The organism is Pseudomonas sp. NFACC32-1, from assembly GCF_900101215.1.
GTDB lineage: Bacteria > Pseudomonadota > Gammaproteobacteria > Pseudomonadales > Pseudomonadaceae > Aquipseudomonas.
In genome coordinates this window covers 226868-340558 of the sequence record NZ_FMUL01000004.1, presented here as the reverse complement: position 1 = coordinate 340558, position 113691 = coordinate 226868, and the positions used below count along the sequence as shown (strand labels likewise).

At 62.4% G+C, this 113691-nt stretch carries 109 protein-coding genes and 1 tRNA gene (2 of these 110 only partly in view); 30 read left to right on the top strand and 80 right to left on the bottom strand.

Features of this window, described 5'->3' with window-relative positions:
- Both BLP99_RS09545 and BLP99_RS09540 read right to left on the bottom strand, forming a co-directional pair.
- A protein-coding gene (locus BLP99_RS09545; protein ID WP_072387998.1) for an efflux RND transporter permease subunit crosses the window boundary here: on the bottom strand, positions 1-2830 show its 5' portion. The gene continues 236 nt to the left of window position 1, outside the view; only the first 2830 of its 3066 coding nucleotides appear in the window; its start codon is at positions 2828-2830; its stop codon lies off the left edge, out of view.
- 5 nt (positions 2831-2835) lie between these two features.
- Positions 2836-3936, bottom strand: a complete 1101-nt coding sequence (locus BLP99_RS09540; protein ID WP_072388000.1) for an efflux RND transporter periplasmic adaptor subunit — start codon at positions 3934-3936, stop codon at positions 2836-2838.
- A 93-nt stretch (positions 3937-4029) separates the two neighbouring features.
- On the opposite strand from BLP99_RS09540, the gene BLP99_RS09535 reads away from it, so the two are divergent.
- The gene (locus tag BLP99_RS09535) at positions 4030-4665 is read left to right on the top strand and encodes a TetR/AcrR family transcriptional regulator (protein WP_072388002.1); all 636 of its coding nucleotides are present in this window, start codon (positions 4030-4032) and stop codon (positions 4663-4665) included.
- Positions 4666-4721: 56 nt separating this feature from the next.
- Here the strand turns inward: BLP99_RS09535 and BLP99_RS09530 are convergent, their stop codons facing one another.
- Entirely contained in the window at positions 4722-5504 is a 783-nt protein-coding gene (locus BLP99_RS09530; protein WP_092180231.1) for a class I SAM-dependent methyltransferase, read from the bottom strand.
- 92 nt (positions 5505-5596) lie between these two features.
- Here BLP99_RS09530 and BLP99_RS09525 point away from each other — a divergent pair, with 92 nt between their 5' ends.
- Positions 5597-6217 carry an energy transducer TonB gene (locus tag BLP99_RS09525; protein WP_072388006.1) on the top strand — a complete coding sequence of 207 codons (621 nt, stop codon included), beginning with the start codon at positions 5597-5599 and terminating at the stop codon, positions 6215-6217.
- Positions 6218-6333: 116 nt separating this feature from the next.
- Here BLP99_RS09525 and BLP99_RS09520 read toward each other — a convergent pair whose 3' ends face one another.
- From BLP99_RS09520 to ppc, 7 genes are all read right to left on the bottom strand, one after another.
- Positions 6334-7032, bottom strand: a complete 699-nt coding sequence (locus tag BLP99_RS09520; protein WP_072388008.1) for an extensin-like domain-containing protein — start codon at positions 7030-7032, stop codon at positions 6334-6336.
- Between the two features lie 9 nt (positions 7033-7041).
- Complete coding sequence (locus tag BLP99_RS09515; protein ID WP_072388010.1) at positions 7042-7863, bottom strand: isocitrate lyase/PEP mutase family protein; 822 nt, start codon at positions 7861-7863, stop codon at positions 7042-7044.
- 32 nt (positions 7864-7895) lie between these two features.
- Complete coding sequence (locus BLP99_RS09510; protein WP_072388012.1) at positions 7896-8756, bottom strand: DUF72 domain-containing protein; 861 nt, start codon at positions 8754-8756, stop codon at positions 7896-7898.
- Positions 8756-9064 (bottom strand): hypothetical protein, encoded by a 309-nt coding sequence (locus BLP99_RS09505; protein WP_072388014.1) that lies wholly within the window; start codon positions 9062-9064, stop codon positions 8756-8758. Before BLP99_RS09505 ends, BLP99_RS09510 begins: the two co-directional genes overlap by 1 nt.
- A gap of 341 nt (positions 9065-9405) precedes the next feature.
- On the bottom strand, positions 9406-10083 hold the full coding sequence (gene tsaB, locus BLP99_RS09500; protein ID WP_072388016.1) for a tRNA (adenosine(37)-N6)-threonylcarbamoyltransferase complex dimerization subunit type 1 TsaB: 678 nt from the start codon (positions 10081-10083) through the stop codon (positions 9406-9408).
- A gap of 91 nt (positions 10084-10174) precedes the next feature.
- Positions 10175-10822 carry an adenylate kinase gene (gene adk / locus BLP99_RS09495; RefSeq protein ID WP_072388018.1) on the bottom strand — a complete coding sequence of 216 codons (648 nt, stop codon included), beginning with the start codon at positions 10820-10822 and terminating at the stop codon, positions 10175-10177.
- Between the two features lie 291 nt (positions 10823-11113).
- The gene (ppc, locus tag BLP99_RS09490) at positions 11114-13744 is read right to left on the bottom strand and encodes a phosphoenolpyruvate carboxylase (RefSeq protein ID WP_072430833.1); all 2631 of its coding nucleotides are present in this window, start codon (positions 13742-13744) and stop codon (positions 11114-11116) included.
- A gap of 276 nt (positions 13745-14020) precedes the next feature.
- Between ppc and BLP99_RS09485 the strand changes: the two genes are divergently transcribed.
- The 3 genes from BLP99_RS09485 (at position 14021) to BLP99_RS09475 (ending at position 15961) form a co-directional block, all read left to right on the top strand.
- Positions 14021-14365 (top strand): pilin assembly protein, encoded by a 345-nt coding sequence (locus BLP99_RS09485; RefSeq protein ID WP_072388023.1) that lies wholly within the window; start codon positions 14021-14023, stop codon positions 14363-14365.
- A 339-nt stretch (positions 14366-14704) separates the two neighbouring features.
- Positions 14705-15121 (top strand): DUF4398 domain-containing protein, encoded by a 417-nt coding sequence (locus tag BLP99_RS09480; RefSeq protein ID WP_072388026.1) that lies wholly within the window; start codon positions 14705-14707, stop codon positions 15119-15121.
- Positions 15122-15172: 51 nt separating this feature from the next.
- A complete protein-coding gene (locus BLP99_RS09475; protein WP_072388733.1) occupies positions 15173-15961 on the top strand; it encodes a lipotoxin F family OmpA-related lipoprotein LptF in 789 nt (262 codons plus the stop codon).
- 204 nt (positions 15962-16165) lie between these two features.
- On the opposite strand, the gene BLP99_RS09470 is transcribed toward BLP99_RS09475, so the two are convergent.
- The 15 genes from BLP99_RS09470 to BLP99_RS09400 form a co-directional block, all read right to left on the bottom strand.
- On the bottom strand, positions 16166-16495 hold the full coding sequence (locus tag BLP99_RS09470) for a PA3694 family proteiin (protein ID WP_072388028.1): 330 nt from the start codon (positions 16493-16495) through the stop codon (positions 16166-16168).
- The gene (locus BLP99_RS09465) at positions 16492-17397 is read right to left on the bottom strand and encodes an alpha/beta hydrolase (RefSeq protein ID WP_072388030.1); all 906 of its coding nucleotides are present in this window, start codon (positions 17395-17397) and stop codon (positions 16492-16494) included. Before BLP99_RS09465 ends, BLP99_RS09470 begins: the two co-directional genes overlap by 4 nt.
- A 147-nt stretch (positions 17398-17544) precedes the next feature.
- Entirely contained in the window at positions 17545-18822 is a 1278-nt protein-coding gene (locus tag BLP99_RS09460) for a flavohemoglobin expression-modulating QEGLA motif protein (protein WP_072388032.1), read from the bottom strand.
- A gap of 51 nt (positions 18823-18873) precedes the next feature.
- Positions 18874-19425, bottom strand: a complete 552-nt coding sequence (locus BLP99_RS09455; RefSeq protein ID WP_072388034.1) for a hypothetical protein — start codon at positions 19423-19425, stop codon at positions 18874-18876.
- Positions 19426-19473: 48 nt separating this feature from the next.
- Positions 19474-20190, bottom strand: coding sequence for a TetR/AcrR family transcriptional regulator (locus BLP99_RS09450; protein ID WP_072388036.1), 717 nt, complete (start codon positions 20188-20190; stop codon positions 19474-19476).
- Positions 20191-20292: 102 nt separating this feature from the next.
- Positions 20293-21795, bottom strand: coding sequence for a lysine--tRNA ligase (gene lysS / locus BLP99_RS09445; RefSeq protein WP_072388038.1), 1503 nt, complete (start codon positions 21793-21795; stop codon positions 20293-20295).
- Between the two features lie 108 nt (positions 21796-21903).
- Positions 21904-22999 (bottom strand): peptide chain release factor 2 gene (gene prfB / locus BLP99_RS09440; RefSeq protein WP_103893945.1). Its coding sequence is split into 2 segments (ribosomal slippage): positions 21904-22926 and positions 22928-22999, totalling 1095 coding nucleotides; the frame shifts between segments, so codons are not numbered across the junction.
- A gap of 189 nt (positions 23000-23188) precedes the next feature.
- A complete protein-coding gene (locus BLP99_RS09435; RefSeq protein WP_072388040.1) occupies positions 23189-24190 on the bottom strand; it encodes a diguanylate cyclase domain-containing protein in 1002 nt (333 codons plus the stop codon).
- Between the two features lie 43 nt (positions 24191-24233).
- Positions 24234-25244 (bottom strand): chemotaxis response regulator protein-glutamate methylesterase, encoded by a 1011-nt coding sequence (locus BLP99_RS09430; protein WP_072388042.1) that lies wholly within the window; start codon positions 25242-25244, stop codon positions 24234-24236.
- Positions 25241-27493 (bottom strand): hybrid sensor histidine kinase/response regulator, encoded by a 2253-nt coding sequence (locus BLP99_RS09425; protein WP_072430832.1) that lies wholly within the window; start codon positions 27491-27493, stop codon positions 25241-25243. Before BLP99_RS09425 ends, BLP99_RS09430 begins: the two co-directional genes overlap by 4 nt.
- Positions 27490-28161, bottom strand: a complete 672-nt coding sequence (locus tag BLP99_RS09420) for a chemotaxis protein CheW (protein WP_072388046.1) — start codon at positions 28159-28161, stop codon at positions 27490-27492. Before BLP99_RS09420 ends, BLP99_RS09425 begins: the two co-directional genes overlap by 4 nt.
- Positions 28158-29450 carry a CheR family methyltransferase gene (locus BLP99_RS09415; RefSeq protein WP_076405377.1) on the bottom strand — a complete coding sequence of 431 codons (1293 nt, stop codon included), beginning with the start codon at positions 29448-29450 and terminating at the stop codon, positions 28158-28160. The genes BLP99_RS09420 and BLP99_RS09415 overlap by 4 nt, the downstream gene beginning before the upstream one ends.
- Positions 29447-29983, bottom strand: coding sequence for a chemotaxis protein CheW (locus BLP99_RS09410; RefSeq protein ID WP_072388050.1), 537 nt, complete (start codon positions 29981-29983; stop codon positions 29447-29449). The genes BLP99_RS09415 and BLP99_RS09410 overlap by 4 nt, the downstream gene beginning before the upstream one ends.
- Positions 29983-31605: a methyl-accepting chemotaxis protein gene (locus tag BLP99_RS09405; RefSeq protein WP_072388052.1), complete on the bottom strand. Its 1623-nt coding sequence runs from the start codon at positions 31603-31605 to the stop codon at positions 29983-29985. Before BLP99_RS09405 ends, BLP99_RS09410 begins: the two co-directional genes overlap by 1 nt.
- Positions 31606-31962: 357 nt before the next feature.
- Positions 31963-32676 (bottom strand): tellurite resistance TerB family protein, encoded by a 714-nt coding sequence (locus tag BLP99_RS09400; protein ID WP_072430830.1) that lies wholly within the window; start codon positions 32674-32676, stop codon positions 31963-31965.
- 176 nt (positions 32677-32852) lie between these two features.
- On the opposite strand from BLP99_RS09400, the gene BLP99_RS09395 reads away from it, so the two are divergent.
- The 7 genes from BLP99_RS09395 to BLP99_RS09365 all read left to right on the top strand — a co-directional run bounded on the left by BLP99_RS09395 (position 32853) and on the right by BLP99_RS09365 (position 41184).
- Entirely contained in the window at positions 32853-33767 is a 915-nt protein-coding gene (locus BLP99_RS09395; protein ID WP_072388056.1) for a LysR family transcriptional regulator, read from the top strand.
- Positions 33768-33972: 205 nt separating this feature from the next.
- The gene (locus BLP99_RS09390; protein ID WP_092180229.1) at positions 33973-35430 is read left to right on the top strand and encodes a gamma-aminobutyraldehyde dehydrogenase; all 1458 of its coding nucleotides are present in this window, start codon (positions 33973-33975) and stop codon (positions 35428-35430) included.
- A 90-nt stretch (positions 35431-35520) separates the two neighbouring features.
- Entirely contained in the window at positions 35521-36672 is a 1152-nt protein-coding gene (ydcS, locus tag BLP99_RS09385) for a putative ABC transporter substrate-binding protein YdcS (RefSeq protein WP_072388060.1), read from the top strand.
- Between the two features lie 133 nt (positions 36673-36805).
- Positions 36806-37843, top strand: a complete 1038-nt coding sequence (locus tag BLP99_RS09380; protein ID WP_072388062.1) for an ABC transporter ATP-binding protein — start codon at positions 36806-36808, stop codon at positions 37841-37843.
- Between the two features lies 1 nt (position 37844).
- Positions 37845-38792, top strand: coding sequence for an ABC transporter permease (locus BLP99_RS09375; RefSeq protein WP_092180227.1), 948 nt, complete (start codon positions 37845-37847; stop codon positions 38790-38792).
- Entirely contained in the window at positions 38782-39600 is an 819-nt protein-coding gene (locus tag BLP99_RS09370) for an ABC transporter permease (RefSeq protein ID WP_072388066.1), read from the top strand. The genes BLP99_RS09375 and BLP99_RS09370 overlap by 11 nt, the downstream gene beginning before the upstream one ends.
- 159 nt (positions 39601-39759) lie before the next feature.
- Positions 39760-41184 (top strand): gamma-aminobutyraldehyde dehydrogenase, encoded by a 1425-nt coding sequence (locus BLP99_RS09365; protein ID WP_072388068.1) that lies wholly within the window; start codon positions 39760-39762, stop codon positions 41182-41184.
- Between the two features lie 158 nt (positions 41185-41342).
- Here the strand turns inward: BLP99_RS09365 and BLP99_RS09360 are convergent, their stop codons facing one another.
- Positions 41343-41528: a hypothetical protein gene (locus BLP99_RS09360; protein WP_072388735.1), complete on the bottom strand. Its 186-nt coding sequence runs from the start codon at positions 41526-41528 to the stop codon at positions 41343-41345.
- Positions 41529-41900: 372 nt separating this feature from the next.
- Between BLP99_RS09360 and BLP99_RS09355 the strand changes: the two genes are divergently transcribed.
- Complete coding sequence (locus BLP99_RS09355) at positions 41901-43526, top strand: glucan biosynthesis protein D (protein ID WP_072388070.1); 1626 nt, start codon at positions 41901-41903, stop codon at positions 43524-43526.
- A gap of 132 nt (positions 43527-43658) precedes the next feature.
- Here the strand turns inward: BLP99_RS09355 and BLP99_RS09350 are convergent, their stop codons facing one another.
- From BLP99_RS09350 to BLP99_RS09340, 3 genes are all read right to left on the bottom strand, one after another.
- Positions 43659-44765 (bottom strand): NADH:flavin oxidoreductase/NADH oxidase, encoded by a 1107-nt coding sequence (locus BLP99_RS09350; protein ID WP_072430826.1) that lies wholly within the window; start codon positions 44763-44765, stop codon positions 43659-43661.
- 372 nt (positions 44766-45137) lie between these two features.
- Entirely contained in the window at positions 45138-46847 is a 1710-nt protein-coding gene (gene recJ, locus BLP99_RS09345) for a single-stranded-DNA-specific exonuclease RecJ (RefSeq protein WP_072388074.1), read from the bottom strand.
- 95 nt (positions 46848-46942) lie between these two features.
- Positions 46943-47485: a YaeQ family protein gene (locus BLP99_RS09340; RefSeq protein ID WP_072388076.1), complete on the bottom strand. Its 543-nt coding sequence runs from the start codon at positions 47483-47485 to the stop codon at positions 46943-46945.
- 248 nt (positions 47486-47733) lie between these two features.
- Here BLP99_RS09340 and BLP99_RS09335 point away from each other — a divergent pair, with 248 nt between their 5' ends.
- Entirely contained in the window at positions 47734-48933 is a 1200-nt protein-coding gene (locus BLP99_RS09335; RefSeq protein WP_072459260.1) for a CaiB/BaiF CoA transferase family protein, read from the top strand.
- A gap of 198 nt (positions 48934-49131) precedes the next feature.
- Here BLP99_RS09335 and BLP99_RS09330 read toward each other — a convergent pair whose 3' ends face one another.
- The 11 genes from BLP99_RS09330 to ffh form a co-directional block, all read right to left on the bottom strand.
- Entirely contained in the window at positions 49132-49419 is a 288-nt protein-coding gene (locus BLP99_RS09330; protein WP_072388080.1) for a DUF3509 domain-containing protein, read from the bottom strand.
- 185 nt (positions 49420-49604) lie between these two features.
- A complete protein-coding gene (locus BLP99_RS09325; RefSeq protein ID WP_072388082.1) occupies positions 49605-50963 on the bottom strand; it encodes a transporter substrate-binding domain-containing protein in 1359 nt (452 codons plus the stop codon).
- Positions 50964-51085: 122 nt separating this feature from the next.
- On the bottom strand, positions 51086-52495 hold the full coding sequence (gene thrC, locus BLP99_RS09320) for a threonine synthase (RefSeq protein ID WP_072388084.1): 1410 nt from the start codon (positions 52493-52495) through the stop codon (positions 51086-51088).
- 104 nt (positions 52496-52599) lie between these two features.
- Positions 52600-53904 (bottom strand): homoserine dehydrogenase, encoded by a 1305-nt coding sequence (locus BLP99_RS09315; RefSeq protein WP_072388086.1) that lies wholly within the window; start codon positions 53902-53904, stop codon positions 52600-52602.
- 132 nt (positions 53905-54036) lie between these two features.
- The gene (locus BLP99_RS09310; RefSeq protein WP_072388088.1) at positions 54037-54768 is read right to left on the bottom strand and encodes a DsbC family protein; all 732 of its coding nucleotides are present in this window, start codon (positions 54766-54768) and stop codon (positions 54037-54039) included.
- A gap of 169 nt (positions 54769-54937) precedes the next feature.
- Complete coding sequence (xerD, locus tag BLP99_RS09305; RefSeq protein WP_092180225.1) at positions 54938-55834, bottom strand: site-specific tyrosine recombinase XerD; 897 nt, start codon at positions 55832-55834, stop codon at positions 54938-54940.
- A gap of 131 nt (positions 55835-55965) precedes the next feature.
- The gene (rplS, locus tag BLP99_RS09300) at positions 55966-56316 is read right to left on the bottom strand and encodes a 50S ribosomal protein L19 (protein ID WP_003175895.1); all 351 of its coding nucleotides are present in this window, start codon (positions 56314-56316) and stop codon (positions 55966-55968) included.
- Between the two features lie 9 nt (positions 56317-56325).
- Positions 56326-57135: a tRNA (guanosine(37)-N1)-methyltransferase TrmD gene (gene trmD, locus BLP99_RS09295; protein ID WP_172834632.1), complete on the bottom strand. Its 810-nt coding sequence runs from the start codon at positions 57133-57135 to the stop codon at positions 56326-56328.
- Positions 57117-57653, bottom strand: coding sequence for a ribosome maturation factor RimM (gene rimM, locus BLP99_RS09290; RefSeq protein ID WP_053152601.1), 537 nt, complete (start codon positions 57651-57653; stop codon positions 57117-57119). Before rimM ends, trmD begins: the two co-directional genes overlap by 19 nt.
- Before the next feature lie 5 nt (positions 57654-57658).
- Positions 57659-57910: a 30S ribosomal protein S16 gene (gene rpsP, locus BLP99_RS09285; RefSeq protein ID WP_007927680.1), complete on the bottom strand. Its 252-nt coding sequence runs from the start codon at positions 57908-57910 to the stop codon at positions 57659-57661.
- 228 nt (positions 57911-58138) lie between these two features.
- On the bottom strand, positions 58139-59515 hold the full coding sequence (ffh, locus tag BLP99_RS09280; RefSeq protein ID WP_072388092.1) for a signal recognition particle protein: 1377 nt from the start codon (positions 59513-59515) through the stop codon (positions 58139-58141).
- A gap of 203 nt (positions 59516-59718) precedes the next feature.
- Between ffh and BLP99_RS09275 the strand changes: the two genes are divergently transcribed.
- The 8 genes from BLP99_RS09275 to cmoB all read left to right on the top strand — a co-directional run bounded on the left by BLP99_RS09275 (position 59719) and on the right by cmoB (position 68754).
- Positions 59719-60531 carry a cytochrome C assembly family protein gene (locus BLP99_RS09275; protein ID WP_072388094.1) on the top strand — a complete coding sequence of 271 codons (813 nt, stop codon included), beginning with the start codon at positions 59719-59721 and terminating at the stop codon, positions 60529-60531.
- A 12-nt stretch (positions 60532-60543) separates the two neighbouring features.
- The gene (locus BLP99_RS09270) at positions 60544-61758 is read left to right on the top strand and encodes a CNNM domain-containing protein (RefSeq protein ID WP_072388096.1); all 1215 of its coding nucleotides are present in this window, start codon (positions 60544-60546) and stop codon (positions 61756-61758) included.
- A 76-nt stretch (positions 61759-61834) separates the two neighbouring features.
- Positions 61835-63151 (top strand): MFS transporter, encoded by a 1317-nt coding sequence (locus BLP99_RS09265; protein ID WP_092180223.1) that lies wholly within the window; start codon positions 61835-61837, stop codon positions 63149-63151.
- Between the two features lie 166 nt (positions 63152-63317).
- Positions 63318-65732, top strand: coding sequence for an endopeptidase La (gene lon, locus BLP99_RS09260; protein WP_072388100.1), 2415 nt, complete (start codon positions 63318-63320; stop codon positions 65730-65732).
- Positions 65733-65874: 142 nt separating this feature from the next.
- The gene (locus BLP99_RS09255) at positions 65875-66267 is read left to right on the top strand and encodes a protease inhibitor I42 family protein (protein WP_092180221.1); all 393 of its coding nucleotides are present in this window, start codon (positions 65875-65877) and stop codon (positions 66265-66267) included.
- Positions 66268-66269: 2 nt separating this feature from the next.
- Positions 66270-66905, top strand: a complete 636-nt coding sequence (locus BLP99_RS09250; protein ID WP_072388104.1) for a lysoplasmalogenase — start codon at positions 66270-66272, stop codon at positions 66903-66905.
- A 152-nt stretch (positions 66906-67057) separates the two neighbouring features.
- Complete coding sequence (gene cmoA / locus BLP99_RS09245; RefSeq protein WP_072388106.1) at positions 67058-67801, top strand: carboxy-S-adenosyl-L-methionine synthase CmoA; 744 nt, start codon at positions 67058-67060, stop codon at positions 67799-67801.
- Positions 67798-68754 carry a tRNA 5-methoxyuridine(34)/uridine 5-oxyacetic acid(34) synthase CmoB gene (gene cmoB, locus BLP99_RS09240; RefSeq protein WP_072388108.1) on the top strand — a complete coding sequence of 319 codons (957 nt, stop codon included), beginning with the start codon at positions 67798-67800 and terminating at the stop codon, positions 68752-68754. The genes cmoA and cmoB overlap by 4 nt, the downstream gene beginning before the upstream one ends.
- A gap of 160 nt (positions 68755-68914) precedes the next feature.
- Here the strand turns inward: cmoB and tadA are convergent, their stop codons facing one another.
- The 5 genes from tadA to BLP99_RS09215 form a co-directional block, all read right to left on the bottom strand.
- Complete coding sequence (tadA, locus tag BLP99_RS09235; protein WP_072388110.1) at positions 68915-69412, bottom strand: tRNA adenosine(34) deaminase TadA; 498 nt, start codon at positions 69410-69412, stop codon at positions 68915-68917.
- Entirely contained in the window at positions 69412-70788 is a 1377-nt protein-coding gene (locus BLP99_RS09230) for a multicopper oxidase family protein (RefSeq protein WP_072388112.1), read from the bottom strand. Before BLP99_RS09230 ends, tadA begins: the two co-directional genes overlap by 1 nt.
- Before the next feature lie 111 nt (positions 70789-70899).
- Positions 70900-71763, bottom strand: coding sequence for a class I SAM-dependent methyltransferase (locus tag BLP99_RS09225; protein ID WP_072388114.1), 864 nt, complete (start codon positions 71761-71763; stop codon positions 70900-70902).
- Between the two features lie 26 nt (positions 71764-71789).
- The gene (locus BLP99_RS09220; protein WP_072388117.1) at positions 71790-72179 is read right to left on the bottom strand and encodes an antibiotic biosynthesis monooxygenase family protein; all 390 of its coding nucleotides are present in this window, start codon (positions 72177-72179) and stop codon (positions 71790-71792) included.
- Positions 72180-72270: 91 nt separating this feature from the next.
- The gene (locus BLP99_RS09215) at positions 72271-73164 is read right to left on the bottom strand and encodes an NAD(P)/FAD-dependent oxidoreductase (RefSeq protein WP_072388119.1); all 894 of its coding nucleotides are present in this window, start codon (positions 73162-73164) and stop codon (positions 72271-72273) included.
- A gap of 106 nt (positions 73165-73270) precedes the next feature.
- Between BLP99_RS09215 and BLP99_RS09210 the strand changes: the two genes are divergently transcribed.
- Positions 73271-73900, top strand: coding sequence for a TetR/AcrR family transcriptional regulator (locus tag BLP99_RS09210; RefSeq protein WP_072459263.1), 630 nt, complete (start codon positions 73271-73273; stop codon positions 73898-73900).
- Between the two features lie 208 nt (positions 73901-74108).
- Here the strand turns inward: BLP99_RS09210 and guaA are convergent, their stop codons facing one another.
- The 4 genes from guaA to BLP99_RS09190 form a co-directional block, all read right to left on the bottom strand.
- Positions 74109-75686 (bottom strand): glutamine-hydrolyzing GMP synthase, encoded by a 1578-nt coding sequence (guaA, locus tag BLP99_RS09205; protein WP_072388122.1) that lies wholly within the window; start codon positions 75684-75686, stop codon positions 74109-74111.
- Positions 75687-75764: 78 nt separating this feature from the next.
- Positions 75765-77234 (bottom strand): IMP dehydrogenase, encoded by a 1470-nt coding sequence (gene guaB, locus BLP99_RS09200; protein ID WP_072388124.1) that lies wholly within the window; start codon positions 77232-77234, stop codon positions 75765-75767.
- A gap of 290 nt (positions 77235-77524) precedes the next feature.
- On the bottom strand, positions 77525-78073 hold the full coding sequence (locus BLP99_RS09195; RefSeq protein ID WP_092180219.1) for a sugar ABC transporter ATPase: 549 nt from the start codon (positions 78071-78073) through the stop codon (positions 77525-77527).
- Between the two features lie 67 nt (positions 78074-78140).
- A complete protein-coding gene (locus tag BLP99_RS09190) occupies positions 78141-78908 on the bottom strand; it encodes a sulfite exporter TauE/SafE family protein (protein ID WP_092180217.1) in 768 nt (255 codons plus the stop codon).
- Between the two features lie 247 nt (positions 78909-79155).
- Here BLP99_RS09190 and xseA point away from each other — a divergent pair, with 247 nt between their 5' ends.
- The 3 genes from xseA (at position 79156) to leuA (ending at position 83400) form a co-directional block, all read left to right on the top strand.
- The gene (gene xseA / locus BLP99_RS09185) at positions 79156-80535 is read left to right on the top strand and encodes an exodeoxyribonuclease VII large subunit (protein ID WP_072388130.1); all 1380 of its coding nucleotides are present in this window, start codon (positions 79156-79158) and stop codon (positions 80533-80535) included.
- Positions 80536-80538: 3 nt separating this feature from the next.
- Positions 80539-81360 (top strand): peptidoglycan DD-metalloendopeptidase family protein, encoded by an 822-nt coding sequence (locus BLP99_RS09180; RefSeq protein ID WP_072388132.1) that lies wholly within the window; start codon positions 80539-80541, stop codon positions 81358-81360.
- A 360-nt stretch (positions 81361-81720) separates the two neighbouring features.
- Positions 81721-83400 carry a 2-isopropylmalate synthase gene (gene leuA, locus BLP99_RS09170; protein WP_072388134.1) on the top strand — a complete coding sequence of 560 codons (1680 nt, stop codon included), beginning with the start codon at positions 81721-81723 and terminating at the stop codon, positions 83398-83400.
- A 120-nt stretch (positions 83401-83520) separates the two neighbouring features.
- Here the strand turns inward: leuA and BLP99_RS09165 are convergent, their stop codons facing one another.
- The 22 genes from BLP99_RS09165 to trmJ all read right to left on the bottom strand — a co-directional run bounded on the left by BLP99_RS09165 (position 83521) and on the right by trmJ (position 102879).
- The gene (locus BLP99_RS09165) at positions 83521-83928 is read right to left on the bottom strand and encodes a hypothetical protein (RefSeq protein ID WP_072388136.1); all 408 of its coding nucleotides are present in this window, start codon (positions 83926-83928) and stop codon (positions 83521-83523) included.
- Positions 83929-83995: 67 nt separating this feature from the next.
- Positions 83996-84787 carry an amidohydrolase gene (locus tag BLP99_RS09160; protein WP_072388138.1) on the bottom strand — a complete coding sequence of 264 codons (792 nt, stop codon included), beginning with the start codon at positions 84785-84787 and terminating at the stop codon, positions 83996-83998.
- The gene (locus BLP99_RS09155; RefSeq protein ID WP_072388140.1) at positions 84775-85923 is read right to left on the bottom strand and encodes a pyridoxal phosphate-dependent aminotransferase; all 1149 of its coding nucleotides are present in this window, start codon (positions 85921-85923) and stop codon (positions 84775-84777) included. Before BLP99_RS09155 ends, BLP99_RS09160 begins: the two co-directional genes overlap by 13 nt.
- Positions 85924-86097: 174 nt before the next feature.
- A complete protein-coding gene (der, locus tag BLP99_RS09150; RefSeq protein ID WP_072388143.1) occupies positions 86098-87570 on the bottom strand; it encodes a ribosome biogenesis GTPase Der in 1473 nt (490 codons plus the stop codon).
- Between the two features lie 203 nt (positions 87571-87773).
- Positions 87774-88925: an outer membrane protein assembly factor BamB gene (bamB, locus tag BLP99_RS09145; protein ID WP_072388146.1), complete on the bottom strand. Its 1152-nt coding sequence runs from the start codon at positions 88923-88925 to the stop codon at positions 87774-87776.
- Positions 88918-89559, bottom strand: a complete 642-nt coding sequence (locus BLP99_RS09140; RefSeq protein ID WP_072388148.1) for a YfgM family protein — start codon at positions 89557-89559, stop codon at positions 88918-88920. Before BLP99_RS09140 ends, bamB begins: the two co-directional genes overlap by 8 nt.
- 40 nt (positions 89560-89599) lie before the next feature.
- Positions 89600-90889 (bottom strand): histidine--tRNA ligase, encoded by a 1290-nt coding sequence (gene hisS / locus BLP99_RS09135; RefSeq protein ID WP_072388150.1) that lies wholly within the window; start codon positions 90887-90889, stop codon positions 89600-89602.
- Positions 90890-90912: 23 nt separating this feature from the next.
- Positions 90913-92022, bottom strand: coding sequence for a flavodoxin-dependent (E)-4-hydroxy-3-methylbut-2-enyl-diphosphate synthase (gene ispG / locus BLP99_RS09130; protein WP_072388152.1), 1110 nt, complete (start codon positions 92020-92022; stop codon positions 90913-90915).
- Positions 92023-92025: 3 nt separating this feature from the next.
- Positions 92026-93060 (bottom strand): RodZ domain-containing protein, encoded by a 1035-nt coding sequence (locus BLP99_RS09125; protein WP_092180215.1) that lies wholly within the window; start codon positions 93058-93060, stop codon positions 92026-92028.
- Positions 93060-93818 carry a type IV pilus biogenesis/stability protein PilW gene (pilW, locus tag BLP99_RS09120; RefSeq protein ID WP_072388156.1) on the bottom strand — a complete coding sequence of 253 codons (759 nt, stop codon included), beginning with the start codon at positions 93816-93818 and terminating at the stop codon, positions 93060-93062. The genes BLP99_RS09125 and pilW overlap by 1 nt, the downstream gene beginning before the upstream one ends.
- A 12-nt stretch (positions 93819-93830) precedes the next feature.
- Positions 93831-94979, bottom strand: coding sequence for a dual-specificity RNA methyltransferase RlmN (gene rlmN / locus BLP99_RS09115; RefSeq protein ID WP_072388158.1), 1149 nt, complete (start codon positions 94977-94979; stop codon positions 93831-93833).
- 27 nt (positions 94980-95006) lie between these two features.
- On the bottom strand, positions 95007-95432 hold the full coding sequence (gene ndk, locus BLP99_RS09110; protein ID WP_072388160.1) for a nucleoside-diphosphate kinase: 426 nt from the start codon (positions 95430-95432) through the stop codon (positions 95007-95009).
- A 92-nt stretch (positions 95433-95524) separates the two neighbouring features.
- On the bottom strand, positions 95525-95725 hold the full coding sequence (iscX, locus tag BLP99_RS09105; RefSeq protein ID WP_072388162.1) for a Fe-S cluster assembly protein IscX: 201 nt from the start codon (positions 95723-95725) through the stop codon (positions 95525-95527).
- Positions 95726-95739: 14 nt separating this feature from the next.
- Positions 95740-96081, bottom strand: coding sequence for an ISC system 2Fe-2S type ferredoxin (gene fdx / locus BLP99_RS09100; RefSeq protein WP_008014719.1), 342 nt, complete (start codon positions 96079-96081; stop codon positions 95740-95742).
- A 3-nt stretch (positions 96082-96084) separates the two neighbouring features.
- A complete protein-coding gene (hscA, locus tag BLP99_RS09095; protein WP_092180213.1) occupies positions 96085-97947 on the bottom strand; it encodes a Fe-S protein assembly chaperone HscA in 1863 nt (620 codons plus the stop codon).
- 50 nt (positions 97948-97997) lie between these two features.
- Positions 97998-98519: a co-chaperone HscB gene (gene hscB / locus BLP99_RS09090; RefSeq protein ID WP_072388166.1), complete on the bottom strand. Its 522-nt coding sequence runs from the start codon at positions 98517-98519 to the stop codon at positions 97998-98000.
- An 8-nt stretch (positions 98520-98527) separates the two neighbouring features.
- Complete coding sequence (gene iscA / locus BLP99_RS09085) at positions 98528-98851, bottom strand: iron-sulfur cluster assembly protein IscA (RefSeq protein WP_030139597.1); 324 nt, start codon at positions 98849-98851, stop codon at positions 98528-98530.
- A 22-nt stretch (positions 98852-98873) separates the two neighbouring features.
- Complete coding sequence (gene iscU / locus BLP99_RS09080; RefSeq protein WP_003185157.1) at positions 98874-99260, bottom strand: Fe-S cluster assembly scaffold IscU; 387 nt, start codon at positions 99258-99260, stop codon at positions 98874-98876.
- A 43-nt stretch (positions 99261-99303) separates the two neighbouring features.
- On the bottom strand, positions 99304-100518 hold the full coding sequence (locus BLP99_RS09075; RefSeq protein WP_072388168.1) for an IscS subfamily cysteine desulfurase: 1215 nt from the start codon (positions 100516-100518) through the stop codon (positions 99304-99306).
- Positions 100519-100568: 50 nt separating this feature from the next.
- Complete coding sequence (gene iscR / locus BLP99_RS09070) at positions 100569-101060, bottom strand: Fe-S cluster assembly transcriptional regulator IscR (RefSeq protein WP_024777044.1); 492 nt, start codon at positions 101058-101060, stop codon at positions 100569-100571.
- Between the two features lie 270 nt (positions 101061-101330).
- Entirely contained in the window at positions 101331-102107 is a 777-nt protein-coding gene (cysE, locus tag BLP99_RS09065; RefSeq protein WP_072388170.1) for a serine O-acetyltransferase, read from the bottom strand.
- A gap of 1 nt (position 102108) precedes the next feature.
- On the bottom strand, positions 102109-102879 hold the full coding sequence (gene trmJ / locus BLP99_RS09060) for a tRNA (cytosine(32)/uridine(32)-2'-O)-methyltransferase TrmJ (protein ID WP_072388172.1): 771 nt from the start codon (positions 102877-102879) through the stop codon (positions 102109-102111).
- 144 nt (positions 102880-103023) lie between these two features.
- Between trmJ and suhB the strand changes: the two genes are divergently transcribed.
- Positions 103024-103842 (top strand): type III secretion system regulator SuhB, encoded by an 819-nt coding sequence (gene suhB, locus BLP99_RS09055; protein ID WP_072388174.1) that lies wholly within the window; start codon positions 103024-103026, stop codon positions 103840-103842.
- 355 nt (positions 103843-104197) lie between these two features.
- Here the strand turns inward: suhB and BLP99_RS09050 are convergent, their stop codons facing one another.
- The 6 genes from BLP99_RS09050 to queA form a co-directional block, all read right to left on the bottom strand.
- Positions 104198-104746, bottom strand: a complete 549-nt coding sequence (locus tag BLP99_RS09050) for a glycine zipper 2TM domain-containing protein (protein ID WP_072388176.1) — start codon at positions 104744-104746, stop codon at positions 104198-104200.
- A 116-nt stretch (positions 104747-104862) separates the two neighbouring features.
- Complete coding sequence (gene secF / locus BLP99_RS09045) at positions 104863-105777, bottom strand: protein translocase subunit SecF (protein ID WP_072388178.1); 915 nt, start codon at positions 105775-105777, stop codon at positions 104863-104865.
- A 9-nt stretch (positions 105778-105786) separates the two neighbouring features.
- Positions 105787-107655 (bottom strand): protein translocase subunit SecD, encoded by a 1869-nt coding sequence (secD, locus tag BLP99_RS09040; RefSeq protein WP_072388180.1) that lies wholly within the window; start codon positions 107653-107655, stop codon positions 105787-105789.
- A gap of 63 nt (positions 107656-107718) precedes the next feature.
- The gene (gene yajC / locus BLP99_RS09035) at positions 107719-108054 is read right to left on the bottom strand and encodes a preprotein translocase subunit YajC (protein WP_007956696.1); all 336 of its coding nucleotides are present in this window, start codon (positions 108052-108054) and stop codon (positions 107719-107721) included.
- A 43-nt stretch (positions 108055-108097) separates the two neighbouring features.
- Positions 108098-109213, bottom strand: coding sequence for a tRNA guanosine(34) transglycosylase Tgt (gene tgt / locus BLP99_RS09030; protein ID WP_165887911.1), 1116 nt, complete (start codon positions 109211-109213; stop codon positions 108098-108100).
- Positions 109214-109227: 14 nt separating this feature from the next.
- A complete protein-coding gene (gene queA / locus BLP99_RS09025) occupies positions 109228-110277 on the bottom strand; it encodes a tRNA preQ1(34) S-adenosylmethionine ribosyltransferase-isomerase QueA (RefSeq protein WP_072388184.1) in 1050 nt (349 codons plus the stop codon).
- 108 nt (positions 110278-110385) lie between these two features.
- Between queA and BLP99_RS09020 the strand changes: the two genes are divergently transcribed.
- From BLP99_RS09020 to BLP99_RS26620, 3 genes are all read left to right on the top strand, one after another.
- Positions 110386-110470 (top strand) — tRNA-Leu (locus BLP99_RS09020).
- 287 nt (positions 110471-110757) lie between these two features.
- Positions 110758-111087, top strand: coding sequence for a hypothetical protein (locus BLP99_RS09015; RefSeq protein WP_092180211.1), 330 nt, complete (start codon positions 110758-110760; stop codon positions 111085-111087).
- 28 nt (positions 111088-111115) lie between these two features.
- Positions 111116-112180, top strand: a complete 1065-nt coding sequence (locus tag BLP99_RS26620) for a PD-(D/E)XK nuclease domain-containing protein (protein WP_092180209.1) — start codon at positions 111116-111118, stop codon at positions 112178-112180.
- A 34-nt stretch (positions 112181-112214) separates the two neighbouring features.
- Here BLP99_RS26620 and BLP99_RS09005 read toward each other — a convergent pair whose 3' ends face one another.
- The 3 genes from BLP99_RS09005 to BLP99_RS08995 all read right to left on the bottom strand — a co-directional run.
- Positions 112215-112541 (bottom strand): low molecular weight protein tyrosine phosphatase family protein, encoded by a 327-nt coding sequence (locus tag BLP99_RS09005; protein ID WP_092180207.1) that lies wholly within the window; start codon positions 112539-112541, stop codon positions 112215-112217.
- Positions 112538-112732 (bottom strand): hypothetical protein, encoded by a 195-nt coding sequence (locus BLP99_RS09000; RefSeq protein ID WP_092180205.1) that lies wholly within the window; start codon positions 112730-112732, stop codon positions 112538-112540. The genes BLP99_RS09005 and BLP99_RS09000 overlap by 4 nt, the downstream gene beginning before the upstream one ends.
- Positions 112733-112990: 258 nt before the next feature.
- Positions 112991-113691: the 3' portion of a UvrD-helicase domain-containing protein gene (locus BLP99_RS08995; RefSeq protein ID WP_092180203.1), read on the bottom strand. Its footprint extends 1282 nt past the window's final position; only the last 701 of its 1983 coding nucleotides appear in the window; the start codon falls outside the window, past its right edge; the stop codon is at positions 112991-112993.

The following is a 113691-nucleotide window of genomic DNA, read 5'->3' as shown; positions in this document are numbered from 1 at the left end:
CCTGCTCGATCTGGTCCACCAGGATCACCGAGTTACGCATGATCATTCCCGACAGGGCGATAGTCCCCAGCATGGCGACGAAACCGAACGGCTGGCGGAACACCAGCAAAAACAGCGTCACACCGATCAGCCCCAGGGGAGCGGTCAGGAACACCATGGCCGTGCGCGAGAAGCTGCGCAGCTGCAGCATCAGCAACGTCAGCACCACCACGATGAACAGCGGCACACCGGCATTCACCGACTTCTGGCCGCGAGCCGAATCCTCTACCGTACCGCCGACCTCCAGCAGGTAGCCATCCGGCAACTCGGCCCGAATCGGGTCCAGGGTCGGGAAGATCTGCTGGACCAGGGTCGCCGGTTGCTCCTTGCCGTAAATGTCGGCCCGCACGGTCACGCTCGGCAGGCGGTTGCGGTGCCAGATCACGCCTTCTTCGAAGCCGTACTCCAACGTCGCGATCTGGGACAGCGCAACGCTGGTGCCATTCTCGGTAGGCACCGCGAGGCTGGGCAGCAAGGACAGTTCGGTGCGTTCGTGCACGGTGCCACGCAGCAGGATCTCGATCAGCTCGTTGTCTTCGCGGTACTGGCTGACGCTGGAGCCGATGAGGGAACTCTGGAGGAACTTCGACAGGTCGACGGTGCTCACCCCCAGGGCCCGGGCGCGCTCCTGATCGACATTCAGGTACACGACCTTGCTCGGCTCTTCCCAATCCAGATGCACATTGGCCACGTAGGGGTTTTCACGCACCTTGGTCGCCACTTTCCTCGCCAGGGCCCGGACTTCTTCGATGTGCTCGCCGGTCACCCGGAACTGCACCGGGTAACCCACGGGTGGTCCGTTTTCCAGGCGAGTGACCCGTGAACGCAGGGTGGGAAACTGTTCGTTCAAGGTGCTGATCAGCCAGCTGCGCAACGGCTCGCGATCCTCGATGGTCTTGGCCAGCACCACGAACTGGGCGAAGCTGGGAGCAGGCAGTTGTTGATCCAGCGGCAGATAGAAACGAGGAGACCCGGTACCGACATAGGCCACGTAGTTATCGATGCCCGGATGATCCTTGAGCATCGCTTCCAGGCGCTTGACCTGTTCGGCGGTGTTGCTCAGGGAGGCGCCTTCCTCCAGCTTCAGGTCGACCATCAACTCCAGACGTCCCGACGCCGGGAAGAATTGCTGAGGGACAAAACGGAACAGCACCACCGAGCCGACAAACAGCAGCACCGTCAGTGCGATGACGGTTTTACGCCGACGCACGCACCACTCCACCAGGCGCCGGACGCGCTGGTAGAACGGCGTGCCATAGGGATCGGGCTGACCGTCACGAGTGCCGTGTCTGGCCGCATGGATTTTCGCCAGGTCCGGCAGCAGCTTTTCCCCCAGGTAAGGCACGAACACCACCGCAGCCACCCAGGACGCCACCAACGCCAGGGTCACCACCTGGAAAATCGAACGGGTATATTCGCCGGTGCCCGATTGCGCCGTGGCGATCGGCAGGAACCCCGCCGCCGTGATCAGCGTACCGGTGAGCATCGGGAATGCAGTGCTGGTCCAGGCATAGCTGGCGGCCTTGATCCGGTCGAAGCCCTGCTCCATCTTGATCGCCATCATCTCCACGGCGATGATCGCGTCGTCCACCAGCAGCCCCAGGGCCAGCACCAGCGCGCCAAGGGAAATCTTGTGCAGGCCGATCCCCAGGTAATACATCGCCGCGAAAGTCATCGCCAGCACCAGCGGAATCGCCAGGGCCACCACCATCCCGGTGCGCAGGCCCAGGGAAAAGAAGCTCACCAGCAACACGATCGTCAGCGCTTCCACCAGCACCTGGACGAACTCGCCCACACCGGTCTTCACCGCCGCCGGCTGGTCCGAGACCTTGCGCAGTTGCATGCCGGCCGGGAGATTGTTCTGGATCCGGGCAAACTCGGCCTCCAGGGCCTTGCCCAGGATCAGAATGTCACCGCCGTCCTTCATGGCCACAGCCAGGCCGATGGCGTCTTCGCCCATGAAGCGCATGCGCGGTGCCGGAGGATCGTTGAAACCGCGACGCACATCCGCCACATCGTCGATACGGAACGTACGATCGGCGACCCGGATGGGGAAGCTGCGAATCTCTTCCACGGTCTGGAAATTCCCCGACACCCGTAGCTGCAGGCGCTCGCTACCGGTTTCGAAGAAACCGGCGGTGGACACCGCATTCTGCTCCTCGAGGGCCTGCTGGACCGCCGCCAGGGGCAAGCCAAGGGTGGCCAGCTTTACGTTCGACAGTTCGATCCAGATCTTTTCGTCCTGCAGGCCAATCAGCTCGACCTTGCCCACGTCCTTGACCCGTTGCAGCTGGATCTGCACACGGTCGGCGTAATCCTTGAGCACACCGTAGTCGAACCCGTCGCCGGTCAGCGCGTAGATATTGCCAAAGGTTGTGCCGAACTCATCGTTGAAGAACGGCCCCTGGATACCCGGCGGCAACGTGTGGCGGATATCGGCGACTTTCTTGCGGATCTGGTACCACAGCTCGGGGATCTGTGCCGAATGCAGGGAGTCGCGGGCCATGAAGGTCACCTGGGACTCGCCCGGCCGCGAGAACGAGACGATCTTTTCGTAATCGCCGGTTTCCATCAGCTTCTTTTCGATGCGCTCGGTGACCTGCCGCGACATTTCCTCGGCCGTGGCCCCCGGCCAGTTGGTGCGAATCACCATGGCCTTGAACGTGAACGGTGGATCTTCGCTCTGGCCCAGCTTGGTGTAGGAAAGCGCACCAACGATAGCCAGCAGCAACATCAGGAACAGTACGATCTGGCGATTACGCAGCGCCCACTCGGAAAGATTGAAACCCATCGGGATTACTCCTTGGCCGCCAGGTTGACCGCACGGTTGGAGCGATCCACAGGCCGTACCTGCTGGCCGTCGAGGAGCACATGCACGCCCGCCGCGACGACCCAATCGTCGGGGCTCAAACCTTCCAGCACCGGCACGGTCTTCTCGCCGAAGGCGCCGACGCGCACCGGGACTTTTTTCAGGGTGTGGTTGGCATTGACCACCCAGACATAGGTGGCACCGTTCTCGGCGGTCAGTGCCGAGAGTGGCACCGACAGCGGAACCTTGTCGGCGGCCTGGATAAACACCCGCGCGCTCTGGCCCAGCTCGGCCGGCACGCTGCCGGCCGTGAAGGCCACCCGAGCGGCGAACGTGCGGGACTTGGGATCGGCGGCCGGCGAAAGTTCACGGATACGCCCACTGAAGCGCTGATCGGGCTGGCTCCATAGCTCCACGGAGACCGGCTGGCCGATCTTGAAGCGGCCGAAGCTCTGCTCCGGCAGGCTGATGAGCACCTCACGCTCCCCATCGGTGGCCAGGGTGAAGACCGTCTGACCGGCCGATACCACCTGCCCCACTTCCACCGAACGTCGGGCGACCACGCCATCCTGGGGTGCACGCAATACCGAATAGCTGGCCTGGTTGCTGGCCACGTCGAATTCGGCCTTGATCTGCTTGAGCCGCGCGGCGCCGGAGCGGTAAAGGTTTTCGGCGTTGTCGTATTGGGACCGGCTGACCATCTGCCGATCCAGCAAGGTCTTGTAGCGATCACGTTCGGCCCGCACCAGGTTGAGGTTGGCCTCGGCGGCGGCCACCTGGGCCCGAGTGGCCTCCAGTTGCAGGCGCACGTCCTCGGGGTCGAGCTCGGCCAATGGCTGGTTGGCCTTGACCCTCTGGCCTTCCTCCACCAGCCGGCGGCTTACCTTGCCACCGATACGGAAAGCCAGGTCCGGCTCGAAACGCGCCCGCACCTCGCCAGGATAGCTGTCCGTCGCCTGGGCCGAGGGCTCGGGCTTGACCACCATGGCAGGACGCACGGCAACGGGCACCGGTTCGTCATGGCCACACGCAGACAATAAAAAAGCCAGGCTGACTGGCAGGGCGAGGGACGACGCATAGCGGAACATGACGAGTGACCTTTCGCTAAGGGTGCTTGGAATAATTATACTGGCGAGTATGTTATTAATAGCAAACTCACCAGTCCAGTATTAACGCGAAGAATGTCGAACAATCTTTCATCCCCCAGCGGCCCCGGCCGTCCCAAGGACCTGGCCAAGCGCCAGGCCATTCTCGACGCCGCCAAGCGCCTGTTCCTGAGCATGGGCTACGCCAGTACCAGCATGGAGGCCGTGGCCGCCGAGGCTGGTGTGTCGAAACTGACGGTCTATAGCCATTTCAACGACAAGGAAACGTTGTTTTCCGCCGCGGTGATCGCCAAATGCGAGGAGCAGGTTCCCTTGCTGTTCTTCGAATGGCCGGAAGGCGTGCCGATTGAAAACGTGCTGCTGACCATCGCCCGAGGCTTCCATCAACTGATCAACAGTGACGAGTCGGTGAACCTGCATCGGCTGATCATGACCCTGGGCAGCCAGGATCCCAAGCTTTCGACGGTGTTCTACGAAGCCGGTCCCCAGCGGATGCTCACCGGCATGGAGCGTTTGCTGACCAAGGTCCACCAGAGCGGGGCCTTGAGCATCGACAAGCCCCGCCATGCCGCCGAACATTTCTTTTGCCTGATCAAGGGAGCGGCGAACTTCCGCTTGCTGTATGGCTGCGGCGAGCCGCTGGACCGCGACGCGGCCGAGGATCATGTGCGGGAAGTGGTGGGGTTGTTCATGCGGGCTTACCACCCCTAGTCCTCGGCGTATCGAAGGGCCCGATCGTGGGCTGGCCACGATGAAGGCCCCCGGTCTCAGGGCTTGAGGGCTTTCTTGGGATAGATATCGTAGCGGCTGGACTTGCCCTCCAGGCCATGACTCGGCTTGGGTCCTTCGATGCACGGTGCCTTGCGCGGACGCTTGACCACCACCCGATGGCTCGCCAGGGCCAGTGCTGCGGCCAGCAACGCCGGGGCGTCCAGGTCGTCGCCCACCAGGGGACGGAACAGGCGCATCTCCTTCTTCACCAAGGCGGTTTTCTCGCGATGGGGAAACATCGGGTCCAGGTAGATCACCTGGGGGGGGTCGCCTTCCCAGTTACGCATCACCTCGATGGCGTTGCCCTTGAACAGGCGCATGCGGGCCACGATGGGGGCGACGTCGAAATCCTCCGCGCCTCGGGCCAGGCCGTCCTCCAGCAAGGCGCCGATCAGCGGCTGGCGCTCGACCAGGCTCATGTCGCAGCCCAGGCTGGCCAGGACAAAGGCATCCTTGCCCAACCCGGCGGTGGCATCCAGCACCCGCGGACGCACGCCCTGGGCGATGCCCACCGCCTTGGCGATCATTTGCCCGCTGCCGCCACCGTACAACCGGCGATGCGCTGCGCCCCCCTCGACGAAGTCCACCCGTACCGGCCCCGGCGCGTCCGGCCCCAGTTGCTGCAGTTGCAACCCCTGCGCGCCGATCTGCAAGGCAAACTCGCCATCCTCCACCTGCAAGGGCAGCCCAAGCCGCTGGGCCCAGTGCTCGGCCTGTGGCTGGAAGGCCGGGGCCAGGGCCTCGACGTGGATGCGGCAGGCCGCGGTTCGCTCACTCATGGAAAACATGCTCAAAAAATTAAGGATCGGCAAAAACGGCCGATAACAACGGTGAACGGCATTTTGCCAGAGCTGAGCGTCGACCGAGAAAAATGTCAGACATTCAATCCACATCGATAGGCGTCATCTCCCCTTACGGCGATTACAGCCTGCGTAACACCCAAGCGCTGAGCGGCGTCAGTCACCTGTGGCAGGATTTCTTTGCCCGGGCCCTGGCCGATCAACTGGGTGAAAACGCACCGGCGCCCGGCAGCTACCAGCCGGTCGCCCTCGATGAGGCTGTTGAACCGACCCTCGGCGCCGAACTGCTGGACCACATCGTCAGCCAGCGCACCTGCGACGTGACGCAAACCCAGGTCAAACCGCCAGAACCGCTGTTCCTGCCCATCGCCGAATTCGAACTCGACCTGCTGGACAAACCCTTCCCGCCCTTCCCGCCGGAAGAAATCGTCGCCCAGCAAAAACAGCAGAACTTCGAAAGCAACTGGGTCCGCCCAATCGTCCTCACCGCTGGCCAGCCACTGCCGGAACCTGGCCCTGCGCCACAACCTCGCCCCCTGCACTTGCCGATCGCCGAGTTCGAACTGGACCTGCTGGACAAGCCTTTCCCGCCATTTCCGGAAGAGGAATTGGTGGCGCAGCAGAAGGCACTGGATTTCGACACTCGCTGGGCACGTCCGATCGTGCTGCAGAACCTGCGTATCGCCGCCTGAGGCTATCCTGACTCTGTCTGGGATATGTCTGCGCGAAGGCCAGGCGTGGCGAAATGAGAACAGCAAGCCCCGTCTCAGGTCAGCATGAACGAGTATCAAGGCTTTTCGAACAGAGCCTAGCGACAGATCCACCAGGGCCCCACGTCCAGATGGAAATGATTGCGGTGCGCCGCGTTGTAGTCCGGGCTCAGGACCACACTGAACATATCGCAGGCGCCATCCCGGGCCTGACGTAGAAAACGCGCATCGGCATTGTCCTTGGGCCAGTCCCTGAGGACGCTGATCGCACGCCCGTCGGCCAGGCGAAACCCGGCGATGTCCAGGGCGCTTGCGGTGGCATGCTGGCTGCGCGCGCCGGTCTCACGACCGTACATGTTGCGACAGGCAAAACTGCCCAGGTGATCGACCCGCTTCACTTTCTGCCCATAGGCCGCCATGGCCGCCGGCTGCAACGCATGGCGCTCGAACAGGGCGAATGCCACCGCCAGCGGGCAACTGGCCAAGAAGCTGCTGCTCAGCGCCACCTCGCTGCCCTGGACTCTTACGACATTGGTCAATGGGCAATTGCCCCTGGGATCGCTATCGGCCTGGCGAACGACCCGCAGGATAGAGGTCGCGAGGGCCTGGTCACAGAGTTGCGGATCGTTGCGCAGGGCCATCAGCTTGTAACGGGTCAGCAGGTTCGGCGGGCTGTTGATATCCAGCGGCGCCCAGGGGTTCCATTGCGGCGGCACCGCCAGCCAACCTTGCCGCACACCCAGCACCGCGCCGCCAACGATCAGCAGCAGACACGCGAATACCTTCAATCCCCGCACGGCCCGACCTCAGCCCTTGAACAACTCGTTGGCCTGCCGGAACGGCATTGAACGCCGGGTAAAAGTGAAGGTGCCCTGCTGCCTGATCTCTTCGGCGGCACGCATGAACTCACCGTACGCCGCCAGGGCCAGGGCAGAGCCGACACTGATGCGCTTGACGCCCAGCTCGCTCAACTGCGCGACCGTCAGGTCCAGTGCGCCGGACATCAGGACATTCACCGGTTTGGGCGCCACCGCCTGCACCACCGCCAGCACCTGCCCGGCGCTGCTGAGCCCCGGTGCGTAGAGCACGTCGGCGCCAGCGTCGGCGAAAGCCTTCAGGCGACGAATCGTGTCGTCCAGGTCGGGATTACCATGCAGGAAATTTTCCGCGCGAGCGGTCAGCACGAAGGGATATGGCAGGCTGCGCACCGCGTCTGCCGCGGCCTTCACCCGCGCTACGGCCTCTTCGAAGCAATAGATCGGGCTGCCTTCGCGCCCCGTGGCATCTTCGATGGAGCCCCCGACCGCGCCGGCCTGCGCCGCACGCAACAGATTGCGAGCGCACTCCTCGGGGGCATCGGCGAAACCGTTCTCCAGGTCGACTGCCACCGGCAGGTCAGTGGCCGCCACGATCGCCCGGACATTGGCGAGGGTATCTTCCAGCCCCAGCGCACCATCGGGACGTGCCAGGGAAAAGGCATGACCGGCACTGGTGGTGGCCAACGCTTCGAAACCCAGGCTGGCAAGCATCTTTGCCGAACCGGCGTCCCAGGGGTTGGGAATGACGAAAGCCTCTTCGCGTTCGTGCAGGGCCTTGAACGCCTGGGCTCGACGGGTTTGCGCATCCATGAAGTTCGCTCCTGGGCAGAGGGACGTTCGCCTCAGAGCAAACCCAGTTGCTCGGCGGCGGGCTCTCTGTATAACTCAGGCAGGGCCGGCAAGCCAGGCAATCGATGCATCAATCGCCGGTGAAAGTGTTGCGCGAGTTTTGCCGCCAGCACGTTATCGGCGGTGTGCAGGAAGATGTACGGCGTGCGTCCTTCTTCGATCCAGCCGGCGATTTTTTCTACCCAGGGCGTCAGGAACGGCTCGTTGGCCTCCAGCGCTGGATGACCGATGAAGCGTACCTGCGGGCATTGGGTGAACGCGGCCGGCCGCGGCGGCACCCGGGGCTTTTTCGACTGGGCATGAAGCACGCAGGGGTCGGTCGATGTGCAACTGAACAACGCCCGGGGGTCGAGGCAGATACGCTCCACCTCGCGGTCGAGCAACAGGCGGTTGAGCCGGCGCTCGGCATCGCCCTTGGCGAAGAATTCATCGTGACGCACCTCCACGGCCAAGGGACCTTCGAATGCGTCGATGAACCCTGCCAGCTCCGGCAATCGATCCGGCGTGAAGGCCTTGGATAACTGCAACCAGAACGGCGATACCCGTTCCCCCAAGGGGCGGAGCAATTGCACGAATGTGTCGACGGCGCTCTGGTGCTCACGCAAATCGCCTTGGTGGCTGATATCGCCGGGGAACTTGGCCGTGAAGCGAAAGTGCGAGGGCATGGTTTGCGCCCAACGCTGCACGATGGCCGCAGAGGGGCTGGCGTAGAAGGTCGTATTGCCTTCCACGGCGTTGAACACTTGGGAATAGAGGTCGAGAAAATCGGTGCTTCTGGCGTCCTGGGGATACAGGTAGTCGCGCCAGGCGTTTTCACTCCAGGACGGGCAGCCCAGGTAGTAAGGCAATGCCATCAGATGTAGAGATCGAGGCCCAGCACTTCCATATCCCAATCGACGAAGCCGGCGGTGCTCAGGTAGCTGGCCAGGGCCGTGGCGACGCTACGGGTCATGGCGCGATGGTAAATCATGTCCTGCTGACGGGCGGGAAGATTGCTCAGGCGTTGCGCGCTGGCCTTGGCGGCACGGGCAGCCAGTTGCTCTTCGGACGGGAACTCCAGTTCGCCATCGACTTCGTCGAAGTTCTCCTGATCAGCGATCCTGCCTGTACGAGGCCTGCGCTTGATGGGATAGGACTGGGATGAAACGCCGTCTATACGCATAACTGAATGCTCGGTATCAATGATGGCAATTTAGCGGCACTTTCGCAGCCGCGCAAACGCGCAAGTGATAACTAGAACACAGAAAGCCAAAAAGGTTTAAAAACCGGCAAAAAAAGTGACGACTGGCGATATCGGATGTGACTTTTGCGAGGGCAGATGACTTTGGCGGCGGATGCGCCTGTGCAGACGAATAGATGTGTGGCAAGGGGATTCATCCCCGCTCGAGCGGGCAGCATTCGCCCACCAAGCGCAAAGCGCAACACTATCGGGAGTCGCTTCGCGCCCCGGCGGGAATGAATCCCCTCGCCACAACCACAGCAGCGTTCTGGCCAAGATCGGTTCTAGCGTTCGGACTTGGGCGTGGCGACTTTGTCCCGCAGGTAAACCGGTTGGGCGTCGTCGGCGGGGATGGCTTCGCCGCGCTCCCAGGCGAAACGCGCCAGGGCCAGCAGGTCTTCGGCGTGCGGCAGCATTGTCGGATCCTGGCCGCTGAGGTTCACGGCGATTCGTGCCCCATAGCCCCATCCGGTGCCAGCGCCGAACCATTGCCCATCCGTTCCGGGCGGCAAAGCCGCGGCCTCGGGCGGCATCACCGCTTCCTGGCCCACCAGGCGCATCTCGCCGTCGATTTCGCGATAGCAGCCCCAATACACCTCATCCATGCGGGCGTCGATGGCGGCGGCCACCTGGCGGGCACCTTGCTCACGCAACGCCCGCTGGGCCAGCACCGCCAGGTTCGACACCGGCAACACCGGGCGCTCCAGCGCAAACGCCAGCCCCTGCACCACGCCGATGGCGATGCGCACACCGGTGAATGCCCCCGGTCCACGCCCAAAGGCAATCGCATCCACCGCCTGCAGGGTGGTTCCGGCATCGCTGAGCAACTGCTGGATCATCGGCAGCAGTTTCTGCGCGTGAAGGCGGGGGATCACCTCGTAATGGCTCGTGACCTTGCCGTCGTGCAGCAAGGCAACGGAGCAAGCTTCGGTCGCGGTGTCCAGGGCCAGCAGGGTGCTCATCGATGTATCCGTCAATCAGGGGAAAAAAGTGCGCCAGTATAAACAACTCCGGCCCGCAAGCGGGCCGGAGTTGGAACAGCGGATCGGTTTTTCAGCTCAGCGCCTTGAGCACCTTGTCGGTGATCGCATCCACCGAGCCGACGCCTTCGATATGGCTGTATTTCGGTTTGCCCTGGGCGGCGGACAGCTTCTGGTAGAAGTCCACCAGCGGCTTGGTCTGGGAGTGGTAGACCGAGAGGCGATGACGCACAGTTTCTTCGGTGTCGTCCTTGCGCTGCACCAGTGCTTCACCGGTGATATCGTCCTTGCCCGCGAGTTTAGGCGGGTTGTAGACGGTGTGATACACACGGCCCGAAGGCTCGTGGACGCGACGCCCGGCAATGCGCTGGACGATCTCTTCGTCATCGACGGCGATCTCGACCACGTGATCGAGCTCCACGCCAGCGGTGACCAGGGCTTCGGCCTGCGGGATGGTGCGCGGGAAACCGTCGAACAGGAAACCGTTGGCGCAGTCGGGTTGAGCGATACGATCCTTGACCAGGGCAATGATCAGGTCATCCGACACCAGGCCACCGGCATCCATGATGCCCTTGGCCTTGACGCCCAGCTCGGTTCCGGCCTTGACCGCAGCACGCAGCATGTCGCCGGTGGAGATTTGCGGGATACCGAATTTTTCAGTGATGAACTTTGCCTGAGTACCTTTACCGGCCCCGGGAGCTCCCAGCAGAATGACGCGCATCGATGTGCTCCTCAATTTTTTTATGTAAAACGCTCGGATTCGCCTCGTGGGGCCAATCTCGGAAAAACAGGATCGTGGCCGCCCAAACGGCCAAAGGCTGATCAAGATACACAGCAGGCCCGACCCACACAAGCCGCCGAAAGTCGGAGGAACCCGCGCTCGACGCGACCTTTGGAGGAGGTGGCGAACGTCGCAACCGGGCAACAAACTGTCGCCTGGTCGACCTGCGTTCCCCGGCTCCTCGCATCGCCCGGCGTCACCGGGCGAGCCGTTTCGCAGCGCTGCCTGAGCTTAGCCGGTGTTGCGCAAACCGGCGGCAATCCCTGCCACAGACACCAGCAACGCCTGTTCCACGGGGCTGCCCTGGGCCACCTCCTGCTGCCGCGAGCGCGCCAGCAGTTCGGCCTGCAGCAGGTGCAACGGGTCGAGGTAGGTGTTGCGCAGGCGAATGAATTCCAGCGTCTCTGGGCTATGTGCCAGTAGTTGCGACTGACCGGTCAACCCCAGGACCACGGAACAGGCCTGCGACAATAGGTCGCGTAAATGCGCACCCAAAGGTCGCAGCGCCGGTTCCACCAGACGCTCGTCGTAGGAGCGCGCGATGTCGGCGTCCGCCTTGGCCAGCACCATCTCCAGCATGTCGATGCGGGTGCGGAAGAACGGCCATTGCTCGCGCATCTGTCCCAGCAGTTCGCCCTCGCCGCGCTCCAGGGCCTTGCCCAGGGCGGTTTCCCAGCCAAGCCAGGCCGGGAGCATCAGGCGGGTCTGGGTCCAACCGAAGATCCACGGGATCGCCCGCAGGCTTTCGATACCGCCGGCCCGGCGTTTGGCCGGCCGGCTGCCCAGGGGCAGGCGGCCCAGCTCCTGCTCCGGCGTGGACTGGCGGAAATACTCGACGAACTGCGGGTTTTCCCGCACCACGGCGCGGTAGGCCTTGACCCCGTCGGCCGCCAGTTCGTCCATCAGGTGCCGCCATTCGGGCGTCGGCGGTGGCGGCGGAAGCAGGGTCGCTTCCAGCACTGCGGCCAGGTACAGGTTGAGGTTCTGTTCGGCGATATCCGGCAGGCCGAATTTGAAACGAATCATTTCGCCCTGCTCGGTGGTGCGGAAACGCCCCGCCACCGAACCCGGTGGCTGGGACAGGATCGCCGCATGGGCCGGGCCGCCACCACGGCCCACGGTGCCGCCACGGCCGTGGAACAGCAGCAGTTCGACTTGCTGCTCCCGGCAGATGTCCACCAGCCGTTCCTGGGCGCGGTATTGCGCCCAGGCCGCCGCCGTGGTCCCGGCGTCCTTGGCCGAGTCGGAGTAGCCGATCATCACTTCCTGCGGTCCTTGCAGGCGCGAACGGTAGCCCGGCAGCAGCAACAGTCGCTCGATCACCGGCCCGGCATTGTCCAGGTCGGCCAGGGTCTCGAACAACGGCACCACGCGCATCGGCCGCAGCACGCCGGCCTCCTTGAGCAGCAGTTGCACCGCCAGTACATCGGAGGCCGCACCGGCCATGGAGATCACGTACGAGCCCAGCGACGCCGCTGGCGCCGCCGCCACTTCCCGACACGTGGCCAGGACTTCCGCCGTGTCGGCCGATGGCTTGAAGTTGGCCGGCAACAGCGGACGCCGGTTGTTCAGCTCATCCAGCAGGAAGCCGATGCGCTGCTCTTCGCTCCAGTCGCCGTAACGGCCCAATCCCAGGTAATCGGTGATCTCGGTCATGGCGGCGGTATGGCGCGTCGAGTCCTGGCGCACGTCGAGGCGCACAAGGAACAGGCCGAACGTCACCGCCCGGCGCAGGCAATCGAGCAGCGGCCCGTCGGCGATCACCCCCATGCCGCAGTCGTGCAACGACTGGTAGCACAGTTCCAGGGGATCGAGCAGCTCGCGGTTGTTCTGCAGCACTTGCGCCGGGGCCGGCGTAGTGGCCTTGAGGGAAGCCTGGGCCCAGTTGCGGGTGGCCCGCAAGCGTTCGCGCAACTGCTTGAGCACGGCCCGATAAGGCTCGGCACTGTCTCCGGCCTGGGCACGCAGGGCATCGCTGGCCTTTTGCATGGACAGCTCGGCGGCCAGTTGATCGACGTCACGCAGGTACAGGTCTGCCGCCATCCACCGCGCCAGCAGCAACACTTCACGGGTGACCGCGGCGGTGACATTCGGGTTGCCGTCGCGGTCACCTCCCATCCACGAGGCAAAGCGGATGGGCGCGGCCTCCAGAGGCAAGCGCAGCCCGGTGGCGGCGAGCAGGGCCTGGTCGGCCTTGCGCAGGTAATTGGGGATGGCCTGCCACAACGAATGCTCGATGACCGCGAACCCCCACTTGGCCTCGTCCACGGGTGTCGGCCGGGTGCGACGGATTTCCTCGGTGTGCCAGGCTTCGGCGATCAGTCGTTGCAGACGCTGATGAATCTGCGCCCGCTCGGCGGCGGTCAGATCGCGATGATCCTGGGCCGCCAGTTGCGCGGCGATGGCGTCGTATTTCTGGATCAGCGTGCGACGGGCCACTTCCGTGGGGTGGGCGGTGAGGACCAGTTCGATCTCCAGCCGGCCCAGTTGCCGGGCCAGGGACTCGGCGCCATGCCCCTCGGCCCGAAGCCGGGCGAGCAGCTCGGGCAACACCCGCGCCTCGAAAGGCGCCGGCTGTGATTCGTCACGCCTGTGGATGAGCTGGTATTGCTCGGCGATGTTGGCCAGGTTGAGGAACTGGTTGAAAGCCCGCGCCACCGGCAGCAGTTCATCCTCGCTCAACTGGTTGAGGCTGGCACTGAGTTCGGCATCCACGGAACCACGCCGGTCGGCCTTGGCGCCCTTGCGGATCTGCTCGATCTTGTCGAGAAACCGGTCCCCGTACTGTTCGCGAATGGTGTTGCCCAACAACTCGCCGAGCAGGTGAACATCCTCGCGCAAGCGTGCATCGATATCGGTCATCAGCAGTTCTCCAGCAAATAGGTCCGGACAGCTATCGGGTGAGACGCATGAGACAGAGAGTGCCGATGCCCGTCGTGTATGACAAGCGAAGAACGGGCTCAAGGCTGCGCAGTGTCCTTGGCCATGACGGACGACTCGCGCAGCCTTGCCCGCCGAGTACCCGCCGCTCGTCAAGAAATGAACGCTTGCGTGCAACGGCGCTCTAGTCTTTTAGATAAGCCACACAACGGCTTGCCATTCACCGCGCCTGCCACGAGCAGACTGACTGAGGCCATCATGAAGATCCGTGAACTCGCCCAGCACTGGGAAGAAAACGCCAAGGGTCATCTGACCCAGACCGGCTACACGATTCATCTGGATGTGGAAGCCGCCGCACGCCTGGCGGCGATCTGCGAGATGTACCCCAAGCGCCAACCCGAGGAACTGCTCGGCGAACTGATTGGCGCCGCGCTGGAGGAGCTGGAAGCGAGCTTCCCCTATGTGAAGGGTTCCCACGTGGTTGCCACCGACGAAGAAGGCGATCCGCTGTATGAAGACGTCGGCCCGACGCCGCGGTTTCTCGCCCTGTCCCGTCGTCATCTGCATGAGCTTTGCTCGCAGAACGATAAATCCAAGCACTGACTTCCCCTGCCCTCTGCGCCTGGAAGCTGTCGAAGGCCGCGATCCGCTCGCTCGAACACGCAGGCGGATCGCGGCCCCGGGCAGTCTGCAGCCCCTTCTCAAACCCCCTCCCCATACCGCTGCGCGCCTTGAAAGTTCAGCTTTTTTTCGGTTGACCGATCAGTCAGCAATGCTTTTTGGCGATTGGCCATCTTCGCTGAACTTTTGAAAAACGCCTCGGGTCACACCGAGTAACCATACTGGAACGGTCGTTTAAATAAACGCACCCTGCCGTCAGCGGCAAACAGGCGTCCCGGCTTCGGTTTCAGCATGGATTTTTAGTTTCCCAGGAGTTTTCCAATGGAGTTGAAGCCTATGAATACCTGCACTGCCAAACCCTCGATCAATGGCCTGCGCGGTCTGAAGCTGGCCGCCCTGGCCATCGGTAGCAGCTTCATCCTGGCCGGTTGCGCCGGCAACCCACCGTCGGAGCAGTACGCGGTAACGCAATCGGCGGTCAACAGCGCCGTCAGCGCCGGCGGCACCGAGTTCGCCGCGGTGGAAATGAAGGCCGCCCAGGACAAGCTCAAGCAAGCCGAAATCGCGATGCACGACAAGAACTACGAAGAAGCCCGGCGACTGGCCGAACAGGCCGAGTGGGACGCGCGCGTCGCTGAGCGCAAGGCCCAGGCCGCCAAGGCTGAACAGGCACTCAAGGACTCTCAGAAAGGGGTTCAGGAATTGCGTCAGGAAGGCATGAACAAGGTTGTTCAGTAATCCATTCATGCCTCGACGTATTGCTCATTGATAAAAGGACGACCGACTATGATGCACAAACACTTGATGATGCCCGCCCTGCTTGCCGCCTGCGTATCCCTGGCCGCTTGCTCCCACGACCCGAACGTGAACCTGGAACAGGCCCGCACCAATTACAACGGCCTGCAGGCCGATCCGGCGGCCACCAAGGTCGCCGCACTGGAAACCAAGGAAGCCGCCGATTTCCTGGCCAAGGCCGACAAGGCCTACATGGACAAGGAAGACGAAGCCAAGGTCGACCAACTGGCCTACCTGACCAACCAGCGTGTTGAAGTAGCCAAGCAGACCATCGCCCTGCGCAACGCCGAAGCCGAGCTGAAAAACGCCGGTGACGAACGTGCCCGCGCGCTGCTGGAAGCCCGTAACGCACAGATCAAGCAGCTGCAGGACAGCCTCAACGCCAAGCAGACCGAGCGCGGTACGCTGGTGACCTTCGGCGACGTGCTGTTTGCCACCAACAAGTCTGACCTGCGCGCCAGCGGCATGACCAACGTGAGCAAACTGGCGCAGTTCCTCCAGGAAAACCCGGACCGCAAGGTGATCATCGAAGGCTATACCGATAGCACCGGTTCGGACTCCTACAACCAATCGTTGTCCGAGCGCCGCGCCAGCTCCGTGCGCACCGCCCTGGTGAAGATGGGCGTCGACCCGGCCCGCATCGTGACCCAGGGTTATGGCAAGGAATTCCCGGTGGCCGACAACACCAGCGTCTCGGGCCGCGCCATGAACCGTCGGGTGGAAGTGACCATTTCCAACGACAATCAGCCAGTGGCTCCGCGTTCGACCATGAGCGCCAACTGATCGGCTGAGTGCAACGAAAAAGCCCCGCCTGACTTCAATCAGGCGGGGCTTTTTCATGGCCGCACACATTTTGTTGAGCCCATCGTCTCCCCTGTGGGAGCGAGCTTGTTCGCGCTGGCGGCAGATCAGTCGACATAGGCGTTGGCTGATCGCCTTCATCGCGAGCAAGCTCGCTCTTACAGGGGGACTGTAGCGCCCTTGTGGTTACGGCTGGAGCTTCTGCGGCGTCTCCTGCCCCATGCACCGCACTGCACGTTTCTTGTTGTTGATCAGCACCCCGGTCAGGCCTTTCTGTTCGGTGTCGAACAGCACCAGCACGCCGTCGATGCACTGGGCCACCTGGGGCGCCGGTTCCAGGGAGACCTTGTAGTCTTCGCCCGGCACCGTCTTGAGCATGGTGAAGTCACTGAGCAGCAACGCATCCTCGGGCTTGGCGAAGTGCAGGTAACCGTAGTACCAGAGCACCGCAACGGTGCCGAGGATGCTGCAGATACCGGTGATGATCAGGGGGATGGCATTACGTTCTTCGCTCATTGCGTGCTCTCTGGAGATTCAGCGGAGGTTTTCGGGTAGTTGGGGACTTCGCCGAGGCGGCGCAGGCCGTCGAAATGCTGCGGGTCATCAAGATAGCGCAGCATCACCGTGCGCCAGACCGGGTCGGCGAACGTCTGCACGTGACCGCCGCGGGTCAGTTGCAGCACCCGCGGCGGCGGCGCAGCTTGATACAGACGGATGCCGTTGGAAAGCGGCACGATCGGATCGTCCAGGCTGTGGTAGATCAATTTCGGCACACCGGTCAGTCCAGACACCGAGCCGATGGCGCTGTCGCCATCGGGCACCAGCCAGGACAGCGGCACCTGGAAGGCCCAGGTCACCCAGGAGGTGCTCAGGGCGAAACGTCCGACGTCGCGATAACTGGCGGGCACGCCGTCCAGCACCAGGGCCTTGAGTTGCCGCTGGCGCTGCGGATGATCTACCAGGTAATGCACTGCCAGAGCGCCACCCAGGCTCTGGCCCAGCAGCACCAGTGGCTTGCCCTGGACCTGGGGCGCCTGGTCCAGCCACTGGAAAGCCGCATCGATGTCCTGGTAGATCGCCGGTAGGCTCGGCTCCCCTTCGGACAGGCCGTAGCCGCGATAATCGACCATCAACACCTGATACCCCTGCTCCGGCAGCCACCAACTGCCGCCCAGGTGCCAGGCCAGGTTGCCGCCATTGCCGTGCAGGTGCAGCACCGTGCCCTTGAGCTCCACGCCTGGTTTGACGGGCAGCCACCAACCCCGCAGCTTGAGGCCGTCAGCGGTGGTCAGGGTCACGTCGCGGTACTCGAGCCTGGCCCGCTCAGGGGTAAATGGCAGACCGCGCTCGGGGTAGAACAGCAGTGAGCTGCAACCGCTCAGGACCAGTAGCAGGCAAAAGATGCCGAGGATTCGCATCCGGTGAAACCTCGCAAGATCAGGGTTGAAACATACCCCCCTGGTGGGAGCGAGCTTGCTCGCGATAGGGGCGGTGCAGTCACAGCTATGTTGACTGTCCTGACGCTATCGCGAGCAAGCTCGCTCCCACAGGGGTGGGTGTTGTGTTCAAAGGATATTGGAATAATCCGCTTCGATCCGATCCAGGCTCAGGTGGTTCAGGAAGTTGGAGAAACACATCCAGGCCGACAGGGCGTTCATGTCGCGGAACTGCTCGGGCAAGTACTTGGGCGGCACCACCAGGCCTTCGTCCACCAATTGGCGCAGGGTGCGCATGTCCTCCAGGGTGGTCTTGCCGCAGAACAGCAGCGGCACCTGCTCCAGCTTGCCTTTGCGCACGGCCAGCTGAATGTAGTTGTAAACCATGATGAAGCCCTTGAGGTAGGACAAGTCTTTGGTGAATGGCAGACCGGTCGGCACCGAGCCACGGAAGACCCGGCTGGCGTTGCCGTAGCTTTCAGCCATCTCGAAGCCCTGCTCGCGGAAGAACTCGAAGATCTGCAGGAAGTCGGCGCCCTCTTCCACCATATGGATCGCCCGGGTGCGGTTGGTGAGCTTGCGCAGCCGGCTGGGGTAGGACGCGAAGGTGATGATTTCCATCAGGATCGCCAGGCCTTCCTGGGTGACCGTGGACGAGGGCGGGCCCTTGGACAGGAAGGTGCAGATCGGCTGGTTCAGCCCGTTGAGGGTGGTGCCCACATGCACCAGGCCTTCGTGGACCTCCAGGGCGCGCACGTCCCGCTCGTTGAACATCGCGTCGGTACGGATCTTGATGTAGTCGGCACCCGCCGCCGCGTCGGCCACGATCCCGTCGGACTCGAAAACCCGGATGGTCTCCTCCGCCTCGCCGAAGACACGGTTGAGGCGATGCTGCAGCAGGCTGACCGCCTCCTTGGCGCTGAGCACTTTCGGCTCATCCTTCAGATCGCCACGGCCGTCGATGTTGTTCAGGTAGTCGGAAAGCATCAGGCCCAGATCGGACAGGGTCGGGTCGCCGGCATGGAAGGCATCGGAGGCGGCGCCATACAGTTCCTGGGAAATCAGCCCGAAATCCTCGGTGCCGCGCGCTTCGAGCATGCGCACCACCATGCGGTATTCCTTGCACATGCGACGCATGATCTGGCCGACCGGGTTGAACTGCCCCAGCTGGCGGGTGATGTCCCGCTCGATGTTCTGGAACTCCAGCTTTACCCCGCTGGAGTCGAAGGACAACGGTCGGTTGAGGTAATAGTCGCGGTCCACGGCGGGCAATTCCTTGCCCTTGGCCTTGAGAAACCCCTTGCGGATGTTCTCGTCCCATTTCACCGCGTCGAGAATGCGAATCGGCGTTTGCGCCAGCACTATGCGATCGGACAAGGTGCGTATCGTCTGCTGGTATTCGTCCACCCGGAACTCCTGTGAAAAAACGTCCGCTTGTTGCAGTAATGGGCCTGGAGTCTACCGGGATTTGAGCCGCTGGTAGCGCACGGCTTCCGAGAACACGTCGGAATTGGCCGGATCGTCGAGGTAACTGAAGACCCTGCCCATGTCGCTGTCCACCAGCACGCCGTCGCCCTCTTCGCTGTGATTCGGCTGGCCGCTGAGGATTTTCTGGCCAATGGCCTGGTTGATCTGTTCCATGTCCAGGTTGTAGACCACCAGTTCCTGCTTGTCGGTCAGTTCGAAACCGGCGATCACGTAGTGCCCGCCATACCGGGCCGGGACCTTGGCCGACAGGTACCAGCGACTGCCATGACGGGACACGGTCAGCGCGATGGCCTCGCGCTCCTGGGGGCGGGCCCTGAAGTACGTGATGGCCTGGTAACGGTGCCTGCCGACCTGGGTCAGCTCCAGGTTCAGCGGCTCGCCCCAGGCATTGGTGCTGGTCCAGTGACCCAGCAGGCCTTGGGGCGCGGCCTCACTGTCGGGCAACGGCGCCGTGAAGGACACCAGGCAGCCGCTGAGCAGCAGCAACGACACAGCCATGACAACGACACGCCAGGCTTTCATTCGAACTCCCTAGGCACACGATGCGTTGTCCGCAGGGGGACCGGGTGTTTACACCGACGCCAGTACCAGGTGCATGTAGCGGGTCAGGATACCGAGCATGTCTTCTTCAGCGACCGGCTCGGCGCCATTGAGCAAGCCCTGATATTCCATCCGACCGATAATCGCCGTCAACACTTTGGCATCCTGTTGCGGCTCGCGGGAGCCCAACACCTGGAAAAACTGGCAGGTGCCATGCAACAGGATCTGCTGGTGGGAACGCACCAGGTCCGCCAGGCGCGGGTTGAGCAGCGCTTCCTGGCGGAAGGCCTGCTCGGCCATCAGGTAGTCGCGACGACTGTGCAGTTGATGCTGCACGTAGTCGGCCGTCATCCGGGCGATATCGTCGGCCAGTTGCGAGCGGGATTCGGGGCTGCCGTCGCCATAGGCGACCATTTCGCGCAGCAGCCCTTCGTTGTTGGTCCACAGCTTGGCCATGAAGGCCGCGCTGCGCTCCACGTATTGGGCGAAGGTATCGGTGAGCAGGTCATCGATGTCCTTGAAATAGTAGGTGGTGGCCGACAATGGCACACCGGCCTCGGCCGCCACCGCCCGGTGTCGCACCGCCCGCACGCCATCGCGCACCACGATACGCATGGCCGCATCGAGAATCTGCTGGCGACGCTGTTCACTGCCCTGTCGGCTGGCCTTGCGACCCTGGTACTGAACACTTTCAGCGACAGCGGTGGCGACGCCCGCTGCACCTTCTTGAGCCATTGCACGATTCACGACAGGTCTTTCCTCGCTATTTCAAAAGTAACCAATTGATACGTTTGTACCAGACAGGCAATAAAAAGCCGCCTGTGATAGGCGGCTTTTTAAATGAAGCACTTACGCTTGGGGCCGCATGTGCGGGAAGAGAATGACATCCCGGATCGACGGCGAGTTGGTCAGCAACATCACCAGGCGATCGATGCCAATGCCTTCACCGGCGGTTGGCGGCATGCCGTATTCGAGGGCCCGGACGAAATCGGCATCGTAGTGCATGGCTTCGTCGTCGCCGGCGTCCTTGTCGGCCACCTGGGCCATGAAACGCTCGGCCTGGTCTTCGGCATCATTGAGCTCGGAGTAGGCGTTGGCGATTTCGCGACCACCGATGAACAGCTCGAAGCGGTCGGTCACGTTCGGGTTCTCGTCGTTACGGCGAGCCAGCGGCGACACTTCGAACGGGTACTGGGTGATGAAGTGCGGCTGCTCCAGCTTGTGCTCCACCAGTTCCTCGAAAATCATCACCTGCAGCTTGCCCAGGCCTTCGAAGCCGAGCACCTTGGCGCCGGCCTTCTTGGCGATGGCACGGGCTTTCTCGATGTCCTGCAGGTCGGCCGCAGTGATGTCCGGGTTGTACTTGAGGATCGAGTCGAAGACCGACAGGCGCGCGAACGGCTCGCCGAAGTGGAACACCTTGTCGCCGTACGGCACGTCGGTGGTCCCCAGCACCAGTTGCGCCAGCTCGCGGAACAGCTCCTCGGTCAGGTCCATGTTGTCTTCGTAATCGGCGTAGGCCTGGTAGAACTCCAGCATGGTGAACTCGGGGTTGTGCCGGGTCGAAACGCCTTCGTTACGGAAGTTGCGGTTGATCTCGAAGACTTTCTCGAAGCCACCGACCACCAGCCGCTTGAGGTACAGCTCCGGCGCGATGCGCAGGAACATTTCCATGTCCAGTGCATTGTGGTGGGTTTCAAACGGCTTGGCCGCCGCGCCGCCAGGAATGGTCTGCAGCATCGGCGTCTCGACTTCGAGGAAGTCGCGCTTCATCAGGAAACTGCGGATGTGGGCGATGACCTGGGAACGCACGCGGAAGGTCTGGCGCACGTCTTCATTGACGATCAGGTCGACGTAGCGCTGGCGATAGCGCTGCTCGGTGTCGGTCAGGCCGTGGTGCTTGTCCGGCAGCGGGCGCAGGGACTTGGTCAGCAGGCGCACGCTGGTCATTTCAACGTACAGGTCGCCCTTGCCGGAACGGGCCAGGGTGCCTTCGGCAGCAATGATGTCGCCCAGGTCCCAGGTCTTGACGGCGGCCAGGGTTTCTTCCGGCAGGGTCTTGCGGTTGACGTAGACCTGGATGCGACCGGTCATGTCCTGGATCACCATGAAGGAACCACGGTTGAGCATGATACGACCGGCCACCTTGACTGGAATCGCCGCCTCTGCCAGCTCTTCCTTGGTCTTGTCCGCATACTGTTTCTGCAGCACGTCGCAGTAGGCGTCGCGGCGGAAGTCGTTGGGGAAGGCCTGGCCCTTGGCGCGCTCGGCAGCAAGCTTTTCCTTGCGCAGGGCGATCAGGGAGTTTTCTTCCTGTTGCAGGGCTTGCGGGTCGAGTTCTAGGTCGCTCATGTCTTAAAGGATTCCATCACAGGTTCGTTGCCCCCGGCCCCGGGGCCAGGGTTTGCCGGCGAGCAGCGCTTTCATGCAAGCCTGCCCGCCCGCCGCATGGGTGTTGCGTTACAGCCCTTGTTTGAGGCTCGCTTCCAGGTATTCGTCGATGTCGCCGTCGAGCACCTTGTCGCAGTCACTGCGTTCGATGTTGGTGCGCAGGTCCTTGATGCGCGAGGCATCGAGTACATAGGAACGGATCTGGTGACCCCAACCGATGTCGGACTTGCTGTCTTCCAGTGCCTGGGAGGCCGCGTTGCGCTTCTGGATCTCCTGCTCGTACAGGCGGGCCCGGAGCATCTTCATCGCGGTGTCTTTGTTGGCGTGCTGGGAGCGTTCGTTCTGGCAGCTCACCACGGTGTTGGTCGGTACGTGGGTGATCCGCACGGCCGAGTCGGTGGTGTTGACGTGCTGGCCACCGGCGCCCGAGGAACGGTAGGTGTCGATGCGCAGGTCCGCCGGGTTGATCTCGATTTCCACCTTGTCGTCGATCTCGGGGGAGACGAACACCGCCGAGAACGAGGTGTGGCGACGGTTGCCGGAGTCGAACGGGCTCTTGCGCACCAGGCGGTGAACACCGATCTCGGTCCGCAGCCAGCCGAAGGCATATTCGCCCTTGATGTGCACGGTGGCGCCCTTGATCCCGGCGACTTCACCGGCCGACAGCTCCATGATGGTGGCGTCGAAACCCCGTTTGTCGGCCCAGCGCAGGTACATGCGCAGCAGGATGTTGGCCCAGTCCTGGGCTTCGGTGCCGCCGGATCCGGCCTGGATGTCCAGGTAGGCGTTGTTCATGTCCATCTCGCCGCTGAACATGCGGCGGAATTCCAGCTTGGCCAGGGACTCGTCGAGGCGTGTCAGTTCGGCGACCACGTCGGCGACCGCGCCTTCGTCGTTCTCTTCGACGGCCATGTCCAGCAGGTCGCGGCAATCGGCCAGGCCGCTGGACAACTCGTCCAGGGTCTCGACGATCTGCGCCAGCGCGGAACGTTCGCGGCCCAGTTCCTGGGCGTACTCAGGCTTGTTCCAGACACTCGGATCTTCAAGCTCGCGATTGACCTCGGTCAGACGCTCATGCTTTTGATCGTAGTCAAAGATACCCCCGAATAGTTTCGGAGCGCTCGGACAGGTCCTTGATGGTGTTAAGGATCGGGTTGATTTCCATGGCGGGCAGCACTCGTTGGCGAACTTTTGAAAGCCGGCGAGTATAACGTAATCAAGCGCCAGCGGCAGCCCGCCTGGCGGCTTTAGGGGCAATGAGATCAAGACCGGGCCTGGTACCCCCTGTGGCGAGGGGCGGTGCGACGTTTCGCTAAATCCCCTCGCCACAGCCGCGTGCATCATCGACCCAAGGTCATTCGATCCCCACCCGGTTGCGGCCATTGTGCTTGGCCATGTACAGCCCCTTGTCCGCCGCCGAGATCAACTGGCGACAATCGCCACCCTGCTGCGGCGTGACGGTGGAGACACCGATGCTGACGGTCAGGTTCTCGCCGCCGTCGGGAGTGGTGTGGGGGATTTTCAGGGCGACCACACTCTGGCGCAGCTTCTCGGCCATCAACCGGGCACCGCCGGGCGAGGTACCGGGCAGGACCAGGGCGAACTCTTCTCCCCCGTATCGAGCCGGCAGGTCGGATGGCCGGCTGCAAGCGTCTCGGATCGCCGTAGCGACCTTGCGCAAGGCCTCGTCGCCCTCCAGGTGACCGAAGTTGTCGTTGTAGGACTTGAAGTAGTCCACGTCGATCATCAGCAGCGACAGCTGGGACTGGTCCCGGATCGCCCGCCGCCATTCGAGCTCGAGGTACTCGTCGAAATGCCGGCGATTGGACAAGCCGGTCAGGCCATCGGAGTTCATCAAGCGTTGCAGCACCAGGTTGGTGTCGAGCAGTTGCTGCTGGCTGACTCGCAGGGCGCGATAGGCCGCGTCCCGCTGCAACAGCATCATGTAGGAGCGCGAGTGATAGCGGATGCGCGCCACCAGTTCGATATTGTCCGGCAGCTTGACCAGATAATCGTTGGCGCCAGCGGCGAAGGCCGCGCTCTTGACCAGGGGGTCCTCCTTGGTGGACAGGACGATGATCGGGATGTCGCGGGTGGCCGGGTGGTTGCGGTACTCGCGCACCAGGCTCAGGCCGTCGAGGCCGGGCATCACCAGGTCCTGGAGAATCACCGTCGGCTTGATGCGCACGGCATGGGCGATGGCCTGGTGCGGGTCGGAACAGAAATGGAAGTCGATGTTGTCTTCGTTCGACAGCCCGCGTCGCACCGCCTCGCCGATCATCGCCTGGTCGTCGACGAGAAGGACCATGGCGGCATTCTCGTCACGCTTGAAATCGTCGAGCTGTAATTCGTTCATGAGGCTCACCTGAGTACGGCTTTGACCAGGACTGCTGGGGTTGTCATTGTGCAAAAATCTCTACCAGCCGGGGGGCTATGTCGTCGAGGGTCAGGATCTGCGTCGCCGCGTCGATGGCCGCTGCCGCCTTGGGCATGCCATACACCGCGCTGCTTCGCTGGTCCTGGGCGATGGTCACGCAGCCTTGCTGGCGCATCAGTTTAAGCCCTTGTGCGCCATCGCGGCCCATGCCGGTAAGCAAGACACCCACCGCATCACCGTTCCAGAAGTGGGCGACGCTTTCGAAAAACACATCGATGGAAGGCCGATAGATCTCGTTGACCGGCTCGGCGGTGTAGGCCAGGGTGCCATTTTTCAGCAGGCGTAAATGATGGTTGGTGCCAGCCAGCAGCACCGTGCCATTTTGCGGCGGCTCGCCGTTTCGCGCCAGGCGCACCTTGTGGCCCGACACACTGGCGAGCCACTCGGCCATCCCGGCGGCGAACACCTCGTCCACATGCTGGACCAGGACAATGGCCGGGCCAAAGTCCCGTGGCAAGGCCTTGAGCAGGACTTCCAGCGCCGCCGGCCCGCCCGCGGACGAACCGATGGCCACCAGCCCGTTGCGGGACGCCGCGGCACGTTGGGCCGCCGGTACGGGACGCTCGCGACTGCCCCGCTCGCCGATCAGCCAGCCGATGTTGGTGATCTTGCGCAGCAACGGTGCCGCCGCGTCCTCCGGGTTGCCGACGCCCAGGGCCGGCGTATCCACCACGTCCAGGGCGCCGTTGCCCATGGCTTCGAACACCCGGTGCACGTTCTGCTGGCTGTCGCCGGTGACGATGAGGATGGCGCAGGGGTTGTCGGCCATGATCCGGCGCGTGGCTTCCACGCCATCCATGACCGGCATGAGCAGGTCCATCAGGATCAGGTCGGGGGTGTATTCGGCGCAACGCTGCACCGCCTCGGCGCCGTTGGCAGCCACCCAGACCAACTGGTGGGCCGGCTCGAACGCCAGCGCGCGGCGCAGGGCCTCGACTGCCAGGGGCATGTCATTGACGATGGCAATCTTCAAGAACGCGCTCCTCCGATCAGTTCCACCACGGCATCGAGCAAGGCGTCGTCATGGAAACTCGCCTTGGCCAGATAATAGTCGGCCCCCGCGTCCAGGCCACGGCGGCGGTCTTCTTCCCGATCCTTGTAGGACACCACCATCACTGGCAGCGATTGCAGGCGGTTGTCGCGCCGCAGCAGGGTCACCAGTTCGATGCCGTCCATGCGAGGCATGTCGATGTCGGTGATCAGCAAGTCGAAATCCTCGGAGCGCAGGGCATTCCAGCCGTCCATGCCGTCCACTGCCACGGCGACATCGTAGCCGCGCCCCAGCAGCAGCTTGCGCTGCAATTCACGCACGGTCAGGGAGTCATCCACCACCAGGATCCGCTTGCGCGGGGCCTGGGCCTGGTCCTGGCGGGCGATGCGCTCCAGGCGTCCGGTATCGAGCAGCTTGTCCACCGAGCGCAGCAGGTCTTCGACATCGACGATCAGTGCCACCGAGCCGTCGTCCAGCAAGGCGCCGGCGGAAATGTCCTGGACCTTGCCCAGGCGCTCGTCCAGCGGCAGGACCACCAGGGTCCTTTCGCCGATGATGCGCTCCACCGCCACGCCGTAGATCGTCTCGCGCTCGCGGATCACCACCACCTTGAGAGTCTGGCCACTGTTGCGGGTTGCCGGACGGTTGAGCAACTGGCTGGCGGCGACCAGCCCGACATGCCGGCCTTCATGCCAGAAATGCTGGCGACCCTCGACCTGTACGATGTCTTCCGGCGCCAGGTCGCACATGCGTTCGATGTGCGCCAGGGGAAAGGCATAGGCTTCGGAGCCGACTTCCACCACCAGGCTGCGCACTACCGAAAGCGTCAGCGGCACTTCCAGGTGGAAACGGCTGCCCTCGCCTGCGGTCTGCTCCAGTACCACCGCGCCACGCAGCTGCCGGACCATATGCTGGACGGCATCCAGGCCGACGCCGCGTCCGGAGACTTCGGTGACCCTGTCTCGCAGGCTGAAGCCGGGCAGGAAGAGAAAGGCCAGCAGTTCCTCTTCACTCAAGCTGGCAGCGGTGTGCTCGGGCGAAAGGCCGCGCTCGACGACGCTGCGGCGCACCCGTTCCAGATCGACGCCGGCCCCATCGTCGGACAATTGCAGGACCAGCAGACCGGCCTGATGGGAGGCACGCAGGCGGATCAGGCCCTCGGCAGGCTTGCCTGCCAGCAACCGTTGATCCGGGGATTCGATACCGTGGTCCACGGCGTTGCGCAGCAAATGAGTCAGCGGGGCTTCGAGCTTTTCCAGGACGTCGCGGTCCACCTGGGTTTTCTCGCCTTCGATTTCCAGGCGCACCTGCTTGCCCAGGCTGCGACCCAGGTCCCGGACCATCCGCGCCTGGCCAGACAGTACGTCGGCGAATGGACGCATGCGACAGGCCAGCGCCGTGTCGTACAGCACCTGCGCCCGTTGGCTGGCCTGCCAGGCAAACTCATCCAGCTCGGCCACTTTCTGCGCCAGCAACTGTTGGGTCTCGGCCAGCAGGCGCCGGGCGTCACCCAGGGCCTCCTGGGCCTGAAGACTCAAGGCGTGATCCTTGAGGTGCACGTTCAGCTCTTCCAGGGCGCGCAAACCGTTGCCTTGCTGGCGCTTGAGCCGTTGCATCGTCGCCAGCCAGGGCCTGAGGCGCTGGGTTTCCACCAGGGATTTGCTCGACAGGTCCAGCAGGCTGTTCAGGCGCTCGGCGGTGACCCGCAGCACCCGCTCGCCCCCTTCACTGACCCGCTTGCCCTTGGGGGCCGGCTCCATGGGCGCGGGCGCTGGCTCCAGTTCCGGCAACTGGACCGGCATGGGCTCGATGGGCCTGGCGCTGACCGCCGCCGGTGCACCGGAGGGGTCGAGCAAGCGGGCCATCAGCGCCACGTATCCTTCGACATCGGACGCACCGACGCTGTTGCCCGGCGTGGCGATGCGCGTCAGCAGGTCGGTGCCTTGCAGCAAGGCATCGATGTGCTCGGCGCTCAGGCGCAGGCGTCCTTCCTGGGCGCTGACCAGGCAATCCTCCATGACATGGGCCACGCTGACCCCGGCGTCCACCCCGACGATCCGCGCCGCGCCCTTGAGAGAGTGAGCGGCGCGCATGCACGACTCCAGGTGCTCGACCTGGGTCGGATCGCGCTCCAGGGCCAGCAGACCGGCGCTCAGCACCTGGACCTGGGCTTCGGCTTCCAGGCTGAACAGTTCCAGCAACGAGGCATCGCGCATCTGATCGGGGGTCATGACAGGCTCCGGGCCACGGCACTCAACAACTGCTCCTCGTCCAGCCAACGCAGGCTGCGCTCCCTGAAGGGCAGCACGCCACGGGTGTATTTGTCGCCAGATGGCGACGCGGCCGCCAGGATGCGTTCGTCGATGGCATGGATGCCGTCCACTTCATCCACAGGCATCACCACCGGCCCGCCCTGGGCCGCGACGATCAGCATGCGCGGCATGATCCGTCCACCGGATGCCGCGGCCGAGCCCGGTTCCAGATCCAGCAGTTGCACCAGCGACAGACAGGCCACCAGCGCCCCGCGCACATTCGCCACTCCCAGAAGGGCTCGCGAGCGCTGGTGCGGCAACGAATGGATCGGCTGCAAGGGCGCCACTTCCACCAGGCTGCGGGTGGTCAGCGCCAACCACTCCTCGCCCAGGCGGAACATCAGCAGCGAACGGGTGACAACATCGCTGTCCACTGGGGCATGGACCTGCTCCCGGTCGTCCTGTCGAAGGGCATAGCGGTCGAGCAGGCGAGTGGCCGCCGCCGAATACACCGAACAGTTGCGGCAATGAATATGCTCGGCCAGCAACGGACAGGACTTGTCCCCCAGTACGCCGATGCGGTTCCAGCAATCGTCGATGGCCTGGGCATCGTCACGGGTGACGTCATGGAAAACCGAACCGCTCATCGTGGATGCTCACTGTCAGCCGCGCGCCCGCTGCGGGCGGCGCGTTCCTGCAATCGACGGGCTCCGGCCGCGTCCCCCTGGGAAGCCAGCAGCGCCGCCAGATGCACCAGGGCCTCGGCGTGTTGCGGCTCAAGATAAAGCGCCTTGCGATAGAAACCCTGGGCCTGGAGCGCATTCCCGGCCATGTCGCTGAGCAGGCCCAGCCAGTAGAACACCTGGGCCTTGGGTGGATGGTTGCTCAAGTATCGCTCGCAGGCGGCCCGCGCCTCGGCGCTTTTGCCAGCATTGGCGAGCGTGGCGATATCGGCCAACAAGGTGGCGGCGTCGCTGTCTTTCGCCGGAGCTACTTTCGTCGGAGCCACTTTCGGCGAGGCCATTGGCGTCACGCTCGCCATGAACGGCCGGGGCCGGGCGGGCGCAGGGGCCACGGGCGGCACGACACGGGGCGGCAGCGGCGCAGGCACCAGGGTGGGCAACGGCTGCGGTTCGGCGACACCCTGGCGGCTGAATGCGAACGACTGGGGCACGCCGATCGAGCGCAGGCCCAGCCGCCCCAGCAGGCTGCCCTCGGCGGGACCGATGAACAGCACGCCGTCCTGGTGGGTCAGGCGCTTGAGCACCTCGAATACCAGCCGTTGGGTCGGCTGGTCGAAATAGATCAGCAGGTTGCGGCAGAACACGAAATCGTAGGGGGCCTCGTTCGCCAGCAAGGCCGGATCCAGCAGGTTGCCCACCTGCAGGCGCACCTGCTCGCGGACCCGCTCGCCGAGACGATAGCCGTCCCCGTCGGCCGTGAAATATCGCTCGCGAAACGCCAGGTCCGCGCCCCGGAATGAATTCCTGCCATAACGAGCCTCCCGGGCGCGCTCCACAGAAAGCGGGCTGACATCCAGTCCATCGACCTTGAACTGGTGAGGCTGTACGCCGGCATCGAGCAGCGCCATGGCGATGGAATACGGCTCTTCGCCCGTGGAACACGGCAAGCTGAGAATGCGTAGCGCACGCAGGTGCCGGATCGCCGTCAGGCGCTGGACGGCCAGCCGGGCCAGGGTCGCGAAGGATTCCGGGTAACGGAAGAACCAGGTTTCCGGGACGATCACCGCTTCGATCAGTGCTTGCTGCTCCTGGGTCGATTGCAGCAGGCAGTGCCAATATTCTTCGACCGTTCGCCCTGGCACGGCGGTGATGCGCTGGCGTACGGCCCGTTCGATGATGGCCACGCCCACGGAGGTGACATCCAGGCCGATGCGCTCCTTGAGGAAAACGAAAAAACGCTGGTCGTTGTTCATGGCCGGGCCTTTGGCAGGTCAAGGCTCGGCGGCGTCGCGGGGAACAACAGCGCACGGACCGACTCATCGAGCAGGTCGTTGACCCGCACCCATTGCAGCAGCCCCTGGGCATCTTCGCGAACCGGCCCCAGGTACGGCGCCTGGCGGTTATCCAGGCCATAAGGCTGGAACTGCTCCGGGTCGCACCGCAAGGTATCGGTGGCCTGCTCCAGGATCAACCCCAGCACCTGCTCCGCCGATTGCCCCTCGGGCCGATAGTGCACCAGCACCAGCCGCGTACTGGTGCGGATCTCGGCGGGCTGGCCGAAGGTCAGGCTGCACAGATCGATCACCGGCACCACCGTTCCACGCCAGGCGAATACCCCGGCCACCCAGGACGGGGCCCGGGCAATCGGCTTGAGGGGCATGCGCGGCAACACCTCCACCACGTCGGTGGCCGCCAGGGCATAGCGCTCGTTGCCGATGCGAAACTGCAGGAACAGCATCTGACGGGCCGCCGGCGCGGTGCCACGTCTGGCCTCGAAGTCGCTCATCAGACTTTGAAACGCGAGACGCCGCTGCGCAGCCCCACGGCCACCTGGCTCAGTTCGTCGATGGCGGAACTGGCCTGGCGCAGGGACTCCACGGTCTGGCTGCTGGCATCGCCCAGTTGCACCAGGGCGTGGTTGATCTGCTCGGCGCCGGTGGCCTGGGCCTGCATGCCTTCGTTGACCATCAACACCCGCGGCGCCAGCGCCTGGACCTGATGGATGATCTGCGACAGTTGCTCGCCGACCTGCTGCACCTCGGCCATGCCCCGGCGTACTTCCTCGGAAAACTTGTCCATGCCCATCACGCCCGCCGACACGGCGGACTGGATTTCGCGCACCATCTGCTCGATGTCGTAGGTGGCCACGGCCGTCTGGTCGGCCAGGCGCCGCACTTCCGTGGCGACCACGGCGAAACCACGACCGTATTCACCGGCCTTCTCGGCTTCGATGGCGGCATTGAGGGACAGCAGGTTGGTCTGGTCGGCAACCTTGACGATGGTGGTCACCACCTGGTTGATGTTGCCGGCCTTCTCGTTGAGGATCGCCAGCTTGGCGTTCACCAGGTCGGCGGCCCCCATGACCGAATGCATGGTTTCCTCCATCCGCGCCAGGCCCTGCTGGCCGGAGCCGGCGGCCACCGAGGCCTGGTCGGCGGCGGTGGACACTTCGGTCATGGTGCGCACCAGGTCCCGGGACGTGGCGGCGATTTCCCGGGAGGTGGCGCCGATCTCGGTGGTGGTGGCGGCGGTCTCGGTGGCGGTGGCCTGTTGTTGCCGCGAAGTGGCGGCGATCTCGGTCACCGAGGTGGTGACCTGCACGGACGAGCGCTGGGCCTGGGACACCAGTGCCGTCAGCTCGGCCATCATGTCGTTGAAGCCGGTTTCCACGGCACCGAATTCATCCTTGCGCGCCAGGTTCAGGCGCCCGCTCAGGTCGCCGCTGCGCATGACGTCGAGGATCTCCACGATGCGGTTCATCGGCGCCATGATCGCGCGCATCAGCAACAGGCCGCAGAGCAAGGCAATGACCAGCGCGACGAGCAACGACAGCCCCATGGCGATCTTGGCTGCCATGACTGCTGTGCCGATGGTATCGGCCGCCTGCTCCGCCAACTCGCGGTTGCGCTCGATGATCTGGTTCAGATGTCCGCGTCCGTCGAGCCAGGCCGCTGTCAAATCCTTGTTCACGACCTGCCGCGCGCCTTCATAATCCTTGCGCTGATACAGGTCCAGGGCCTTGGCCAGGGCCTGGTTGAAAGTCTGGTGATTGACCTCGAATTCATCGAAAGAGACCTGGTCGGCGGGATCTTCGATCAGCTTCTGGTAATTCTGTATTTCCTCGCGCAAGTGCTGCTCGAAGCCCTGGTATTGCGCCCGGTCTTCGGCGGTGATTTCGCGATTGCCGGAAAGACCGACGATTTGCTGGGTCTTGACGTAGCTGTCGACCCAACCGCCACGAATCATGGAGCTGTAGTACACCCCCGGCAGCGCATCGGCCCGGACTTTTTCTTCACTGTCCTGGATCTTCAACAACCGTGAATACGAGACAACCACCATCAGCAGCATGATGGCGATGATCACCGCGAAACTCGCCAGGATGCGTTGGCGCAATGTCCAGTTCTTCACAGTAAAACCTCGGGCATTTGAAAATGCTGGGGAGTATAGCCGAGGGCGGCGTAGCGTCTGCATGGAGGCTTGGGAGGATTTTGATCAAGTCAGGATAGCGATGGAGTGCGTTCCTGTGAGAGCGAGCTTGCTCGCGATAACGATGTACCCGTCAAAACGCTGCGACTGACCAAACGCCATCGCGAGCAAGCTCGCTCCCACAGGAAATAGCGCTGGCACACAAGACTGCCAAACACTCCAAAACCACTGTGGGAGCGAGCCCGCTCGCGATAGCGGTGTACCGGTCAAAAGCGCTGTGACTGACCGGGCGCCATCGCGAGCAGGCTCGCTCCCACAGGGAATTGTGTTGGGGCTGTTCTAGGCACTCGCCTGGCGCACCTGCTTTTCCAGTTCTGCCTTCAACCCCGGCTCCAGCTTGAGTTGGCGCGCCAGTTCATCGAGGTAGGACTTCTCCATGAAGTTTTCCTCGTCCACCAGCATCACGCTGGCGATGTACATCTCCGCGGCGATTTCCGGCGTGCTGGCGGCACGGGCGACGTCGGCCGGATCCAGGGGTTTGTTGAGCTCGGCATGCAGCCAGTGCTGCAGTTCCTGGTCGCTGTCGAGCTTGGTGAATTCGCCCTCGATCAACTGCCGCTCACGCTCGTCCACGTGACCATCGGCCTTGGCCGCCGCCACCAGCGCCCTGAGGATCGCCTGGCTATGCTGCTCGACCTGCGCCGCAGGAACGCGGTCCAGGGTCTGCGGTTCGGTTTTCGGGGCGCTGCCCTGCTGGGCCTGCCAGTTGCCATAAGCCTTGTAGGCGATCACGCCCAGGGCGGCCAGGCCACCATAGGCCAGGGCCTTGCCGCCGAAATTGCGGGCTTTCTTGTTGCCCAGCAACAAGCCCATGGCCCCGGCGGCCAGCGCCCCGCCGCCTGCGCCGGACAGCAGGCCGCCGAGGTTGCCACCGGCACCGCCGAGCAGCCCGCCCAAGCCACCGGACGATTTGCCCTGGGAAGCGCCCGCCTTGTTCTGCAACATTTCCTGACCGGACTTGAGTAGCTGGTCGAGCAATCCGCGAGTGTTCATTTGCTGCCTCCACGCATTCGGGGTAACCGGATCATTAAGGCCATCAGCCTAGATCGAAAGTGCCCCGCTGCCCCTGGCGAGATTGCTTCGAGATGTTGCCCCTCCCCTCGCTACCCATTGAAAAAACCGATATACACTGCGGCACATCGATAAAACCGCCGACCGGATGCTTTCCCATGATGACGTTGCGCCAGATTCGCCATTTCATCGCCGTGGCCGAGACCGGCTCGATTTCCGCCGCCGCACAGACGGCCTTCATTTCCCAGTCCACCCTGACCCTGGCCATCCAGCAACTGGAGCAGGAAATCGGCGTCAGCCTGTTCAATCGTCACGCCAAGGGCATGACCCTGACGCACCAGGGGCATCAATTCCTGCGCCAGGCCCATCTGATCCTGGCCACCGTCGACAATGCCAAGCGCAGCCTGCAACACAGCACCGACCAGGTGGCCGGCCAGGTCACCATCGGTGTCACCAGCCTGGTGGCCGGCTACTACCTGGCGGACCTGCTGACTCGCTTCCAGCGCGCCTACCCCAACGTGGACATCCGGGTGATGGAGGACGAACGGCCGTATATCGAGCACCTGCTGGTCAGCGGCGAAATCGATGTCGGGGTGCTGATCCTGTCCAACCTGGAAGACCGTCACGCCTTGCAGACCGAGGTGCTGACCCATTCCCCCCACCGCTTGTGGCTGCCGGCGCAGCACCCGCTGCTGGAGCGCGACAGCATCAACCTGGCCGATGTCACCCGTGAGCCACTGATCCAGCTGAATGTCGACGAAATGGACCGCAACGCCCAGCGCCTGTGGCGCGGTGCCGGCTTGCAACCGAAGATCACCCTGCGCACCGCTTCCACCGAAGCGGTGCGCAGCCTGGTGGCGGCGGGGCTTGGTGTGTCGATCCAGCCGGACATGACCTACCGCCCCTGGTCGCTGGAAGGCGACATCATCGAGGCGCGACCGATTGCCGACCTCAGCCAGACCCTCGACGTCGGCCTGGCCTGGCGCCGGGGCACGGCGCGGCCGGCGTCGGTCGATCCGTTCCTGGCCGTCGCCCGGGAACAGCCTCATGGCGGGCGCAAGCCATCTATTTAATCGAATGCAGCCTTGAGTATTTCGAATTTGTCGGCCTTGAGGCTGAGCACTAGTCTTGCTGCATCACCGCGACCCTGGTGGGAGCGAGCTTGCTCGCGATGGCGAAGTGTCAGCAACGCATTTGTCGTCGGATAGATAGACCGTCATCGCGAGCAAGCTCGCTCCCACAGGTTCTGTGTTTCAACCGAAAGAAGAGAAATCGGACATGGCTGGCACGCAAACCCCGTTGTGCACCGCGTTGCTGATCGACGCAGAGCTCGTTGCCGGTGAAGGCCCTGTCGAGCCGATCCTCAACCCGGCCACCGGTGAGGTGCTGGCCCACATCGCCGAAGCCAGCAGCGAGCAGGTGGAAGCCGCGATCCTGGCCGCCCATCGCGCCTTCGACGGGTGGTCGCGCACCACGCCGCAACAACGCTCCAACCTGCTGCTGGACATCGCTGGCGCCATCGAAAGGAACGCCGATCAACTGGCTCGCCTCGAATCCCTGAACTGCGGCAAACCGCTGCACCTGGCGCGCCAGGATGACCTGAGCGCCACGGTGGACGTGTTCCGCTTCTTCGCCGGCGCCGTGCGCTGCCAGACCGGCCAGCTCAGCGGCGAATACCTGCCTGGCTACACCAGCATGGTGCGCCGCGACCCGATTGGGGTGGTGGCATCCATCGCCCCGTGGAATTACCCGATCATGATGGCCGCGTGGAAAATCGCCCCCGCCCTGGCCGCCGGCAATACCCTGGTGTTCAAACCGTCGGAGCACACGCCGCTGTCTATCCTGACCCTGGCACCGGTATTGGCCCGGATCCTGCCGCCAGGCGTGATCAACATCATCTGCGGAGGCGGCGAAGGGGTGGGCAGCCACCTGGTCAGTCACCCCAAGGTGCGCATGGTTTCCCTGACCGGCGATATCGTCACCGGGCAGAAGATCCTCCAGGCAGCGGCAAAGACGCTCAAGCGTACGCACCTGGAATTGGGCGGCAAGGCGCCAGTGATCGTATGCGATGACGCCGACCTGCAGGCCGTGGTCGAAGGCGTGCGCACCTACGGTTATTACAACGCCGGACAGGATTGCACCGCAGCCTGCCGGATCTACGCCCAGGACGGCATTCACGACCGCCTGGTGGCCGAGCTCGGCGCGGCGGTCAGCAGCCTGCGCTTTGCCGGCAGGCGCGATGCCGACAATGAAATCGGCCCGCTGATCAGCACCCGCCAGCGCGACCGTGTCGCCAGTTTCGTCGAGCGCGCCCTCGGCCAGCCCCACATCGAACGCATCACCGGCGCGGCGGTGCATTCCGGCGCGGGTTTCTTCTATCAGCCCACCCTGCTGGCCGGTTGCAAGCAAAGCGACGAGATCGTCCAGCGTGAGGTGTTCGGCCCGGTCGTCACCGTGACCCGCTTCGACGAGCTCAGCCAGGCGGTGGATTGGGCCAACGACTCCGAATACGGCCTGGCCTCCTCGGTATGGACACAGAACCTGGACAAGGCGATGCAGGTGGCGGCACGGCTGCAATACGGCTGCACCTGGATCAACAGCCACTTCATGCTGGTCAGCGAAATGCCCCATGGCGGCCTGAAACGTTCGGGTTATGGGAAAGACCTGTCCAGCGACTCGCTCCAGGACTACAGCGTGGTGCGCCACATCATGGCCCGCCACGGCCAGCATCTGTAGATAACAGCACTACTCTAATAACAGGCCTTCAATGGCGCTTCACCCTGTTGAAACACTGCCCCGACCATAATTAAAGCAAGAGGGATTTCCATGTACGCGCACAAGACCGCATTGCTCAGCGCAATCACCACGGCGCTGCTGACCAGCGTCAGCCTGCAGGCCGCCGAACCAGCCAAGGCTGTTGGCGCAGGGGAAGGCCAACTGGATATCGTCGCCTGGCCGGGCTACATCGAACGCGGTGAAACCGACAAGGCCTACGATTGGGTGACCGGATTCGAGAAAGAAACCGGCTGCAAGGTCAATGTGAAAACCGCCGCGACCTCCGACGAAATGGTCAGTCTGATGACCAAGGGCGGCTACGACCTGGTCACCGCCTCCGGCGATGCCTCGCTGCGGCTGATTGCCGGCAAGCGCGTGCAGCCGATCAATACCGCCCTGATTCCCAACTGGAAGAACCTCGATCCACGTCTCAAGGATGCGCCGTGGTACGTGGTCAACCAGCAGACCTACGGCACCCCGTACCAGTGGGGGCCGAACGTGCTGATGTACAACACCGACGTGTTCAAGCAACCGCCCACCAGCTGGAGCGTGCTGTTCAGCGCCCAGGACCTGCCGGACGGCAAGCCGAACAAAGGTCGCGTACAAGCCTATGATGGCCCGATCTATATCGCCGACGCGGCGCTGTACCTCAAGACCGCCAAGCCCGAGCTGGGCATCAAGGACCCGTACCAACTCGATGAAGCGCAATACAAGGCCGTGCTGGAATTGCTGCGGGCCCAGCAACCGTTGATCCACCGCTACTGGCACGACACCACCGTGCAGATGAGCGACTTCAAGAACGAAGGTGTGGTGGCGTCCGGCGCCTGGCCGTATCAGGTCAACGGCCTGATGAACGAGAAACAACCGATCGCCTCGACCATTCCAAAAGAAGGCGCCACCGGCTGGGCCGATACCACGATGCTCCACGCCGACGCCAAGCACCCCAACTGTGCGTACAAGTGGATGGACTGGTCGCTGCAACCGAAAGTCCAGGGTGACGTGGCGGCCTGGTTCGGTTCCCTGCCAGCGGTGCCGGCAGCGTGCACGGGCAGTGAACTGCTGGGGGCCGAAGGCTGCAAGACCAACGGCTTCGACCAGTTCGACAAGATCGCCTTCTGGAAAACTCCACAGGCCGAGGGCGGCAAGTACGTGCCCTACAGCCGCTGGACCCAGGACTACATTGCGATCATGGGCGGGCGCTAAGTCCCTCAGTCGGCGAAAAAACCGGAGCTGAGCACCGCTCCTGTGGCGAGGGGATTTATCCCCTCGCCACAGGTCCGTGCCCGACAATCCAGCCATGACTCAATAGAAGCCCCGCTTTCTGGAGCACCGCACCATGACACTTGCAGTCCAGTTCACCCAGGTATCCCGTCAGTTCGGTGAAGTGAAGGCCGTTGACCGGGTTTCCATCGACATCCAGGACGGCGAGTTCTTTTCCATGCTGGGCCCTTCCGGTTCGGGCAAGACCACCTGCCTGCGGCTGATCGCCGGTTTCGAACAGCCCAGCGCCGGCTCGATCCGTATCCATGGCGAGGAAGCCGCCGGATTGCCGCCCTATCAGCGCGACGTGAACACGGTCTTCCAGGATTACGCCCTGTTTCCCCATATGAATGTGCGCGACAACGTCGCCTATGGCCTGAAAGTCAAAGGCGTCGCCAAGGCCGAGCGCATCCAGCGCGCCGATGAAGCCCTGCAGATGGTTGCCCTGGGCGGCTATGGCGAGCGCAAGCCGGTACAACTTTCCGGCGGCCAGCGCCAGCGCGTGGCCCTGGCCCGGGCGCTGGTCAACCGTCCACGGGTGTTGCTGCTGGACGAACCCCTGGGCGCCCTCGATCTCAAGCTGCGCGAACAGATGCAGGGAGAGTTGAAGAAACTGCAACGCCAGTTGGGCATCACCTTCATTTTCGTCACCCACGACCAGACCGAAGCCTTGTCGATGTCCGACCGTGTGGCGGTGTTCAACAAGGGGCGCATCGAACAGGTCGATACGCCGCGCAACCTGTACATGAAACCGGCGACCACCTTCGTCGCCGAGTTCGTCGGCACCTCCAATGTGATCCGTGGCGAACTGGCCCGGCAATTGAGTGGTTATCCACAGGCGTTTTCGATCCGCCCGGAACACGTGCGCTTCGCCGAAGGCCCGCTCGCCGGCAATGAAATCGAAGTCCAGGGACTGCTTCACGACATCCAGTACCAGGGCAGCGCCACGCGCTACGAGGTGAAACTCGACAACGGCCAGACCCTGAATCTCAGCCAGGCCAATACCCAATGGACCGACAACGCGGCCCAGCATCAGGCCGGCCAACCGTTGCGCATTCGCTGGGCCCGGGAAGCGATGGTCGTGTTGCATGACACCGTCGGCGGCGAGGTGTGACATGAACACCCAGGCCCTGCCCCAGACGTCCACCTCCGGTTCTGCGTTGCGACGTTTTTCCAACCTGCTCTACCGACGCCCCAACCTGTACCTGTCGCTGCTGCTGGTACCGCCGCTGATCTGGTTCGGCGCGATCTACCTGGGCTCGCTGCTGACGTTGTTGTGGCAGGGTTTCTACACCTTCGACGACTTCACCATGGCGGTCACGCCTGACCTGACCCTGGCGAATTTCATCGCACTGTTCCAGCCCTCGAACTTCGACATCATCCTGCGCACCCTGGGCATGGCCATCGTCGTGTCCATCGCCAGCGCCATCGTCGCGTTCCCGATTGCCTACTACATGGCCCGCTACACCCGCGGCAAGACCAAGGCGTTTTTCTACATCGCGGTGATGCTGCCGATGTGGGCCAGTTATATCGTCAAGGCCTATGCCTGGACACTGTTGCTGGCCAAGGGCGGCGTGGCCCAGTGGTTCGTCCAGCACCTGGGCCTGGAGCCGGTGTTGCAGTTCGCACTGGGGATTGCCGGCGTGGGCGGCAGTACCTTGTCCACGTCGCACCTGGGCCGTTTCCTGGTGTTCGTCTACATCTGGCTGCCGTTCATGATCCTGCCGATCCAGGCCTCCCTGGAGCGCCTGCCGCCGTCATTGCTGCAAGCCTCGGCGGACCTGGGCGCCAGGCCGCGCCAGACCTTCATGCACGTGGTCCTGCCGTTGTCGATCCCGGGCATCGCCGCCGGCTCGATCTTCACCTTCTCACTGACCCTGGGGGATTTCATCGTGCCGCAGCTGGTGGGCCCGCCGGGCTACTTCGTCGGCAGCATGGTCTACGCCCAGCAAGGCGCCATCGGCAATATGCCCATGGCCGCGGCGTTCACCCTGGTGCCCATCGTGCTGATTGCCATCTACCTGTCTATCGTCAAACGCCTGGGGGCTTTCGATGCACTCTGACTCTCAAGACCGGGCCTCCTGGGGCTTGCGGATCGCGGCGTGGGGCGGACTGGTGTTCCTGCATTTCCCGATCCTGATCATCTTCCTCTACGCCTTCAACACCGAGGATGCAGCCTTCAGTTTTCCGCCCAAGGGCCTGACCCTGAAGTGGTTCAGCGTGGCGTTCTCGCGCCCTGACGTCCTGGAGGCCATCAAGCTGTCATTGCAGGTGGCGGCCATTGCCACGCTGATCGCCATGGTACTCGGCACCCTGGCTTCGGCCGCGCTGTATCGCCGTGACTTCTTCGGCAAACAGGGGATCTCGCTGATGCTGATCCTGCCGATCGCCCTGCCGGGCATCATCACCGGCATTGCCCTGCTGGCCTCCTTCAAGACCCTGGGAATCGAGCCCGGGATGTTCACGATCGTCGTGGGCCACGCGACCTTTTGCGTGGTGATCGTCTATAACAACGTCATCGCCCGCCTGCGTCGCACTTCCCACAGCTTGATCGAAGCGTCCATGGACCTGGGCGCCGACGGCTGGCAGACCTTTCGCTACATCATCCTGCCCAACCTCGGCTCGGCGTTGCTGGCAGGCGGGATGCTGGCGTTCGCGCTGTCGTTCGACGAGATCATCGTCACCACCTTTACCGCCGGTCACGAACGCACCTTGCCGCTGTGGCTGCTCAACCAGCTCAGCCGCCCCCGCGACGTGCCGGTGACCAACGTGGTGGCGATGCTGGTGATGCTGGTGACGATGTTGCCGATACTGGGCGCCTATTACCTGACCCGAGGGGGTGAGAGCGTGGCCGGTAGCGGCGGGAAATAATCCACAGTGATCGCTCACTGGGAAACCGCAACCCCGTGGGAGCGAGCTAGCTCGCGAAGGCGTCGAGTCAGTCGCTGCAAAGGCTCAATGACCACCGCTATCGCGAGCAAGCTCGCTCCCGCAGGGGACTTGGGAAAACATTCAAGAGAGGACTTGGACATGCAAACCAAACTGCTGATCAACGGCCAGCTGGTGAACGGCGAAGGCCCCGGCCAGGCGGTGTTCAACCCTGCCCTGGGACGGGTGCTGGTGGAAATCAACGAGGCCAGCGAGGCCCAGGTCGATGCCGCCGTGCGTGCCGCCGACGGCGCCTTCGACAGTTGGTCGCAAGTGCCCCCCAAGGACCGTGCCCTGCTGCTGCTCAAGCTCGCCGATGCCATCGAGGCCAACGGCGAGGAACTGGCGAAGCTGGAGTCGGACAACTGCGGCAAACCCTTGAGCGCCGCGCTGAACGACGAGATCCCGGCGATCGCCGACGTGTTCCGCTTCTTTGCCGGCGCCAGCCGCTGCATGAACGGTTCGGCCGGCGGCGAATACCTGCCGGGTCACACCTCGATGATCCGTCGCGACCCGGTGGGGGTCATCGCATCCATCGCGCCGTGGAACTACCCACTGATGATGGTCGCCTGGAAGATCGCTCCAGCCCTGGCCGCCGGCAATACCGTAGTGCTCAAGCCGTCGGAACAGACCCCGCTGACGGCGTTGCGGCTGGCGGAACTGGCGTCCGGAATTTTCCCGGCCGGCGTGCTCAATGTCGTGTTCGGCCGTGGACAGACCGTCGGCCAGCCGTTGGTGACCCATCCGAAAGTGCGTATGGTGTCGCTGACCGGCTCCATCGCCACCGGCTCGAACATCATTTCCAGCACCGCCGACAGCGTCAAACGCACGCACATGGAACTGGGCGGCAAGGCCCCGGTGATCATCTTCGACGACGCCGACATCGACGCGGCAGTGGAAGGCATCCGCACCTTCGGTTTCTACAATGCTGGCCAGGACTGCACAGCGGCCTGCCGGATCTATGCCCAGCAAGGCATCTACGAAAAGTTTGTCGAAAAGCTCGGCGCGGCGGTGGGCAGCATCAAGTACGGCCTGCAAACCGCGCCGGACACCGAGATGGGCCCGCTGATCACCGCCCAGCATCGCGACCGCGTGGCCGGTTTCGTCGAACGGGCCATCGCCCAGCCGCACATCCGCCTGGTCACCGGGGGCAAGGCGGTGGAGGGCAATGGGTTCTTCTTCGAACCGACGGTACTGGCCGACGCCCAGCAGGACGACGAAATCGTGCGCCGGGAAGTCTTCGGGCCGGTGGTATCCGTCACGCCGTTCCTCGACGAGGCGCAAGTGCTGGCCTGGGCCAATGATTCGGACTACGGCCTGGCTTCATCGGTATGGACCGCCGACATCGGACGTGCCCACCGCTTGTCGGCACGCCTGCAATATGGCTGCACCTGGGTGAATACCCACTTCATGCTCGTCAGCGAAATGCCCCACGGCGGTCAGAAACGCTCCGGCTATGGCAAGGACATGTCCATGTATGGGCTGGAGGATTACACCGTAGTGCGGCATGTCATGTTCAAGCATTGAATGCCAGGCAATGTCGGCAACCCATCCGCGGTTGCCGCGCCTTGTTCCTGCCAAGGGTTTCGTCGATCGGTGCAGGCTGGCCGGTTGACGCCAACCCAGGCAGCGGTGGCCGGTACGGATATACGCAATGATTGGCCACGCCCACCGCCCGGCCGCTCTTAGAATCTCGACACGCTCCTCATCGCGTCCACCAGATAACGCATGGCGATCCGGTCGTTTTCCGACAGCTCCCGGTAGCGTTCCACCAATCTCAATTCTTCCAGGCTGAGTCGGCGTGTCCTGCGCCCATGGGTCAAGTTTGGAAAGAGCCCCAGCATTTCGGTAATGCCCTGAATTTTTGTCATGAACTTGTCCTTCATACGTCGAATTGGATTACCTGAATCCTGATAGCCCTTGAATTGACGGCCCGAGCCGTTCTTTCAGCCTAAGAATAGGGATGATTCATAGGGTGAGAAGAGATTTTTAGAGTAATTAGTCAAAAATTGCAGGCACTTCCAATAAAAAAGAAATATCTGTAAGAAAATTTAACCAGGTCATGGTTTCCCCTCTCACTCCTGCCTGTGTATCCCCTATGATTTCGCGCCGCGGTGAACCGATCCGGCTCTCAGGCATCTGTTCTTACGTTTGTCGCGTTTGGCCAAAGTCATTGTCCGAACTCCCTAATCACTCTCCGTTGCCAGGAACGGCTCGGGATTGCTTCGAATAAGGTTGTATTTATGCATCGTAGGAACCTGCTCAAAGCCTCCATGGCGTTCGCCGCCTACACCGGTCTATCCGCTTCCGGGCTCATGGCCGCGCGCGCCTGGGCCGCCGACCAGGCCGCCGACGGCGAAGCCCGGCCCTTTGACTTCAAAGGGTTGAAGGAACAGGCCCGGCGCCTGGCCGAACGTAGCTATGTCGATACCAAGCAAGTCTTGCCCGAAACCCTGGCGATGATGTCGCCGCTGCAGTTCAACGCCATCCGGTATGACGCCAACCATTCGCTATGGAATGAGCTGGACGGTCAGCTGGACGTGCAGTTCTTCCACGTCGGCATGGGCTTCAAGCAGCCGGTGCGCATGCACAGCGTCGATCCCAAGACCCGCATGGCCCGCGAGGTGCACTTCCGCCCCGAGTTGTTCAACTATGAGAAAACCACGGTCAACACCTCCCAACTGAAGGGTGACCTGGGGTTCGCCGGATTCCGTGCGTTCAAGGCTCCGGAACTGGACCGGCACGACATCGTTTCATTCCTGGGCGCCAGTTACTTCCGCGCGGTGGACGCCACCGGCCAGTACGGGCTTTCGGCCCGTGGATTGGCCATCGATACCTACGCCAAACGGCGTGAGGAATTCCCGGACTTCACCCAGTTCTGGTTCGAGACCCCGGAGAAGAACAGCACCCGCTTCGTGGTCTACGCCCTGCTCGATTCCCCCAGCGCTACCGGTGCCTATCGATTCGACATCGATTGCCAGCCGACCCGGGTGGTGATGGAAATCGATGCCCACGTCAATGCCCGTACCGCCATCGAGCAACTGGGCATTGCCCCGATGACCAGCATGTTCAGCTGCGGCACCGTGGAGCGGCGCATGTGCGACACCATTCACCCGCAGATCCACGACTCCGACCGGCTGGCCATGTGGCGCGGCAACGGCGAATGGGTCTGCCGTCCACTGAACAACCCTGCCACCTTGCAGTTCAACGCCTTCGCCGACAAGAACCCGAAGGGCTTCGGCCTGGTGCAGAGCGACCATGATTTCGAGAGCTACCAGGACACCGTGGACTGGTACAGCAAGCGTCCAAGCCTGTGGGTCGAGCCTACGACCGCATGGGGAGAGGGCTCGGTGGACCTGCTGGAGATTCCTACGACCGGCGAAACCCTGGATAACATCGTCGCGTTCTGGTCGCCGAAGAAACCGGTCGCGGCCGGCGATTCGCTGAACTATGGCTACAAACTCTACTGGAGCGCACTGCCGCCAGTGAGCACGGACCTGGCGCAGGTCCATGCGACTCGTTCGGGCATGGGCGGTTTCATCGAGGGCTGGGCGCCGGGCGAACATTACCCGACCGTCTGGGCGCGTCGCTTCGCCGTGGATTTCAATGGCGGCGGTCTCGACCAACTGCCACCGGGCACCGGCATCGAACCGGTGGTGACCTGCTCCCATGGCGAGGTGAAGGATTTCAACGTGCTGGTGCTGGATGCGATCAAGGGTTATCGCATCACCTTCGACTGGTACCCCACGGATGACCGTGTGGACCCGGTGGAAATGCGCCTGTTCATTCGCACCAAGGACCGGACCCTGAGCGAGACCTGGCTGTACCAGTACTTCCCGCCAGCGCCGGATAAGCGCAAGTATCCCTGACACAATCCGGGTGTCCGGGCTGGCCCATCGCGAGCCTGCTCGCGATGGGGTCGACCCAGAAACCGACTCTCCCGACCCGATCAAACAACAAGCCCCGGCCAGAACGACCGGGGCTTGTTGTTTGATCGGCATTCAGTCCCGAAGATCCGACTCGTGGATCGGCTGGTCCCGATGCGTCGCCCGCTGGTACTGCGCCGGCCAGGTGGCCTTGCGTCCGCCCAGGTCATCATCGGCATGCAGGGCCCAGTACGGATCGCGCAACAACTCGCGGGCCAGGAAAATGATGTCTGCCTGGCAGGTACGCAGGATGTGCTCGGCCTGGGCCGGCTCGGTGATCATGCCGACAGTGCCGGTGGCGATTTCCGACTCCTTGCGCACCCGCTCGGCGAAACGGGTCTGGTAGCCCGGACCGGTGGGGATCTCCGCATTCGCCGCGGTGCCGCCCGAGGATACGTCGATCAAGTCCACCCCCACCGCCCTGAGTCGCCGTGCCAGCTCGACGGTTTCATCGGGGTTCCAGCCATCCTCGACCCAGTCGGTGGCCGATACCCGCACGAACACCGGTAACTCCTCGGGCCATACGGCCCGCACCGCCTCGGTGACCTGAAGCACCAGGCGGATGCGATTCTCGAACGAACCGCCGTACAGGTCACGGCGCTGATTGCTCAACGGCGACAGGAACTGATGCAGCAGGTAGCCATGGGCCGCATGGACCTCGACCACTTTGAAACCGGCCGTCAGGGCGCGCCGGGCGGCCTCCACGAACGCCTGGATGACCGCATGGATCTGGCCTTCGTCCAGTTGGACCGGCTGGGTGTGCTGCGGATCGAAGGCAATCGGCGACGGACCGACCGGGATCCAGCCGCCGTCCTCCGGCTTCACGCTGCCATGCTTGCCAAGCCAGGGGCGCCAGGTGCTGGCCTTGCGCCCGGCATGGGCCAGTTGAATGCCCGGCACGGCGCCCTGGGCAGTGATGAAGCGGGTGATCCGCTGCAGCGGTTCGATCTGTTCGTCGTTCCACAACCCGAGGTCCTGGGCGGTGATACGACCTTCGGCGGTGACGGCGGTGGCTTCGGTGAACACCAGGCCAGCGCCGCCCACGGCACGGCTGCCCAGGTGCACCAGGTGCCAGTCATTGGCCAGGCCATCGGCGCTCGAATACTGGCACATCGGCGACACCGCGATGCGATTGGGCAGGGTCAGTTGGCGTAGGGTATAGGGTTCCAGCAGCAGACTCATGGGGCACCTCTCGAATCAGTGGGCAGGCTCCAGGGTTCTGTTTGAAAAGTCGACGAGTGACAGAAGGTGCAACACCCGCCCCCGCGGGCAAAATAGAAATGGACAAGACGTCACAAGGGCTATCAACCAGTGCTTAGAGCCTAGTCGACAACCCGCAAGGACGGAGGGTTCAGAACTTAAAAAACGACGGTGTGACGCAATGGCGTCCCCCTGTGGCGAGGAGCTTGCTCCGGCAGGGCTGCGAAGCGGCCCCCTGTGGCGAGGAGCTTGCTCCGGCAGGGCTGCGAAGCGGCCCCCGTCCAGCCATCACATCGCAAGAGGACGCAGGCGCGCCCAGCGCGAGCAAGCTCCCTCGCCACAAAGGCCCATCGGCTAGCGCGGTTCGATATGGGCAATCATCAACTGCACCGTTTCCTGACCACGGAACTCGTTGAGGTCGAGTTTGTAGGCCAGTTCGACCCAGCGCACAGTGGGGTTCGGCCACACCTCGCGGTCGATGCCGAAGGCGATGCCATCGAGCTTCACCGACCCGCACTCGCTCTTGAGGACGACCTTAAGGTGCCGTTCGCCCACCACGCGTTGTTCGACCAACTGGAACACGCCATGGAACATCGGCTCCGGGAAATGCTGGCCCCAGGGACCGGCATGGCGCAGCGCCCGGGCCAGTTCGAGGTGAAATTCCTCCACCGCCAGGGTGCCGTCCGACAACAGCCGGCCGGTCAGGTCTTCTTCGCGCAGCTGCCGGCGCACTTCCGCATCGAACGCCTCGGCGAACAGCGGGAAGTTCGCCTCGGGCAAGGTCAGCCCGGCCGCCATGGCGTGACCGCCGTACTTGCTGATCAGGGTGGGATGCTGCGCCGCCACCACGCTCAGCGCATCACGAATGTGAAAGCCCGGCACCGAGCGCCCCGAACCCTTGAGCAAGCCGTCCCCGGCATCGGCGAAGGCAATGGTCGGACGGAAATAGCGCTCCTTCATCCGCGAGGCGAGAATGCCGATGACCCCTTGGTGCCACTGGGGATCGAACAGGCACAAGCCGAACGGCATCGAGTCCACCGGCAGCTCCTTGAGCTGGGCCAGCGCCTCGCGCTGCATCCCCTGCTCGATGGATTTACGGTCCTGGTTCATGCCATCCAGTTGCGCGGCCATGTCCCGGGCCAGGTTCGGGTCGTCGGTGAGCAGGCATTCGATACCCAGGCTCATGTCATCCAGGCGCCCGGCCGCATTCAGTCGTGGTCCGAGGATGAACCCCAGGTCAGTCGAGGTGATGCGCGAGTGATCGCGCCGGGCGACTTCCAGGATGGCCTTGATGCCGGGACGGGCGCGCCCGGCGCGGATGCGTTCCAGGCCCTGGTGCACCAGGATCCGGTTATTGGCGTCCAGGGGCACCACGTCGGCGACGCTGCCCAGGGCCACCAGGTCCAGCAGCTCGCCGATGTTCGGCTGCGGTGTGTCGGCGTATCGGCCGAGGCTGCGCAGGCGCGCTCGCAGGGCCATCAGCACATAGAAAATGACGCCCACGCCAGCCAGCGCCTTGCTCGGGAATTGGCAGCCCGGCTGGTTCGGGTTGACGATGGCGTCGGCCGCCGGCAGTTCGGGCCCGGGCAAGTGGTGATCGGTGACCAGCACCTTGAGCCCCGCCGCTTTCGCCGCCGCCACGCCTTCCACGCTGGAAATGCCGTTATCCACGGTGATCAGCAATTGCGGCTCGCGGGCCAGGGCGACCTGGACGATTTCCGGGGTCAGCCCGTAGCCGTATTCGAAGCGGTTGGGAACCAGGTAATCGACATGAGCCGCCCCCAGCAGGCGCAGCCCCAGCATGCCCACCGTGCTGGCCGTCGCGCCGTCGGCATCGAAGTCGCCGACGATCAGGATCCGTTGGCGCTGCTCCAGGGCCGCCACCAGCAGGTCCACCGCGGCATCGATGCCCTTGAGCTGCTGGAAAGGGATCAGGCGCGCCAGGCTCTTGTCCAGTTCAGCCTCGGACTGTACGCCACGCGCCGCGTACAGGCGGGTCAGCAAGGGTGGCAGGTCACCAAGGAACGGCAGGGTGTCGGGCAGCGGGCGGGGTTCTATGCGCATGGGGTAGCAGACATTCTTCTGTAGATCATGGGGTCAATTGTGTCGCAGAGGGAGCGGTGCGGGAGCAAGCGCGCCCCCTACACGGTGTCATTCGCTCAACCGCGCTCGCCCAGCAACCATTGCAACTGCACTTCATGCTGCCCACGGTCGTCGGTGACGAAAATCGTCCCTTCGCTGATCATCACATCCCACTTGATCACGCGGGGCATGTCCTGGGCCAGGGTTTCCAGTACCTCTTGCGGAACGGCGGCGATATTGACGTTCTTCAGGCCCTTGACGGCCGGCACAACCTTGCCTTCCCACACCCGCAGGCTGCCATACGCCAGCAGGCTGGTGCGTTCGGTACGACGCGAGCACCAGGTCAGGCGCTCGGCATCGGGCTGGCCGACTTCGATCCAGTGCAGCACCCGATCATCCAGGCTTTTTTCCCACAGTGCGGGTTCGTCGACATCTGACAGACCCCGGCCAAATGACAGCTGCTCGTTGTACCAGAAGGCGTAGGCCAACAGGCGCACGGTCATGCGCTCTTCGGTTTCCGAAGGATGGCGGGCGATGGTCTGCTTCACGTTCTCGTAGATACCGCGATCGAGGTCGGTGAGGTTCAGTTCAAACTTGTAGGTCGTGGACGGCTGGGCCATGAACGGGCTTCTTGAGACGGGGAAAGTCGGCAAGTCTAACCGATGACGCGGGCATTCCGAGAATTGCCGACCATCGACTTGCGCCAGCGAGTGGCCTGCTTGACCCGGTGCGCGCGAAAAGCCCAGGGCGAGTAACCGCCATGGATTGGACGCGAGACATGCCAATGAGCCTGACAGAACATGCCATACAGGCGGCTGGCCTATGATAAAACCTCTATCCGTTCTGCCTTTGTCCTACAGGATCGCTCATGTCGCTCACTGCCAAACCCCTCGCCGGCGTCAAAGTCATCGAACTCGGCACCCTGATCGCCGGCCCTTTCGCTTCGCGGATCTGCGCCGAATTCGGCGCAGAGGTGATCAAGATCGAATCGCCGGACGGCGGCGATCCGCTGCGCAAGTGGCGCAAATTGTATGAAGGCACGTCCCTGTGGTGGTTCGTCCAGGCCCGCAACAAGAAGTCCCTCACCCTGAACCTCAAGCACCCCGAAGGCCTGGACATCCTCAAGAAGCTGATCGGCGACGCCGACATCCTGATCGAGAATTTTCGCCCCGGCGTGCTGGAAAAACTTGGCCTGGGCTGGGACGTGTTGCACGCGCTGAACCCGAAACTGGTCATGGTGCGCCTGTCAGGCTTCGGCCAGACCGGCCCGATGAAGGATCAACCGGGGTTTGGCGCGGTGGGGGAATCCATGGGCGGCCTGCGCTACATCACCGGGTTCGAGGATCGCCCGCCGGTGCGCACCGGGATCTCCATCGGCGACTCCATCGCGGCCCTCTGGGGCGTGATCGGTGCGCTGATGGCCCTGCGTCACCGCGAAGTCAACGGTGGCACCGGGCAAGTGGTGGACGTGGCCTTGTACGAAGCGATCTTCGCCATGATGGAGAGCATGGTCCCGGAATTCGACGTGTTCGGTTTCATTCGCGAACGCACCGGCAACATCATGCCGGGTATCACCCCGTCATCCATCCACACCAGCGCCGACGGCAAGCATGTGCAGATCGGCGCCAACGGCGATGCGATCTTCAGGCGCTTCATGCAGGTCATCGGGCGTGACGACCTGGCCAACGACCCGCAACTGGCCAGCAATGACGGCCGGGACAGCCGCCGCGACGAGTTGTATGGGGTCATCGACCGCTGGGTCAATTCCCTGCCCCTGGACGTCGTCATGGAGCGACTGAACAACGCCGACGTGCCGGCCAGTCGGATCTTCAGCGCCGAAGACATGTTCAGCGACCCACAATTCCTGGCCCGGGAGATGTTCCTGCAGGCCCGGCTGCCGGATGGCAAGCCGTTCAAGATGCCGGGTATCGTACCGAAACTCTCCGACACACCGGGCAGCAGCGAGTGGGTCGGCCCGGCCCTCGGCGAACACAATGCCCAGGTCCTCGGCGAACTGGGCTTCGATGCGCAGCAGATCGCTCGCCTGCGGTCGGAGGGGGCCATCTGAAGGCACTCGGCACCCGAAACGGGTGCCCCCCTTTTCAGCAGGCAAAAAGAAACCCCGAGAAGTGGGGAGACAACTCGGGGTTAAACGTGACCATTCAAGGTCCGTACAACAAGCGACAAGCACCGGAGCACAATGCTCGCTCTTGTTGGTAAAGGGTCTGACTCGTAAGGACGTAGGAAGGTTCCCACGACCTATCATTCAATTCGTTACGGGGATCACCTTGTCACGCGCCAGATTACGCAGTGCCGCAATCACACAGGGCTCCAGGCGCCCCTCGGCAATCATCACATCGCGATGCAGGCCATCGACCACGTCGGTCAGTTGACGTTTGTCGGTCAATTGCGCCTGGTTGAACATCCGCTCAACCATGATGGCCCCGGAGGCATTCCTGAGCGTCACCAGGCATTCACCCTTGGCGCCGGAAGGCGTCAGTGTGACCTGATAGGGGCTCAAGGCCTCACCCAGCAATAGGCTGATACTTTCCATTCGATCACCCTTCAATAGTCCGAAAACAACTGCATGTGCACAGTAAGTGACCGTGAGCCGCAGCAGAAAGTTCTTCAGCGCACCGAAACGGCTTGCTTCCAACCTGTTCGACCGAGCATGCGCGCCCAATATGACAGGCAAACAACAGTCCTGCCGGGACACGACCGCTTCGTGTCGCGACGCCTTCACTCAGCACGACGCCAGCGCCGCCCCGCATCGCTCCAGCCACCCAGGAGGCCGCGCAACTGTCCATCGGCGCCGTAGAACGGCACCGACCAATGGTAGATATCCCTCAGGCCGCCGTTGAACATCAGTTGGCGATCGATGAACCGAGACTGCCCCGTTCGCAGCTGCTGCATCATTTCCCCATGCAGCAGCTCGGCAGTGGCCGGGGGAAACGCCGTGGAGTCGGTCAGGCGCGTCCCACGCAGCTTTTCGAAGCGGATCGCGAAGTGCTCCTCATAGCTCCTGTTGCACATGAGCAGGCGCCCTTCCAGGTCACGGATGAAGATCGGATCGGGGATGGCATCCATCAACGCCCGCTGGAGCAGCAACTGGTCGTTGAGAATGGCCTCTGCCTTCAGCCGCTGGTCGATCTGCGCCTGCAGGCGACGGTTCCACAGCAGCGACAGCAGGCCGAACACGCCAATCGCCACCACGCACCAATAGCCCCATCGGGACACACGCAGCCAGAGCGATGGCGCCTGGCTGGGCACCACACCCGCCATCCATTTGCTGCGCAGGGCACGCATCTCTTCGGCCGGAAACGCTTCCAGAGCCTTGTTCAGAATACTCAACAGTGGCAGCAGGTCCTGGCGGACAGCCAGATAATCCGGTTCCCACTTGCCCTCAAGGCTGTTTCCTACCTTCAACTGCCCGGCCGGATACAGGTGGACCCCGGTTTCATTCTCGATGGTGGCGTGAGCCTCACGGCTCTCCACCAGCGCCCTCGCCTCGCCGTAGGTCTTGACCGTGCGCAGTTCGATACTGGGGTAGTCGCGCCTGATCTCCGCCTCCAGGGCGTGCCGGGCCGGCAGCGCCAGGATCTTGCCCTTGAGCTGCTCCAGCGAATGGAGCGCCGAGTCCCCGTCACGCCCGACGAAGACCCAGCCCGAACCGCCGAATGCATGGCTGAAGGCAAGGAAGTCCCGGCGCTCGTCATTCATCGCCAGGGTGGTGGTCATGTCGGCTTGGCGGCCCTCCAGCATCGCCAGCAACTGGTCCGGAGAGAATGACTCCCGGTACACGAATTCCAGACCGGTCATTTGTGCGATGCGCTGGAGAATATCGTGGTTCAACCCATTCCACTGCCCCAGCTCATTCTTGAACAGGTACAGGGGAAACTGCATCGACGCCACGACGACCCTGGGGTGCTCCTCGATCCACTTGAGTTCCTGCGTGTCCAGCGCCAGCCCTTGGCCCGCCTTGAACGGTCGTGATTCCAGGGCCGCCAGTTGCGCCGTGCTCGCCCACTGCATCCAGCACATCAGGGCCAGACCTGTCGCCCAGCTCAGCGCTGGTTTGCATTTGATAAAAAACAACATCTGCATTTCCTTCGAGATGGCTCGCCCCGTCCCTCCAAGGGGCGAAAACCCGACCAGTTTGGCATGCAGAAACAAGAAAGCCCGTCAGGAGACGGGCTTCAAAATGTGACAGGTTTCAGCGGTCAGAGCGGCTTGCCGCGGTTGCCATGCTGGCTGACAAAGGCCTGTACGGCTTTCAAGTCATTAGGCAGCACGGTGCAGCGCTCTTCTCGCTCAAACAAATCAGAAAGGTGTGCAGGTAGTTCAAGCGCTTTTCCTACGCCTGCTTTCTCCACCGCGTCCGGGAACTTGACCGGGTGAGCGGTGCCCAGCACCACCATCGGAATGTCCAGGCTGCGACGGCACTCGCGGGCAGCCTTCACGCCGATGGCCGTGTGCGGATCGAGCAGTTCGCCGGATTGCTCGAATACCTCGGCGATGGTTTCGCAGGTCTGCGCATCATCCACGGCCAGGGAGTCGAACAGCTTGCGGGCCTCGGTCCAGCGCTCGGGCTCGACGCTGAAGCCGCCGCCCTGCCTGAAGCTGTCCATGAGGCCGGCAATCGCCGCACCGTTGCGCCCATGCAGGTCGAACAGCAGGCGTTCGAAGTTCGACGACACCATGATGTCCATGGATGGCGACAGCGTGGCGTGCAGGGTTTCCTTGACGTACTGGTTGCCGCTCATGAAGCGGTGCAGGATGTCGTTGCGGTTGGTGGCGACGATCAGCTGATTGATCGGCAGGCCCATGTTGCGCGCCAGGTAGCCAGCGAAGATATCACCGAAGTTGCCAGTGGGCACCGAGAACGCTACCGAGCGGGCCGGGCCGCCCAACTGCAGGGCCGCGTGGAAGTAATAGACGATCTGGGCCATGATCCGCGCCCAGTTGATCGAGTTTACCGCCACCAGGCGTGTGCCCTTGAGGAAGCCCTGGTCGGCGAAGCTGGCCTTGACCATTTCCTGGCAATCGTCGAAGTTGCCTTCGATGGCGATGTTGTGGATGTTTTCGCCGAAAATCGTCGTCATCTGCCGGCGCTGCACTTCCGAAACACGGTTGTGCGGGTGCAGGATGAAGATATCGACGTTCTCGCAGTGCTTGCAGCCTTCGATGGCGGCCGAACCGGTATCGCCGGAGGTCGCGCCGATGATCACCACACGCTCGCCACGCTTTTGCAGCACGTAGTCCAGCAGGCGACCCAGCAGCTGCAGGGCAAAATCCTTGAACGCCAGGGTCGGGCCGTGGAACAGCTCCATCACCCACTCGTTACCGTTGAGCTGACGCAGCGGTGCGATGGCATTGTGGGAAAAGACGCCGTAGGTTTCTTCCAGGATCTTCTTGAAATCGGCATCCGGGATGCTGCCGGTGACGAACGGGCGCATGACCCGGAACGCCAGCTCGTGATACGGCAGGCCGGCCCAGGAAGCGATTTGCTCCTGGGTGAAACGCGGCAGGTTTTCCGGCACGTAGAGGCCGCCGTCCGTGGCCAGGCCGGCCAGCAGGACATCTTCGAAATTCAGGGCCGGTGCCTGGCCGCGGGTGCTGATATAGCGCATAGGGGCAAACCTTTGGTTTGAGCCTCAAGCTTCAAGCGGCAAGCCTCAAGTGAGAGCAGATCTGCTTTTACCTGGAGCTTGCAGCGTGCTGCTTGCAGCCTTGATTAATTCAAATGCTCGACGCGGATACGGACCACGGGGCCCACCACGCCCTGGAGCGCTTCCAGCGCGGTGATTGCGTCGTTGATGCGCTGCTCGACCACACGGTGGGTCAGCAGGATCATCGGCACCAGGCCATCGTGCTCTTCGACTTCCTTCTGCATGATCGACTCGATGTTGATGCCACGCTCCGAAAGAATACTCGCCACTTGGGCCAACACGCCCGGGTGATCCTTGGCCTGGATACGCAAGTAGTAGGAGCTTTCGCACGCTTCGATCGGAAGAATCGGGTGAGCCGACAACGAGTCTGGCTGGAAGGCCAGGTGAGGCACACGGTTTTCCGGGTCTGAAGTCATGGCGCGAACCACGTCCACCAGGTCGGCCACCACCGAAGAGGCCGTCGGCTCCATGCCAGCGCCAGCGCCGTAGAACAGCGTAGAACCGGAGGCATCGCCGTTGACCATCACCGCGTTCATCACCCCGTTGACGTTGGCGATCAGGCGGTCGGCCGGAATCAGCGTCGGGTGCACGCGCAGTTCGATGCCACTGACGGTGCTGCGTGCCACGCCCAGGTGCTTGATGCGATAGCCCAGGGCTTCGGCATAGTTCACATCGGCGGTGGTCAGTTGGGTGATGCCCTCGGTGTAGGCCTTGTCGAACTGCAACGGAATGCCGAACGCGATGGAAGCCAGGATCGTCAGCTTGTGGGCCGCGTCGATGCCTTCCACATCGAATGTCGGGTCGGCCTCTGCGTAGCCCAGGGCCTGGGCTTCGGCGAGTACGTCCTCGAAGGTACGACCCTTCTCGCGCATTTCGGTGAGGATGAAGTTACCGGTACCGTTGATGATGCCGGCGACCCAGTTGATACGGTTCGCCGAGAGGCCTTCGCGAATCGCCTTGATCACCGGGATGCCACCGGCCACGGCGGCTTCGAAAGCCACGATCACGCCCTTCTCCCGGGCCTTGGCGAAAATTTCATTACCGTGAACAGCGATGAGCGCCTTGTTCGCGGTGACCACATGCTTGCCATTGTCGATGGCCTTGAGTACCAGCTCGCGGGCAACGGTATAGCCGCCCACCAGCTCTATGACGATGTCGATCTCAGGGTTCGTGGCCACTTCGAAGACATCGTTGGTAATCGCAATACCGGTCGTCTGGAACTGAGGCTTTGGCGTGCGCGTGGCAATCTGTGCCACCTGGATCCCACGCCCGGCACGACGAGCAATTTCCTCGGCGTTGCGCTGAAGTACGTTGAAGGTGCCGCCACCGACGGTACCTAACCCACAGATGCCTACTTTGACCGGATTCACTCTTGACTCCCCATGAAACGGCCGACACAAGGTCGGCCGTGAAATACAGCCGCGCAGCTACGCGACTTTGTGTTTAACGGCCCGACGAAGGTTTTCGCCGAGCCGTGATCTTCAACAGCGGATCATTCATGCTCATTTCGCGCCAAGGGCCAGTTTGGCGACTTGTGGCGCCGGCTGGTAGCCCGGAATTACCTGACCATCGGCCAAAACAATTGCCGGTGTACCGTTCACACCTATTGACTGACCGAGGGCAAACTGCTTGGAGACCGGGTTCTCGCATTTGGCGGACTTGATTTCCTTGCCATCGACCATCTTGTCCATGGCCGCTTTCTTGTCCTTGGAACACCATACCGCCTGCAACTGCTCATCGCCCGGCGATCCCAGGCCCTGGCGCGGGAACGCCACATAGCGCACTTCGATGCCGCGCTTGTTCAGCTCCGGCACTTCAGCGTGCAGCTTGTGGCAATACGGGCAGGTGGTGTCGGTGAACACGGTGATGTGGGACTTGGTCTCGCCCACCGCCGGATACACCACGGTTTCGGCCACCGGGATACCGTTGATCAGCTTGGAAATGCCCTGGCGCTCGGTGAGCTCGGTCAGGTTGACCGGCTTGCCGTCCTTGAGCTCGAACAGGTTGCCCTGGACGATGTACTGGCCATCGGCGCTGGCGTAGAGCACACGACTGCCCTTGAGCTTGACTTCATACAGGCCGGACATGGGGCTGGCGGAGATGGCTTCGATCGGCACTTCGATCTGGAGGTTTTCCAGGCTCTTGCGAATAGCCTTGTCGGCCGCGTCGTCGGCGATGGCAAAGGTGCTGGCCAGCGCAAGGGCGGCGGCGGTGAACAACTGGGTCAAGCGCATGGGGACTCCTGAGGCGAACAAATGGGACGGGAAACGCCGACACGAATTCGGGTTCCAACCGCCCACTGTGCAAACCGCCCAAGCCTACCACATAAGGCTGGCGTGACCGAATGCCGCTGACGCACGACAACACGCAATGCATGAGGACAAGACTTGTGGCGAGGGGCGCTTATCCGCGTGGATGATGCTTCGCATGCAGGTCCTGCAGCCGTGCCCGGGCCACATGGGTATAGATCTGGGTGGTGGACAGGTCGCTATGACCCAACAGCATCTGCACCACCCGCAGGTCGGCACCGTGGTTGAGCAGATGCGTGGCGAAAGCATGGCGCAGGGTGTGGGGCGAAAGGGACTTGCCGATCCCGGCCACCTTGGCCTGATGCTTGATACGGTGCCAGAAGGTCTGGCGGGTCATCTGCTCGCCGTTGCGGCTGGGGAACAGGACATCGCTGGGGCGCCCGGCCAGCAGCTCGTTGCGGCCATCGCGCAGGTAACGCTCCACCCATACAATCGCCTCTTCACCCATCGGCACCAGGCGCTCCTTGCTGCCCTTGCCCATTACCCGCAGTACCCCCTGGCGCAGGTTGACCTGTTCCAGGGTGAGGCTGACCAGCTCGGTGACCCGCAGGCCGCAGGCATACAACACCTCCAGCATGGCACGGTCGCGCTGGCCGATGGCTTCACTGAGGTCCGGCGCTGCCAGCAGGGCCTCCACGTCGGCTTCGGACAAGGATTTAGGCAACGGACGGCCCAGTAGCGGCATTTCCACCCGCAGGGTCGGGTCCACCGCGATGAGCTTTTCCCGCAGCAGGTAGCGATAGAACCCACGCAGCCCGGAGAGAAACCGTGCGGTCGAGCGGGGTTTGTAGTTTTGCTCCAGGCGCCACGACAAATGATCGAGGATCAGCTCCCGCCCGGCATGGGCCAGCTCCAGGTTTCTTTCCTGCAACCAGCCATTGAACAGCGCCAGGTCGCTGCGATAGGCGTCTCGAGTGTTATCCGAGAGGCCCTTCTCCAGCCACAGGGCATCGAGAAACTGGTCTATCAGGGGATGATCGATGGCAGGCATAAAGACTCATCAAGGGGGCCGGGGGCACGACATCGAAATGGGAAACGAAAGTAGGCAGGGTGCGCAAAGACCAAATTCCAGGCAACAAAAAAGCAGCCCGCAGGCTGCTTTTTTTGCATCGGAAGCTGGACTTAAGCCAGTTTTTCCTTGATGCGTGCTGCTTTACCAGACAGGTCGCGCAGGTAGTACAGCTTGGCTTTACGCACGTCACCGCGACGCTTGACAGCCATGCTGTCGATTTGCGGGCTGTAGGTCTGGAAAGTACGCTCTACGCCAACACCGTTGGAGATTTTACGAACAGTGAAAGCACTGTTCACGCCACGGTTGCGCTTGGCGATAACGACGCCTTCGAATGCCTGCAGACGGGAACGGTCACCTTCCTTCACTTTCACCTGGACGACGATGGTGTCGCCTGGGGCAAAGGTAGGGATTTCTTTGGTCATCTGCTCTGCTTCGAGTGCAAGAATGATTTTGTTGGTCATGCTGTGCTCCTAAGGCAAGTCTTTGGACTTACCATCGATACGTTGTGAACTATCGTCCCGCTCGTGGATATATTCCTCGAGCAGCTTCTTCTCTTCTCCAGAAAGCGAGCGGCTTTCCAGAAGATCGGCGCGTCGTTCCCAGGTCCGACCAAGGGACTGCTGTAAACGCCAACGCCGGATGTGCGCGTGGTTGCCACTCAGCAACACGTCGGGAACACGCTGATCCGCATACACCTCCGGTCGGGTGTAGTGCGGGCAATCCAGCAGACCATCCGTAAAGGAATCTTCCTCAGCGGAATCTGCATGCCCTAAAGCTCCAGGCAGCAGTCGTGTAACCGCATCGATCAGGACCATCGCCGGCAGCTCGCCGCCAGACAGTACATAGTCGCCAATCGACCACTCTTCATCGACATGAGCTTCAATGAAACGCTCGTCAATGCCTTCATAACGGCCGGCAATCAGGATCAATGCATCCGAATTCGCCAGCTCGCGTACCGCCGACTGAGTCAGCTGACGGCCTTGGGGCGACAGGTAGATCACCTTCGCACCCTCCCCGGCTGCCGCCCTGGCCTGAACCAGTGCATCTTCCAGGGGCTTGATCTTCATCACCATGCCCGGACCACCGCCAAACGGGCGATCGTCCACAGTGTGATGCCGATCCGTGGTGTAGTCCCGCGGATTCCAACAGGTCAGCTGCAAGAGCTCCTGTTTCACCGCGCGGCTGGTTATGCCGTACTCGCTGATGGCGGAAAACATCTCGGGAAACAGCGTGATGACTTCAACGCGCAAATTGGCCACGTTCAGAAATCCGCATCCCATTCCACCTTCATCTCGCCTGCCTCCAGGTCGACGGCCAACACGCACTGCCCGGTATAGGGCAACAGGCGCTCGCGATCATCCAGGCTGCCGACGCAAGGCTTTACCACCATGACATCGTTCGAACCGGTCTCGAGCAGGTGATCGATTTTCCCGAGCAGTTGCCCGAGTTGGTCGATGACCTTCAGACCAACCAGCTGGTACCAGTAGTACTCGCCGTCGGTCAGTTCAGGGAACAGGTTGCGCGGCACGCAAATCTCATAACCGGCCAGAAGACGTGCTTCTTCACGATCGTCGAGACCCTTGAGCTTCGCGACCAGGAACTTGTCGTTCCCGCGTCCGCTGACCAGCTCAACCTGCTTCACGCTGCCTTCGCGCTTTAGCGTCCAGGCCTTGTAGTTCAACAGGTTCTTGATCGGATCAGTAAAGGAATAAACCTTCACTTCGCCGCGAACGCCATGTACAGAATAGATTTTGCCGACAACGATCAGATCATCAGCATCTTTTGGCGTCGCGTTCATATTGCTCAGGCCGCAGCCTTAGCCGATTCCTTCAACAACTGAGCAACACGCTCAGAAGGTTGTGCACCAACGCTCAGCCAGTAGGCAACGCGCTCTTGGTTCACGGACAGACGAACTTCCTGACCACGGGCGATAGGGTTGAAGAAACCAACCTGCTCTTTGTGGGAACCGTCACGCGGGTTGCGGCTGTCGGTTACGGTCAGGTGGTAAAACGGGCGCTTTTTGGAGCCGCCAAGGGCAAGACGGATTGTTAGCATGTGAACATCGTTCCTGTAGTCGGTGCTGCAAATCTAAATGCACAGCGGGCATGGGTGCCCGAAAGGCCGCATATTCTAAGGAATATCCAGACTTTTGCAAATGACTTTTTCCGGCGAGTGCCGGCCTGCCATTCAGATCTGCGACGTTCAGCGCCCGCCGGAGACGGGTTGGCTGGAGATCCCGCGTCCCCGCGGGTAACGCCGGCATGAAGCCGGCGGCTGGATTCTTTACAGCTTGGGCATGCCGCCGCCGGGCAACATACCGCCCATGCCGCGCATCATCTTGGCCATCCCGCCCTTGGCGGAGAATTTCTTCATCATCTTCTGCATCTGCTTGTGCTGCTTGATCAAGCGCCCGATGTCCTGCACCTGGGTGCCGGAACCCATGGCGATCCGACGCTTGCGCGAACCGCTGATCAGGTCAGGGTCGCGGCGCTCGGCCGGGGTCATGGAGTTGATGATGGCTTCCATCTGCTTGAACTGTTTTTCAGCCGCGCTCTGGGCATTGCCCATCTGCGCCAGGTTCACGCCACCGATGCTCGGCAGCTTGTCCATGAGGCCGCCGAGGCCGCCCATGTTCTTCATCTGTTGCAGCTGGTCGCGGAAATCCTCGAGGTCGAAGCCCTTGCCCTTCTTCAGCTTCTTGGCCAGTTTGTCGGCCTTTTCCTTGTCGAGGGTCTGTTCGGCCTGCTCGATCAGGCTGAGCACGTCGCCCATGCCCAGGATGCGCGACGCGATACGCTCGGGGTGGAACGGTTCGAGCGCTTCGCTCTTCTCGCCCATACCGATGAACTTGATCGGTTTGCCGGTGATGGCGCGCACCGACAGCGCGGCACCGCCACGGGCGTCACCGTCGACCTTGGTCAGGATCACACCGGTGAGCGGCAGCGCGTCACCGAACGCCTTGGCGGTGTTGGCCGCATCCTGGCCGGTCATGGCGTCGACCACGAAGAGGGTTTCCACCGGGTTGACCGCGGCGTGCAACGCCTTGATCTCGCCCATCATCTCTTCGTCGATGTGCAGGCGACCGGCGGTGTCGACGATGACCACGTCGATGAACTTGAGCTTCGCTTCCCGGATGGCCGCCTGGGCGATATCCACCGGCTTCTGGCTCAGGTCGGAGGGGAAGAACGTCACGCCGATGTCGTTGGCCAGGGTTTCCAGCTGCTTGATCGCTGCAGGGCGGTAGACGTCCGCGGACACCACCATCACCGACTTCTTCTTGCGCTCTTTGAGCAGGCGCGCCAGCTTGCCGGCAGTGGTGGTCTTGCCCGCGCCCTGCAGGCCGGCCATCAACACCACCGCTGGCGGCACGGCGCTCAGGTTCAGGTCCTCGTTGGCAGCGCCCATCAGGCTTTCGAGTTCGGCCTGGACGATCTTCACGAACGCCTGGCCCGGCGTCAGGCTGCGCGACACCTCGGTGCCGACGGCGCGTTCCTTGACCGAATTGACGAAGTCCTTGACCACTGGCAGGGCGACGTCGGCCTCAAGCAACGCCATGCGCACTTCGCGCAGGGTGTCTTTGATGTTGTCCTCGGTCAGTTTCGCCTTGCCGGTGACATGGCGCAGCGTCTGCGAGAGACGGTCGGTTAGGTTTTCAAACATGCGCGATCCTTTCGGGCCCGGATGGGGCCGGGATAATGGCGGCCCAGACCGTGAAGAAATGTGCTCGGCGAGCCTGCGGCGTGGGCAGGTCGCGGATTATAGCGAAGAAGCGTGCGGCGTACACCTGGTGACTCCGGTGGTCTTTCGTACGGTATGGGTTCTATGCCAAACTCAGCGCCTTTCGGGCCTGCCTAACAGGATTTATGCTCCCCTTGTCACCCAGTTTGCTTGCCTCCCTCGCCGCCGCCTGCCTTTATGCCGCTGCGACCCTCTATCAAGGCACCCGCCTGGCCTCCGGCGCCAGGGCGAACAAGCGCCTGCTGGTCACGCTCGGCGTGCTGGCGGTGCTCGGCCACGCGGCCAGCCTTTATACCCACCTGATGACGCCGATCGGCCTGGGCCTGGACTTCTTCAATGCCGCCAGCCTGATCGCCGTGGCCGTGATCGGCCTGACGCTGCTGGCCTGCTCGCGCATCCCGGTGGAGAACCTCCTCGTGCTGCTGTTCCCACTGGGGTTGGCCACGGTGCTGCTGGCGCAGTTCGCGCCATCGGGTACGGTCCAGATCATCGATGAGGAACCGGGGATCCTGGCCCATATCCTGCTGTCGATCCTGGCCTACGGGCTATTCACCATCGCCGTGTTCCAGGCCCTGCTGCTGCTGGTGCAGGACCACCAGCTCAAGCACAAGCACCCTTCCGGGCTGATCCGCAACTTCCCGCCGCTGCAGACCATGGAGAGCCTGCTGTTCGGTTTCCTCTGGGCCGGCTGGACCCTGCTGTCGCTGTCGCTGATCTCCGGCTGGCTGTTCGTCGAGAACCTGTTCGCCCAGCACCTGGTGCACAAGACTCTGCTGGCCTGCCTGGCATGGGTGGTGTTCAGCGTGCTGCTCTGGGGCCGCAACCGTCTCGGCTGGCGCGGCCATAAAGCCATTCGCTGGACCCTGGCCGGCTTCTGCCTGCTGATGCTGGCTTATTTCGGCAGCAAACTGGTCCGCGAATACATCCTGCATATCTGACGGACGGCACTGATGGATAGGTTGCCCGCGGGGCCGCTGCTCGCTGTACTGGTGGTGCTGATCCTCTGGGCGGGGCTGTTCACAGCCATAGAAGCCGCTCGCTCGCACCTGTTGACGCTGCGCCAGGCCTCCCGGAGCGGCGACAAACCCCTGGCGAAGCTGCATTTTCCCCTGACCAGCCTGATCCTGGGCAACACCCTGTGCCGCACCCTGGCGGTGGTGATCGCCACGCTGCTGAGCCTCTTCACCTGGCTGGACAACGGACCGTGGATCGCCTGGCTCGCCACTGGCGCGGCGTTGCTGGTCCTGGCCGACTACCTGCCTCGCACCCTGGCCCAGCGCTATCCCGATGCGGTGCTGGCGCTGGGCAACGCCCTGCTTGCCGTCCCCTTGAAGCTGGTTTATCCACTGGCCTGGCTGCTGAACGGGCTCAGCGAGCTATTGCTGCGCCCCTTCGCCCGCAAGGCCAGCGCCGTGCAGCAGAGCGATGACGACATGCTCCTGCCCCGCGCCGAACATGACCCTGAACACAGCACCGGGCGTCCCCATCCGGTTTCCGGCATCCACGCCCTGGACAACATCACCGTCAACGACATCCTGGTCCCCCGCAGCGAAGTCGATGGAATCAATCTCGACGACCCCATCGGCGACATCATCGAGCAGTTGCGCCTGAACCGTCGTACCCGGCTGCCGGTTTTCCACAGCGATATCAACCAGGTCGAGGCGGTGCTCAACACCCGCCAGGTCCGCCACCTGCTGGCGGACGCCAGCCTGACCAAGGAAGCACTACTGGCCGCCTGCCACGACCCTTACTTCGTTCCCGAAAGCACACCGCTGCAACTGCAATTGCTGAATTTCCACAAGCAACAGCGCCGCCTGGGCATGGTGGTGGACGAATACGGCGAAGTACTGGGCATCGTCACCCTGGAAGACATCCTCGAGGAGATCGTCGGCGAGTTCGAAAGCGAGCACAGCCTCGACAACCCGCACGTTCATCCCCAGCCCGACGGACGCCTGATGATCGATGGTGCGGCGTCGATCCGCGAATTGAACAGGACCCTGGGCTGGCACTTGCCCTGCGACGGTCCCAAGACCCTCAACGGGCTGGTCACCGAAGCGCTGGAGACCATTCCCGAAAGCCCGGTGTGCCTGAAGATCGGCCGCTACCGGCTGGAGATCATCGAAACCGTGGACAACCGCGTCAGCCAGGTACTGGCCTGGCTGTAGAAACAAACGCTCACCGGTGTTCGACCCATAATAATAAATCGCTCCAACGGAGCACATGACTGTCAGGGATAACCGCATGACGACGACCACCACCTGCAACGACGCTGTGCCCGCCCAACCGACAAACTCCACTACCCGCGTGGCGACCGCGAGCTTCATCGGCACCGCCATCGAATTCTACGACTTCTACGTCTATGCCACGGCCGCCGCCCTGGTGATCGGACCGGTATTCTTCCCGCAGACATCCGGCACGGCACAGATGCTGTCGTCCTTCCTGACATTCGGTATCGCCTTCCTCGCCCGCCCGTTGGGTTCGGCGCTGTTCGGTCACTTCGGCGACCGGATCGGGCGCAAGTCCACCCTGGTGGCCTCCCTGCTGCTCATGGGCATCTGCACCACGCTTATCGGCGTGCTGCCCGGCTACGCCAGCATTGGCGCCTGGGCACCGTTGCTGCTCTGCCTGCTGCGCTTCGGCCAAGGCCTGGGGCTGGGAGGCGAATGGGGCGGGGCCGCACTGCTGGCCACGGAGAATGCGCCCAAAGGCAAGCGCGCCTGGTTCGGCATGTTCCCCCAACTGGGCCCCTCCATCGGTTTCCTGGCGGCCAACGGGCTGTTCCTGAGCCTGGCCATGGGCCTGGACGACGAGCAGTTTCGCTCCTGGGGCTGGCGGATCCCGTTCCTGCTCAGCGCCGTGCTGGTGATCGTCGGCCTCTATGTGCGCCTCAAGCTCCATGAAACGCCGGTCTTCGCCAATGCCGTGGCCCGTCAGGAGCGGGTGAAGGTGCCGCTGGTGGAGCTGTTCAGCCAGTATTGGGCACCGACGTTGCTGGGCGCGGCGGCGATGGTGGTGTGCTACGCGCTGTTCTACATTTCAACGGTGTTTTCCCTGAGCTACGGGGTCGCCACCCTCGGCTACAGCCGAGAGACATTCCTGGCCCTGCTGTGCTTCGCCGTCCTGTTCATGGCCGCCGCCACGCCCTTGTCGGCCTGGGCCAGCGATCGCTTCGGCCGCAAACCGGTGCTGATCGTCGGTGGCATGCTGGCGATTGCCTCGGGCTTTCTCATGGAACCCCTGCTGACCCACGGCTCGACCTGGGCCGTGGCCCTGTTCCTGTGCGTCGAGCTGTTCCTGATGGGCGTGACCTTCGCGCCGATGGGCGCCTTGCTGCCGGAACTGTTCCCCACGCATGTGCGTTATACCGGCGCTTCGGCGGCTTATAACCTGGGAGGCATCGTCGGCGCCTCGGCTGCCCCGTTCTTCGCCCAGAAGCTGGTGGCAATGGGCGGCCTGGGCTATGTCGGTGGCTACGTATCCGCGGCTGCGGTACTGAGCGTGATCGCCGTGCTGTGCCTGAAGGAAACCCGTCATAACGACCTGAACCGGGTTGCCTGACCCTCATCGTGGCGAGGGGGTTCGCTCCCTCGTCCACCCGCCCATCGCCAAACCTGTCACAAAGCTGAACGCCTCCCAATGAAATAACCGCTAACAATCCCCCACCATTGAAACCGCCCCCCACCTGCCCCATCTAAGAGCCATACTCCATTGCGCAGGTGCCCCAATGAGCGACCAGCACTCTACTGAAGCCACGAACGACTACGCAGATTCCGAACACATCGAACATACCGTTTCCGGAACCGGCCTCGCCCTGCCCGGCCAAAGCCTGCCGGACAAGGTCTACATCATTCCCATCCACAATCGCCCGTTCTTCCCGGCCCAGGTGCTGCCGGTCATCGTCAATGAAGAACCCTGGGCCGAAACCCTGGAACTGGTAGCCAAGTCCGAACATCATTCCCTGGCCCTGTTCTTCATGGACACGCCCCAGGAAGACCCGCGCCATTTCGACACCTCGGCCCTGCCGCTATACGGCACGCTGGTCAAGGTCCATCACGCCAGCCGTGAAGCCGGCAAGCTGCAATTCGTCGCCCAGGGCCTGACCCGGGTGCGCATTCGCACCTGGCTCAAGCATCACCGCCCGCCGTACCTGGTGGAAGTCGAATACCCCCACCAGCCGAGCGAGCCGACCGACGAGGTCAAGGCCTATGGCATGGCGCTGATCAATGCGATCAAGGAACTGCTACCGCTCAATCCGCTGTACAGCGAAGAGCTTAAGAACTACCTCAACCGCTTCAGCCCCAACGACCCATCGCCGCTGACCGACTTCGCCGCCGCGCTCACCTCCGCCACCGGCAATGAGCTGCAGGAAGTACTCGACTGCGTGCCGATGCTCAAGCGCATGGAAAAAGTGCTGCCGATGCTGCGCAAGGAAGTGGAAGTGGTGCGCCTGCAGAAGGAGATTTCCGCCGAGGTCAACAGCAAGATCGGCGAACATCAGCGCCAGTTCTTCCTCAAGGAACAGCTCAAGGTCATCCAGCAGGAACTGGGGCTGACCAAGGACGACCGCAGCGCCGACCTCGAACAGTTCGAACAGCGGCTGGAGGGCAAGACACTGCCGGCCCAGGCCCGCAAGCGCATCGACGAGGAAATGAACAAGCTCTCCATCCTGGAGACCGGCTCGCCGGAATACGCCGTTACCCGCAATTACCTCGACTGGGCGACCTCGGTGCCATGGGGCGTGTACGGCCAGGACAAGCTCGACCTCAAGCATGCCCGCAAGGTGCTGGACCAGCACCACGCCGGCCTGGACGACATCAAGGACCGCATCCTGGAGTTCCTCGCCGTTGGCGCCTACAAAGGCGAGATCAGCGGCTCCATCGTACTGCTGGTGGGACCGCCCGGAGTGGGCAAGACCAGCGTGGGCAAGTCCATCGCCGAATCCCTCGGCCGGCCGTTCTACCGCTTCAGCGTCGGCGGCATGCGCGACGAAGCCGAGATCAAGGGCCACCGGCGCACCTACATCGGCGCCCAACCGGGCAAGCTGGTGCAGGCGCTCAAGGACGTCGAGGTGATGAACCCGGTGATCATGCTCGACGAGATCGACAAGATGGGCCAGAGCTACCAGGGCGACCCGGCCTCGGCCTTGCTGGAAACCCTCGACCCGGAACAGAACGTCGAATTCCTCGACCACTACCTGGACATGCGCCTGGACCTGTCGAAGGTGCTCTTCGTCTGCACCGCCAACACCCTGGATTCGATCCCCGGCCCGTTGCTGGACCGGATGGAAGTGATTCGCCTGTCGGGCTACATCACCGAAGAGAAGATCGCCATCGCCAAACGCCACCTGTGGCCCAAGCAGCTGGCCAAGGCCGGCGTGTCCAAGGGCAGCCTGAGCATCAGCGACAGCGCCCTCAAGGCGCTGATCGATGGTTATGCCCGAGAGGCCGGGGTGCGACAGTTGGAGAAACAGCTGGGCAAACTGGTACGCAAGGCCGTGATGAAGCTGATCGAGGACCCGAAGGCCGTGATCAAGCTCGGGCCGAAGGATCTCGAGGCCTCTCTGGGCAAACCGGTGTTCCGCAACGAGCAGGTGCTCTCGGGCGTCGGGGTGATCACCGGCCTGGCCTGGACCAGCATGGGCGGCGCCACCCTGCCGATCGAAGCGACCCGCATCCACACCCTGAATCGCGGTTTCAAGCTCACCGGACAGTTGGGGGAAGTCATGAAGGAGTCGGCGGAAATCGCCCACAGCTACGTCAGCTCACACCTGAAACAGTTCGGCGGCGATCCGAAATTCTTCGACGAGGCCTTCGTCCACCTGCATGTTCCCGAAGGCGCAACCCCCAAGGACGGCCCGAGCGCCGGGGTGACCATGGCCAGCGCCCTGCTGTCCCTGGCGCGCAACCAGCCACCGAAGAAAGCCGTCGCCATGACCGGCGAACTCACCCTGACCGGGCATGTGCTGCCGATCGGCGGCGTGCGGGAAAAAGTCATCGCGGCACGGCGGCAGAAAATCTTCGAACTGATCCTGCCGGAAGCCAACCGGGGCAACTTCGAGGAACTGCCGGACTACCTCAAGGAAGGCGTCACGGTGCACTTCGCCAAGCGGTTCGCGGATGTGGCGAAGGTGTTGTTCTGAGGGTTTTATAGACGCTGTACCGGCCTCATCGCGAGCCTGCTCGCGATGGCGCCATCAGCAACACCACATACCCGTCTGACACACCCGGTAGCATCTTCGGTTATGCTCGCCGTTCGTCGTGAATGCCGGAGCCTTTGCCCCTATGTCCCTCACTCGCCTGTTCGTACTTCTCAGCCTCGCCCTGCTGAGCGCCTGCGCCACGCAAACCAGCAACAACGTGACCGTGGAAAAACTGAGCCAGTGCCCGGTAAGGCTTAACAACGGACAGAACCTGATCCTGAGCCTGCCCAGCAATCCCAGCACCGGTTATCGCTGGGCGGTTCAGGATTCGGCCGGCGGTGTGCTGAAAGCACTGGGCCCCGAGGTGTACCGCAACCCGGAGGACGCCGGTATCGTCGGAGCTGCCGGGGTTTCGACCTGGCGCTTCCAGGCATTCAACCCGGGCACCGGCCGGCTGCGCCTGACTTATCAACAGCCCTGGGCCCCTGAAGTACCGCCCGTGGAGACCTTCGACTGCGCTATCGCGGTGAAATGAGCATGGGCTGGCTGATCCTCGCTCTGATGGGAGCGGCCACCTACCTGTATGGCCTGAGCGTGCATGCCTCGCTGCTGTGCCTGCTGGTCAAGCCGATGCCGGTGCTGGCGCTGCTGGGTTGGCTGCACGATGCGCCGCCCGGCGACTATCGACGCTGGATCAGTCTCGGGCTGATTTTTTCGCTGGCGGGCGACGTACTGCTGGCGTGGCCGGGCGACTTGTTCGTGTTCGGCCTTGGCGCGTTTCTCCTGGCGCACCTGGCCTACCTCAAAGCCTACCTCAGCGATTGCCGCCGACCGGCGCTGCTGCCCTTGGCCCTGGCCTTGGGCATCGGTGCGGTGCTCCTGGCAATCCTGGTGTCGAGCGGTCTCGGGCCGTTGCTGGTGCCAGTGGTGATCTACGGCCTGGTCATCAGCGCCATGCTCTGGCGGGCGTTGGCACGCCTGGGCACCAACGTGCCCAAGCGTTCGGCAGGGCTGGCCGCCGCCGGGGCGCTGGCGTTTGTGTTTTCCGACAGCCTCATCGGCATCAACCGGTTCGTGCACCCCTTCCATGCCGCGCCTTACCTGATCATCATCAGTTATTGGCTGGGCCAATGGGGCATTACAGCGTCGGCGTTCGCCCGAAAGCCACAGTGAGCCAGATAAGGTGGGAGCGAACTTGCTCGTGATAGCGGTCTGTCAGTCAACATTATGGCCGGCTGAACCATCGCCATCGCGAGCAAGCTCGCTCCCGCAGCATTTTTGGTTAAAATGCCGGCCTTTTCACCACCCATGCCGCTGGAATCGCCGTGAGCAAAGAGTCCGACCGCCTATTCGCCCAACCCCTGGCCCAAGTGCCTGACTTCGCGTTCAACGAGGACGTAGTGCGGGTGTTTCCGGACATGATCAAGCGTTCGGTGCCAGGCTACCCGACCATCGTCGAAAACCTCGGCGTGCTCGCCGCGCAATTCGCCCAGCCGGGCAGCGTGCTCTACGATCTCGGCTCTTCCTTGGGCGCGGTGACACAGGCCCTGCGCCGTCATGTGCGCACTGATGGTTGCCGGGTGATCGCGGTGGACAACTCGGCGGCCATGGTGGAGCGCTGCCGCGAATACCTCAACGGCCAGGACTCGATGTTCCAGGAGCTGCTGCCGGTGGAAGTGATCGAAGGCGACATCCTGGCCCTGGACTTCCAGCCGGCTTCGGTGGTCGCGCTGAACTTCACCCTGCAATTCATTGCGCGGCCGCAGCGCACCGAGCTGCTGAGCCGAATCCGCCAATCCCTGTTGCCCGGTGGCGCCCTGATCCTCTCGGAAAAACTGCGTTTCAACGACCCCGAGGAACACGCCCTGCTCACCGACCTGCACGTGGCGTTCAAGCGCGCCAACGGCTACAGCGAGCTGGAGATTGCCCAGAAACGCAGCGCCATCGAAAACGTCATGAAGCCCGACAGCCTCGAAGAACACCGCGAACGCCTGCTGGCGGCCGGGTTCTCGAAAGTCGTGCCGTGGTTCCAGTGTCTTAACTTCGCCTCGTTGATTGCCCTGCCATGATCGATCTGTCTCCCCTCGCCCGCCGTCTGGCCGGTACGCCCCTGGCCGACTGGGCCGCGACGCTGCAGTCGCAGCTCGATATCAAGATGCAGAAAGGCCATGGCGATCTCGAACGCTGGCAGAACGCCCTGGATGCCCTGCCGTCGCTGCAACCGACCCGGATAGACCTGCTGAACAGTCTGACGCTCGACACCGAGTGCAGCGATGAAACCCGCGCCCAGATGCGCACCGCCCTGATGGGCCTTTCCCCATGGCGCAAAGGCCCGTTCGATCTGTTCGGCGTGCACGTGGACACCGAATGGCGTTCGGACTGGAAGTGGTCACGGGTGGCACCGCACCTGGACCTCAAGGGCAAGCGCATCCTCGATGTGGGCTGCGGCAACGGCTACTACATGTGGCGAATGCTGGGGGCCGGGGCCGACACCGTGATCGGCGTCGACCCCAACTGGCTGTTCTTCTGCCAGTTCCAGGCGGTGCAGCGCTACCTTTCGCAGCCCAACGCCTGGCACCTGCCGTTCCCCTTCGAAGACCTGCCGCCGGACCTCGAAGGCTTCGACACGGTGTTTTCCATGGGCGTGTTCTACCACCGCCGCTCCCCCATCGAACACCTGCTGGCCTTGAAGGACTGTCTGGTGAAAGGCGGCGAACTGGTGTTGGAAACCCTGGTGATCGAGGGTAACGAGCATCAGGTGCTGGTCCCCGAGGACCGCTATGCGCAGATGCGCAACGTCTGGTTCCTGCCGTCGGTTCCAGCCCTGGAGCGCTGGCTGCGCCGGGCCGGGTTCAGCGATGTGCGGTGTGTGGACGTGAGCCTGACGACCGTGGAAGAACAGCGCAGCACCGAGTGGATGAAGTATCAGTCGCTGAGCGACTTCCTTGACCCTGCTGACCATGGCAAGACCATCGAAGGGCTACCGGCACCGATGCGGGCGGTGATCGTGGCGCGTAAATAAATCGCCCAACCACCACGAACCTCTGGAAGCGAGCCGGCTCGCGAAGGCAGTGGTTCAGTCACAGGGATGTCGGGCTTGCCGGCCTCATCGCGAGCAAGCTCGCTCCCACAGGTTTTTGTGTGGTGTGCGGATGCTGTGAATACACACAGGGGGCCGGTATCTAGTCTGTGGCCTTGGCTCTACGCGCCTTGAAGAACTCGCTCAGCACCGTGCTGCACTCCTCGGCCAGCACGCCGCCTTCGTACATCACGCGATGGTTCAGGAAACCCTGGCTGAAGAACTGCCCTTGGCTCTGCACGATGCCGGCCTTGGGCTCCAGGGCACCATAGACGACCCGGGCAATGCGCGAGTGAACGATCAGGCCGGCGCACATGCTGCACGGTTCCAGCGTGACGTAGAGGGTGCTGCCGGGCAGGCGATAGTTGCGCATGGCCTGGGCCGCGGCGCGGATGGCGACCATTTCCGCATGGGCACTGGGATCGTGACCGCTGATCGGGCAATTGAAGCCGCGTCCGATGATCTCGCCGTCCTGCACCAACACCGCTCCCACCGGCACCTCACCCAGGGCGGCACCCTGGGCGGCAAGGGCCAGGGCTTCGCGCATGAAATCCTGGTCACGGCTGCGGTCGATGATCCTGGCGGGACGAATCTGGCGCATCACGCCACCTCGATGGCGGCCATCAGGCCGGTTTCCATGTGATCAATCACATGGCAGTGGAACATCCACACCCCAGGGTTATCCGCCACCAGCGCCACCTGCGCCCGCTCGTTCTTGCCCAACAGGTAGGTGTCGGTGAAATACGGCACGACCTTGTGCCGGTTGGACGCGATCACCTTGAAGCTCATCCCGTGCAAATGGATCGGGTGCTGGTACTGGGTCATGTTCTTCAATTCGAAAATGTAGCTCTGGCCTTTCTTCAGGGTAGCGATCGGCCGATCGGCGCAGGTCTTGTCGGTGATGTCCCAGGCCTTGCCGTTGATCTGCCACAGGCTCGGCGGCTTGCCGTTGTCGACATTGACCGACACCGAACCGACCCACTCGAAATTGAAGTTGAGTTTCTCGGCATTGGCCAGGTCCGGCTCGGCCACCGGGTTGGCCGGCAATGCTGGCGGCCAGGCAGTGGGGGCATCGCTGTTGGCGACCGACCGCAAGGTGCCCAGGCGTACCGGGCCGTTGCGCAACGACAACTCTTCTCCGGCCGCCGGTGCCTTTATGGCCAGGCAGATGCGCATGCCCGGGCCCAGCCAGTACTCCTTGCCCAGCGGGCGCGGCTCGACGGGGTTGCCGTCCAGGGCGTAGATCTGCGCCTCGACGCCGGGAATGTTGATGCGATAGGTCAGGGTGTTATCCAGGTTGAGCAGGCGCACCCGGGTGATCTGCCCCGCCGGCAGGTCGATCACCGCCTGCGGCACGCCGTTGATGGTCGAAAGCCGCCCGGCCGTGCCGCCACGGGCGGCCTCGCGAGGGATGCTGAACTCCACGAACTGGCCTTGCTCGTCTACATGCCAGCTCTTGAGGCTCAGGGTCTGTTCGTACTTGAAGCCAGTCGGCTCACGCTCTTCGATGATCAACGGTCCCACCAACCCACGCCCGAGCTCTTCGCTGCTGTTGACGTGAGGGTGATACCAATAGCTGCCGGCGTCCGGCACACGGAACTTGTAATCGAAGTATTCGCCCGGCAGCACCGGCAGTTGCGAAACGTACGGCACGCCATCCATTTCCAGCGGCAGACGGATTCCGTGCCAGTGGATCGTGGTGGCAACCGGCAGGCGGTTGATGAAGCGCACCCGCAACCACTCGCCCTGACGTACCCGCAGCTCGGTGCCCGGGGCCGACGGACCGAACGCCCAGGCCTGGGTCTTGTGCCCGGCCACCAGCTCGACGTCCAGGGGCGCCGCGATCAGCTCATAGTCATGACCGGCCTGGGCATCGGCCATCCTGCCCAACCAATACCGCGAAGCCCCTCCCGCCCCGACGCCAACGACAACAAGACCGGCCAGGCCACCGAGTATTTGGCGACGGGTAAAGGACATGAACGCAACCACCTATTGAATCTGCGGCGAACCGGCAGGTCCGCAAAAGGCGAATACGATACACCCGCGATTGAGAAATATTAAGTGAAGGATTGTCGCGGATAAGTAATGTCAGCTAGCCGATTTGCGTGCCGTGACAATCCATGCCGCGCCGTCAATCATCACCGACCGCTCGCCGGGGAGACCCGCGAAGGCGGCGCGAACCGCGGCCCAGGCGTGGGCACGGATGTCGTCGGGCTGATCAGCGAGCACAAGCGACAGCGGGCCACCCTCGAATGCCATCTTCACGGCGTCGTCGATCGCCGCGTCCCGAGTCTCGCCTTGGCCGAACGAGATGGAAGCATCGAAGGGCGCGATAGTGATATCGGTGAAGCCGGCCGTTGTCAGGATGCGCTCCACGCGCCCCCGGTCGCCGAACGAGAATGGGCCGGGCACGTCGGGACCGGGCGGCGCGGGCAGCGGGACAATGTCCTTGATCGCGATCATGGGCAGACGCACCCAATCGTTCTCGGCCACGCCGCGCCAGCAGACGAAAGCGACCCGCCCGCCCGGTCGGAGCGCGCGTCGCATATGAGTGAACGCCGCTGTCGGATCGTCGAAAAACATCACGCCGAAACGCGAGAACAGCATATCGAACGCGCCCTCGGGCAGCTCGGCGCTGCTGGCGTCGGCCACTTGGAACAGGACCGGCGTATCCTGTGGCGCAAGCGCGCGCGCACGGCCAATCAACGGCTCGGATATGTCCACGCCCAGCACTTGGCCGCCCGCGCCGACGCGGGCGGCCAGATCCAGACTCGATGCGCCCGCGCCACAGCCGACGTCCAGCACCCGCTCACCCGTCGCGGGCGCGGCGGCTTCGATCGCGGCCTGGCCGAATACCGCAAACATGGCGTCGAGCCGGGCCTGGTTGACGGCCCAGTACTCCCCGCTTTGGCCATTCCAGTCGGCGACCTGATAGGTTTTTTGCTCTGTCATGACATTTCCTCATTTTGACGCATTCTTCAGGCCACGCAAAAGCCGGGGACGGCGACCTTCTGGAACAAGTGCGGGCTGCCTACGACGGATGACGGATAGGCCGAAAGCTTCGCGACGAACTCGGGATGAGTGAGACCGGCGCGGACCGTCTCGGTGGACTCCCACACCACATAGTTCAGGTAAGTCGGGCTATCGCCGATCGCTCGATGCAGCTGCATGGAAATGAAGCCCGGTTGCTTCGTTATGATCTCGGCAGCCACCTTGAAAGCGTCCAGGAAGCCCGCTTCGTCGGCATAATCGAGCGTGAAGAGGTTGATGAGCACAACTGGCGCGGCAGTGATGCCGAGTTGACGCTCAAGCGGGAATTTATCGTCTAGCGGTTTGAATTTACGCTCTTGCGGCTTTGGGTCGGCCATGGTGGCACTCCCGTCTAATGGGAAAATGAAACTACCGTAATCGATGCTGCTTCGAAGCAACCTTTAAAAGCCTGCGCCAACCGAAGTGCCCTCAAACCAGCATCGACTGCTGGGCGCAGATGCCCGCCGTCGAGCCTTGCCATGATGCCGTGGTGACCGAGGGCATTGCGGGGTTGGCGAGGTCGCCGGCGGCGTAGATGCCGGGTACGCTGGTTTCGCGGCGCTCGTCGACCTTGAGGACGATGCCCTGGGGCGTATCGACCGTGGCGAGCCCCAGCGATTCATGCAGGCGTGCGGACGGCTTGTTGCGCGGATGCGCGAACAGGATGTCGACCGCAACAGAGGGGCCGGCGTCGAGCCTGACGGTGGCGTTATGGCTCTCGTCATGGTCGATTTCGGTGACCCGGCCATCGACGACAGGGATGCCACGGCGAGCCAGATCGGCCCGGATCTCGGGTGGAATGTCGTGACCATTGGCGAAGACCGTCAATGTGTCAGTCCAATCGTGGTATAGCCTGACGTAGTTGTGCGACATTGGGCCGGACCAGACGAGGCCCCAATGCCGGCCGGCAACTTCAAAGCCGTCGCAATACGGGCAAGGCACGATGGAGCTGCCCCAGCCTTCGGCAAAGCCGGGAAGTTCAGGCATCTGGTCGGCGACGCCATAGCTCAGGATCAGGCGGCGCGCCCTCAGGGTTGCGCCCTCGCCAGTGAGGACGGAGAAATCGTCGAGGGCGCCGGAGACGCTCTCGGCCCGGGCATTGACCAGCTGGATCGTGGGATAGCGTGCCAGTTGCTGCCGCGCCTCGGCCAGTATCTCCAGCGGTGGCTTGTGGTCATGGCCGAGCAGGCCATGGGAGTGGTCGGCGAAACGATTGCGCGGCAGGCCGGTATCGAGAACGGTGACCTTGCGGCGGGCACGGCCGAGTTGCAGGGCGGCGGCAAGACCGGCAAAACTGCCGCCGATGATGATGACGTCATTCATGATGATGGGCTCCGCGCTGTGGATGAAGGGAGATCGGCTTGCAAAATTAAGATACTCACGGGTACCATAATTTACAAATTTAGATACTGTCAAGTACTGGAATTTTATGACCGAACACAGTCAGGCCCGACGCGGCCGGCCCGCCAACGATGCGCTAGGCCAGACGATCATCGACGCCGCGGGCGAACTTTTTGTGGAATTGGGTTTTCAAGCGACGACAATGGACAAGGTCGCCCAGCGGGCGAAGATATCCAAGCTCAGCATCTATCGGCACTTCGAGAACAAGGAGGCGCTGTTCAGTGCGGCCATTGCGGCCCACTGCCATCAGTTTGCACCGCAGGCCCTTATTGAAGGCGTCGGCGGTTCGGCGGCAGATCAGCTCATGGCGGTGGGAACATCCCTGCTTCGCACGTTGCTGAGCCCCGACGTGCGCAGTGTCGAAGCCATGATCATGGCCGACAAGACGAATCAAAAATCGTTAAGCAAGCGCCATTACGAAGCCGGCCCCGCCTATGTCATTGCCCAGATCGAGGCCCTGTTGCGTCAGTTGCATGCGAAGGCGGTTCTGAACGTGCCCGATCCTCTGCAGTCCGCCCGTTTGTTTGCCGCGCTTTTCAAAGGGTCCGATCTGCTGATGATCGCGCGCTTCGATGAGGCCCGGGCAGAGGACGACAACGAAATCGAATCCTATTGCCGGGCAGCCGTCGCCATGTTCATCGCCGCGCACGAAAAATAAGACCGTGCCCGGAAAAGCACTCATGCATCACGAGAGAACCCAACGAAACCGGGCTGATCAAGAGATTTGATCCCAGGCCCTTCCCTGCCGAGGCGACAGGGTATCGAGCACCCCGCAGGGCATTTGCCCCAAAAAGCCAAAAGCCCGCAATTACGCGGGCTTCAGGGCATTTCCTGTTAATGGGTGCCGGACAACGCCGGACGCCCAATCATTCCCACTCAATCGTCGCCGGCGGCTTGCTCGACACGTCATACGTGACGCGAGAGATACCTTCGATCTCGTTGATGATCCGGCCGGAAACGGTTTCCAGCAGTTCGTAGGGCAGGTGCGCCCAACGAGCGGTCATGAAGTCGATGGTTTCCACGGCACGCAGGGCCACGACCCAGGCGTAACGACGACCATCGCCCACCACGCCCACCGATTTCACCGGCTGGAACACCACGAATGCCTGGCTGACCTTGTGGTACCAGTCGGCCTTGCGCAGTTCTTCGATGAAGATATGGTCGGCGCGACGCAGCAGGTCGGCGTATTCCTTCTTCACTTCACCGAGGATCCGCACGCCCAGGCCAGGGCCCGGGAATGGGTGGCGGTAGACCATGTCGTACGGCAGGCCCAGCTCCAGGCCAAGGCGACGTACCTCGTCCTTGAACAGTTCGCGCAGCGGCTCGACCAGCTTGAGGTTCATTTCCTCTGGCAGGCCGCCGACGTTGTGGTGAGACTTGATCACGTGGGCCTTGCCGCTCTTGGCACCGGCCGACTCGATCACGTCGGGGTAGATGGTGCCCTGGGCCAGGTACTTGATGTTTTCCAGCTTGCAGGACTCGGCGTCGAACACGTCGATGAAGGTACGGCCGATGATCTTGCGTTTCTTCTCGGGGTCGGATTCGCCGGCCAGGTTGGCCAGGAACTGATCCTCGGCGTTGGCGCGGATCACCTTGACGCCCATGTTCTCGGCGAACATCGCCATCACCTGCTCGCCTTCATGCAGGCGCAGCAGGCCGTTGTCGACGAAAACGCAGGTCAGTTGGTCGCCGATGGCCTTGTGCAGCAACGCAGCGACCACCGAGGAGTCCACGCCGCCGGACAGACCCAGCAGCACGTTATCGGTACCCACCTGCGCACGCACCTGGGCGATGGCGTCTTCGGCGATCTTCGACGGGGTCCACAGGGCCTCGCATTCGCAGATGTCGAGGATGAAGCGCGACAGGATACGACCGCCCTGCTTGGTGTGGGTCACTTCCGGGTGGAACTGGACGCCGTAATAGCGGCGATCGTCGCTGAACATGCCGGCAATCGGGCAGCTCGGAGTGCTGGCCAGGATATGGAAGTCTTCCGGCATGCGGGTGACCTTGTCACCGTGGCTCATCCACACGTCAAGGCCGAACAGGCCGTCGGCATCGATATGGTCTTCGATGCCGTCCAGCAGGCGGCTCTTGCCGACCACGTCCACACGGGCATAACCGAACTCGCGCAGATCGGAGCCTTCCACCTTGCCGCCCAGTTGCTCGGCCATGGTCTGCATGCCGTAGCAGATACCGAAGACCGGCACACCCAGGTCCCAGACCGCCTGGGGCGCCCGAGGGCTGTCGGCGACGTGCACGGACTCCGGGCCGCCGGCCAGGATGATCCCTTTTGGCGCGAATTCGCGAATCGCTTCGTCATCCATGTCGAACGGATGCAATTCGCAATACACGCCGATTTCACGCACGCGGCGGGCGATCAGCTGGGTGTACTGGGAACCGAAGTCGAGAATCAGGATGCGGTGAGCGTGAATGTCGAGGGCCATGACTCATTCTCATATAGGGAATCAGAAACAACTCGGGGCTGAATGAACAGCCCCGGTGATTACGTTTGCAGGAAAGCCTTAACCTACGCGGTAGTTCGGCGCTTCCTTGGTGATCTGCACGTCGTGGACATGGGACTCGGCCATGCCCGCGCCGGTGATGCGGACAAATTCCGGCTTGGTGCGCATCTCTTCGATGTTGGCGCTGCCGGTGTAGCCCATGGAAGAACGCAGGCCGCCCATCAGTTGATGGATGATGGCGCTCAGGGTGCCCTTGTAGGGAACGCGACCTTCGATGCCTTCCGGCACCAGCTTCTCGGCACCTGCGGAGGAGTCCTGGAAGTAACGGTCGGACGAGCCCTGGGCCTGGGACATGGCGCCCAGCGAGCCCATGCCGCGATAAGCCTTGTAGCTACGGCCCTGGAACAGTTCGATCTCGCCCGGTGCCTCTTCGGTACCGGCGAACATCGAGCCCATCATCACGCAGGACGCACCGGCCACAATGGCCTTGGACAGGTCACCGGAGAAACGGATACCGCCGTCGGCGATCAGGGGAATGCCGGAGCCTTCGAGGGCTGCGGCGACGTTGGCGATGGCGCTGATCTGTGGAACACCGACACCGGCGACGATGCGGGTGGTGCAGATCGAGCCAGGGCCGATACCGACCTTGACCGCGTCGGCGCCGGCTTCGGCCAGGGCCTTGGCGGCAGCGCCGGTGGCAATGTTGCCGCCGATCACCTGGACGTCAGGGAAGTTCTGCTTGACCCAGCGAACGCGGTCGATCACGCCCTTGGAGTGACCGTGGGCGGTGTCGACCACCACCACGTCCACGCCGGCATTGACCAGGGCGGCGACGCGGTCACCGGTGTCCTTGCCGGTGCCGACCGCGGCACCGACGCGCAGACGACCCTGGTCGTCCTTGCTGGCCAGCGGGTAGGCCTTGGCCTTTTCGATGTCGTTGACGGTCATCATGCCCTTGAGGGCGAACTTGTCGTCGACGATCAGCACGCGCTCAATGCGGTGCTTGTGCAGCAATTCGCGGACTTCGTCCTTGCTGGTGCCTTCCTTGACCGTGACCAGGCGCTCTTTAGGCGTCATTACCTGGCGCACGGTGGCATCCAGGCGGTTCTCGAAACGCACGTCGCGGGAAGTGACGATGCCGACCAGGTCGCCATCGTGCAGCACCGGAACGCCGGAGATGTTGTGCATGCGGGTCAGTTCGAACAGATCGCGCACCGTGGCATCGGCCTCGATGGTGATCGGGTCCTTGACCACGCCGGCCTCGAACCGCTTGACCTTGCGCACTTCGGCGGCCTGCTGTTCGATGGTCATGTTCTTGTGGATGATACCGATGCCGCCTTCCTGCGCCATGGCAATGGCCAGGCGGGCTTCGGTCACGGTGTCCATGGCGGCGGATACCAGCGGAATATTCAGCTCGATGCCACGGGTAAGACGGGTTTTGAGACTGACTTCGTTAGGCAGTACCTCGGAATAACCGGGCACAAGGAGAATGTCGTCGAATGTCAGGGCTTCTTGGCTGATACGCAGCATCGCGGGGGCTCCCGAGCGGGAAAATGGAAGCGCGCCATTATACTCATGGACCCCGTCTCGCTCAATGTAAAACTCTGCCTATTATTGCCGGGCAGATTGACGGGGCTGATCCCCTCACTGCGACTGTACATCGCCCCTGTGGCGAGGGGATTGATCCCCGCTGGACTGCGCAGCAGTCCCGAAGCGGCCGACTCGATATGCCAGATGACCGCATAGCCCGGTTCAGGGCCGCTTCGCGCCCCAGCGGGGATCAATCCCCTCGCCACAAAAACAGTCCGCCGTGTGCCTATCTACAACTCCACCTTCACCCAACTCACCGGCTGGTCCAGCCAATCGGCGAATTCATCGAGGAAATCCTGCTTGAACCCGGCCTCGAGCCAGTTGTTGAAGATGAACCCCAGGTTGGAAAAGGCGCAGGGCTGCAGGAACAGGAACCCGTTGATGTCATCTTCATGCCCGCATTCGGGACAGGTGAAATTGTCGGTGCGGCCTGGCATCCAGTCTTCCAGGCTTTCGAACAGCGCTTCGCCGATTTCCCTGCGGCACTCGGCGCAACCCGCCTCCTCGAGGAATCCCTTGGCCGGGGTATAGATACAGCGCCGGGTAATGATCTCCAGGCCGTTGACGGGCTCGCCGAACGGCAAGGCTTCGGGGTACAGGGCCACCTCCCGGGCGCCAGGGGCAATGGCGTGGCCCATGCGGTTGCCGGTGCGGCCGCAGGTGGTCAACTGTTCCTGGACAATATTCTTGCGTACCAGCCAGCGCACGATCACACGGGCCCGGGGTTCGTGGACCGGCAGCGTGGAGATTTTCGGGACGATGATGCTTTGCGAATTCATGGCGAGGCCCGCTGTTTCCCTTGCTGAGCGAATGAAGGCCGGCAGCTTAATCCCTGGCCGGGCCAGGTCAAGCACTCAGGTAGCGCACGATCAACGCGATGCCGCTGGCGAGCACCAGCCAAGTGACCAGGCGCACGAATGCCTCGCGGGACATCCGCAGGGTCAGGCGACGCCCCACCCACAAGCCCAGCGCCATGGCCGGCAACAAGCACAGCGCCAGTACCAGCAAGGGTAGCTCGGCATATACCCCGGCGATGACGAACAGCGTCAAGCGCACCACGGTACTGCAACTGATCAGCGCGCTTTGCGTGGCGCGGGCCGGGTCCTTGGGCAAGCGGCTGTTCAGATAGATGGCGTATAAAAAGCCGCCACTGCCAAACAGCGCACCGAACATCCCGCCCACCGTCCCCATCGGCAGCGCCCACAGCGCCGACAGCTGCGCCGGCCGGGCCTTTACCCACAGGCTGTAGATCGCATAGGCGCTGATGAACAGTCCCATCAATAACAGCAGCAGGTCGGATTTGAGGTTGAGCAGGAATATCACCCCCAAGGTGCAACCCAGGGCCATGCATGGCAGCAAGCGCAGCAGCTCCGACCGGGACACGTCCCGCCGCGACGGCAGCAGGTTGCCGAATGCGGCGACGAAATCCAGCAGCACCAGCAGCGGCACGATGTTCGACAGGGGCATGAACAGCAACAGAATCGGCGCGGCCACCAGCGCCGTCCCGAACCCGGCGATGCCGAACACGATGTAGGCCAGGGCTATGGCCGAGCCGATCACCAGCCATTCCAAGGGGGCAAATGCCCACTGGCCCAACCACGACAGCAGATTCATCCGACACTTCCTTGCTGAGGAGAGCGGGGACTTTAGCCAGTTGTGTCACGGCATATCCAGCATTTGTGGTGACAGGTGCACCGCTATCGCGAGCAAGCTCGCTCCCGCAAATGGCTCCCTGGTGTTCACAAAGCCTGCGACCACCCAAGATCCCTGTGGGAGCGAGCTTGCTCGCGATGAAGGCAACTCGGTCCGATTTGTCTTCACTCATGGAGATTCACCGACGAATGCCCTTATCATGCCGCCCATGATTAAAGATCCCTTTGCCCGACTGGGCCTGGACCGCGAGGTCCTGACTGTCAGCCAGCTCAACGGCCGTGCGCGGGTGTTGCTTGAAGACGTGTTCAGCAATATCTGGGTCGAGGGGGAAATTTCCAACCTGGCCCGGCCCGCCTCCGGCCATGTGTATTTCACCCTCAAGGACAGTGGCGCCCAGGTGCGTTGCGCGCTGTTCCGGCAGAACGCCGCGCGGGTGCGCCAGGCCCTGAAAGACGGGTTGGCGGTCAAGGTGCGCGGCAAGGTCTCGCTGTTCGAAGGGCGCGGCGACTATCAACTGATCCTCGACACCGTGGAGCCGGCCGGCGACGGCGCCCTGCGCCTGGCTTTCGATGCCCTCAAGGAAAAGCTCAGCGCCGAAGGCCTGTTCAGCGCCGAGCGCAAGGTGCCGCTGCCGGCCCATCCGCAACGCATCGGCATCATCAGTTCGCCCACCGGCGCGGTGATCCGCGACATCATCAGCGTGTTCCGCCGCCGGGCGCCGCAGATCGCCCTGACGTTGATTCCCACCGCCGTACAGGGTCGCGAAGCCACCGCGCAGATTGTCCGCGCCCTGAAACTGGCGGATACCCGCGGTTTCGACGCGCTGATCCTGGCCCGGGGCGGCGGTTCGCTGGAGGATCTGTGGTGCTTCAACGAAGAGGCCGTGGCCCGGGCGGTGGATGCCTGCGTCACGCCAATCGTCAGTGCCGTCGGCCATGAGACCGATGTGTCCATCAGCGATTTCGTCGCCGACGTGCGTGCCCCCACCCCCTCCGCCGCCGCCGAACTGCTGGCGCCGGATGCCGGCGAACTGGTGCGGCGGGTCGAAAGCCTGCACCGACGCCTGGTGATGCGCATTCGCGACCGCCTGATGCGCGACCAACTGCGCCTCGAAGGCCTGACCCGGCGCCTGCGTCATCCGGGCGAGCGCCTGCGTCAGCAGGCCCAGCGCCTGGACGACCTGGACATGCGTCTGCGCCGGGCCTTCGAACGCAGCCTCGATAACCGTCGCGAACGCCTGATTCGCCTGGAAACCCGCCTCACCGGACAGCATCCGGGCCGCCAGCTGGCTTTGTTGCGTCATCGCCTGGACAGCCTGGCCGAGCGCCTGCCCCGGGCCATGAACGAAGGCCTGAAGGCGCGTCGCCTGCAATTGCAGAACCAGATGCAGACCCTTCACATCGTCAGCCCCCTGGCGACCCTCGGCCGGGGCTACAGCATCCTTTTGGACGAACGCGGCCATGCGATCCGCAATGCCGGGCAGACCCACACCGGCCAGCGCCTGACCGCCCGGCTCGGCGAAGGCGAACTGCTGGTGCGGGTCGAAGACAACCACCTGACGCCGGTCACCCTTTCTCTACTGGATTGATTCATGCCGCGATCTATTGCCCCCCTGCTGTTGCTGTGCCTGACCATCAATGCCCACGCCGACAGCTACATCACCCGTCTGCTGAACAAACCGGTACCCGGCGGCGTGGCCGTGGTGGACCTGGGCAGCGCGACCCAGGCCCCCAAAGTCAGCTACCAGGGCAAACCGGTGCTGGTGGTCAAGGAACAGCAGAACTGGCTGGCGATCGTCGGCATCCCGCTGACGGTCAAGCCCGGCACCGAGCAGATCAAAAGTGGCGGCAGCACCCAGCCCTTCGTGGTCGGCTACAAGAAGTACCCCGAGCAACACATCACCTTGAAGAACAAGCGCCAGGTCAACCCGAACCCGGCGGACCTCAAGCGCATCGACGCCGAACTGGCCGTACAGTTGAAGGCCTACCGCACCTTCAGCCCGAACATTCCCAGCAACCTGTTGCTGGACAAGCCTGTCGATGGCCCACTGTCGAGCAAGTTCGGTGTGCGCCGCTTCTTCAATGGTGAAGAGCGCAACCCGCATTCGGGCCTGGACTTCGCCGTACCCGCCGGGACGCCCATCAAGACCCCGGCCGCAGGCAAGGTGATCCTCACCGGCAATTACTTCTTCAACGGCAATACGGTGTTCGTCGATCACGGCCAGGGCTTCATCAGCATGTTCTGTCATATGTCGAAAATCGATGTGAAGGTCGGCCAGCAGTTGGCCAGGGGAGCGGTCGTGGGCAAAGTGGGTGCAACCGGACGGGCAACAGGGCCGCACATGCACTGGAACATCAGCCTGAACGATGCGCGAGTGGATCCGGCGATTTTCATCGGGGCGTTCCAGCCCTGAGTTCATGGTGGGGCTACTGGCCTCAGACCCATCTTCCGTGAATTGCCAAGCTCAAAACATCGACGCAATTTCCAACATGGAAGCTCCAGATATTCGCGATTAAATCTCGCAAAATCGCTCGAAATCAGAACTTCTCTCAATTTTTTTCGATTGCTTGCGATCCTCTGCCCACCCGGTTAGGGTTGAGGGCATGAAAACCTCTCACACCCTCATCCAGCTTCGCCAGCACCGCAGCCTGTGCCTCGTCAGCGCACGACTGCCGGGCTGAATCGCGGCACCTCGTTCCGGCTGAGAAGCCACCCCGTTCGAACCACCGGCAGGCCGCCTTTTTTCGGCCACGACAATAAAAGGATTCCGCCCATGAGCATGCTCAAAGACCCGTCTTCCAAATACCGCGCCTTCCCGACCATCAACCTGCCGGATCGCACCTGGCCGTCGAAGACCATCACCACCGCGCCGATCTGGTGCAGCTCCGACCTGCGCGACGGCAACCAGTCGCTGATCGAACCGATGGACGCGGTCAAGAAACTGCGTTTCTGGAAAACCCTGGTCGCCGTCGGCGTCAAGGAAATCGAAGCTTCGTTCCCGGCCGCTTCCCAGACCGACTTCGACTTCGTGCGCACCCTCATCGAGGAAGGCCACATCCCGGACGATACCACCATCCAGGTGCTGACCCAGGCTCGTGAAGACCTGATCGCCCGCACGTTCGAATCCCTGCGCGGCGCGAAAAAAGCCATCGTCCACCTGTACAACGCCACCTGCCCATCGTTCCGCCGCATCGTGTTCAACCAGGACAAGGAAGGCGTGAAGGAAATCGCGGTGAACGCGGCCAAGCTGTTCGTCAAATACGCCGCCCAGCAGCCGCAAACCCAGTGGCAGTTCGAATACTCCCCGGAAACCTTCAGCGCCACCGAGCTCGAGTTCGCCAAGGAAGTCTGCGATGCGGTCATCGAAGTGTGGAACCCGACGCCCGAGCGCAAGGTGATCCTCAACCTGCCCGCCACCGTGGAAGTCGCCACGCCGAATGTCTATGCCGACCAGATCGAATGGTTCGGCCGCAACATCACCCGTCGCGACAGCGTGATCATCAGCCTGCACACCCACAACGACCGTGGCACCGGTGTGGCCGCCACCGAACTGGGCCTGATGGCCGGCGCCGACCGTGTCGAAGGCTGCCTGTTCGGCAACGGCGAGCGTACCGGCAACGTCGACCTGGTGACCGTGGCACTGAATCTCTACACCCAGGGCATCGACCCTGAACTGGACTTCTCCGACATCGACGGCGTGCGCAAGGTCGTCGAGGAATGCAACCAGATTCCGGTGCACCCACGCCATCCGTATGTCGGCGACCTGGTCCACACCGCATTCTCCGGCTCCCACCAGGATGCCATTCGCAAGGGCTTCGCCCAGCAGAAACCGGACGCCCTGTGGGAAGTGCCCTATCTGCCGATCGACCCGGCCGACATCGGCCGCAGCTACGAGGCGGTGATTCGTGTCAACAGCCAGTCGGGCAAGGGCGGCATCGCCTACCTGCTGGAACAGGAATACGGCATCAGCCTGCCCCGCCGCATGCAGATCGAATTCAGCCAGGTGGTGCAGCGCGAAACCGATCGCCTGGGCCTGGAAATGACCGCCCAGCAGATCCACAGCCTGCTGCAACGCGAATACCTGCAAGCCAACACCCCGTATGCGCTGGTCAGCCATCGCCTGCAGGAAGAAAACGGCCACAGCGCCGTGGAAGTGGAAGTGGCCAGCAAGGGCCAGGGCGAAACCAACCTGCACTGGCGCGGCAAGGGCAACGGCGCCCTGGAAGCGCTGGTGGCCGGCCTGCCGATTCCCGTGGAAATCATGGACTACAACGAACATGCCATCGGCGCCGGCACCAACGCCAAGGCCGCGGCCTATATCGAGCTGCGGGTCAACGGTGAGCGCGCGGTACACGGCGTAGGCATCGATGAGAACATCACCACCGCCAGCTTCAAGGCTTTGTTCAGTGCGCTGAACCGCTCCCTGAGCCAGCCGGAAGCCAAGGCGGCCTGATCCTGGGCTGACATGCAAAAAGGCCCCAGGGTGTGAATCCTGGGGCCTTTTTGTTTGACTTGGGATATGGGTTGCCGTCCGGGACCTGCTCGCGATAACGGCCTACCGCGCTACCCCCTCTCAGGCATGGGTATCGATCCCGACCGTCATGGCCTGCAATAGCGCCGCTCGAAGCGTCTGCAGGGCCGCCTGGGTTCCCATGATCTGGGTCTGGATGGCCATGGCCTGCTGAGCCTTCTGCTCTTCGCTGGCCTGGCTCTTCTGCACGCGAGCCAATTGCACCTGTTGCTGGGCCAGCAGTTTCTCGGTCTGCTCGATCTGCTTCTTGATCTGCTCGATCACATCCACACCCGTGCTGCTGGGTGCGCCGGCGACGTTAGCACCGCTGGTATCGACCTTCAGTGACTTTTCCTTCTCGCTGCCGGCGTCCGTGGTCGCGTCCGCAGTCTCCTCGGTCGTACCTTTGATCGACACCTTAGGGGCCGACATCGGATACGGGTTTACGGTCGTTGCGCTGATAGTGGTCATGAGCATTCTCCTTGGCTGACCGTTTATCGGCACGCAATAGCCGTTCTTGAGGGCTGAAACGATTCAATCAGATGAATTCGAAACGATCGGCATCCAGGTTCGCCGGAAACCGCGCACGATACGCCGCCAGGTCCGCCGCATTGAGATTCACCATGAACACGCCATCGGCCTCTCCCACGCTGAGCAAGGTCTCGCCCTGGAAGTCCAGCACCTGACTGTCCCCAGTGTAGGCAAAACCCTTGCCGTCGGTGCCGATGCGGTTCACTGCCGCTACGTAACACAGGTTCTCGATGGCCCGGGCCGGCAGCAGGCGGTTCCAGTGCAAGCGCCGGGCGCCAGGCCAGTTGGCGGTGTACAGCAGCAGGTCGGTGTCCTCGGCGTCGCGGCTCCAGGCCGGGAAACGCAGGTCGTAGCAAATCAACGGGCGCACCCGCCAGCCCTTGAGTTCGAACAGCACCTGACGCTCACCCGGTGTGTAGTGGTTGTGCTCCCCGGCCATGCGAAACAGATGGCGCTTGTCATAGTGCAGCACCTCACCGTCCGGACGGGCCCAGAGCAGGCGGTTGCGATGGCTGCCGTCGGCGGCCTGGACAATCAGGCTGCCGGTGATCACCGCATCCAGCCTCGACGCCTGCGTCCTGAGCCAAACGCTGGTAGGCCCGTGCTCCGGTTCGGCCAGGGCCTGGGATTCCATGGAAAAGCCGGTGGTGAACATTTCCGGCAAAATCACCAGGTCGGCCCCGCGGGCCTGTTCCAGCAGACTTTCGAAATGCTCCAGGTTGGCCTCGCGGTCGTGCCACGCCAGGGTGGTCTGGATCAGGGCAACATTGAGATTGGGCAACATACTCAGATCACGCATAGCTTTTGCGCCGCTTCGCGCAGCGTCTCCTCGCGTTTGGCGAAGCACAGGCGCACCAGGCGCTGTCCCTCGGGAGGGGTCTGGTAGAACACCGACACCGGGATCGCCGCCACCCCGTGCTCACGGGTCATCCAGACCGCCATGTCGACGTCATTCAGGTCCGGGCGGATCCGGGAATAATCCACCAGTTGGAAATAGGTGCCGGCCACCCGCTTGAAGCTGAACCGCGACGGGGCCAGCAAGTCGCAGAACAGGTCGCGCTTGGCCTGGTAGAAATCGGGCAATTGCTCGACATGCTCCGGGTGGTCGGCCATGTAGTCGGCCAGGGCGTATTGCAGCGGTGTCACCCCGCAAAAGCTGACGTACTGATGCACCTTGCGCAGCTCGGCGGTGAGGGCCGGTGGCGCCACGACGTAGCCGGTCTTCCAACCGGTGACGTGGTAGGTCTTGCCGAAGGAGCTGACCACGAACGCGCGCCGATACAGCTCCTCATGGGCCAGGACACTGGCATGGGGCACGCCGTCGAAGACCAGGTGTTCATACACCTCGTCGCTGACCAGATAGATGTCGCGATCATGGATCAACGCCGCCAACTGATCCAGCTCGGCCCGGCTGATCAGGGCCCCACTGGGGTTGTGCGGTGTGTTGAGAATGATCATGCGCGTACGCGGCCCCAGGGCGTCACCGAGCTTCTGGAAGTCGATGGCAAAGTCATCCAGGCCCAGTTGCACGTGCACGCACCTCCCACCGGCCAACTGCACCGCTGGCTCGTAACTGTCGTAGCTGGGGTCGAACACAATCACTTCGTCGCCGCTTTGCACCACCGCCGCGATGGCGCAGAAAATCGCCTGGGTCGCGCCTGGGGTCACGGTGACCTCCTGGTCGGCGTCGACATCGACGCCATAGCTGCGGGCGATCTTCGCCGTGATCTGCTGACGCAACGCCGGCAGGCCGGTCATGGGCGAATACTGGTTATGGCCTTGGGCGATGTGCCGGCCGACCGCATCGCGCAGCGCCTGGGGGCCATCGAAATCGGGAAACCCCTGGGACAGGTTCAGCGCACCGGTCTGGGCGGCAAGCTGGGACATCTGGGTGAAGATGGTGATGCCGACATTCGGCAACTTGCTGGTGATCATCGAGGGTTCCCTGCTCTACACCCGGCTCTGGCGCGGCGCGGGAGAGTTCGAGGATAGCCCAATCGCCAGGTATGAAAAAGGGTGCCACCCAGGGCACCCTTTCTTATGCTGACACAACTCAAACCTTGTGGAGCGAGCTTGCTCGCTCCACAGTGGATCTGCGGTGACTATCAATCAGCGCTTGTCGCGGCGCTTCTTGTCGGCCTTCTTGTGGTGCGACATCAAGCGACGCTTCTTGTTGACCTGCCGGTCGGTGAGCGTGTTCTTGTTGCCTTCATACGGGTTCTCGCCGCCCTTGAACTCGATACGGATGGGCGTACCCACCAGCTTCAGGACGCGACGATAGGTGTTTTCCAGGTACCGAACGTAGGATTTGGGTACCTTCTCGATCTGGTTACCGTGGATCACGATGATCGGCGGGTTGGCGCCCCCCAGGTGAGCGTAACGCAGCTTGATCCGGCGGTTGTTGACCATCGGTGGCGCGTGCTCGCTGACGGCGTCTTCCAGGATCTGGGTCAGGCGGTTGGTCGGCCAGCGGGTGACCGCCGACTTGAACGAGTTCTGCACCGAGGCGTAGAGGTTGCCCACGCCCGTGCCGTGCAAGGCCGAGATGAAGTGGATATCGGCGAAGTCGACGAAGAACAGCCGGCGCTGCAATTCCACCTTCACAAAATCCCGCTCGCTCGGGGTCATGCCGTCCCATTTGTTGATGGCGATGACCAGCGCACGTCCGGCCTCCAGGGCGAAGCCCAGCAGGTTCAGGTCGTGATCGACCACGCCTTCGCGAGCGTCCATCACGAAGATCACCACGTTGGCGTCCTTGATCGCCTGCAGCGTCTTGACCACGGAGAACTTCTCGACTTCCTCGTGGATCTTGCCGCGCTTGCGCACACCTGCGGTGTCGATCAGCGTGTACTTCTCGTCGTTACGTTCGAACGGGATGTAGATGCTGTCGCGAGTGGTACCGGGCTGGTCGTACACGATGACCCGGTCTTCGCCGAGCATGCGGTTGACCAGCGTCGACTTGCCCACGTTCGGGCGGCCGATGATGGCGATCTTGATCCCGTCCTTCTCGCTCGGGCCCGGAATGCGCTTGGCTTCCTCGCCTTCGGCAACGATCTCTTCCTCGCCTTCTTCCGGCTCGTCTTCATCGTCTTTCGGGAAATCCGCCAGGGCGACTTCCAGCAACTGGCTGATGCCGCGACCATGGGCACCGGCAATCGGGATCGCCTGGCCCATGCCCAACGGCGCGAACTCGGCGCGGGCCATGTCCGGATCGATGTTGTCGACCTTGTTGGCGACCACATGGGAGCGCTTGTTACGCTTGCGCAAATGCTCGGCGATCATCTGGTCGGCGGCGGTAAAACCGGCCTTGGCGTCTACCAGGAACAGCACCACATCCGCTTCTTCGATGGCCAGCAGCGACTGCTCGGCCATTTTTTCGTCCATGCCGTGTTCGTCACCGGAGATGCCACCGGTGTCGATCAGGATGTAGGTACGCCCTTGCCACTTGGCCTCACCGTATTGGCGATCACGGGTCAGACCGGACAAGTCGCCGACAATGGCGTCGCGAGTCCTGGTCAGGCGATTGAACAAGGTGGACTTGCCGACGTTCGGTCGGCCCACCAGGGCGATTACGGGAACCATGCGGCTCTCCACTTCGTTATTTCAGAAAATACAAAAGCCGCTGCGAGGCAGCGGCTGGTGCTCGGAGGCAGTCCCGTGGGATCGGGCTTGCTCGCGAAAGCGGTGTGTCAGTCGACAACAGTTTTCTTCTGATACACCGCATTCGCACGCAAGCCCGCTCCTGCACAGGACGGGCCGCTTGGGATCTAGCCCCAAGCATAGTCTTACTTGATGGTCAGGGCTTCCAGTTTGCCGCTGTTGCCATACACATAAATCATGCTGCCCACCACCAGCGGACGGGCACGCAGGCCATCGCTGTCGATACGCTCACGGCCGACGAAGCGACCGTCCACCTGGCTGAGCAGGTGCAGGTAACCTTCCAGGTCACCGACTGCGACGTAGCTGGAGAACACTTCCGGGGCCGACAGCTGACGACGGGCCAGGGAATCGTTGCTCCACAAGGCGGTGGTGGAACGCTCGTCGACGCCTTCGACCGTGCCCGAGGCCAGGCTTACGTAGACGCTGCCGAAACCCTGGGCGACACCCGCGTAGCTGGACGCGTCGCGCTGCCACAACGGACGGCCGGTTTCCAGGTCCAGTGCCGCGACGCGACCCTGGTAGCTGGCGACATACAGCGTGCCGCCGGACAGCAGCAGGCCGCCGTCGATGTCGACCACGCGCTCCAGTTCCGAACGGCCCTGGGGAATGGCGACACGCTGTTCCCACACCGGCACGCCGTTGGAAACATCCAGGGCAACCACTTTACCAGTGGACAACCCGGCCACCGCGAGGCGGTTGGTCACGATAGGGGCGCTGGTGCCGCGCAAGGTCAGCACCGCCGGGGTGCTGTCGTACAGCCAGCGCTGGCTGCCGGTGGCGGCATCCAGGCCGATCAGGCGGTCATCCTGGGTCTGGACCACAACCACGTCGCCATTGGTGGCGGGCGGTGCGAGCACTTCGCTGGTCACCCGGGCACGCCATTTTTCTTCGCCGCTGCTGGCGTCCAGGGCCACGATCTCGCCCTTGAGGGTACCGATCATGACCAGCCCGTAACCCACGCCAACGGCACCGGATACAGGCAGTTCGAGATCCTTTTCCCATTTGACGTCGCCGTTCATGCGATCCATCGCCATGACGACACCCGTCACGTCGCCGGCATAGATGGTATCGCCATCGATGGCCGGCACCAGCATGTTGTAGGTTTCGCCCTGGCCGTCACCGATGGAGCGGCTCCACTGCTTCTGCAGCACGACTTCTTCTTTGAAGTCGGTCAGCTCGGCCGGTGGCAGTTCTTTCTTGCTGTTGCTGCTGCAACCCGCGGCCAGAATGGCCAGAGCCAGCAATGCTGCATGTTTCCACTGGATCACGTCACGCATCCCCTTTGGCCAGGTCGTCCAGCTTGATTTGCAGGCCACCGACCGCGGCTTCATCCGACAGCGCAGCCTTGGCTTTTTGGTAGGCCGCGTGGGCCTCGTCGGCACGACCCAGCTGTACCAGCAGGTCGCCCTTGAGTTCTTCGCGGGTCGCCAGGAACGCCTTGTCGGCGTCGCCGGCCAGCAGCTTCAGCGCGTCTTCGACCTTGTTCTGTGCCGCCAGCACCTGGGCCAGGCGCTGACGTGCCACTTCGCCCAGGGTCGGGTTGGCCGGCTTGTCGACGATAGCCTTCAGCTCGGTGGCCGCGTCGTCCAGCTTGCCGCTGTCTACCGCTACCTTGGCCACGAACAGGCTGCCGTACTGGGCGTAGGCGGTGCCGCCGAATTCCTTGTTGAGCTTGCCGGCCAGGTCCGCCACGCGAGCAGCGTCAGGCTTGCCGTCCGGGGTCAGCGTGGTTTCCAGCAATTGCTGGTAGAGCACCGAGGCGCCTTGCGACTGGTTGCTCTGGTATTTCTGGTAGGCCTGCCAGCCGAACACGATGACCAGCGCCAACAGGCCGCCAGTGACCAGCGGCTTGCCGTTGCGCGTCCACCAGTCCTTCAAATCCGCCAGCTGTTCATCTTCGGTACTCGACACCCCAATACTCCTTAATCGCTAAATCGGCTGTTTGACAGCTTCAACCCTGCACGACGCAGGTGGCCAGGTGTGCAGCAAGCGCATCCCAGGCAATGCTTTGTTGTTCGCCCTGGCCACGCAGGGGTTTGAAACCTACCACTTGTTGGGCCAGTTCGTCGTCACCCAGGATCAGTGCGTACAGCGCACCGCTCTTGTCGGCCTTCTTGAACTGGCTCTTGAAACTGCCGGCGCCGGCATTGACCTGCAGGCGCAGGTTGGGCACCTGGTCGCGGATCCGCTCGCTCAGGGCCAGGGCCGCCAGTTCCGCCGCTTCGCCGAAGGCGCAGAGGTAGACGTCGACCTGGCGGGCCAGCTCTTCAGGCACCTTGTCCAACGCTTCGAGCATCAGCACCAGGCGCTCGATACCCATGGCAAAACCCACGCCGGGGGTGGGCTTGCCGCCCATCTGCTCCACCAGCCCGTCGTACCGGCCACCGGCGCATACGGTGCCCTGGGCGCCGAGCTTGTCGGTGACCCATTCGAAAACGGTCTTGCTGTAGTAATCCAGGCCACGCACCAGCTTGGGGTTGATCACGTAGGGAATGCCGACAGCGTCGAGACGCGCCTTCAGCCCTTCGAAATGCGCACGGGACTCGTCGTCGAGGTAATCGGCCATCTTCGGTGCATCGGCCAGGATCGCCTGGGTATCGGCATTCTTGGTGTCCAGTACGCGCAGCGGGTTGGTCTTGAGGCGGCGCTGGCTGTCTTCGTCGAGCTTGTCCAGGTGGGCGGAGAGGAACTCCACCAGCGCTTCGCGATAGCGAGCGCGGGATTCACTGGTGCCCAGGCTGTTGAGCTCGAGCTTGACCGCATCACGCAGCCCCAGCTCGCCCCACAGGCGCCAGGTCAGCACGATCAGTTCGGCGTCGATGTCCGGCCCTTCGAGGTTGAACACCTCGAGACCGATCTGGTGGAACTGGCGATAGCGGCCTTTCTGCGGGCGCTCGTGACGGAACATCGGGCCGACGTACCAGAGCTTCTGCACCTGGCCACCGCCGGTGATGCCATGCTCCAGGACCGCGCGCACGCAGGCCGCCGTGCCTTCGGGGCGCAGGGTCAGCGAGTCGCCGTTGCGGTCCTCGAAGGTGTACATCTCTTTTTCGACGATATCGGTCACTTCACCGATGGAGCGCTTGAACAGCTCGGTGAACTCGACGATCGGCATGCGGATCTGCCGGTAACCGTAGTTATCCAGCAAACGCGCCACGGTGCCCTCGAAATAGCGCCACAGGGGCGTCTGTTCGGGCAGGATGTCGTTCATGCCACGGATGGCTTGCAGGGACTTGCTCACAGAATTTCCTTAAATTCGTTCGATCAGCCGCGTGCGATGACCGCTGCGTCGGCTTCGACCTTTTCGGCCGCCTTCTCGCGGATCAGCTTTTCCAGCTCGTCCACCAGATTGTCATTCGTCAGTTTCTGCGACGGCTTGCCGTCGATGTAAATCAGATTCGGGGTACCGCCGGTAAGGCCGATATGCGCCTCCTTGGCTTCGCCCGGTCCGTTGACCACGCAACCGATCACCGCGACATCCAGTGGCACCAGCAGGTCTTCCAGGCGCCCTTCCAGCTCGTTCATGGTCTTGACCACATCGAAGTTCTGCCGCGAGCAACTCGGGCAGGCAATGAAGTTGATCCCACGGGAACGCAGGTGCAGGGACTTGAGGATGTCGTAGCCGACTTTCACTTCCTCGACCGGATCGGCCGCCAACGAGATGCGGATGGTATCGCCAATCCCTTCGGCGAGCAGCATACCGAGGCCGACGGCGGATTTCACCGTGCCCGAACGCAACCCGCCGGCTTCGGTGATGCCCAGGTGCAGCGGCTGGACGATTTCCTTGGCCAGCAGACGGTAGGCCTCGACGGCCATGAACACGTCGGAGGCCTTCACGCTCACCTTGAAGTCCGGAAAATTAAGGCGCTCAAGGTGCTCCACATGACGCAGGGCCGACTCCACCAGCGCGGCCGGGGTCGGTTCGCCGTATTTCTTCTGCAGGTCTTTTTCCAGGGAACCGGCGTTGACGCCGATGCGGATCGGGATGCCCCGGTCGCGGGCCGCATCCACCACGGCGCGCACGCGGTCTTCGCGGCCGATGTTGCCCGGATTGATGCGCAGGCAGTCGACGCCCAGCTCGGCCACGCGCAGGGCGATGCGGTAGTCGAAGTGGATGTCGGCCACCAGGGGCACCTTGACCAGTTGCTTGATCCTGCCGAACGCCTCGGCGGCGTCCATGTCCGGCACGGAAACCCGCACAATGTCGACGCCGGCGGCTTCCAGGCGATTGATCTGCGCGACCGTGGCGGCCACGTCGTTGGTGTCGCTGTTGGTCATGCTCTGCACAGCGATAGGCGCATCGCCGCCCACGGGCACGTTACCGACCCAGATCTTGCGGGATTCGCGACGTTTGATTGGAGATTCGCCGTGCATGACTTATTGACCCAGCTTCAGGCGAGCAGTCTCGCCAGTGGTGAACGGAGCCACGTCGACCGGCTGGCCGTTGTAGCTGACCTGCGCGCCACGGGCATAGCCCAGGCGTACGGCAAAGGGTGGCTTGCCATTGACTGAGGTGCTGTCGCCCTTGCGCTTGAGGCCGCTGAACAGCACCTTGCCGTTGCCGTCGGTGATCTGCGTCCAGCAATCGGCCGTGAATTGAATCTGTACCTGGCCTTCGCCGGCGGCAGGTGCCACGGGCGCAGCGGAAGGCGCAGCCGGCGCAGTCGGAGCCGCCACGGTCGGGGTCGGGGTGGCCGGTGCAGGAGCGGGCGCTGCAGGGGTGGCCGGGGCCGGGGCAACCGGCGCGCTGGTACCGGGTGCAGGCGTGGCTGGCGCGGCCGGAGCGGTTGGTGTCGCAGGAACGCTTGGCTCGGCGCCGGCCTCGGCATCGGCACCGTCCTGACCCTGCGGCAGCGCCAGGCTGGTTTCGCCCTCCGCCTGGCCCTCCAGCACGGCCTGGTCTTCCGGCTCGTCCAGCGGATGGATCCGGGTGGTGCCGTCGGCCCCCTCCACTTCCACATGCTCGGGGGCCATGGCCACCGGTTCCTTGGTGCGCAGGGAGGTCTGATCCTGCCACCAGACGAAACCGCCGCCGATCACCGCGATCAGCAACAACAGGCTGACGATTCGCAAAATGGTGTGGGAAACACGCACTGGCTCCTCGATGCGGCCCAGGCTGTGTACGCTGCTGCCTTGGGCGTCGGAACCGGTGTACTGGTCGAATTGCTGGACCAGTACGGTCTGGTCCATGTCGAGCAACTTGGCGTAGGCACGGATGTAGCCCCGGGCAAAGGTATGCCCTGGCAGCTTGTCGAACGCACCCGCTTCCAGGTTGCTCAGGGAAGCCACGGTGAGATTGAGCTTGAGGGCCACTTGGGCCAGCGACCAACCATTGCTTTCGCGGGCTTGACGCAGGGTCTCACCGGGATTTACGCGAGTCGCTGCTACAACTTCAGGATGCGCCGCTTTCATCATTGCTCCGACAGGTATTGCTGATATTCCGGCGTACCGGGATAGAGTCTTTTGAGTTGCAGGCCATAACTTGCGGCCTTGTCGCGATCTTCAAACACATGGGCCAGCCGAACGCCGAGCAATAGACTACGTGCATTTTGCTCGCTGAGCAGGCTAAAACGCTCGTAATAGTCGCGCGCCGGCACATAATGCCTGTCTTCGTAAGACAACTCAGCCATTTCCAGCAAGGCCCGGGGCTGCTGGCGGTTGAGCCGCAGCGCCTTTTCCAGCTGCTGGCGGGCCAGATCGCGCTGGCCGAGCTTGGCGGCCGTCATGCCAAGGTTCTCGAAAACCCGCGAACGCTCAGGATAAAGGGTATCGGCGGCGGCCTGCTCGAAGCGCTCGTAGGCCTCTTTGTAACGTTGTTGCTCGTAAAGGAAGCTGCCGTAGTTGTTCAGGATCCGAGCATCCTGAGGCCGGGCGGACAACGCCTTGCGAAAATGCTCGTCGGCCAGCTCGGGTTCCAGCTCGGCCTGGAACACCAGGGCCAGGGCCGCGTTGGCATCGGCATCGGAACTGTCCAGCTCCAGGGCCTTCTTGAGCGGAACCTTGGCCCGTTCGGTCATGCCCTGCTGCAGGTAGCCGATGCCCAGCTGCACATAGGCCTCGCGCGCCTCGTCGCGCCCCTTGCTGGTCTTCATCGGGTTGTAGTCGCCCGACAGGACACAACCGGAGCAAAGCCCGGCCAACAGCAACAGCAGCGCGAAGCGCAAGGACATAGAGTTCCTCTCTTAGTGGCTGTTCGCAGCGTTCTGCGCCACATCGTCGGCGGCGTTCAATTCGCGCACGGCAATGTAGCGTTCGCTGCGACGGGTGCGATCCAGCACCTGCCCTACCAATTGACCACACGCCGCATCGATGTCTTCGCCGCGGGTAGTGCGGACGGTGACGTTGAAGCCGGCGTGATGAAGCTGATCCTGGAAGCGACGAATCGCATTGTTGCTCGGACGCTCGTAACCGGAGTGCGGGAACGGGTTGAACGGGATCAGGTTGATCTTGCACGGAATATTCTTGAGCAGTTCGATCATCTCGACCGCGTGCTCGACTTTGTCGTTCACATCCTTGAGCAGGGTGTACTCAATGGTGAGCACACGCTTTTCGCCCAAGGCCGACATGTAGCGCTGGCACGAGTCCAGCAGCATCTTAAGCGGATACTTCTTGTTGATCGGCACCAATTGGTTACGCAATGCGTCATTGGGTGCGTGCAGCGACAACGCCAGGGAAACGTCGATGTGCTTGGCCAGCTCATCGATCATCGGCACCACGCCGGAGGTGGACAGGGTCACGCGGCGCTTGGAGATGCCGTAGCCCAGGTCGTCCATCATCAGGTGCATGGCGGCAACGACGTTGTCGAAGTTCAGCAGCGGCTCACCCATGCCCATCATCACCACGTTGGTGATGGCACGGTCGACGGTCGCCGGGACGCTGCCAAAGGATTTGTTGGCAATCCACACCTGGCCGATCACTTCGGCGGCGGTGAGGTTGCTATTGAAGCCTTGCTTGCCGGTGGAGCAGAAACTGCAGTCCAGGGCACAGCCTGCCTGGGACGAAACGCACAAGGTGCCGCGCTTGCCCTGGGGAATGTAGACGGTCTCGACGCAGCTGCCGGACGCCACGCGCACGACCCACTTGCGGGTACCGTCGCTGGAAATGTCCTGGCTGACCACTTCGGGACCACGAATCTCGGCAACGGCCTTGAGCTTTTCGCGCAGGGCCTTGCCGACATTCGTCATGGCGTCGAAATCGTCGACGCCAAAGTGGTGGATCCATTTCATTACCTGACCGGCACGGAAACGCTTCTCCCCGATTGAGTCGAAGAATTTCTCCATTTCCGGCTGGGTCAGACCCAACAGGTTAGTCTTGCCGATCGATGCAGTCATGGTCTCACCCTCACTCACCAGCTTTACTTAGCGAGTGGTTACTTCAGTAGCGGCGAAAAAGTAGGCGATTTCGCGAGCAGCGGCGGCTTCGGAGTCCGAACCGTGGACGGCGTTGGCGTCGATGGACTCGGCGAAGTCAGCGCGGATGGTGCCTGGAGCAGCTTCCTTAGGGTTGGTGGCGCCCATCAGCTCACGGTTGCGAGCGATGGCGTTTTCGCCTTCCAGCACCTGAACGACAACCGGACCGGAGGTCATGAAGGCAACCAGCTCGCCGAAGAAACCGCGGGCGCTGTGCTCAGCGTAGAAGCCTTCGGCTTCGGCCTTGGACAGTTGCTTCATTTTCGAAGCGACAACGCGCAGGCCGGCGTCTTCGAAGCGGGTGACGATCTTGCCGATCACGTTTTTAGCAACGGCGTCAGGCTTGATGATGGAAAAAGTACGTTGAACAGCCATGGTGTAACTCCAGAAACGGTAATTTGCGAAAAATTAAACCCGCGAATTATACGCGGGTTATCGGGTATTGCCTAACTGCGTACAGTACAGACTCAATCTGCTTCTTCGATCCAGGCGGCTTGAATGGCCTCAAGCACTTTCTCGCCGCCACGGGACGGATCATCGCTGAACTCCGGCAAGGCCAGCACCCACTGGTGCAGATCGACGAAGTTCACGTAACGCGGGTCTACATCAGGCTTGGTCTCGGCCAGCTGGATCGCAATCTCCAGCACATCAACCCATTTCAGACTCATGTTGGATTCCCGGATCAGTGCGGCGCTTCGGCAGCGTGGTTGAGCGAGTATTTGGGGATTTCGACGGTCAGGTCTTCCGTACCGACGATAGCCTGGCAGCCAAGGCGCGATTGCGCCTCCAGCCCCCAGGCCCGGTCGAGGAAGTCCTCTTCCAGTTCGTCCGCCTCTTCCAGCGAGTCGAAGCCTTCACGGATGATGCAATGGCAAGTGGTGCAAGCGCAGACGCCGCCGCAGGCACTTTCCATTTCGATATGGTGCTCATGGGCGAGCTCAAGGATGGAGATCCCAGGTTCAGCCTCCACAACCATGCCCTCGGGGCAGAACTTCTCGTGGGGCAGGAAAATCACCTGTGGCATCAATTACTCCTCGATTTCATTCAGGTTGCGCCCCGCCAGGGCGGCCTTGACCGTCGAGTCCAGGCGGCGGGCGGCAAAGGCATCGGTGACTTGCGACAGACGCTTGGTCTGCTGCTCGATGGCATGGCCATCGGTACCCTTGATCAATTCGGACAATTCCTGCATCTGCAGCTCGATGACCATGCGCTCTTCGGCGTCGAGCAAACGCTCGCCGTCCGCTTCAAGGGCGCCCTGCACGGCCTCGATCAGGCGCTGGGCATCCACTTGCTGCTCGCGCAGTACGCGGGCCACCTTGTCGTCGCCGGCGTGCTGGAACGAATCCTTGAGCATGCGGGCAATTTCGCCGTCGGTCAGACCATAGGACGGCTTGACCTGGATGCTCGCCTCGACGCCCGAACCCAGCTCGCGGGCGGAGACATTGAGCAGGCCATCGGCGTCGACCTGGAAGGTGACGCGGATCTTTGCCGCGCCAGCCACCATGGCTGGAATGCCGCGCAATTCGAAGCGCGCCAGGGAGCGGCAGTCGCTGATGAGCTCACGCTCGCCTTGCAGCACATGGATCATCATGGCCGACTGGCCGTCTTTATAAGTCGTGAAGTCCTGGGCGCGGGCGACGGGGATGGTGGTATTACGCGGAATCACCTTCTCCATCAGGCCGCCCATGGTTTCCAGGCCCAGGGACAGCGGAATCACGTCGAGCAACAGCAGTTCGCCGCCATCGCGCTTGTTGCCGGCCAGGGCATCGGCCTGGATCGCGGCGCCAATGGCGACCACCTGGTCCGGGTCGATTTCCGTCAGCGGCTGGCGGCCAAAGGCCTCGGCGACGGCTTCGCGAACCCGAGGCACGCGGGTCGAACCGCCCACCATGACCACGGCCTTGACGTCTTCGAGCTCCACGCCGGAATCGCGCACGGCGCGGCGGCAGGCCTTGAGGCTGCGGGCCACCATGGGTTCGATCAGGGCATCGAAGACTTCACGGGTCAGCGAGGCCTTCCAGTCGCCGTAAGCGACTTCAACCGCGGCGGCATCGGTCAAGGCTTCCTTGGCCGCACAGGCGGTTTGCAGCAGATGACGTTGCGCGCCCGGGTCGAGGTCAGCGGACAGGCCCGCCTGCTCGATGATCCAGCCAGCGATGGCATGGTCGAAATCATCGCCGCCCAAGGCGCTGTCGCCGCCGGTGGCCAGTACTTCGAAGACACCGCCCGTCAGGCGCAGGATCGAGATATCGAACGTGCCGCCGCCCAGGTCATAGATGGCGACGAGGCCTTCGGCATGCTGGTCCAGGCCGTACGCCACCGCAGCCGCGGTGGGCTCGTTCAGCAGGCGCAGCACATTGAGGCCGGCGAGCTTGGCCGCGTCCTTCGTGGCCTGGCGTTGGGCGTCATCGAAATAAGCCGGAACAGTGATGACCGCCCCCACCAGCTCACCGCCGAGGGCGGCCTCGGCCCTTTGGCGCAGGACCTTGAGGATGTCGGCGGAAACCTCTACCGGGCTTTTCGGCCCCTGTACGGTTTCGATGAACGGCATGTGCGATTCGCCGCCCACGAAGCGGTACGGCAGTTGGTCGCCCAACTGCTTGACGTCGGACAGACCCCGCCCCATCAGGCGCTTGACTGACACAATGGTATTGAACGGATCGGTGGCCGCGGCCAGCTTGGCCTCTTCGCCCACTTCGACGCGGTCGGCGTGATATCGCACGGCGGACGGCAGGATGACCTGGCCGCGCTCGTCAGCCAGCGGCTCGGAAAGGCCGCTGCGCACTGCAGCGACCAGGGAATTGGTGGTACCCAAGTCGATTCCGACAGCCAGCCGACGCTGGTGCGGTTGTGGACTTTGGCCGGGTTCGGCGATCTGCAGTAGGGCCATCGTGATCAGGACTTATCTGTAATCAGGCGTGCGACCGGAGCGGCACTGGGTTAATCGTCGAGGCGCTCTTCGAGCTGGCGCACTTCATAGGTGAGCTTGTCGAGGAACTGCATGCGCCGCATCAGGCGCTCGGCCTGTTCGCGTTGCGCAGCATCGTTCCAACAGGCTGCGAAGCTTTCGTTCAGGGTTTGCTGGGCGTCCTTGAGGCGGCGCTTGAACGCCGCGACGCCTGCCAGGTCGGCGCTGTCCTGCAGGTCCTCGAGCTCTTCGCGCCACTGCATCTGCTGCAGAAGAAACTCGGGGTCGTGCACCGTGACTTCCAGGGGCAGCTCATGACCACTGATGGCGAGCAGGTATCGCGCGCGCTTGGCAGGGTTCTTGAGCGTCTGGTAGGCCTCGTTGAGGTTCGCGGATTGCTCGAGCGCCCGGCGCTGCTCAGCCTCGGAGGCATCGGCGAAGCGATCCGGATGGACGCCACGGGCCAGTTCGAGATAACGCGCAGACAGCTCGTCGAGATCCAGGCTGAAACCTGGCTGCAACTGGAACAACGCAAAATGACAAGGAGTACCCACGAGCCGCCTCAGATGTTGAAGCTTTCGCCGCAGCCACATTCACCGCGTACGTTGGGGTTGTTGAACTTGAAGCCTTCGTTCAACCCTTCCTTGACGAAATCCAGCTCGGTGCCGTCCAGGTACGTCAGGCTCTTCGGATCGATGATCACTTTCTGACCATGACTCTCGAAAACCTGGTCGTCTTCGCCCACTTCGTCGACGAATTCCAGTACGTAGGCAAGGCCAGAGCAGCCCGTGGTGCGAACACCCAGGCGGATACCCTCGCCCTTGCCGCGCCCCGCCAGGGAGCGCTGCACATGCTTAGCTGCCGCTTCTGTCATCTGGATAGCCATGGAAACTCCTTACCTGTACAGATCAGATCAAGCCTTTCTTCTGCTTGTAATCGCGAACGGCGGCCTTGATGGCGTCTTCGGCGAGTACCGAGCAGTGGATCTTCACCGGCGGCAGGGCCAGCTCTTCAGCCAGCTGGGTGTTCTTGATGGTTTCGGCTTCATCAAGGGTCTTGCCCTTCATCCACTCGGTGGCCAGGGAACTGGACGCAATGGCCGAACCGCAGCCGTAGGTCTTGAACTTGGCGTCTTCGATGATGCCTTGCTCGTTGACCTTGATCTGCAGGCGCATTACGTCGCCGCAAGCCGGTGCACCGACCATGCCGGTGCCGACATCAGGATCCTGCGCGTCCATCTTGCCGACGTTGCGCGGGTTCTCGTAGTGGTCGATGACCTTTTCGCTATATGCCATTTGCTTCAATCCTCATCAGTGGAGCCGCTCTGGTGGCGACTTCTCAGTGCGCCGCCCATTCGATTTTCGAAATATCGACGCCGTCTTTGTACATGTCCCAAAGCGGCGACAAGGCGCGCAGCTTGGTCACTGCCTCGCAGACTTTCTGCGCGGCATAATCGATTTCTTCTTCGGTGGTGAAGCGGCCGAAGGTGAAGCGGATCGAGCTGTGGGCCAGTTCGTCGTTGCGGCCCAAGGCGCGCAGCACGTACGACGGCTCCAGGGAAGCCGAGGTGCAGGCCGAACCGGACGACACGGCCAGGTCCTTGAGCGCCATGATCAGCGACTCGCCTTCGACATAGTTGAAGCTCAAGTTCAGGTTGTGCGGTACGCGGGCGGTCATGCTGCCGTTTACGTAGAGCTCTTCCAGGTGCTCGACCTGCTTGAAGAAGCGCTCGCTCAGGGCCTTGATGCGCACGTTTTCGGCAGCCATGTCTTCCTTGGCGACGCGGAAGGCTTCGCCCATGCCGACGATCTGGTGGGTCGCCAGGGTGCCGGAACGCATGCCGCGCTCGTGACCACCGCCATGCATGGTGGCTTCCAGGCGAACCCGTGGCTTGCGGCTGACATACAGCGCGCCGATACCCTTGGGACCGTAGGTCTTGTGGGCCGAGAAGGACATCAGGTCGACCTTGAGCTTCGACAGGTCGATGTCGACCTTGCCGGTGGACTGGGCCGCGTCGACATGGAACAGGACGCCCTTGGAACGGGTCAGTTCGCCGATGGCTGCGATGTCGTTGATGGTGCCGATTTCGTTGTTCACGTGCATGATCGAAACCAGGATGGTGTCTTCACGCAGCGCGGCTTCGACCATGGCCGGGGTGATCAGGCCGTCTTCACCTGGCTCGATGTAGGTGACTTCGAAACCTTCACGCTCCAGCTGGCGTGTGGTGTCCAGGACCGCCTTGTGCTCGATCTTGGAGGTGATCAGGTGCTTGCCCTTGGTGTGATAGAAATGCGCGACACCCTTGATTGCCAAGTTGTCCGACTCGGTGGCACCGGAGGTCCAGACGATTTCACGCGGGTCGGCGTTGACCAGGTCGGCGACCTGGCGACGGGCATTCTCGACCGCTTCCTCGGCCTTCCAGCCGAACACGTGGGAGCGGGACGCCGGGTTGCCGAAGTTTCCGTCGACCAGCAGGCATTCACTCATTTTTTGCGCGACACGCGGATCAACCGGGGTGGTCGCAGAGTAATCAAGGTAAATCGGCAATTTCATGGACTCTCTCCTAAATCAGGCTGGCTGGCGTTCCGCTTGCTCTGCGGCAGTCATTCGACGGCGGACGCTTCAATCTTGTCCAGGTGCGGCGCCTTGCCATTGCAACGGCGCTGGTCCTGACGCTGGGCTACTTCCTGCACCTCACGGCGGGTGACAAGGTCAGCCAAGCTGATACCGCTCAGAAATTCGTGGATCTGCAGGCTCAGGTCGCACCACAGATGGTGGGTCAGGCAAGTATCGCCGCCATGGCAATCGCCCAGCCCCTGGCATTTGGTCGCATCGACCGATTCGTTCACGGCGTCGATCACCTGGGCGACCTGGATGCCCTGCATGTCACGCGACAGTTGATAACCGCCACCGGGACCACGCACGCTGGAAACCAGGTTGCTGCGGCGCAGCTTGGCGAACAGTTGTTCAAGATAGGACAGGGAAATGCCCTGGCGCTCGGAGATATCGGCCAGGGACACCGGCCCGTGCTGCGCATGCAATGCCAGGTCCAGCATCGCGGTCACGGCGTATCGGCCTTTTGTAGTCAGTCGCATGGACAATTACCACGGAGTTCGGAATGGGGGCGAGTATGCAATTCCCGAGTGTTTAAGTCAAGTATAAGACCTAGTAGGTTACTCAGGTTTACCCGCGAAAGAGCGCGCGCATGATAGCAAAGGCCGGCCGGTGGCGACCAGCGATACCGCGTTGTGGTTTATCGCGAACAAGCTCGCTCCCATCAGGGAGGGCTTCGGTGGATGCACAATGAGTGCACACCACAGCCCCCCCTGTGGAAACGAGCTTGCTCGCAATGAGACCAGCCGGCTTTAGCTGGCCCGGGTTTCGTCCTTGTCCTTCACGCAGGCGAAATCTTCTTCGCGCAGCTCAGGCAGGTCCTTGGCACAGTAATTACTGCCCAGGTCCTTCAGGGCGCCGCACATCCCCTCCAGGCGCCCATCGACGGCCTGCAGGTGATCGAGCAGTTGATTGATGGCGCGGGCCACCGGGTCGGGCATGTCTTCGCCGACACCGTAGGCATCGAAGCCGATCTTCTCGGCCATGGCCTTGCGGCGAGCATCCTGCTCGTCATCGGTTTTGACGATGATCCGCCCCGGGATCCCCACCACGGTGGCACCAGGCGGCACCGCCTTGGTCACCACGGCATTGGAGCCGACCTTCGCCCCCGCGCCCACAGTGAACGGCCCCAGCACCTTGGCACCGGCACCCACCACCACGCCATCGCCCAGGGTCGGGTGGCGCTTGCCCTTGTTCCAGCTGGTGCCGCCCAGGGTGACACCCTGGTACAGCGTCACGTCGTCGCCGATCTCGGCGGTCTCGCCAATGACGATGCCCATGCCGTGGTCGATGAAGAACCGGCGACCGACCTTGGCGCCCGGATGAATCTCGATGCCGGTGAGCCAGCGACCGAAGTTCGAGACCAGCCGCGCCAGCCACTTCCAGCCCATGTTCCACAACGCGCCGGACAGGCGGTGGATCCAGATCGCGTGCATTCCCGGGTAGCAGGTCAGCACTTCAAAGGCGTTGCGCGCCGCCGGGTCACGATGGAAAACGCTTTGGATATCTTCACGCAAACGATCGAACATTTTATTCCTTCCGCTTAATCAGCTCGCCACGGGCCGCTTTCTGGGTTTCCGTGAGGATGCCGCGCAATATATTCATCTCCGCTCGGCTGACCGAGCTTCGTCCGTACAACCGACGCAGGCGCGCCATCAAGTGCCGCGGCTTTTCCGGGTCGAGGAATTCGATATCCACCAGGGTCTGCTCCAGGTGTTCATAGAATCGCTCCAGCTCATCCATGGTCGCCAGTGTCTCACTGCGCGGCGACGTCGCCTCGAATTTTTCGACCTTGCTTGGCTTGCCTTCGGCGGCCAGCCAGGCCATGCGCACTTCATAACTCAACACCTGCACCGCCGCCCCGAGGTTCAGGGAGCTGAACCCGGGGTCGGAAGGGATATGCACGTGGAAATGACATCGCTGCAGCTCTTCGTTGGTCAGGCCGGAATCTTCGCGGCCGAACACCAGGGCGATCTCGACGCCCTGCGCGGCCTCCTCGACCACTTTTGTCCCGCACTCGCGGGGGTCGAGCAGCGGCCATGGGATACGGCGATCACGGGCGCTGGTGCCCAGCACCAGGCTGCAACCCACCAGGGCATCCTCCAGGGTGGCGACGACCTGGGCACTGGCCAGGATGTCACCGGCGCCGGACGCCCGGGCATCGGCTTCATGGTGCGGAAACGAGCGAGGCTCGACCAGCACCAGGCGCGACAGGCCCATGTTCTTCATGGCCCGCGCAGCCCCGCCGATGTTTCCCGGATGGCTGGTATTGACCAGGACGACACGAATGTTCTGCAACAAGGGAGGCGCTCTCGAACACGATAAAGGGAGCAAATCTTACCTAAGCACCTACCGTTAAGCTATGAAAGCGAACGCCAACCTTCTCCTCGGAAAAGTTTCTGATAGAATGCGCGGCTTTCTTTAACAACCTTAGGTGACACATCCATGCAGCCCATGCTGAATATCGCGCTGCGCGCCGCCCGCAGCGCCAGTGAACTGATCTTCCGCTCCATCGAGCGCCTGGATACCATCAAGGTCGATGAAAAAGACGCCAAGGACTATGTGTCCGAGGTGGACCGCGCCGCCGAACAGAAAATCGTCGACGCCCTGCGCAAGGCTTACCCGAACCACTCGATCATGGGTGAAGAGACTGGCATGCACGCCGGTACCGGCATCGAGGGTGAAGAGTACCTGTGGATCATCGATCCGCTGGACGGCACCACCAACTTCCTGCGTGGCATTCCTCATTTCGCTGTCAGCATCGCCTGCAAATACCGTGGCCGCCTGGAACACGCCGTCGTGCTGGATCCGGTTCGCCAGGAAGAATTCACCGCCAGCCGTGGCCGTGGCGCCCAGTTGAACGGTCGGCGCCTGCGCGTCAGCGGCCGCACCAGCCTGGACGGCGCCCTGCTGGGTACCGGCTTCCCGTTCCGCGATGACCAGATGGACAACCTGGACAACTACCTGGGCATGTTCCGCGCCCTGGTCGGCCAGACCGCCGGCATCCGCCGCGCCGGTGCCGCGAGCCTGGACCTGGCTTATGTGGCTGCCGGCCGTTTCGATGCGTTCTGGGAGTCGGGCCTGTCCGAGTGGGACATGGCGGCAGGCGCCCTGCTGATCCAGGAAGCAGGCGGCCTGGTGAGTGATTTCACCGGCGGCCACGATTTCCTTGAAAAAGGCCATATCGTTGCCGGCAATACCAAATGCTTCAAGGCTGTGCTCACTGCTATCCAGCCACATCTGCCGGCTTCGCTGAAGCGCTAAGCAGCCCGGCTATAGAAAAAGCACCTTTCGGGGTGCTTTTTTTATGCCTGCCAGAACCTGCCCATGCAAGCAACTCCCTTTGCGGCGAGGGGATTTATCCCCGCTGGCACGCGAAGCGGCCCTAAATGCTGGCAACCCGGTATGTCAGGCAATTGAATCGGCTGCTTGTGGAGGGGGCTGCTACGCAGCCCAGGCGGGGATAAATCCCCCCACCACAATGGATGTCACCCAGAACACGGATGCAGACTGACCCACTGCAATCGCGAGCAAGCTCGCTCCCACAAGGGGTTGGCGTGAGTCGTGGATCACGGGCACAAAAAAGCACCCCGAAGGGTGCTTTTTTGTAGCGGTTGGATCACTGGGCTGGTTCGTTCTGCCCCAGGATCAGTTGGCCTTCCTTGTTCACCGGGATCTGGTTGCCCGGATCACGATCCATGCGGACCTTGCCTTCCTTGCCGTCGAGCACGTAGCGAACGTCGTAGCCGACCACCTTGTCGCTGATGTCGTTGACGGTGTTGCAGCGCGTCTGGGTGGTGGTGTAGGTGTCGCGCTCCTGCATGCCTTCCTGAATCTTGTTACCGGCATAACCACCACCGGCCGCACCTGCCACGGTGGCGATCTTCTTGCCGGTGCCGCCGCCGATCTGGTTACCCAACAGGCCGCCGGCCACGGCACCCAGGACGGTACCGGCGATCTGGTGTTGATCCTGGACCGGCCTCTGCCGGGTCACGGTGACATCCTTGCACACTTCACGCGGGGTCTTGATCTGGGTCTTGACCGGTTCCACGGCCAATACTTGCGCATACTCAGGGCCACTTTTTACCAAGCTGTAGGTGGCGACCGCACCACCGGCAGTAACACCGACAGCACCCAATACCGCACCAACCAGCATCGATTTGTTCACTTGAACCTCCTGACCATCACAAGCGGGATTAACCCGCGCTTCTCCCAGCCTTGGAGCACAAAAAAAGGCGCGAGTTCAACTCGCGCCTTTTGAGCGGTGACGGACGGGGCGAAGCCTTATGGACGGTCGTCCACTTCCGTTTCGGTGGCCGCGGGCGGAATCAGGTCCTCGGTATTCAGGTTCAGCCAGATCAGCACCACGTTGGCGATGTAGATCGACGAGTAGGTACCCGCCATCACGCCAATGAACAGGGCAATGGAGAAACCGAACAGGTTGTCGCCACCAAAGAACAGCAGCGCAGCAATCGCCAGCAAGGTGGAGATCGAGGTCGCCATGGTCCGCAGCAGCGTCTGGGTGGTCGAGATATTGATGTTCTCGATCAAGGACGCCTTGCGCAGCACACGGAAGTTTTCACGCACCCGGTCGAAGACCACGATGGTGTCGTTGAGGGAGTAACCGATGATCGCCAGCACCGCCGCCAGCACCGTCAGGTCGAAGGTGATCTGGAAGAACGACAGGATACCCACGGTCACGATCACGTCGTGGATCAGCGAGACAATCGCGCCCACCGCGAACTTCCACTGGAAGCGGAAGGCCAGGTAGAGCAGCACGCCGCCCAGCGCCATCAGCATGCCGAGGCCGCCCTGGTCGCGCAGCTCTTCACCGACCTGCGGACCGACGAACTCGACACGCTTGACCTGGGCCGGGTTGTCGCCGCCTGCCTTCTGCAAGGCCTCGGCAACCTGGTGGCCCAGCTGCGGGTCTTCGCCCGGCATACGCACCAACAGGTCGGTGGTGGCACCAAAACTCTGGACGACCGCTTCACCGTAGCCCGATGTCGCCAGTTGCTCGCGCACCTTGGTCACGTCGGCCGGACGCTCGTAGGTCAGCTCGATGAGCGTACCGCCAGTGAAGTCCAGGCCGTAGTTCAGGCCCTTGGTGGCCCAGCTGAACAACGCCAGGACCGTAAGGAACAGTGTGACGCCGAACGCAACGTTGCGAACGCCCATGAAGTTGATTGTACGTAACATGGCAGCCCCTTAAATCCACAACTTCTTGAAGTCACGTCCGCCAAAGATCAGGTTGACCATTGCGCGGGTCACCATGATGGCCGTGAACATCGAGGTAAAGATCCCGAGGGACATGGTCACTGCGAAGCCTTTTACCGGGCCGGTGCCCATGGCAAAGAGAATCCCGCCGACCAGCAAGGTGGTCAGGTTGGAGTCGAGAATCGCGGTGAATGCCCGGCCGAAGCCTTCGTTGATTGCACGCTGGATCGACATGCCCGCGGCGATCTCTTCACGTATCCGCGAGAAGATCAGCACGTTGGCGTCCACCGCCATGCCCATGGTCAGCACGATACCGGCGATACCCGGCAGGGTCAGCGTAGCCCCCAGCAGCGACATCAGGGCCAGCAGCAACACCATGTTCACCGCCAGTGCAACCGTGGCGATCAGGCCGAAGAAGCGGTAGATGGCGATGATGAACAGCGAGACGAACAGCATGCCCCACAGGGATGCATCGATACCCTTGGTGATGTTGTCGGCACCCAGGCTCGGGCCGATGGTACGCTCTTCAGCGAAGTACATCGGCGCGGCCAGGCCACCGGCACGCAGCAGCAGGGCCAGTTCCGAGGACTCGCCCTGGCCGTTCAGGCCGGTGATACGGAACTGACTGCCCAGCGGCGACTGGATGGTCGCCAGGCTGATGATTTTCTTCTCTTCCTTGAAGGCTTGCACCGCGACGTCTTTCTCGACGCCGTCGACCACTTGCCTGGTATAGGTGGTGATCGGCTTCTGCTCGATGAAGATCACCGCCATGCTGCGACCGACGTTGCTGCGCGTGGCGCGGCTCATCAGTTCGCCGCCGTGGCCGTCGAGGCGGATGTTCACCTGCGGGCGACCCTGCTCGTCGAAACTCGCCTGGGCATCGGTAACCTGGTCACCGGTGATGATCAGGCTGCGCTCGATCTGTGCCGCCGGGCGGCCGCCCTCACGGAACTCGAAGCTCTCGGAGGTGGCCTTGGACGCGCCCGGCTCGGCGGCGAGGCGGAACTCCAGGTTGGCGGTCTTGCCGAGGATACGCTTGGCTTCGGCGGTGTCCTGCACGCCTGGCAGCTCGACCACGATGCGGTTGGCGCCCTGGCGCTGCACGATCGGCTCGGCCACGCCCAGCTCGTTGACCCGGTTGCGCACCGTGGTCAGGTTCTGCTTGATGGAGTATTCGCGGATTTCCGCCAGCTTGGCCGGGGTCATCGCCAGACGCAGCACCGCCTGACCGTTGAGGTCGGCCGGTACGATGTCGAAGTCGTTGAAATTCTTGCGGATCAGCGCACGGGCCTGCTCGCGGGCATCTTCATCGCTGAAGCCCAGCTGGATGGCACCGTCGAGCTGCGGCAGGCTGCGATAGCGCACGCGCTCCTTGCGCAGCAGGCTCTTGACGTCGCCTTCGTAGACTTTCATTCGCGCGTCGAGGGCTTTTTCCATGTCCACTTCCAGCAGGAAGTGCACACCACCGGACAAGTCCAGACCCAGCTTCATGGGGTGCGCGCCAAGCTTGCGCAGCCATTGCGGAGTGGTCTGGGCCAGGTTCAGGGCCACGACGTATTCGTCGCCCAGCGCCTTGCGCACCACGTCCTTGGCCGGCAGTTGGTCCTCAGCCTTGACCAGGCGCAACAGGCCGCCCTTGCCGTTTTCGGCGATGGACGCAGCCTTGACCTCGATATTGGACGCCTTGAGCGCTGCGCTCGCACGGTCCAGATCGGCCTGGGTGACCTGCAACGCCGTGCTGGCGCCACTGACCTGAATGGCCGGGTCATCCGGGTAAAGATTGGGAGCGGAATAAATCACACCGACCGCCAGCACCGCCAGGATCAGTACGTATTTCCACAGAGGGTATTTGTTCAGCATCACGCCGCCCGCTTATGACGCGGGGCGCCTTGCGCGCCCCGTCGATTGAAGAGAAGTTGTTACTTAGATCGCTTTCAGCGTGCCTTTTGGCAGCGTGGCCGCGATGGCGCCCTTCTGGAACTTCATTTCAACAGTGTCGGACACTTCCAGAACCACGAAGTCGTCGGCCACTTTGGTGATCTTGCCGGCGATACCACCGGTGGTCACCACTTCATCGCCTTTCTGCAGGCTGCTGAGCAGGTTCTTCTGCTCTTTGGCGCGCTTGGCCTGTGGACGCCAGATCATCAGGTAGAAAATCACCAGGAAGCCGACCAGGAAAATCCACTCGAAACCGCCACCCATAGGCGCAGCTGCAGGTGCAGCGGCATCGGCCATGGCGTTAGAGATAAAAAAGCTCATTTAGCACTCCAGTTGCAAGTATTGAATCTTAGGATCGGAAAACTCAGTCCAAAGGCGGAACAGGCAACCCGCGCTTGGCATAGAAGGCCTCGACAAAGGCGGCCAATGTACCCTGTTGGATAGCCTCGCGCAAACCAGCCATAAGCACCTGATAGTGGCGCAAATTATGGATGGTATTGAGCATACTGCCGAGCATTTCGCCGCACTTGTCCAAATGATGCAGATAAGCGCGAGAGAAGTTCTGGCAGGTGTAGCAATCGCACGTCGGATCCAGCGGCGAATCATCGTGGCGATGAAACGCGTTACGGATCTTCAGCACGCCGGTGTCGATGAACAGATGCCCATTGCGGGCATTACGGGTTGGCATCACGCAATCGAACATGTCCACCCCGCGGCGCACACCCTCAACCAGATCTTCCGGTTTGCCAACGCCCATAAGGTAACGAGGTTTGTCAGCCGGCATCTGGCCCGGCAGGTAATCCAGCACCTTGATCATCTCGTGCTTGGGCTCGCCCACCGACAGGCCGCCGATGGCCAGGCCGTCGAAGCCGATCTTGTCCAGGCCTTCGAGGGAGCGCATGCGCAGGTCCTGGTGCATACCGCCCTGGACGATGCCGAACAGTGCCGCCGTGTTGTCGCCATGGGCGTTCTTCGAACGCTGGGCCCAGCGCAACGACAGCTCCATGGACACCCGCGCCACGTCTTCATCGGCCGGGTACGGCGTGCATTCGTCGAAGATCATCACGATGTCCGAGCCCAGGTCGCGCTGCACCTGCATCGACTCTTCCGGGCCCATGAACACCTTGGAACCGTCCACTGGAGAGGCGAAGGTCACGCCCTCCTCCTTGATCTTGCGCATCGCGCCCAGGCTGAACACCTGGAAACCGCCGGAGTCGGTCAGGATCGGGCCTTTCCACTGCATGAAATCGTGCAGGTCGCCGTGGGCCTTGATCACTTCCATGCCCGGGCGCAGCCACAGGTGGAAGGTGTTGCCCAGGATGATCTGCGCACCAATCGCCTCGATGTCCCGTGGCAGCATGCCCTTGACCGTGCCGTAGGTGCCCACCGGCATGAACGCCGGGGTTTCCACGGTACCGCGGGGGAAGGTCAGACGACCGCGACGAGCCTTGCCATCGGTGGCGAGCAACTCGAAGGACATGCGACAGGTGCGACTCATACTGTTTCCTCGGGTCCGCGTGGCGCGGGGTTACGGGTGATGAACATCGCATCACCGTAGCTGAAAAAGCGGTATCCATGCTCGACGGCGGCCTTGTAGGCGGCCATGGTTTCGGGATAACCGGCGAACGCCGAAACCAGCATCAACAACGTGGATTCGGGCAGATGGAAGTTGGTGACCAGGGCATCGACCACATGGAACGGCCGGCCCGGGTAGATGAAGATATCGGTGTCGCCACTGAACGGCTTGAGCACACCATCGCGAGCAGCGCTTTCCAGGGACCGCACGCTGGTGGTCCCCACCGCCACCACCCGCCCACCGCGCGCGCGGCAGGCCGCCACGGCGTCCACCACTTCCTGGCTCACTTCCAGCCATTCGTTGTGCATGTGGTGGTCTTCGATACGCTCGACCCGCACCGGCTGGAACGTACCAGCGCCAACGTGCAACGTCACGAACGCGGTCTCCACGCCCTTGGCGGCAATCGCCTCCAGCAATGGCTGATCGAAATGCAACCCCGCCGTCGGCGCCGCCACCGCCCCCAGGCGCTCGGCGTACACGGTCTGATAACGCTCGCGGTCCGAGCCTTCATCGGGACGGTCTATATAAGGAGGCAACGGCATGTGCCCGACACGGTCGAGCAGCGGCAACACCTCTTCGGCAAATTCCAGCTCGAACAACGCATCATGCCGCGCCACCATCACCGCCTCGCCGCCGCCGTCGATGAGGATCGACGAACCGGGCTTGGGCGACTTGCTGGAGCGCACATGGGCCAGCACACGATGACTGTCCAGCACCCGCTCCACCAGAATCTCCAGCTTGCCGCCGGAGGCTTTCTGACCAAACAACCGTGCCGGAATCACCCGGGTATTGTTGAACACCATCAAATCGCCCGGGCGCAAATGCTCAAGCAAATCAGTGAATTGACGGTGAGCCATGGCACCGCTGACCCCGTCCAGGGTCAACAGGCGACTGGCGCGACGCTCGGCCAGAGGGTGGCGAGCGATCAGCGAATCAGGGAGGTCGAAGGTAAAGTCAGCAACACGCATGATGGGGTTCGTCTAGCAGGGCCGGAAAGTCTAGCGGAATTATCAAAAATTGACCATGAAACGTGATTGACCAACGGTAGGCACCTCTCTATACTTCGCCGCCATTGAGCCCTGATGGCGGAATTGGTAGACGCGGCGGATTCAAAATCCGTTTTCGAAAGGAGTGGGAGTTCGAGTCTCCCTCGGGGCACCATTTTAAAGAAAGACCTTGAAATTCAAGGTCTTTTTTTTCGTCTGCAGGAAAGTCACCGATCCATTTGTGGCGAGGGGATTTATCCCCGCTGGGTCGCGAAGCGGCCCCAACCACCAAACCTGTGGCAAGGAAGAATCTGTGGCCAGTAAGAAACCCGTGGCGAGGGAGCTTGCTCCCGCTTGAGCGCAAAGCGCTCACAAACATGTCACAGCCCCCACCGATGCTCCACCTTGCAACGCCCAGTTGACCCACCGCCCCTCCTCACCCGCTGACAAAGGATTCACCCCATGGAATTGCTGCTGGAAACGGTCGCTCTTTACTCGCTGAAGCTGGCTTATGAGACGGAGGGGCATAGTCCGATTTTGCGGGATGATCACCTGATGGCGGACTATGAGCGGGAGGTGTTTGGGTTGTTGGTGCGCAGAGAAGACATCCAAACTATCCAGGCAAAAGTGCAGCACTGCTTGGACTTGGCGCTGGAGGCACTTGGGGGCAGCAACACCGCTTTGGGACGGGAACTGGGCCGGTTGGCGACTGACTTCAGCGCTACCCAGACGATAGCGGAGCTTCGGGATCCGCTTCTAACCCTTAGGGATTACCTGAAAGATATCCAGTAAACCTGCAAGACCTGGCGCAACGAACATCTTGGAGAAATACGCTTTGCTGAAATGGATCTCTGCATTTTTTCTTAGAAGTAGCGAAAACGACACACTGGGCGAGTTAGTGATGGAGAACCGGCGCTGGCGCATGTTCGCCAAGGTCGGCTTCACCATATTGGTGTTCATGCCCATCCTCACCTACTGCTCCTGGATAGCCCCGCGGTTTGAGGACTCGGGGCTTACCAATCCCGCAGTGCTTGAGGTGATCAATAGCGAAGAGTATCAACAGGCAACCCGGGAAATATTTGCTCTGCTCGACCTCTACAACCGGGGCGAGATTGGCCTGGACTCGCTGCGCGGTTTACAAGGCGTTCACCGAATTGGCGGCGTAACGGTCACTTTCAACCTGCAGTTGGTACCACGAGACGAGCCCAGGCAAGGAGGAGGCAACAAATACAAGCTTGATGGCCAGTACAAAGTGACAGTCGTCACAGGCTATCTGGTTATGTTTCTGACCATCGAACTGTTTTTGATTGGGATAGCAACCTGCGTCATTTTCCAAAGACCACCAAAAGCGCAGCGCAGGTTTGAGGAACAGATACTCCAGGAGCATTTCTCCTTTGATATGCCCGCCCTCCCCGTTACCGAAGAGCGAGCCGACCAGATCATCGAGCGCATGCTGCTGCGTTTTCACCGTTTTGCGAAAGACTTGGAACACCGCCCGCGCGGCCGAAAGGGAGTTCAGCTTGACGATGAATACGACGTCCAGTTTCTGGTCAACGCGTTGCTAAGATTGCAGTTTGATAATGTAAAGCCTGAAGAGCCGTCCCCGAGCATGGCAGCAGGCGGCACCCGCGCAGACTTCCTCCTGCCTGAACATGGGCTCTTTATTGAACTCAAGATGACGCGCGACGGTATGACCGCAAGATCGCTAGCCGACGAGCTGATCCTGGATATCGCACGCTATCGTGCCCATCCCGAATGCCATGCAATCATTTTCTTCGTTTACGACCCTCGCGGCCTTGTTAAGAACACCGTGGCATTGCAAACGGAGTTATCGGAGATTGCGGGTGAGCTCCCTGTGAGCCTGATCGTTTCGCCTAGCCATTGAAGAAAAGGCGGCTCGTGAAAATTGCCCTAAATGCTCAAATACACAGGTACGGCGTCACCGCCAGCTCAAGCATGTCCACCAGCTCAGGATCCATGAAGCGATAGTCATCGGGAATATCCAGAACATGCAGCTGCTTGTGCTCAAGCAGCCGGGCGTACTCTGCCCGTAGACGGTGCTCGTGCTTGCGCTCCATCACAAAAATGACATCGGCCCAACGGATATCCGCTGGGCCGATAGGCTTGCGTGCGTTCGGGCTAGTGCCCGCCGAACGAGTGCTGAAGCCAGGACGTCGACGCCAGATCGCCTCCCCGGTAGGGCTGCGCCATTGGTTACGACTGCAAACGAACAGGAGATTAGTCACTCTTGATCCAACAGTTGGCGGGTGGTGCGGATGGGATAGCTCATACCGAGCTGACGCGCCCGGTGCAGCTTGTCGGCACGGGTGTACATCAGTTTCCAGTTCTTTTCTGGTTTGAAGTCCTGCGGGCTAATCGCTTCGCGCCCATTGTGCTTGCGGGATTGCGCGCGTCTCCAGCAGCGGGTTCTTTCCATGGTTGTTTCCTCGTGAGTACCGGGTTCAGCAGCCGCGGTAATACGAGGTGGAGGGATGGTAAGCGTGAATTGGGGTTGTGGCTAGTGTGGGTGGGGCCCGTAGTGACTATGGATTTGGACACGCAAAGAAAATAAATCCGTCCCACTTCCTCGAAAAACCTATTTTATTTCCCCGCACAATGGGGCTTCATTGTCAATGAACACAAATAAAACCAATCAAGCCGCCCCCTAAAAACAAATTACCTCTATCTTTTAATTTCAGAGCACGACCTCTGTTACGTCATCGAAAAACTCATCAATATTATCTTTTTCCTCCTGCGACAACATTCTCACACAAGCCAAGTTCCGTATGGTCCTTGAACAGGCCACATAAAGTATCTTCTTCACATCGACATCAAAGCTGTCAAATTTCTCCTTTGAAAAAAAACCGTCAAAATTATACGAGCTTTTCCAAAAATAATCCTCCACAACAACCAAGGTATCCATAATTCCAGAACCCTTTGTTTTATGCATGGTAATAAATGGCGTCCCCTCATCAAGATACCGCATATAGTTATTTACTTCACGCATGGACATACCACCTTCTATCAAATCATGATAAAAGTTTTCTACTTTGACTTTTTTCAATAGCTGATCATACTCATATTCATCTATACCCTCCATGCATTCCAGAACCTTGGTATAGCTTTTTATGCCACTAACATAAAGACCTTTAAATTGCTGATATTCGCCGTCATTCGACACCTCATCTAAAAATTTTTCTTTCCGTTCAAGTATCCTACGCCGAGATTCAGACTCTTTAATAAGATTACTTTCGATTGCAAACATCACCGACTCTTCCGCACTCCATTCACCAGCACATAAACTTTGCATACGCGCAGACAAATCCTGCTTCTTGGCTAAATTATTAATTGAATAGCCAGCTTTCTTCACACACCCTAACAATTCATCATACCTCT

What these genes read in the sequence shown, in the direction of transcription:
- rlmN (WP_072388158.1), bottom strand. Translation starts at nt 94,979, where the DNA reads ATGACTGCATCGATCGGCAAGACTAACCTGTTGGGTCTGACCCAGCCG.
- BLP99_RS09420 (WP_072388046.1), bottom strand. Translation starts at nt 28,161, where the DNA reads ATGAGCGGTTCGGTTTTCCATGACGTCACCCGTGACGATGCCCAGGCC.
- lon (WP_072388100.1), top strand. Translation starts at nt 63,318, where the DNA reads ATGAGCGACCAGCACTCTACTGAAGCCACGAACGACTACGCAGATTCC.
- BLP99_RS09370 (WP_072388066.1), top strand. Translation starts at nt 38,782, where the DNA reads ATGCACTCTGACTCTCAAGACCGGGCCTCCTGGGGCTTGCGGATCGCG.
- BLP99_RS09265 (WP_092180223.1), top strand. Translation starts at nt 61,835, where the DNA reads ATGACGACGACCACCACCTGCAACGACGCTGTGCCCGCCCAACCGACA.
- fdx (WP_008014719.1), bottom strand. Translation starts at nt 96,081, where the DNA reads ATGCCACAGGTGATTTTCCTGCCCCACGAGAAGTTCTGCCCCGAGGGC.
- BLP99_RS09455 (WP_072388034.1), bottom strand. Translation starts at nt 19,425, where the DNA reads ATGAAAGCCTGGCGTGTCGTTGTCATGGCTGTGTCGTTGCTGCTGCTC.
- iscR (WP_024777044.1), bottom strand. Translation starts at nt 101,060, where the DNA reads ATGCGACTGACTACAAAAGGCCGATACGCCGTGACCGCGATGCTGGAC.
- BLP99_RS09390 (WP_092180229.1), top strand. Translation starts at nt 33,973, where the DNA reads ATGGCTGGCACGCAAACCCCGTTGTGCACCGCGTTGCTGATCGACGCA.
- BLP99_RS09340 (WP_072388076.1), bottom strand. Translation starts at nt 47,485, where the DNA reads ATGGCCCAGCCGTCCACGACCTACAAGTTTGAACTGAACCTCACCGAC.
- BLP99_RS09360 (WP_072388735.1), bottom strand. Translation starts at nt 41,528, where the DNA reads ATGACAAAAATTCAGGGCATTACCGAAATGCTGGGGCTCTTTCCAAAC.
- leuA (WP_072388134.1), top strand. Translation starts at nt 81,721, where the DNA reads ATGAGCATGCTCAAAGACCCGTCTTCCAAATACCGCGCCTTCCCGACC.
- BLP99_RS09270 (WP_072388096.1), top strand. Translation starts at nt 60,544, where the DNA reads ATGGATAGGTTGCCCGCGGGGCCGCTGCTCGCTGTACTGGTGGTGCTG.
- BLP99_RS09530 (WP_092180231.1), bottom strand. Translation starts at nt 5,504, where the DNA reads ATGAGTGAGCGAACCGCGGCCTGCCGCATCCACGTCGAGGCCCTGGCC.
- iscU (WP_003185157.1), bottom strand. Translation starts at nt 99,260, where the DNA reads ATGGCATATAGCGAAAAGGTCATCGACCACTACGAGAACCCGCGCAAC.
- BLP99_RS09165 (WP_072388136.1), bottom strand. Translation starts at nt 83,928, where the DNA reads ATGACCACTATCAGCGCAACGACCGTAAACCCGTATCCGATGTCGGCC.
- ndk (WP_072388160.1), bottom strand. Translation starts at nt 95,432, where the DNA reads ATGGCTGTTCAACGTACTTTTTCCATCATCAAGCCTGACGCCGTTGCT.
- pilW (WP_072388156.1), bottom strand. Translation starts at nt 93,818, where the DNA reads ATGTCCTTGCGCTTCGCGCTGCTGTTGCTGTTGGCCGGGCTTTGCTCC.
- BLP99_RS09400 (WP_072430830.1), bottom strand. Translation starts at nt 32,676, where the DNA reads ATGAACACTCGCGGATTGCTCGACCAGCTACTCAAGTCCGGTCAGGAA.
- ffh (WP_072388092.1), bottom strand. Translation starts at nt 59,515, where the DNA reads ATGTTTGAAAACCTAACCGACCGTCTCTCGCAGACGCTGCGCCATGTC.
- BLP99_RS09075 (WP_072388168.1), bottom strand. Translation starts at nt 100,518, where the DNA reads ATGAAATTGCCGATTTACCTTGATTACTCTGCGACCACCCCGGTTGAT.
- rimM (WP_053152601.1), bottom strand. Translation starts at nt 57,653, where the DNA reads ATGAACGCGACGCCAAAAGATGCTGATGATCTGATCGTTGTCGGCAAA.
- tadA (WP_072388110.1), bottom strand. Translation starts at nt 69,412, where the DNA reads ATGCGCCAGATTCGTCCCGCCAGGATCATCGACCGCAGCCGTGACCAG.
- BLP99_RS09190 (WP_092180217.1), bottom strand. Translation starts at nt 78,908, where the DNA reads ATGAATCTGCTGTCGTGGTTGGGCCAGTGGGCATTTGCCCCCTTGGAA.
- cmoB (WP_072388108.1), top strand. Translation starts at nt 67,798, where the DNA reads ATGATCGATCTGTCTCCCCTCGCCCGCCGTCTGGCCGGTACGCCCCTG.
- BLP99_RS09000 (WP_092180205.1), bottom strand. Translation starts at nt 112,732, where the DNA reads ATGGAAAGAACCCGCTGCTGGAGACGCGCGCAATCCCGCAAGCACAAT.
- BLP99_RS09180 (WP_072388132.1), top strand. Translation starts at nt 80,539, where the DNA reads ATGCCGCGATCTATTGCCCCCCTGCTGTTGCTGTGCCTGACCATCAAT.
- BLP99_RS09355 (WP_072388070.1), top strand. Translation starts at nt 41,901, where the DNA reads ATGCATCGTAGGAACCTGCTCAAAGCCTCCATGGCGTTCGCCGCCTAC.
- trmD (WP_172834632.1), bottom strand. Translation starts at nt 57,135, where the DNA reads ATGGGATGCGGATTTCTGAACGTGGCCAATTTGCGCGTTGAAGTCATC.
- BLP99_RS09480 (WP_072388026.1), top strand. Translation starts at nt 14,705, where the DNA reads ATGGAGTTGAAGCCTATGAATACCTGCACTGCCAAACCCTCGATCAAT.
- lysS (WP_072388038.1), bottom strand. Translation starts at nt 21,795, where the DNA reads ATGAGCGACCTAGAACTCGACCCGCAAGCCCTGCAACAGGAAGAAAAC.
- BLP99_RS09255 (WP_092180221.1), top strand. Translation starts at nt 65,875, where the DNA reads ATGTCCCTCACTCGCCTGTTCGTACTTCTCAGCCTCGCCCTGCTGAGC.
- BLP99_RS09250 (WP_072388104.1), top strand. Translation starts at nt 66,270, where the DNA reads ATGGGCTGGCTGATCCTCGCTCTGATGGGAGCGGCCACCTACCTGTAT.
- xseA (WP_072388130.1), top strand. Translation starts at nt 79,156, where the DNA reads ATGATTAAAGATCCCTTTGCCCGACTGGGCCTGGACCGCGAGGTCCTG.
- BLP99_RS09415 (WP_076405377.1), bottom strand. Translation starts at nt 29,450, where the DNA reads ATGAACAACGACCAGCGTTTTTTCGTTTTCCTCAAGGAGCGCATCGGC.
- BLP99_RS09330 (WP_072388080.1), bottom strand. Translation starts at nt 49,419, where the DNA reads ATGGAAAGTATCAGCCTATTGCTGGGTGAGGCCTTGAGCCCCTATCAG.
- secD (WP_072388180.1), bottom strand. Translation starts at nt 107,655, where the DNA reads ATGCTGAACAAATACCCTCTGTGGAAATACGTACTGATCCTGGCGGTG.
- guaA (WP_072388122.1), bottom strand. Translation starts at nt 75,686, where the DNA reads ATGGCCCTCGACATTCACGCTCACCGCATCCTGATTCTCGACTTCGGT.
- rplS (WP_003175895.1), bottom strand. Translation starts at nt 56,316, where the DNA reads ATGACCAACAAAATCATTCTTGCACTCGAAGCAGAGCAGATGACCAAA.
- BLP99_RS09435 (WP_072388040.1), bottom strand. Translation starts at nt 24,190, where the DNA reads ATGAACGAATTACAGCTCGACGATTTCAAGCGTGACGAGAATGCCGCC.
- adk (WP_072388018.1), bottom strand. Translation starts at nt 10,822, where the DNA reads ATGCGCGTCATTCTGCTGGGAGCTCCCGGGGCCGGTAAAGGTACTCAG.
- BLP99_RS09375 (WP_092180227.1), top strand. Translation starts at nt 37,845, where the DNA reads ATGAACACCCAGGCCCTGCCCCAGACGTCCACCTCCGGTTCTGCGTTG.
- hscA (WP_092180213.1), bottom strand. Translation starts at nt 97,947, where the DNA reads ATGGCCCTACTGCAGATCGCCGAACCCGGCCAAAGTCCACAACCGCAC.
- queA (WP_072388184.1), bottom strand. Translation starts at nt 110,277, where the DNA reads ATGCGTGTTGCTGACTTTACCTTCGACCTCCCTGATTCGCTGATCGCT.
- BLP99_RS09160 (WP_072388138.1), bottom strand. Translation starts at nt 84,787, where the DNA reads ATGCGTGATCTGAGTATGTTGCCCAATCTCAATGTTGCCCTGATCCAG.
- BLP99_RS09350 (WP_072430826.1), bottom strand. Translation starts at nt 44,765, where the DNA reads ATGAGTCTGCTGCTGGAACCCTATACCCTACGCCAACTGACCCTGCCC.
- secF (WP_072388178.1), bottom strand. Translation starts at nt 105,777, where the DNA reads ATGTTACGTACAATCAACTTCATGGGCGTTCGCAACGTTGCGTTCGGC.
- BLP99_RS09335 (WP_072459260.1), top strand. Translation starts at nt 47,734, where the DNA reads ATGTCGCTCACTGCCAAACCCCTCGCCGGCGTCAAAGTCATCGAACTC.
- tsaB (WP_072388016.1), bottom strand. Translation starts at nt 10,083, where the DNA reads ATGAGCACCCTGCTGGCCCTGGACACCGCGACCGAAGCTTGCTCCGTT.
- der (WP_072388143.1), bottom strand. Translation starts at nt 87,570, where the DNA reads ATGGTTCCCGTAATCGCCCTGGTGGGCCGACCGAACGTCGGCAAGTCC.
- suhB (WP_072388174.1), top strand. Translation starts at nt 103,024, where the DNA reads ATGCAGCCCATGCTGAATATCGCGCTGCGCGCCGCCCGCAGCGCCAGT.
- BLP99_RS09125 (WP_092180215.1), bottom strand. Translation starts at nt 93,060, where the DNA reads ATGAAAGCGGCGCATCCTGAAGTTGTAGCAGCGACTCGCGTAAATCCC.
- iscA (WP_030139597.1), bottom strand. Translation starts at nt 98,851, where the DNA reads ATGGCTATCCAGATGACAGAAGCGGCAGCTAAGCATGTGCAGCGCTCC.
- BLP99_RS09155 (WP_072388140.1), bottom strand. Translation starts at nt 85,923, where the DNA reads ATGATCACCAGCAAGTTGCCGAATGTCGGCATCACCATCTTCACCCAG.
- ppc (WP_072430833.1), bottom strand. Translation starts at nt 13,744, where the DNA reads ATGACCGATATCGATGCACGCTTGCGCGAGGATGTTCACCTGCTCGGC.
- BLP99_RS09380 (WP_072388062.1), top strand. Translation starts at nt 36,806, where the DNA reads ATGACACTTGCAGTCCAGTTCACCCAGGTATCCCGTCAGTTCGGTGAA.
- BLP99_RS09425 (WP_072430832.1), bottom strand. Translation starts at nt 27,493, where the DNA reads ATGACCCCCGATCAGATGCGCGATGCCTCGTTGCTGGAACTGTTCAGC.
- BLP99_RS09275 (WP_072388094.1), top strand. Translation starts at nt 59,719, where the DNA reads ATGCTCCCCTTGTCACCCAGTTTGCTTGCCTCCCTCGCCGCCGCCTGC.
- BLP99_RS09325 (WP_072388082.1), bottom strand. Translation starts at nt 50,963, where the DNA reads ATGTTGTTTTTTATCAAATGCAAACCAGCGCTGAGCTGGGCGACAGGT.
- tgt (WP_165887911.1), bottom strand. Translation starts at nt 109,213, where the DNA reads ATGTCCTTCGAGTTGCTCGCCACCGATGGCAAGGCTCGTCGCGGTCGT.
- BLP99_RS09540 (WP_072388000.1), bottom strand. Translation starts at nt 3,936, where the DNA reads ATGTTCCGCTATGCGTCGTCCCTCGCCCTGCCAGTCAGCCTGGCTTTT.
- BLP99_RS09230 (WP_072388112.1), bottom strand. Translation starts at nt 70,788, where the DNA reads ATGTCCTTTACCCGTCGCCAAATACTCGGTGGCCTGGCCGGTCTTGTT.
- guaB (WP_072388124.1), bottom strand. Translation starts at nt 77,234, where the DNA reads ATGCTGCGTATCAGCCAAGAAGCCCTGACATTCGACGACATTCTCCTT.
- yajC (WP_007956696.1), bottom strand. Translation starts at nt 108,054, where the DNA reads ATGAGCTTTTTTATCTCTAACGCCATGGCCGATGCCGCTGCACCTGCA.
- BLP99_RS09220 (WP_072388117.1), bottom strand. Translation starts at nt 72,179, where the DNA reads ATGGCCGACCCAAAGCCGCAAGAGCGTAAATTCAAACCGCTAGACGAT.
- BLP99_RS09470 (WP_072388028.1), bottom strand. Translation starts at nt 16,495, where the DNA reads ATGAGCGAAGAACGTAATGCCATCCCCCTGATCATCACCGGTATCTGC.
- BLP99_RS09535 (WP_072388002.1), top strand. Translation starts at nt 4,030, where the DNA reads ATGTCGAACAATCTTTCATCCCCCAGCGGCCCCGGCCGTCCCAAGGAC.
- BLP99_RS09485 (WP_072388023.1), top strand. Translation starts at nt 14,021, where the DNA reads ATGAAGATCCGTGAACTCGCCCAGCACTGGGAAGAAAACGCCAAGGGT.
- thrC (WP_072388084.1), bottom strand. Translation starts at nt 52,495, where the DNA reads ATGCGCTATATCAGCACCCGCGGCCAGGCACCGGCCCTGAATTTCGAA.
- recJ (WP_072388074.1), bottom strand. Translation starts at nt 46,847, where the DNA reads ATGCGCATAGAACCCCGCCCGCTGCCCGACACCCTGCCGTTCCTTGGT.
- BLP99_RS09365 (WP_072388068.1), top strand. Translation starts at nt 39,760, where the DNA reads ATGCAAACCAAACTGCTGATCAACGGCCAGCTGGTGAACGGCGAAGGC.
- BLP99_RS09210 (WP_072459263.1), top strand. Translation starts at nt 73,271, where the DNA reads ATGACCGAACACAGTCAGGCCCGACGCGGCCGGCCCGCCAACGATGCG.
- BLP99_RS09465 (WP_072388030.1), bottom strand. Translation starts at nt 17,397, where the DNA reads ATGCGAATCCTCGGCATCTTTTGCCTGCTACTGGTCCTGAGCGGTTGC.
- BLP99_RS09015 (WP_092180211.1), top strand. Translation starts at nt 110,758, where the DNA reads ATGGAATTGCTGCTGGAAACGGTCGCTCTTTACTCGCTGAAGCTGGCT.
- rpsP (WP_007927680.1), bottom strand. Translation starts at nt 57,910, where the DNA reads ATGCTAACAATCCGTCTTGCCCTTGGCGGCTCCAAAAAGCGCCCGTTT.
- bamB (WP_072388146.1), bottom strand. Translation starts at nt 88,925, where the DNA reads ATGCGTGACGTGATCCAGTGGAAACATGCAGCATTGCTGGCTCTGGCC.
- cysE (WP_072388170.1), bottom strand. Translation starts at nt 102,107, where the DNA reads ATGTTCGATCGTTTGCGTGAAGATATCCAAAGCGTTTTCCATCGTGAC.
- ispG (WP_072388152.1), bottom strand. Translation starts at nt 92,022, where the DNA reads ATGCACGGCGAATCTCCAATCAAACGTCGCGAATCCCGCAAGATCTGG.
- BLP99_RS09410 (WP_072388050.1), bottom strand. Translation starts at nt 29,983, where the DNA reads ATGAGCGACTTCGAGGCCAGACGTGGCACCGCGCCGGCGGCCCGTCAG.
- BLP99_RS09195 (WP_092180219.1), bottom strand. Translation starts at nt 78,073, where the DNA reads ATGAATTCGCAAAGCATCATCGTCCCGAAAATCTCCACGCTGCCGGTC.
- BLP99_RS09505 (WP_072388014.1), bottom strand. Translation starts at nt 9,064, where the DNA reads ATGCGTATAGACGGCGTTTCATCCCAGTCCTATCCCATCAAGCGCAGG.
- BLP99_RS09515 (WP_072388010.1), bottom strand. Translation starts at nt 7,863, where the DNA reads ATGGATGCGCAAACCCGTCGAGCCCAGGCGTTCAAGGCCCTGCACGAA.
- BLP99_RS09215 (WP_072388119.1), bottom strand. Translation starts at nt 73,164, where the DNA reads ATGAATGACGTCATCATCATCGGCGGCAGTTTTGCCGGTCTTGCCGCC.
- BLP99_RS09475 (WP_072388733.1), top strand. Translation starts at nt 15,173, where the DNA reads ATGCACAAACACTTGATGATGCCCGCCCTGCTTGCCGCCTGCGTATCC.
- xerD (WP_092180225.1), bottom strand. Translation starts at nt 55,834, where the DNA reads ATGCCTGCCATCGATCATCCCCTGATAGACCAGTTTCTCGATGCCCTG.
- BLP99_RS09525 (WP_072388006.1), top strand. Translation starts at nt 5,597, where the DNA reads ATGTCAGACATTCAATCCACATCGATAGGCGTCATCTCCCCTTACGGC.
- BLP99_RS09225 (WP_072388114.1), bottom strand. Translation starts at nt 71,763, where the DNA reads ATGACAGAGCAAAAAACCTATCAGGTCGCCGACTGGAATGGCCAAAGC.
- ydcS (WP_072388060.1), top strand. Translation starts at nt 35,521, where the DNA reads ATGTACGCGCACAAGACCGCATTGCTCAGCGCAATCACCACGGCGCTG.
- iscX (WP_072388162.1), bottom strand. Translation starts at nt 95,725, where the DNA reads ATGAGTCTGAAATGGGTTGATGTGCTGGAGATTGCGATCCAGCTGGCC.
- BLP99_RS09395 (WP_072388056.1), top strand. Translation starts at nt 32,853, where the DNA reads ATGATGACGTTGCGCCAGATTCGCCATTTCATCGCCGTGGCCGAGACC.
- BLP99_RS09310 (WP_072388088.1), bottom strand. Translation starts at nt 54,768, where the DNA reads ATGCGCTTGACCCAGTTGTTCACCGCCGCCGCCCTTGCGCTGGCCAGC.
- BLP99_RS09510 (WP_072388012.1), bottom strand. Translation starts at nt 8,756, where the DNA reads ATGGCATTGCCTTACTACCTGGGCTGCCCGTCCTGGAGTGAAAACGCC.